Source organism: Nocardia sp. NPDC050799, assembly GCF_040654015.1.
GTDB lineage: Bacteria > Actinomycetota > Actinomycetes > Mycobacteriales > Mycobacteriaceae > Nocardia.
On sequence record NZ_JBFAHF010000017.1, the window covers coordinates 1 to 115,343 of the forward strand.

The 115,343-nt window shown below is 68.7% G+C and carries 95 protein-coding genes and 2 pseudogenes (1 of these 97 running past the window's edge); 54 read left to right on the top strand and 43 right to left on the bottom strand.

Annotated features, from left to right (window positions below):
• The first annotated feature begins 289 nt into the window (after positions 1-289).
• The 3 genes from AB0H42_RS18750 to AB0H42_RS18760 are packed head-to-tail and all read left to right on the top strand — an operon-like array spanning position 290 to position 3,590.
• Positions 290-1,513 (top strand): fused response regulator/phosphatase, encoded by a 1,224-nt coding sequence (locus AB0H42_RS18750; protein ID WP_357057562.1) that lies wholly within the window; start codon positions 290-292, stop codon positions 1,511-1,513.
• Entirely contained in the window at positions 1,510-3,150 is a 1,641-nt protein-coding gene (locus AB0H42_RS18755; protein ID WP_357057319.1) for a CHASE3 domain-containing protein, read from the top strand. The genes AB0H42_RS18750 and AB0H42_RS18755 overlap by 4 nt, the downstream gene beginning before the upstream one ends.
• Positions 3,147-3,590 (top strand): response regulator, encoded by a 444-nt coding sequence (locus AB0H42_RS18760; protein ID WP_357057321.1) that lies wholly within the window; start codon positions 3,147-3,149, stop codon positions 3,588-3,590. The genes AB0H42_RS18755 and AB0H42_RS18760 overlap by 4 nt, the downstream gene beginning before the upstream one ends.
• A gap of 22 nt (positions 3,591-3,612) precedes the next feature.
• On the opposite strand, the gene AB0H42_RS18765 is transcribed toward AB0H42_RS18760, so the two are convergent.
• The gene (locus AB0H42_RS18765; protein WP_357057323.1) at positions 3,613-3,981 is read right to left on the bottom strand and encodes an STAS domain-containing protein; all 369 of its coding nucleotides are present in this window, start codon (positions 3,979-3,981) and stop codon (positions 3,613-3,615) included.
• Positions 3,982-4,371: 390 nt separating this feature from the next.
• Here AB0H42_RS18765 and AB0H42_RS18770 point away from each other — a divergent pair, with 390 nt between their 5' ends.
• The gene (locus AB0H42_RS18770; protein ID WP_357057325.1) at positions 4,372-4,791 is read left to right on the top strand and encodes an ATP-binding protein; all 420 of its coding nucleotides are present in this window, start codon (positions 4,372-4,374) and stop codon (positions 4,789-4,791) included.
• 20 nt (positions 4,792-4,811) lie between these two features.
• Here AB0H42_RS18770 and AB0H42_RS18775 read toward each other — a convergent pair.
• Positions 4,812-5,886, bottom strand: a pseudogene (locus tag AB0H42_RS18775) (class I SAM-dependent methyltransferase).
• A 244-nt stretch (positions 5,887-6,130) separates the two neighbouring features.
• Between AB0H42_RS18775 and AB0H42_RS18780 the strand changes: the two are divergent.
• Positions 6,131-6,658: an AAA family ATPase gene (locus AB0H42_RS18780; protein ID WP_357057327.1), complete on the top strand. Its 528-nt coding sequence runs from the start codon at positions 6,131-6,133 to the stop codon at positions 6,656-6,658.
• A gap of 34 nt (positions 6,659-6,692) precedes the next feature.
• Here AB0H42_RS18780 and AB0H42_RS18785 read toward each other — a convergent pair whose 3' ends face one another.
• From AB0H42_RS18785 to AB0H42_RS18795, 3 genes are read right to left on the bottom strand one after another with little or no spacing between them, the layout of a single operon-like run.
• The gene (locus tag AB0H42_RS18785; RefSeq protein ID WP_357057329.1) at positions 6,693-7,355 is read right to left on the bottom strand and encodes a methionine ABC transporter permease; all 663 of its coding nucleotides are present in this window, start codon (positions 7,353-7,355) and stop codon (positions 6,693-6,695) included.
• Positions 7,356-7,366: 11 nt separating this feature from the next.
• A complete protein-coding gene (locus AB0H42_RS18790) occupies positions 7,367-8,395 on the bottom strand; it encodes a methionine ABC transporter ATP-binding protein (RefSeq protein ID WP_357057331.1) in 1,029 nt (342 codons plus the stop codon).
• Positions 8,392-9,243 carry a MetQ/NlpA family ABC transporter substrate-binding protein gene (locus AB0H42_RS18795; RefSeq protein ID WP_357057564.1) on the bottom strand — a complete coding sequence of 284 codons (852 nt, stop codon included), beginning with the start codon at positions 9,241-9,243 and terminating at the stop codon, positions 8,392-8,394. The genes AB0H42_RS18790 and AB0H42_RS18795 overlap by 4 nt, the downstream gene beginning before the upstream one ends.
• Positions 9,244-9,394: 151 nt before the next feature.
• On the opposite strand from AB0H42_RS18795, the gene AB0H42_RS18800 reads away from it, so the two are divergent.
• Positions 9,395-10,276 (top strand): MetQ/NlpA family ABC transporter substrate-binding protein, encoded by an 882-nt coding sequence (locus tag AB0H42_RS18800; protein ID WP_357057333.1) that lies wholly within the window; start codon positions 9,395-9,397, stop codon positions 10,274-10,276.
• 70 nt (positions 10,277-10,346) lie between these two features.
• Here the strand turns inward: AB0H42_RS18800 and AB0H42_RS18805 are convergent, their stop codons facing one another.
• Positions 10,347-11,276, bottom strand: a complete 930-nt coding sequence (locus AB0H42_RS18805; RefSeq protein ID WP_357057335.1) for an NAD-dependent epimerase/dehydratase family protein — start codon at positions 11,274-11,276, stop codon at positions 10,347-10,349.
• Positions 11,277-11,403: 127 nt separating this feature from the next.
• Here AB0H42_RS18805 and AB0H42_RS18810 point away from each other — a divergent pair, with 127 nt between their 5' ends.
• Positions 11,404-12,087, top strand: coding sequence for a TetR/AcrR family transcriptional regulator (locus AB0H42_RS18810; protein ID WP_357057337.1), 684 nt, complete (start codon positions 11,404-11,406; stop codon positions 12,085-12,087).
• A gap of 72 nt (positions 12,088-12,159) precedes the next feature.
• Here the strand turns inward: AB0H42_RS18810 and AB0H42_RS18815 are convergent, their stop codons facing one another.
• The 4 genes from AB0H42_RS18815 to AB0H42_RS18830 all read right to left on the bottom strand — a co-directional run bounded on the left by AB0H42_RS18815 (position 12,160) and on the right by AB0H42_RS18830 (position 16,195).
• Positions 12,160-12,951: an SDR family oxidoreductase gene (locus tag AB0H42_RS18815; protein ID WP_357057339.1), complete on the bottom strand. Its 792-nt coding sequence runs from the start codon at positions 12,949-12,951 to the stop codon at positions 12,160-12,162.
• Between the two features lie 142 nt (positions 12,952-13,093).
• A complete protein-coding gene (locus tag AB0H42_RS18820) occupies positions 13,094-14,539 on the bottom strand; it encodes an MFS transporter (RefSeq protein ID WP_357057341.1) in 1,446 nt (481 codons plus the stop codon).
• A complete protein-coding gene (locus AB0H42_RS18825) occupies positions 14,536-14,859 on the bottom strand; it encodes a hypothetical protein (protein ID WP_357057343.1) in 324 nt (107 codons plus the stop codon). The genes AB0H42_RS18820 and AB0H42_RS18825 overlap by 4 nt, the downstream gene beginning before the upstream one ends.
• 298 nt (positions 14,860-15,157) lie before the next feature.
• Positions 15,158-16,195, bottom strand: a complete 1,038-nt coding sequence (locus AB0H42_RS18830; RefSeq protein ID WP_357057345.1) for an alpha/beta hydrolase family protein — start codon at positions 16,193-16,195, stop codon at positions 15,158-15,160.
• Between the two features lie 258 nt (positions 16,196-16,453).
• On the opposite strand from AB0H42_RS18830, the gene AB0H42_RS18835 reads away from it, so the two are divergent.
• Entirely contained in the window at positions 16,454-16,954 is a 501-nt protein-coding gene (locus AB0H42_RS18835) for an SRPBCC family protein (RefSeq protein WP_356954171.1), read from the top strand.
• A gap of 50 nt (positions 16,955-17,004) precedes the next feature.
• On the opposite strand, the gene AB0H42_RS18840 is transcribed toward AB0H42_RS18835, so the two are convergent.
• Positions 17,005-17,397, bottom strand: coding sequence for a hypothetical protein (locus AB0H42_RS18840; RefSeq protein ID WP_030520019.1), 393 nt, complete (start codon positions 17,395-17,397; stop codon positions 17,005-17,007).
• 169 nt (positions 17,398-17,566) lie between these two features.
• On the opposite strand from AB0H42_RS18840, the gene AB0H42_RS18845 reads away from it, so the two are divergent.
• A complete protein-coding gene (locus AB0H42_RS18845) occupies positions 17,567-17,989 on the top strand; it encodes an organic hydroperoxide resistance protein (protein WP_357057347.1) in 423 nt (140 codons plus the stop codon).
• A gap of 18 nt (positions 17,990-18,007) precedes the next feature.
• Here the strand turns inward: AB0H42_RS18845 and AB0H42_RS18850 are convergent, their stop codons facing one another.
• Together AB0H42_RS18850 and AB0H42_RS18855 are read right to left on the bottom strand one after the other, a co-directional pair.
• Entirely contained in the window at positions 18,008-18,997 is a 990-nt protein-coding gene (locus AB0H42_RS18850) for a hypothetical protein (RefSeq protein WP_357057349.1), read from the bottom strand.
• 73 nt (positions 18,998-19,070) lie between these two features.
• A complete protein-coding gene (locus AB0H42_RS18855) occupies positions 19,071-19,295 on the bottom strand; it encodes a hypothetical protein (protein ID WP_357057351.1) in 225 nt (74 codons plus the stop codon).
• Positions 19,296-19,525: 230 nt separating this feature from the next.
• Between AB0H42_RS18855 and AB0H42_RS18860 the strand changes: the two genes are divergently transcribed.
• Positions 19,526-20,695 carry a hypothetical protein gene (locus AB0H42_RS18860; RefSeq protein ID WP_357057353.1) on the top strand — a complete coding sequence of 390 codons (1,170 nt, stop codon included), beginning with the start codon at positions 19,526-19,528 and terminating at the stop codon, positions 20,693-20,695.
• 46 nt (positions 20,696-20,741) lie between these two features.
• Here the strand turns inward: AB0H42_RS18860 and AB0H42_RS18865 are convergent, their stop codons facing one another.
• From AB0H42_RS18865 to AB0H42_RS18875, 3 genes are all read right to left on the bottom strand, one after another.
• On the bottom strand, positions 20,742-22,316 hold the full coding sequence (locus AB0H42_RS18865; RefSeq protein ID WP_357057355.1) for a DHA2 family efflux MFS transporter permease subunit: 1,575 nt from the start codon (positions 22,314-22,316) through the stop codon (positions 20,742-20,744).
• Positions 22,313-22,795: a MarR family winged helix-turn-helix transcriptional regulator gene (locus AB0H42_RS18870; protein ID WP_063057769.1), complete on the bottom strand. Its 483-nt coding sequence runs from the start codon at positions 22,793-22,795 to the stop codon at positions 22,313-22,315. Before AB0H42_RS18870 ends, AB0H42_RS18865 begins: the two co-directional genes overlap by 4 nt.
• A gap of 153 nt (positions 22,796-22,948) precedes the next feature.
• On the bottom strand, positions 22,949-23,872 hold the full coding sequence (locus tag AB0H42_RS18875) for an alpha/beta fold hydrolase (RefSeq protein WP_357057357.1): 924 nt from the start codon (positions 23,870-23,872) through the stop codon (positions 22,949-22,951).
• Positions 23,873-24,078: 206 nt separating this feature from the next.
• Here AB0H42_RS18875 and AB0H42_RS18880 point away from each other — a divergent pair, with 206 nt between their 5' ends.
• A complete protein-coding gene (locus tag AB0H42_RS18880) occupies positions 24,079-24,405 on the top strand; it encodes an Lsr2 family protein (RefSeq protein WP_357057359.1) in 327 nt (108 codons plus the stop codon).
• 3 nt (positions 24,406-24,408) lie between these two features.
• On the opposite strand, the gene AB0H42_RS18885 is transcribed toward AB0H42_RS18880, so the two are convergent.
• From AB0H42_RS18885 to AB0H42_RS18895, 3 genes are all read right to left on the bottom strand, one after another.
• Positions 24,409-25,287, bottom strand: a complete 879-nt coding sequence (locus AB0H42_RS18885) for an SAM-dependent methyltransferase (RefSeq protein ID WP_357057361.1) — start codon at positions 25,285-25,287, stop codon at positions 24,409-24,411.
• Between the two features lie 293 nt (positions 25,288-25,580).
• Positions 25,581-26,465, bottom strand: coding sequence for an SAM-dependent methyltransferase (locus AB0H42_RS18890; protein WP_357057363.1), 885 nt, complete (start codon positions 26,463-26,465; stop codon positions 25,581-25,583).
• A 66-nt stretch (positions 26,466-26,531) separates the two neighbouring features.
• Complete coding sequence (locus AB0H42_RS18895; RefSeq protein ID WP_357057365.1) at positions 26,532-26,987, bottom strand: hypothetical protein; 456 nt, start codon at positions 26,985-26,987, stop codon at positions 26,532-26,534.
• Between the two features lie 406 nt (positions 26,988-27,393).
• Here AB0H42_RS18895 and AB0H42_RS18900 point away from each other — a divergent pair, with 406 nt between their 5' ends.
• From AB0H42_RS18900 to AB0H42_RS18915, 4 genes are all read left to right on the top strand, one after another.
• Positions 27,394-27,522 (top strand): hypothetical protein, encoded by a 129-nt coding sequence (locus AB0H42_RS18900; protein WP_357057367.1) that lies wholly within the window; start codon positions 27,394-27,396, stop codon positions 27,520-27,522.
• Between the two features lie 221 nt (positions 27,523-27,743).
• The gene (locus AB0H42_RS18905; RefSeq protein ID WP_357057369.1) at positions 27,744-28,637 is read left to right on the top strand and encodes a helix-turn-helix transcriptional regulator; all 894 of its coding nucleotides are present in this window, start codon (positions 27,744-27,746) and stop codon (positions 28,635-28,637) included.
• 240 nt (positions 28,638-28,877) lie between these two features.
• Complete coding sequence (locus tag AB0H42_RS18910) at positions 28,878-30,236, top strand: M20/M25/M40 family metallo-hydrolase (protein ID WP_357057371.1); 1,359 nt, start codon at positions 28,878-28,880, stop codon at positions 30,234-30,236.
• Between the two features lie 21 nt (positions 30,237-30,257).
• Entirely contained in the window at positions 30,258-30,785 is a 528-nt protein-coding gene (locus AB0H42_RS18915; RefSeq protein WP_357057373.1) for a YbhB/YbcL family Raf kinase inhibitor-like protein, read from the top strand.
• Between the two features lie 47 nt (positions 30,786-30,832).
• On the opposite strand, the gene AB0H42_RS18920 is transcribed toward AB0H42_RS18915, so the two are convergent.
• Positions 30,833-32,665 (bottom strand): long-chain fatty acid--CoA ligase, encoded by a 1,833-nt coding sequence (locus tag AB0H42_RS18920; protein ID WP_357057375.1) that lies wholly within the window; start codon positions 32,663-32,665, stop codon positions 30,833-30,835.
• A gap of 245 nt (positions 32,666-32,910) precedes the next feature.
• Entirely contained in the window at positions 32,911-34,410 is a 1,500-nt protein-coding gene (locus AB0H42_RS18925; RefSeq protein WP_357057377.1) for a carbohydrate kinase family protein, read from the bottom strand.
• A 367-nt stretch (positions 34,411-34,777) separates the two neighbouring features.
• Between AB0H42_RS18925 and AB0H42_RS18930 the strand changes: the two genes are divergently transcribed.
• Positions 34,778-35,158, top strand: coding sequence for a hypothetical protein (locus AB0H42_RS18930; protein WP_357057379.1), 381 nt, complete (start codon positions 34,778-34,780; stop codon positions 35,156-35,158).
• A 13-nt stretch (positions 35,159-35,171) separates the two neighbouring features.
• Here the strand turns inward: AB0H42_RS18930 and AB0H42_RS18935 are convergent, their stop codons facing one another.
• The 3 genes from AB0H42_RS18935 to AB0H42_RS18945 are packed head-to-tail and all read right to left on the bottom strand — an operon-like array spanning position 35,172 to position 37,587.
• Positions 35,172-36,248, bottom strand: coding sequence for a quinone-dependent dihydroorotate dehydrogenase (locus tag AB0H42_RS18935; RefSeq protein WP_357057566.1), 1,077 nt, complete (start codon positions 36,246-36,248; stop codon positions 35,172-35,174).
• A 5-nt stretch (positions 36,249-36,253) separates the two neighbouring features.
• On the bottom strand, positions 36,254-36,520 hold the full coding sequence (locus tag AB0H42_RS18940) for a DUF5703 family protein (protein WP_030520000.1): 267 nt from the start codon (positions 36,518-36,520) through the stop codon (positions 36,254-36,256).
• The gene (locus tag AB0H42_RS18945) at positions 36,520-37,587 is read right to left on the bottom strand and encodes a hypothetical protein (RefSeq protein ID WP_357057381.1); all 1,068 of its coding nucleotides are present in this window, start codon (positions 37,585-37,587) and stop codon (positions 36,520-36,522) included. The genes AB0H42_RS18940 and AB0H42_RS18945 overlap by 1 nt, the downstream gene beginning before the upstream one ends.
• Before the next feature lie 125 nt (positions 37,588-37,712).
• On the opposite strand from AB0H42_RS18945, the gene AB0H42_RS18950 reads away from it, so the two are divergent.
• Genes AB0H42_RS18950 through AB0H42_RS18960 form a run of 3 tightly spaced genes read left to right on the top strand, consistent with a single transcriptional unit; the run spans position 37,713 to position 40,782 of the window.
• Positions 37,713-38,063: a hypothetical protein gene (locus tag AB0H42_RS18950; protein ID WP_357057383.1), complete on the top strand. Its 351-nt coding sequence runs from the start codon at positions 37,713-37,715 to the stop codon at positions 38,061-38,063.
• Complete coding sequence (locus tag AB0H42_RS18955; protein WP_357057384.1) at positions 38,060-38,644, top strand: hypothetical protein; 585 nt, start codon at positions 38,060-38,062, stop codon at positions 38,642-38,644. The genes AB0H42_RS18950 and AB0H42_RS18955 overlap by 4 nt, the downstream gene beginning before the upstream one ends.
• 17 nt (positions 38,645-38,661) lie before the next feature.
• Entirely contained in the window at positions 38,662-40,782 is a 2,121-nt protein-coding gene (locus AB0H42_RS18960) for an MMPL family transporter (RefSeq protein WP_357057386.1), read from the top strand.
• Between the two features lie 4 nt (positions 40,783-40,786).
• On the opposite strand, the gene AB0H42_RS18965 is transcribed toward AB0H42_RS18960, so the two are convergent.
• From AB0H42_RS18965 to AB0H42_RS18980, 4 genes are all read right to left on the bottom strand, one after another.
• Positions 40,787-41,668: a heme ABC transporter ATP-binding protein gene (locus AB0H42_RS18965; protein WP_357057388.1), complete on the bottom strand. Its 882-nt coding sequence runs from the start codon at positions 41,666-41,668 to the stop codon at positions 40,787-40,789.
• Complete coding sequence (locus AB0H42_RS18970; RefSeq protein WP_357057390.1) at positions 41,665-42,747, bottom strand: iron ABC transporter permease; 1,083 nt, start codon at positions 42,745-42,747, stop codon at positions 41,665-41,667. The genes AB0H42_RS18965 and AB0H42_RS18970 overlap by 4 nt, the downstream gene beginning before the upstream one ends.
• Before the next feature lie 70 nt (positions 42,748-42,817).
• Complete coding sequence (locus tag AB0H42_RS18975) at positions 42,818-43,855, bottom strand: ABC transporter substrate-binding protein (protein WP_357057392.1); 1,038 nt, start codon at positions 43,853-43,855, stop codon at positions 42,818-42,820.
• Positions 43,856-43,906: 51 nt separating this feature from the next.
• The gene (locus AB0H42_RS18980) at positions 43,907-44,881 is read right to left on the bottom strand and encodes an aldo/keto reductase (RefSeq protein WP_357057394.1); all 975 of its coding nucleotides are present in this window, start codon (positions 44,879-44,881) and stop codon (positions 43,907-43,909) included.
• A 242-nt stretch (positions 44,882-45,123) separates the two neighbouring features.
• Here AB0H42_RS18980 and AB0H42_RS18985 point away from each other — a divergent pair, with 242 nt between their 5' ends.
• From AB0H42_RS18985 to AB0H42_RS19010, 6 genes are all read left to right on the top strand, one after another.
• On the top strand, positions 45,124-46,074 hold the full coding sequence (locus AB0H42_RS18985; RefSeq protein ID WP_357057395.1) for an undecaprenyl-diphosphate phosphatase: 951 nt from the start codon (positions 45,124-45,126) through the stop codon (positions 46,072-46,074).
• A gap of 136 nt (positions 46,075-46,210) precedes the next feature.
• Entirely contained in the window at positions 46,211-46,912 is a 702-nt protein-coding gene (locus AB0H42_RS18990) for a histidine phosphatase family protein (RefSeq protein WP_357057397.1), read from the top strand.
• A gap of 123 nt (positions 46,913-47,035) precedes the next feature.
• Positions 47,036-47,620: a DUF3090 domain-containing protein gene (locus AB0H42_RS18995; protein WP_357057399.1), complete on the top strand. Its 585-nt coding sequence runs from the start codon at positions 47,036-47,038 to the stop codon at positions 47,618-47,620.
• Positions 47,617-48,414, top strand: a complete 798-nt coding sequence (locus AB0H42_RS19000; RefSeq protein WP_357057401.1) for an SCO1664 family protein — start codon at positions 47,617-47,619, stop codon at positions 48,412-48,414. The genes AB0H42_RS18995 and AB0H42_RS19000 overlap by 4 nt, the downstream gene beginning before the upstream one ends.
• A gap of 166 nt (positions 48,415-48,580) precedes the next feature.
• Entirely contained in the window at positions 48,581-49,822 is a 1,242-nt protein-coding gene (gene mshC, locus AB0H42_RS19005) for a cysteine--1-D-myo-inosityl 2-amino-2-deoxy-alpha-D-glucopyranoside ligase (protein WP_357057403.1), read from the top strand.
• Between the two features lie 165 nt (positions 49,823-49,987).
• Positions 49,988-50,551, top strand: a complete 564-nt coding sequence (locus AB0H42_RS19010; protein WP_357057405.1) for a TetR/AcrR family transcriptional regulator — start codon at positions 49,988-49,990, stop codon at positions 50,549-50,551.
• 34 nt (positions 50,552-50,585) lie between these two features.
• On the opposite strand, the gene AB0H42_RS19015 is transcribed toward AB0H42_RS19010, so the two are convergent.
• Entirely contained in the window at positions 50,586-51,164 is a 579-nt protein-coding gene (locus tag AB0H42_RS19015; protein WP_357057407.1) for a helix-turn-helix domain-containing protein, read from the bottom strand.
• A gap of 185 nt (positions 51,165-51,349) precedes the next feature.
• On the opposite strand from AB0H42_RS19015, the gene AB0H42_RS19020 reads away from it, so the two are divergent.
• Positions 51,350-52,009, top strand: coding sequence for a class I SAM-dependent methyltransferase (locus AB0H42_RS19020; protein ID WP_357057409.1), 660 nt, complete (start codon positions 51,350-51,352; stop codon positions 52,007-52,009).
• 190 nt (positions 52,010-52,199) lie between these two features.
• Here AB0H42_RS19020 and AB0H42_RS19025 read toward each other — a convergent pair whose 3' ends face one another.
• The 4 genes from AB0H42_RS19025 to AB0H42_RS19040 all read right to left on the bottom strand — a co-directional run bounded on the left by AB0H42_RS19025 (position 52,200) and on the right by AB0H42_RS19040 (position 55,966).
• On the bottom strand, positions 52,200-53,801 hold the full coding sequence (locus AB0H42_RS19025; RefSeq protein WP_357057411.1) for an acyl-CoA synthetase: 1,602 nt from the start codon (positions 53,799-53,801) through the stop codon (positions 52,200-52,202).
• Positions 53,802-53,842: 41 nt separating this feature from the next.
• Complete coding sequence (locus AB0H42_RS19030; RefSeq protein ID WP_357057413.1) at positions 53,843-55,093, bottom strand: hypothetical protein; 1,251 nt, start codon at positions 55,091-55,093, stop codon at positions 53,843-53,845.
• A gap of 5 nt (positions 55,094-55,098) precedes the next feature.
• A complete protein-coding gene (locus AB0H42_RS19035; RefSeq protein WP_063127138.1) occupies positions 55,099-55,650 on the bottom strand; it encodes a hypothetical protein in 552 nt (183 codons plus the stop codon).
• A gap of 115 nt (positions 55,651-55,765) precedes the next feature.
• Positions 55,766-55,966, bottom strand: coding sequence for a ferredoxin (locus AB0H42_RS19040; RefSeq protein WP_357057415.1), 201 nt, complete (start codon positions 55,964-55,966; stop codon positions 55,766-55,768).
• Positions 55,967-56,343: 377 nt separating this feature from the next.
• Between AB0H42_RS19040 and AB0H42_RS19045 the strand changes: the two genes are divergently transcribed.
• From AB0H42_RS19045 to AB0H42_RS19065, 5 genes are all read left to right on the top strand, one after another.
• On the top strand, positions 56,344-56,745 hold the full coding sequence (locus tag AB0H42_RS19045; protein WP_357057417.1) for a carboxymuconolactone decarboxylase family protein: 402 nt from the start codon (positions 56,344-56,346) through the stop codon (positions 56,743-56,745).
• 70 nt (positions 56,746-56,815) lie between these two features.
• Positions 56,816-57,691, top strand: a complete 876-nt coding sequence (locus AB0H42_RS19050; RefSeq protein WP_357057419.1) for a TIGR03619 family F420-dependent LLM class oxidoreductase — start codon at positions 56,816-56,818, stop codon at positions 57,689-57,691.
• Positions 57,691-58,953 carry a glycosyltransferase family 4 protein gene (locus tag AB0H42_RS19055; protein ID WP_357057421.1) on the top strand — a complete coding sequence of 421 codons (1,263 nt, stop codon included), beginning with the start codon at positions 57,691-57,693 and terminating at the stop codon, positions 58,951-58,953. The genes AB0H42_RS19050 and AB0H42_RS19055 overlap by 1 nt, the downstream gene beginning before the upstream one ends.
• On the top strand, positions 58,947-59,678 hold the full coding sequence (locus AB0H42_RS19060) for a class I SAM-dependent methyltransferase (protein ID WP_357057423.1): 732 nt from the start codon (positions 58,947-58,949) through the stop codon (positions 59,676-59,678). The genes AB0H42_RS19055 and AB0H42_RS19060 overlap by 7 nt, the downstream gene beginning before the upstream one ends.
• On the top strand, positions 59,665-60,726 hold the full coding sequence (locus AB0H42_RS19065) for a prenyltransferase (protein ID WP_357057425.1): 1,062 nt from the start codon (positions 59,665-59,667) through the stop codon (positions 60,724-60,726). Before AB0H42_RS19060 ends, AB0H42_RS19065 begins: the two co-directional genes overlap by 14 nt.
• A gap of 21 nt (positions 60,727-60,747) precedes the next feature.
• Here AB0H42_RS19065 and AB0H42_RS19070 read toward each other — a convergent pair whose 3' ends face one another.
• Positions 60,748-61,614 carry an LLM class F420-dependent oxidoreductase gene (locus tag AB0H42_RS19070; protein WP_357057427.1) on the bottom strand — a complete coding sequence of 289 codons (867 nt, stop codon included), beginning with the start codon at positions 61,612-61,614 and terminating at the stop codon, positions 60,748-60,750.
• 366 nt (positions 61,615-61,980) lie between these two features.
• Here AB0H42_RS19070 and AB0H42_RS19075 point away from each other — a divergent pair, with 366 nt between their 5' ends.
• From AB0H42_RS19075 to AB0H42_RS19100, 6 genes are read left to right on the top strand one after another with little or no spacing between them, the layout of a single operon-like run.
• Positions 61,981-62,763 (top strand): GntR family transcriptional regulator, encoded by a 783-nt coding sequence (locus AB0H42_RS19075; protein ID WP_357057429.1) that lies wholly within the window; start codon positions 61,981-61,983, stop codon positions 62,761-62,763.
• On the top strand, positions 62,764-62,991 hold the full coding sequence (locus tag AB0H42_RS19080) for a ferredoxin family protein (RefSeq protein ID WP_033246130.1): 228 nt from the start codon (positions 62,764-62,766) through the stop codon (positions 62,989-62,991).
• Between the two features lie 7 nt (positions 62,992-62,998).
• Complete coding sequence (locus AB0H42_RS19085) at positions 62,999-64,378, top strand: ABC transporter substrate-binding protein (RefSeq protein WP_357057431.1); 1,380 nt, start codon at positions 62,999-63,001, stop codon at positions 64,376-64,378.
• A complete protein-coding gene (locus AB0H42_RS19090) occupies positions 64,375-65,226 on the top strand; it encodes an ABC transporter permease (protein WP_357057433.1) in 852 nt (283 codons plus the stop codon). The genes AB0H42_RS19085 and AB0H42_RS19090 overlap by 4 nt, the downstream gene beginning before the upstream one ends.
• Complete coding sequence (locus AB0H42_RS19095) at positions 65,223-65,990, top strand: ABC transporter ATP-binding protein (RefSeq protein WP_357057435.1); 768 nt, start codon at positions 65,223-65,225, stop codon at positions 65,988-65,990. The genes AB0H42_RS19090 and AB0H42_RS19095 overlap by 4 nt, the downstream gene beginning before the upstream one ends.
• Entirely contained in the window at positions 65,987-68,689 is a 2,703-nt protein-coding gene (locus AB0H42_RS19100; RefSeq protein WP_357057437.1) for a fumarate reductase/succinate dehydrogenase flavoprotein subunit, read from the top strand. The genes AB0H42_RS19095 and AB0H42_RS19100 overlap by 4 nt, the downstream gene beginning before the upstream one ends.
• Positions 68,690-68,738: 49 nt before the next feature.
• On the opposite strand, the gene AB0H42_RS19105 is transcribed toward AB0H42_RS19100, so the two are convergent.
• Together AB0H42_RS19105 and AB0H42_RS19110 are read right to left on the bottom strand one after the other, a co-directional pair.
• Positions 68,739-70,412 carry a 4Fe-4S binding protein gene (locus tag AB0H42_RS19105; RefSeq protein WP_357057439.1) on the bottom strand — a complete coding sequence of 558 codons (1,674 nt, stop codon included), beginning with the start codon at positions 70,410-70,412 and terminating at the stop codon, positions 68,739-68,741.
• A gap of 6 nt (positions 70,413-70,418) precedes the next feature.
• The gene (locus AB0H42_RS19110; RefSeq protein ID WP_357057441.1) at positions 70,419-71,774 is read right to left on the bottom strand and encodes a cytochrome P450; all 1,356 of its coding nucleotides are present in this window, start codon (positions 71,772-71,774) and stop codon (positions 70,419-70,421) included.
• A gap of 189 nt (positions 71,775-71,963) precedes the next feature.
• Here AB0H42_RS19110 and AB0H42_RS19115 point away from each other — a divergent pair, with 189 nt between their 5' ends.
• The 10 genes from AB0H42_RS19115 (at position 71,964) to AB0H42_RS19160 (ending at position 81,957) form a co-directional block, all read left to right on the top strand.
• A complete protein-coding gene (locus AB0H42_RS19115; protein WP_357057443.1) occupies positions 71,964-72,860 on the top strand; it encodes an SDR family oxidoreductase in 897 nt (298 codons plus the stop codon).
• Positions 72,857-73,942, top strand: coding sequence for a TIGR03857 family LLM class F420-dependent oxidoreductase (locus AB0H42_RS19120; RefSeq protein WP_357057444.1), 1,086 nt, complete (start codon positions 72,857-72,859; stop codon positions 73,940-73,942). Before AB0H42_RS19115 ends, AB0H42_RS19120 begins: the two co-directional genes overlap by 4 nt.
• Positions 73,939-75,000 (top strand): phosphotransferase, encoded by a 1,062-nt coding sequence (locus tag AB0H42_RS19125; protein WP_357057446.1) that lies wholly within the window; start codon positions 73,939-73,941, stop codon positions 74,998-75,000. Before AB0H42_RS19120 ends, AB0H42_RS19125 begins: the two co-directional genes overlap by 4 nt.
• A 194-nt stretch (positions 75,001-75,194) precedes the next feature.
• Positions 75,195-76,370 carry an LLM class flavin-dependent oxidoreductase gene (locus tag AB0H42_RS19130; protein WP_357057448.1) on the top strand — a complete coding sequence of 392 codons (1,176 nt, stop codon included), beginning with the start codon at positions 75,195-75,197 and terminating at the stop codon, positions 76,368-76,370.
• Positions 76,367-76,819, top strand: a complete 453-nt coding sequence (locus AB0H42_RS19135; protein ID WP_357057450.1) for a MarR family transcriptional regulator — start codon at positions 76,367-76,369, stop codon at positions 76,817-76,819. The genes AB0H42_RS19130 and AB0H42_RS19135 overlap by 4 nt, the downstream gene beginning before the upstream one ends.
• A complete protein-coding gene (locus AB0H42_RS19140; RefSeq protein WP_357057452.1) occupies positions 76,816-77,520 on the top strand; it encodes a CE1759 family FMN reductase in 705 nt (234 codons plus the stop codon). Before AB0H42_RS19135 ends, AB0H42_RS19140 begins: the two co-directional genes overlap by 4 nt.
• A gap of 104 nt (positions 77,521-77,624) precedes the next feature.
• Positions 77,625-78,371 carry a trimeric intracellular cation channel family protein gene (locus AB0H42_RS19145; RefSeq protein ID WP_357057454.1) on the top strand — a complete coding sequence of 249 codons (747 nt, stop codon included), beginning with the start codon at positions 77,625-77,627 and terminating at the stop codon, positions 78,369-78,371.
• Between the two features lie 269 nt (positions 78,372-78,640).
• Positions 78,641-79,021: a helix-turn-helix transcriptional regulator gene (locus AB0H42_RS19150; protein WP_357057568.1), complete on the top strand. Its 381-nt coding sequence runs from the start codon at positions 78,641-78,643 to the stop codon at positions 79,019-79,021.
• Between the two features lie 5 nt (positions 79,022-79,026).
• Positions 79,027-79,437 (top strand): VOC family protein, encoded by a 411-nt coding sequence (locus AB0H42_RS19155; protein ID WP_357057456.1) that lies wholly within the window; start codon positions 79,027-79,029, stop codon positions 79,435-79,437.
• A 129-nt stretch (positions 79,438-79,566) separates the two neighbouring features.
• Complete coding sequence (locus AB0H42_RS19160; RefSeq protein WP_357057458.1) at positions 79,567-81,957, top strand: excinuclease ABC subunit UvrA; 2,391 nt, start codon at positions 79,567-79,569, stop codon at positions 81,955-81,957.
• Positions 81,958-81,965: 8 nt separating this feature from the next.
• Here the strand turns inward: AB0H42_RS19160 and AB0H42_RS19165 are convergent, their stop codons facing one another.
• Entirely contained in the window at positions 81,966-83,564 is a 1,599-nt protein-coding gene (locus AB0H42_RS19165; protein ID WP_357057460.1) for a serine hydrolase, read from the bottom strand.
• A 400-nt stretch (positions 83,565-83,964) separates the two neighbouring features.
• On the opposite strand from AB0H42_RS19165, the pseudogene AB0H42_RS19170 reads away from it, so the two are divergent.
• A pseudogene (locus AB0H42_RS19170) lies at positions 83,965-86,115 on the top strand (MFS transporter); the annotation flags it as partial.
• A 594-nt stretch (positions 86,116-86,709) separates the two neighbouring features.
• Here AB0H42_RS19170 and AB0H42_RS19175 read toward each other — a convergent pair.
• The gene (locus AB0H42_RS19175) at positions 86,710-87,882 is read right to left on the bottom strand and encodes an epoxide hydrolase family protein (protein WP_357057462.1); all 1,173 of its coding nucleotides are present in this window, start codon (positions 87,880-87,882) and stop codon (positions 86,710-86,712) included.
• A gap of 103 nt (positions 87,883-87,985) precedes the next feature.
• On the opposite strand from AB0H42_RS19175, the gene AB0H42_RS19180 reads away from it, so the two are divergent.
• Together AB0H42_RS19180 and AB0H42_RS19185 are read left to right on the top strand one after the other, a co-directional pair.
• Positions 87,986-88,561, top strand: a complete 576-nt coding sequence (locus tag AB0H42_RS19180) for a CGNR zinc finger domain-containing protein (RefSeq protein WP_357057464.1) — start codon at positions 87,986-87,988, stop codon at positions 88,559-88,561.
• A 76-nt stretch (positions 88,562-88,637) separates the two neighbouring features.
• Positions 88,638-89,189 carry a dihydrofolate reductase family protein gene (locus tag AB0H42_RS19185; RefSeq protein WP_357057466.1) on the top strand — a complete coding sequence of 184 codons (552 nt, stop codon included), beginning with the start codon at positions 88,638-88,640 and terminating at the stop codon, positions 89,187-89,189.
• 1,278 nt (positions 89,190-90,467) lie between these two features.
• Here the strand turns inward: AB0H42_RS19185 and AB0H42_RS19190 are convergent.
• Positions 90,468-91,904 carry an amidase gene (locus tag AB0H42_RS19190; RefSeq protein ID WP_357057468.1) on the bottom strand — a complete coding sequence of 479 codons (1,437 nt, stop codon included), beginning with the start codon at positions 91,902-91,904 and terminating at the stop codon, positions 90,468-90,470.
• Between the two features lie 93 nt (positions 91,905-91,997).
• Here AB0H42_RS19190 and AB0H42_RS19195 point away from each other — a divergent pair, with 93 nt between their 5' ends.
• The 3 genes from AB0H42_RS19195 (at position 91,998) to AB0H42_RS19205 (ending at position 93,681) form a co-directional block, all read left to right on the top strand.
• The gene (locus AB0H42_RS19195; RefSeq protein WP_357057470.1) at positions 91,998-92,633 is read left to right on the top strand and encodes a TetR family transcriptional regulator C-terminal domain-containing protein; all 636 of its coding nucleotides are present in this window, start codon (positions 91,998-92,000) and stop codon (positions 92,631-92,633) included.
• A gap of 71 nt (positions 92,634-92,704) precedes the next feature.
• The gene (locus tag AB0H42_RS19200; protein WP_357057472.1) at positions 92,705-93,235 is read left to right on the top strand and encodes a DUF2087 domain-containing protein; all 531 of its coding nucleotides are present in this window, start codon (positions 92,705-92,707) and stop codon (positions 93,233-93,235) included.
• A 218-nt stretch (positions 93,236-93,453) separates the two neighbouring features.
• Positions 93,454-93,681: a hypothetical protein gene (locus AB0H42_RS19205; protein WP_357057570.1), complete on the top strand. Its 228-nt coding sequence runs from the start codon at positions 93,454-93,456 to the stop codon at positions 93,679-93,681.
• Between the two features lie 13 nt (positions 93,682-93,694).
• On the opposite strand, the gene AB0H42_RS19210 is transcribed toward AB0H42_RS19205, so the two are convergent.
• Complete coding sequence (locus tag AB0H42_RS19210) at positions 93,695-94,573, bottom strand: DUF4158 domain-containing protein (protein WP_357057474.1); 879 nt, start codon at positions 94,571-94,573, stop codon at positions 93,695-93,697.
• Positions 94,574-94,764: 191 nt separating this feature from the next.
• On the opposite strand from AB0H42_RS19210, the gene AB0H42_RS19215 reads away from it, so the two are divergent.
• On the top strand, positions 94,765-95,184 hold the full coding sequence (locus AB0H42_RS19215) for a cytochrome P450 (protein WP_357057476.1): 420 nt from the start codon (positions 94,765-94,767) through the stop codon (positions 95,182-95,184).
• A 175-nt stretch (positions 95,185-95,359) separates the two neighbouring features.
• Here the strand turns inward: AB0H42_RS19215 and AB0H42_RS19220 are convergent, their stop codons facing one another.
• The 3 genes from AB0H42_RS19220 to AB0H42_RS19230 all read right to left on the bottom strand — a co-directional run.
• Positions 95,360-96,637 (bottom strand): cytochrome P450, encoded by a 1,278-nt coding sequence (locus tag AB0H42_RS19220; RefSeq protein ID WP_357057478.1) that lies wholly within the window; start codon positions 96,635-96,637, stop codon positions 95,360-95,362.
• 294 nt (positions 96,638-96,931) lie between these two features.
• The gene (locus AB0H42_RS19225; RefSeq protein ID WP_357057480.1) at positions 96,932-98,713 is read right to left on the bottom strand and encodes a hypothetical protein; all 1,782 of its coding nucleotides are present in this window, start codon (positions 98,711-98,713) and stop codon (positions 96,932-96,934) included.
• Between the two features lie 647 nt (positions 98,714-99,360).
• On the bottom strand, positions 99,361-115,343 hold the 3' portion of the coding sequence (locus AB0H42_RS19230; RefSeq protein ID WP_357057482.1) for an amino acid adenylation domain-containing protein. 2,209 nt of this gene lie beyond the right edge of the window; 15,983 of the gene's 18,192 nt are visible here — the last part of the coding sequence; the start codon falls outside the window, past its right edge; its stop codon occupies positions 99,361-99,363.

Sequence of the window (115,343 nt, forward strand, 5' to 3'; positions counted from 1 at the left end):
GCTGATCTCCCGGTCTGTCGACCTGGTGGTCGGCATGTATGCGGTGGTGGCGGCGGGTGGTGCGTATGTGCCGCTGGACCCGGCGCATCCCGCCGGCCGGGTCAGCGGCGCCCGATACCGCTCGTTCACCGGGGTGGACAGCCATCCGTTAGGATCATGACTGCCTCTCGGTCCAGCAACCGGCCGCTGAGTCTACGAGCGTGCGCTGAGTCGCCGTCGTTTCCTGTGTGATCGGAGGCTTGGGTGTCGGTGCGTGCTGGCGAGTTCGGCGGTGACCTTGCGCGGTGATATTGCCGGGGCGGACCTCGGTCCGGCCGACAATGCGGGCTGGTTCGAGCGGGAACCCTTCGTGCTGCTGGTGGAAGACGATCCCGGGGACGCCCTGCTGGTCGAAGAGCTGGTAGCCGACGCCGAACGCGGGATGCGCCTGGAATGGGTGCGCACCCTGTCCGAGGCGGCTGCCCGGCTCAGCATCGAGGTGCCCGACTGCGTCCTGCTCGACCTACGGCTGCCCGACGCCCAGGGGTTGGAAGCGGTGGCCCGGATCCGCGCGCATAACGACCGGGTCGCGGTAGTGGTGATGACCGGGCTCGACGAGGAGAGTACGGGGCTGGCGGCCCTGGCCTCGGGGGCGCAGGACTATCTGGTCAAGGGCCGGGTCGAGCCGGAGTTGTTCGCTCGCGCGGTGCGCTATGCCATTCAACGTAAACAGGCCGAGCGCACCAGCGCGGCCCTGCAGGCCAGCCAGATGCGGGCCCAGGAGAACTCCCGCCTCGAACGGGGCCTGCTGCCGACTCCGCTGCTCGGTGCCGACCGGGCGGTGGATGTGGTGGCGCGGTACCGCCCGGGCCGGGCCCATTCGCTGCTCGGCGGCGATTTCTACGATGTCGTCCAGGATCCCGATGGCATTGTGCACGTCATCATCGGCGATGTCTCCGGACACGGACCCGACGCCGCCGCGACCGGTGTCGCGCTGCGCCTGGCCTGGCGCACCCTGGTCCTCTCCGGCGTCACCGGTTCGCGGCAGTTGCGCTTGCTGGAGCAGGTACTGCTGGCCGAGCGGACCGACCGGCAGACCTTCGCCACCGCGACCGGTCTGACGCTCGATCCCTCGACGAGACGGGTCCTGGTGCGCCGCGCCGGGCACCCGGGCATGCTGCACCACAGTGACGGGGGACTGTGCTGGCTCGAGGTACCCGGTGGTGCGGCGCTCGGCTTCATGCCCGGCCGGGCGGAATGGCCGGCCGCGGAGGTCGAGTTGGCCGCGGGAGCCGGGCTCATGCTGTTCACGGACGGTTTGTTCGAGGGCCGGGTGGGCCGGGACGGCGACCGGCTCGGGGAAGCCGGTCTGCTGGAGGTCGCCCGAACCGTCCAGGTGGGCCGTCCCGAGGTGTTCGTCGACGAGCTGATCGAGCGGGTCGAGGACCTGGCCGGGGCGGCGGGCGGTCTCGACGACGACCTGGCCATCATTCATGTGTGCTGGAACGACGGGCGAAAGGGTGAACTCCGGTGACGAACGCCGACTCCCGGGTGGTGGGCCGGCTGACCGCGCAGGCGTGGTTCCAGCTGGTCTTCGCATTGATGATCCTGGTGGTACTGATCGGCGCGGTAGCGGGTGCCCAGGTCATCTCCAATACCAACACGGTCACCGACCGGCTGGCCCGGCAGACCCTGCCCGCGTCCGCGGAGGCGTACCGGCTGCAGAGTGCGCTGGTCAACCAGGAAACCGGTCTGCGTGGTTATACGATTGCCGCCGATCCACAGTTCCTCGAGCCCTACATCGAGGGTTCGCGGGAGCAGGACCGCGCCGCCGCGCGGCTTCGGGAACTGCTGTCCGACCGGCCCGAACAGCTCGCCGACCTCGACGTGATCGAACGCGGGGTGCGGCAGTGGCGCACCGAATACGCCGGTCCGCTCGCGGCCACCACGTCGCCGGAGCAGGCCCGGGCACTGGCCGCGACGACAGCAGTGCGCGCCAAGGGCGTCTTCGATCAGTTGCGCGTCGCGTTCTCGGTACAGAACGACGGACTGGCCGCCGCGGTCGCCGCGGACAACCGGGCGTTGGAACACGCCCGCACCATTCGCGATGTGGTGCTGACCGGGATGGTCCTCGTCTTCCTGCTGACCGGAATCGTGCTGACCGTCTTGTTGCGGAGGCTCGTGGTGAGCCCACTGGCCGCGCTCACCGCATCATCACTGCGGGTGGCCGACGGCGAATTCGACCATCACATCGACAGCCACGGCCCGGCAGATATCGTGCAGGTCGCCGCGGCCGTGGAGGATATGCGCACCCGGATCGTCACCGAACTGGGTTCCACGCAGTCCCAGAGCAGCCTGCTGCGACAGCAGAAAGCCGAGCTCGATCTGCAGGCCGACGAACTGCGCCGGTCCAACGCCGAACTGGAACAGTTCGCCTATGTCGCCTCCCACGATCTGCAGGAGCCGCTGCGCAAGGTCGCCTCGTTCTGCCAGCTGCTGGAGAAACGCTACGGTTCCCAGCTCGACGAGCGCGGTAAGCAGTACATCGACTTCGCCGTCGACGGTGCCAAACGGATGCAGGTGCTCATCAACGATCTGCTCACCTTCTCCCGCGTGGGCCGGGTCAGCGAGGGCGCGCAGCCGGTGCGACTCGATGAGCCGCTGGACAAAGCACTCACCAATCTGTCGGGCGCCCTAGAGGAGGCCGACGCCGTGGTGGAGCGGCCGGACGATCTTCCCGAGATCATGGGCGAGCCGACCCTGCTGACCATGCTGTGGCAGAACCTCATCAGCAATGCGGTCAAATTCCGGCGGCCCGACCACGCGCCGGTCGTCCGCATCGAGTCCGCGGCCTACGCCGACGATCCGGCGCTGCGGCTGTTCTCGGTCACCGACAACGGTATCGGCGTCGGACCCGAATTCGCGGAGAAAGTGTTCGTCATCTTCCAGCGGTTGCACGCCCGCGACGAATACAGCGGCACCGGTATCGGTTTGGCGGTCTGCAAGAAGATCGTCGAATTCCACGGCGGAACCATCTGGCTCGACACCGAGAACACAGTAGGAACCCGGATCTGCTTCACCCTCCGCACCGTCGAGGCCGAGCCCGGTGCCGAGGACCCGGCAGCGCCCGCTGCCGCGACCGAACCCGTACCCGAAGGAGAAACCGTATGACCGTACCCGGCCGGCCGATCGATATCCTCCTCGTCGAGGACGACCCGGGCGACGAGTTGATGACCAGGGAGGCCTTCGAGGACAACAAGATCGGGAATACGCTGCACGTGGCCCACGACGGGCAGGAGGCGCTGGACTTCCTGTACCGCGTCGGCCCCTATGCCGACGCCCCCCGCCCCGATTTGATCCTGCTCGACCTGAATCTGCCGAAATACGACGGCCGGCAGGTGCTGGAGAAGATCAAGGCCGATCCCGACCTGTCCCATATCCCGGTGGTCGTCTTGACGACCTCCGCTGCCGAAGAGGACATCCTGCGTAGCTACAAACTGCACGCCAACGCCTATGTCACCAAACCGGTCGATCTCGACCAGTTCGTGGCGGCGATCAAGCAGATCGACGACTTCTTCGTCCAGGTGGTCCGGCTGCCCCGCGCTCGCTAGCCGCGGGGCAGCCGGCCGCAGCTCAGGACGCCGCGGGGTTCACGCCCGCGGCGAGTGCGTCCGCCAGCGATTCGTGCACCGACAGCAACTTGTCGAGACCGGTGAGTTCGATGGGTCGGCGGACGGCGTCGGATACGACCACGCGCAGGCCGGCACCGGGCTCGGCCGCCTCGGAGATCACGAGCAGCACGCTCAAACCGGCCGACCCGAGGAAACCGACCTCCGACATGTCCACGACCAGTGGGTCCCCGCCGCGCTGGGCATCTTCGAGAGCGGCCTGCAACTGGGGCGCCGAAGCCATATCGACCTCACCCCGCACCGTGACGATCGCGGTTCCGTTCTCCGCCCGCACCGCTACATCGAGCAGGCGGGGCACGCTGTCGCCGCTCATCGCTGCTCCTCCGGCTCGCACTTCGTCACTTTTCCACCTCTGCAGTATCGAGGCCCCGCCGCGCGGAACGCGACCGGGGCCGGCACAGATCTTCGTAACGGAAATCTACCCGATCGCGAAATAGTAGTCACCGGCGCCGGCCGGGTCGTCGAATGCGTAATCCATGCCACGTTTGAGCTGGGTGCAGCGGTGATCACCGGGCGTGATCCACAACGCATCGGGCTGCCCGACCGGGTTCGGGAACCCATCCGCCGGACCGCTCGAATGCCCCGGAGACGAATGGGTATGGCTAGTAGTGAGCACAGAGTCCCGACAGGACAGCAAGCCGAACGCCACGGACCCGGTACCGCCTACGCCGTCCGTCCGGCGAGACCTACAGGAGGCGATCAGGTGACGACGACCCGCCCGCCCGGGCTGGACAGTCCGCCGACCCGATGGGAGTTGCAGTTCCCGGCGAAAGCCGACCGCCTGGCCGAGGTCAGGCACCGGACACAGGAGTGGCTGGCGCACTACCCGCTCGGCGGAGATCAGGCCTATGACGTGCTGCTCGCCGTGGGGGAGGCCTGCGCGAACGCGATCGAGCACGGCCACCGCGGTGACGGCGGCACCATCCGGTTGCGCTTCGAGCGCGAGGCCGGCGGTCTGCACATCACGGTCGCCGATCATGGCCGCTGGAAGAGTCCCGAGCCCGGCCCGGACCAGGTCCGGGGGCGCGGGATGGCCATTATCCGCGCGCTGGTTCCGGAGGTGGAGGTCATCATCTCCGCCAGTGGCACGACCGTCGAGATGCGGCTCCCGCTGCCCCGGTGAATCCCGCCCGCCCGGCTGCCTCAGTCGAGTCGGTAAAAGCGCCAGAAACCGAAATTCTCGATCGGCAGCACCCGCACCGCGGTGAAGCCCGCAGCGACCGCGTAGGCACGCAGGATGCGCTGCCGCATGACGGTGCCGGTGCCGGCACTGGGCGGACTCGACATCCCGTCCGGAAGGCAGACGAAAAGGCTGAACCCGTACATCAGCCGTTCGAGGTTGTCGCCGCCGGGCGCGAACTCCTCGGCCACCGCCTCGTCCATGACCACCAGTGGGGCGCCCGGGCGTAGCGCGCGCCGCACGGCGGCCAGCACTTCGACGGGGCGGGGCATATCGTGGACGCATTCGAAGGCGAAGGCGATATCGAATCCGCTCTCGGGCAGTTGGGCGGCGTCTGCGACCGTGAACTCGCTGCGCGCGGCGACACCCGCCGAGGCGGCGTTGCGGAGCGCCAGCCGCACCGACGGCGCATCGATGTCGACCCCGTGCACCCGCGCGTCCGGGTAGGCACGGGCCAGCGCGATCGCCGACCACCCCGCACCGCAGCCGATATCGAGAATGCGGGCGCCGGGAGCCCGCATCAGGGTGTCCACGGCGGGGACCCCCGCCAGCGCCTCGGCGAGGCGATGCTCGTACCAGGGCCGGTTGCCGTCGGCCTGGGCCTCCCGCGCGTCGTCCCCCAGCTCGTTCCAGCTCACCCCGCCTCCGGTGCGGGTATGCCTCGAGCAGCCGCGGCAGCGTCGGTCCGGTCGCGCCGAACAGGCGGGCGAAGGGAGCCAAGTAGTTGAGGCTGTGTTCATCGGTGAGTACCTCGGCCGTCGCGGCCGGGACCGCGAAGACCCGCTCGTCGGCGTCGCCGTCCCGGTGGACCACCAGCAGACCGGTCACCGCCTGCTGTTCCAGCCATTCGCGGGTGTAGCGGGGGTGGGTGGCGGTGCGTACGGCCAGTTGCCCGGCCGTCGCCGGTCCCTCGTGCGCCAGACTGCGGTACCAGCCGAGCCGGTCCCCGACGAATATCGACAGCAGGTCGACGGTGCCGAGCACCGCGTGGAAAACCCGGTCCGCCACCGCCGCGGCGGCGTCATCGCCGGCGTCCATACCGCCACTATCCCCCGCAGAGGACGTCGCTGTGGGGAACCACCGGGGTTTCGGCCGGGGTGTGTCGCCGTGGGCCGGCGGCTCCGGCGGTCGGAGCGGTTACGGCGCCGGAACCAGGTCGGGCAGTGGTATCAGGAACGCTGGCGGTCCGGCCGCCCACCTCGAGGACCGTTATCCGCGACCGGCCCACAGCCCACGGCCCGCACCGGTCACCCGCTCCGGCCGCTCTGCGATCATGGTCTCCATGTCGCCTGCCGTTTATCTGATCACCGGTATCCAGGCCGCGGGTAAGTCCACGGTCGCCCAGGCGCTTGCCGAACGGCTGCCGCGCTCGGCGCACGTCCGTGGCGACGCCTTCCGCCGATTCGTGGTGAACGGCCGCGCCGAGATGGCAGCCGATCCAACAACGGAGGCCCTGGACCAGTTGCGCTTACGTCATCGCTTGGCGGCGGCCGCCTCCGATGAATACGCCCGTGCCGGGTTCACCGCGATCCTGCAGGATGTCGTGCTCGGTGAATTTCTGCCGTGGACGATCGAGCAGATCCGGACCGATCCGCTGTATGTCGTCGTGCTGGCGCCGCGGCCCGAGGCGGTGGCCGTGCGGGAAGCGGGCCGGGCCAAGAACGCCTATGGAGCGTTCACCGTTTCCGCGCTCGACACCGTGCTGCGCGCGACGACGCCGCGAGTGGGGACCTGGATCGATACGTCGGATCTCACCGTCGACGAGACCGTCGAGGCGATTCTGGCCGGTGCGCAGCCGGTCCGTCGCTGAGTGAGGACGTTCGCGCACCGGCCGTTCTCGGCGGTCAGCGGCGCAGGACCTTGCGGGCGGTCCAGTTGCCGAGGAACTGGATACCCTGCACCCCGGCGATGATGATCAGGGTTGCCACCAGCGTGACCTCCCAGTCGAACCGCTGGTATCCGTACACCAGGGCGAAATCACCGAGCCCGCCGCCACCGACCGTGCCCGCCATGGCGGACATATCCACGATGGCGATGATGATGAAGGTGTAGCCGAGGATCAGCGGGCCCAATGCTTCGGGAATGAGCAGCGTCAGGATGATCCGCAGGGGTGCCGCGCCCATGGCGCGCGCCGCCTCGATCACCCCCGGATCCACCGTGACCAAATTCTGTTCCACGATTCGGGCGATGCCGAAGGAGGCGGCCACGATCATCACGAAGGCCGCCGCCTCGGTGCCGATGGTGGTACCCACCACTTCGAGCGTGATCGGGCCCAGTGCGGCCAGCAGGATGATGAACGGAATCGGGCGCACGACATTGACCAGCACATTGAGCACCCAGTTGATCGGGCTGTTGGCCAGCAGTCCGCCCTTGCGGGTGGTGTAGAGCGCGGTGCCCAGGAAGAGCCCGACGAGGCCGCCCACCACGAAGGTGAGCAGCACGAGATAGATGGTGGTGCCGACGGCCTCGGTGAGGATCGGCCGCAGTTTTTCCCAATCGGTCTGCATATCGGTCCTCGCTACCGCTGGTTCAGTTGGGCGACCACCTTCTCGACGGCCTCGTCCGGGCCGTCGAGTGCGAGGGTGATACTGCCGAAGGTCTTGTCCTGCAGAGTGCTCACTCCGCCGTACACCACCTCGAAGCCCACCCCGGCCCGGGCGGCGGTGGTGAGGGCGGGGCCGATACCCCGCGCGTCGTCGATATCGACCGTCACCAGCCGGCCCCGGTGCAGTTCGTCGAGTCGGCGCAATTCCGCGGGGGCGGGGCGGTTGTGCAACACCGTATCGACGAACGAGCGGGTGGGGGCCGACTGCGGGGTGGCGAATACGTCGAAGGTCTTCGCCAGTTCCACGATCCGGCCTTCCGCCAGCACCGCGACCCGATCGGCGACCGCCCGGATGACATCCATCTCGTGCGTGATCACCACGATGGTCACCCCTAGTTCGGTGTTGATCTTGTGCAGTAGGCGCAGCACCTCACCGGTGGTTTCCGGGTCCAGCGCCGAGGTGGCCTCATCCGCCAGCAACAGCGACGGCGAGGTGGCCAGCGCTCGCGCGATACCCACCCGTTGCTTCTGCCCACCCGAGAGCTGGTCCGGGTAGCTGCGAGCCTTGTCGGACAGTCCGACGAAGTCGAGCAGCTCGGCGAGGCGTTCTTTGCGTTTCGCGCGCGGCCAGCCCGCCACCTTCAGCGGGTACTCGATATTCCCGGCCGCCGTCCGGGAGCGGAACAGGTTGAACTGCTGGAAGACCATGCCGATATCGCGGCGGAGCTGCCGCACCCGCGCCTCCGGGACCCCGGTGATCGGGGTGCCGGAGATCTCGATGGTGCCGCTGGTGGGTTTCTCCAGGGCGTTGATGAGCCGCACCAGTGTGCTCTTACCGGCTCCGGAGTAGCCGATCACGCCGAAGATCTCGCCCTTCTCGATCCGGAGATCGATATCGGACAGGGCCGTGTCTTCGCGTTTGCCGGTGCGGAAGACCTTGGTCACCGCACGGAATTCGACCGCGGGGACCGCGGACTCCGGGCCGGTCGAGGTGTCGCTCACTTGCCGTCACGGATCGTCTGCTGCACCCGCTGCAGAATCGGCTCCAGCTCCGGGCCGCTGCGCCGGACCTCGACCGAGGTGCCCTTGGAGGATTCGGCGAGGGCCTGCTGGACCTCGGGATCGTGCCAGATCTCGACCAGTCGCTGATAGGTCGGGTCGACCTTGTCCTCGGCGCGGGTGACGAACGCGTTGATATACGGTTCGGCGCCCGGGCTGGACGGATCATCCTTGTACAGGGCCGAGAGCGGATCGACACCGGACCGTTCCAGGTAGGTGTTGTTGATGACGGAGCCGTCCACCGAGGCCAGCGACAGCGCGGTCTGCGCCGCGTCGACCGGGGTCACCTTCACCTTGGACGCACCCCGGTCGATATCGGCGAGGGAGGGCGCCAGGGTGTCCGAGGACAGTTTCACCAGGCCCGCGGCCTCCAGGACGAGCAGGGCGCGGGCCTGGTTGGAGGGGTCGTTGGGAATGGCGATCTCGCCGCCGGTGGGGATATCGGCCACCGACTTGTGCTTCTTCGAGTACAAGCCCAGCGGGACGATCTGGGTGGCCCCGATCGGGGTCAGGTCCGCGTTGTTGGCGACATTGTATTCGCCGAGGAACTGCAGGTGCTGGAAGAGATTGATGTCGATCTGCCCTTGTGTGAGGGCGATATTGGGCTGGGAGTAGTCGGAGTAGTTCGTGATCTGCAGGGTGATCCCCGCATCCTGGGCCTTCTGCTCGAACACGTCCCACGCCGGATCGCTTTCGGTGGTACCGATCCGCACCACATCGTCGGAGCCGGCGTTACCGCCGCAGCCGGTGAGGGCGAGTGCCGCGGCGATGGTCAACGCCGGTATCGCCAGTACCCGTGGGAATTTCAACGCCTGCTCCCGAATGCTCGTGGCCGTATGGACTCGACCATCCAAGCGGGGGGTGCACGGGCCCCGCAACGGTTGGGATTGGGCTGAACGAAATTCTGGCCGGAACCGGACGTGACCGCCTAGTTTGCGCACAATGCGAGGTCTGCGTCGTTTTGCCGTTGTTCCGGTCCTGCTCGCGCTGGCCGCGCTCCTGCCCGCCTGTGGTGCGGACCGCGAAGCCGGCGTGGTACGGATCGGGGTGAACGATCTGGCCCTGCCGCACTGGGAGGTGTACCGGGAGAAAGCGGCCGAACGCGGAATCACCGTGGAGTTCGTCAACTTCTCCGACTACAACCAGCCCAACCCGGCGCTGTCGCAGGGCCGGATCGATCTCAATAAATTCCAGCATGTGCGTTATCTGGCCAATTACAACGTTGCCGACAACGACAACCTGACACCCATCGGCGCCACCGAGATCTTCCCGCTGACCCTCTACTCGAAGAAATACGAGTCGGTGGCCGATATCCCGCCCGGCGGCGAGATCACCCTGAGCAACAATCCCGCCAACCACGTGCGGCCGTTGCTCGGTCTGGCCGCGGCGGGGTTGATCGTCCTGAAGGGTGGCGCCGGCTGGGATTCGCGTATCGAGGATGTGGACACCGCGGCGTCGCGGGTCCGGCTGACCCCGGTCGATCCGACCCTGACCGCGCAGTCCCTGGACAGTGTGGCTGCCGCCTTCGTGGACGATACGTTCGCCGTACCGGCCGGGCTGACCGCCGACGATGTCATCTACACCGACGATCCGCAGCGTCCGGAACTGACCCAGTACATCAATATCTTCGCCGCCCGCGCCGAGGACAAGGACGACCCGACCCTGCTGGCCCTGGCCCAGCTGTACCACGACCCCGCCGTAGCGGCGGCCATCCGGGCCGAATCCGGGTACGACGGAATCTTCAAGTACAACGATCCGGCCGAATTGCGGGCCACTCTCGCCGAACTGGAGGCCACGCTTCGGGATCGCTCCGGACCGCGGTGAGTCCGCCGGTGTATCGCACCCCGGTCCCGGCCCGTGCACAGACGGCGGACGCGGAGCTGCGGGCCGTCGCTCAGCCCACCGGTGTGCGTACGCCGGTGATCATCTCGCGCAGCGCCGTGTCGATCGGTGCCGGTTCGAGCCCGAAAGCCTCGGTGGCGGCGGTGGAATCGAGCACGAACGGTGCCCGGAGCTGGTACTGGACCTCGACCATCTCCCGCGCCGCGGGTTCGACCAGGCCCGCAAGCCGAAGCAGGACACCGGGCATGACTCGGACGCGTGCTCGCGGTGCACCGGCCAGCTCCGCGGTGCGTTCGGCGAGTGCGCGGACCGGCAGCGGGGGTGCGGTCGGCACATGCCACGGCCGGCCCCACGCCTTCTCCTCGGCGGCGACGGCCACCAGTAGTTTCGCCACGTCCGATACCTGTGTCCAGCTGTGCGGGGCGTCCGGATCGGCCGGTATCGACGCGGTGCGGCCGGCCACCACCTTCGGTAGCACCATGACGCTGAACGGTGAGGTCGCCCCGGCGCCGAGGTAATCGGATCCGCGCACCTCGGCGGTGCGGATCCGGCCGGCCTCATGGGCCGCGAGCGCGGCGGTCCACAGCTCGGCCCGTACCCGGCCCTTGACCGAGGTGGGCCGTAGCGGGAGTTGTTCGGTCATCGGTCCGTCGACGCGGCCGTAGCCGTAGAGATTGCCGGTACTCATGAGGACCGCCCCGGTGAGCTCCGCGACCCGGATCAGGGCCGCGCCGAGCGGCGGCCATTCGCGCACCCAGCGGTGGTACGCCGGACCGGCGCAGCTGTACAGCGCGACGGCGCCACGCGCATGGTCGGCGAGCGCGGTGGCGTCGGTGGCGTCGGCCGCGATCCGCTGGATCCCGTCCTGATCGGGCCCACTGCCGCTTCGGGTGATCAGCCGTACCTGTTCGCCCCGGCTCGCCAGTAGCCGCGCAACGGACGAGCCGACGGGACCTGCTCCCACGACAACGTGAAGTGGCATGGCGCAATACCTTTCGCTATGGAGAACAGTGTTCTCGACAGGTCCGAGAGTAGAGGGTCGAGCGCTGCCGGTCAAGAACAGTGTTCTCTTCATGGACCATTGTTCTCGGCCGTGGCATACTGCACCCATGTCCGCTCCCTTGCTGCGTGCCCGAGTCCGTTCGGAGATGGTCCGGGAGATCAAAGAGGTGGCGCGTGCCCATATCGCGCGGGAGGGAGCGAATCTCTCCCTGCGCGGCGTGGCCCGGGACGTCGGTATCGTCGCGTCGGCCCTGTACCGCTACTTCCCGAGTCGCGACGCGCTGCTGACCGCACTGATCACCGATGCCTACGAGGACCTGGCGGCCACGGCGGCCGCCGCCGACGCCGCGTGCGCGCGCAACGAACTGCGGGAGCGCTGGATGCGGATCTGCCGGGCGGTCCGGGAATGGGCGCTCGCCCATCCTGCCGAATACGGTTTGCTCTACGGGAATCCGGTGCCCGGTTATGCGGCCCCGGCGGAGACGGTGGAACCCGCGGCGCGGGTGGTGTTACTTCTCGTCGATATCGTCATCGACGGATCCGAGCACCTCGAGCCCATTGCGGAGGCGGCCCCCGAAGCGGTCCGCGGCGACCTGCGCCGCCTGATCGAACAGCATCCGCGAGATATACCGGAGGAACGGCTGGCCCGGGTACTGGCCGGCTGGACCCAGCTGTTCGGACTGATCGGATTCGAGGTTTTTGGCCGCCTGGACACTGTGATCGAGGACCGTGCGGCATATTTCGACCACCAGATGGCGGTGATGGCGGATCTGGCGGGCCTGCCCCGGTAACCGGTGCCCTGGCCGATCGGCGCGCCCACGGCCGGGTGCCCCGCGTGGCGACCGGGTTTCCGCATCGACCCGTCAGAGCCAGTGGCGCTCGCCGACCGCCGCCGCTTCGGCACCGCCATCGGCGAAGATGACCTGTCCGGTGACGAACCGATTGTCCGCCCCGGACAGCCAGCAGAGGAGTTCGGCGATCCACTCGGGCCGTCCGGGGAAGCCGCCGAACGGTTGCGGCGAGGCCGCCTCGACCGCCCGGCGGACCTCGTCGTCGCCGAGGATCCACGCCGCCGCGGGGGTGTCGACCACCCCGGGCGCCACGGCATTGAGGGCGATCCCGGCGCCCGCCCACTCGGCGCTCGGTGCCGTTCTGCGCACCCAGCGGTTCAATGCCCGCTTGGCGATTCCGTAACCGCCGGTCGCGCCACCGGCGTCCGGGTCGGCCTCGAGGTAGGCCACCGCGGCCGCTTCGTCGCCGTCGAGGCAGGCCGCCACGATGCGCTCGACCGCCGGTGCCAGCGACGAGGTCGACGAAACGACCACGGCACCCGGCGCGGGGCTGCGTGCCGGCAACGGGCGCAATCCCTCGAGCGTGGCCACCGCGCCGAAATAGTTCGTCTCGAGCAGTCCGGTTCGACCGCCCCCTGCTACGGCCAGTACCGCGTCTATCGCCCCGTATTCGCCGACCTGCTCGATCAGCGCGCGTCGTCCGGCGGGTACGGACAGGTCGGCCCGGAGTTCGGCATCGTCGATATCGCAGCCGAGTACCGTCGCACCGCGCTTGCGCAGCAGTGCCGCGGTCGCGGCTCCGATCCCGGAGGCCGAGCCGGTGACAACACAGGTTCGGCCGGCGACCGTTGCAGGGGAGGACAACACACCCTCTTTCGCGCCTCGGTGCCCCGGCTCGCTGCGGTCGGGGTTCATCAGCACCGCACGCCCGTACCGTCATCACGCGCCGAGTCGGACTGGCGGGCCGGCGCCGTCGATGAGTCCGAAGTCGACCATTTCTCGCTCCTCAGTTCACCGCCGGCGCCGGCGTCGGCTCCGAGCGGTCCGGCGTCGGTGCCGGGTAGGGCAGCGCCAGCGTGACCGCGGCCAGGACCAGGGCCACCACCGCGATCGCCGACAGCATGACGGTGCTGCCGCCCAGAGTGTGCGCGCGGAAGAACACCGCGGACAGCAGCGCGAGACCGACTCCGTTGCCGATTTGTTCGATGGTGGGCAGCACTCCGGAGGCCTCGGCCAGCTGCCCGTCGTCCAGACCGGACAGCATGATCGGCGGCAGCGGCACCGCGAACACCCCGGCGCCGAAACCACACAGGACAACCGGCGCGGCGCACAGCAGCATGCTCACCCGGCCGTCGACGATGTTCACGTACGCGACGCCGATCGTCACGCACACCGCGAACAGCGCCAGTCCACCCGCCGGCGCGCGAACCCCCCAGCGCTGGACCAGCACCGGCGACAGCAGGGCACCCGCACCGGCGCCGAGGGCGAACGGAGTCATCGCGATTCCGGTGCGCAAGGGGGAGAAGTCCAGAACATCCTGCAGGGTGATGGAGATGGCGAAGACGAATGCGGTGAACAGCCCGAAGAATCCGGTGACCACGACGGATCCGATCGCGAAGCCGCGGTCGCCGAACAGGTCCAGGCGCAGCAGCGGCCCGGCGCCGCGGTGGGCCACGCTGCGTTCGTGCCGCAGTGTGACCGCGCCCAGCGCCATCGCGGCGGCGATGATCAGGCACGGCCCCGGCTTCCACCCGCGCAGATGGATTTCCGAGAGGGCGTAGAGCAGGCCGAACAGGGTCGCGGCGGAAAGGACGACACCGGTGAGGTCCAGCGATGCCCGCTGCCGTGCGGTGCCCAGGCGCAGGAATCGCCAGGCCAGGACGAGGGTCAGGACGCCCAGCGGCAGGTTCATCAGGAAGATGCTGTGCCAGCCGAAGCCGCCCGGGTCGGCGGTTACCAGGGTGCCGCCCAGGATCGGGCCGAGCAGCCCCGCGAAGCCGGAGGTGGCGCCGTAGAGCGCGAATACCCGGGTGTGCAGATCCCGCGGGAAGAGGGCAGTGAGTATCGCGATGGTCTGTGCCGCCATTCCGGCTCCCGCCACCCCCTGCGCGACGCGGGCCGCGACCAGTTCGTTCGCGCTGTCGGCCGTCCCGCACCAGACCGACGCCGCGGTGAAGGCCACAACCGCGGCGAGGAACATCGGACGGCGCCCGGCCAGCGCACCGGCCCGGGCGGCGGGCAGCAGGGTGCAGGCGAAGGCCAGCGAGTACCCGGACACGATGAGCAACTGCTGCGCCGAGGACGCCCGCAGATCCGCGGTGATGGCCGGGAGGGCGGTATTGACGATCGTCACGTCGATCATCTGCATGAACACCGACAGCAGACAGCCGGCGAACGCCGCCCAGGCCCCCGGACCGGGGACGGTCCGGGCGGCTGCGGTACCGGCGGTCACGGACGCGCCTCGTCGGCGACCCGGACGTCTCCGGCGGATACTTCCGGACGTGCGTCCCCGGCCCCGTTCGCCGGCACCCTGGCCGGTGCCGGGCTGCCACCGCTGCCGTTCCCGTGCGCCGGAGTGACCGTGTCCGTTCGTCCCGTTCTCGCCGCCCCCGGCGCGGGAGCGGACTCGGCCGTACTGTTGCCGTTCGCGGCGGGCAGCCCTGCCGCGAACCCGGCGGGCGGATCGGTCGCCAGGATCGGCTCGGCCGATTCCGGGGAGCCGGTTCCGCCGTCGAAGCGGCACCCGATTCCGACGAGGGCAATGTCCGACATCTGTATGTCCTCCCGAATCCCGGGTGAGCCGCGGTTTCCCACCGGGAAATCTGAAAGCAGGATTCGCGCCGCGAGCGTCATCGGAATTACTGGATGCGATGAAAGTACGGTCGAGATGCCAAGGGTTCGCAAAATATCTGGTGTCGCTTCGGCATTGGGGCCGACACTACCGATCGGTCGCCCCTGGTTGGAACGGGTTGTTGACATCCTTCCGTCACCGCACAACATCGCCGGTGCTCAATTGTGAGGTAACCCAGCGGTTTTGAATGCCGACTCCGGGCCTCGGTTTCGAAACTCATCACCGCAGTGCCGCAGCGAGAATTGGCCAGGAATCGTGCAGGTCGCGCTGCCAATAACCCCAGGAATGAGTGCCGCCGGGCCGCAGGGTGACGGTCGCCGGTATATCGAGTTCGCGCAGCCTGTTCCGCAGTCGTACCGCGCAGCCCGCCGCCACTGTTTCCAGCAGTCCGCCGACGAGTAATTGGTCGGCGAGCTTACCGGGATCACGGTGGATACCCGGCCCGTCCAGGGTGTCCAGCGGCCCGGGGGCCCCGGTCCCGGCGGACAGGTAAAGGGCGGTCCCGCGCAGCGCCTCGGGATGCAGGAACGGATCGTTGTCGGCCCAGGCGCGGTCCTGCGGCGGACCCCACATATTGCGTGGGTCTCCACCGCCGGCGCGGACCACCAGCTCGACGATGGCGCGGCCCTGTGGATCGCTGGTCCGGACACATCCGCTGTAGGAACCCAGCGCCCGATAGTGGCCCGGCGCGGCCAGCGCCAGCTGCAGCACGGCCGCGGCCCCCATGGATATTCCGGCGAGCGCGGCGGCGCCGGTGCCGTGGAAACGGCCGTCGATCAGGGGCGGAAGCTCACGGGTGAGGAAGGTGGTCCACCGTTGCCGTCCGAGTACCGGGTCATCGGCCCGCCAATCGGTGAAGTAGCTGCCCGCGCCGCCGAGCGGATTGACCACGGTCACCTGTTCGTCCCGGAAGAACTCGGTGAGATCGGTGCGCTCGAACCAGTTTCCACCGTCCGTGCCGCCGGTGATCCCGTTGAGCAGGTACAGCGTGGGCGCCGGCGCCGCGGGATCGGCCGGCGGCAGTACCCGCACCGGGACGACCCGATTCATCGCGGCGGAGTACACCGCGAGTTCTATGGCGCGCCCACCGCGCGGCACGATATCGACGATCCCGGCCGCCGGGGCCACGGCGCCGGGCGGATCCGGGTCCGATGGTGCGGCCGTCCCCGGACCGGGCATTACGGGCACGAGGGCGGCGACGGCGGCGGTGACGAGCAGGGCCCGCCCCGGACGGCGCGGCCGGCGAGGGTGTGGCATCGCCGGAAGCTAATTCTCGTGATGCGCGCGCCGCCGCCGAACCGGTGGATTTTGTGACGCGGGCCGGCCTGGCCCGTTGTTTCCTGCGTCCGATCCCAATGCCCGGCCGGGCACCGAGCGCTATGGACAGATGACTGGACAGGTGTAACCATCGGTGTACAGCCGGGAGGGCGTGGCTGTACCGACCGACGAGAGGATCCTGCGCATGAACGACCGGAAACAGGTGGGCGGAAACGGCGGTGGCCGGCGATGAGCACCCTGCGTCCGTGTGAGCGCGTCGGTCTCGAATTCATCGACAACGCTCCCCTGCGCTTCAGCAACAGCGTGGACCTCGCGATTACGCCGGCTCAGCTGTTCGAGGTGCTGGCCGACGCCGAATCCTGGCCGCACTGGGCGAGCGTGATCACCAAGGTCACCTGGACCACTCCCGAACCCCGCGGCGTGGGCACCACCCGGGTGGTCGATATGCGCGGCGGAATCGTCGGCGACGAGGAGTTCCTGGTCTGGGAGCCGAACACCCGCATGGCGTTCCGCTTCAACAGCAGCTCCACCGGGGCGCTGGCGGCGTTCGCCGAGGACTACCGCATAGTGGAGACCCCCGAGGGTTGCCGGCTCACCTGGACACTGGCCCAGCGACTGGCCGGCCCCGCCCGGTTCACCGCCTTCCTCGCCACCCCGGTGATGAATCTGGCGTTCCGGCGTTTCCTGACGAACCTGCGCCGCTATACCGATCAGCGCTTCGCGACCGCGTCGTCGTGAGCGGCCGGGCCGCGGGCACCGCTTTCCGATGCCCGCGGCCCGGAGCCCGCTCAGCCCATCAGCAGGGAACCCGCCAGCCAGGCGGCGAGAACCAGGGCCAGCCCGAGCAGTGCGCCGGGGTACAGTGCCCGCCCGCTGCGCGCGGCATTGACGGTGGTGGCGGCGCCGACCAGGAAGCCGAAGCAGCCGCCGAGGACGATGATCCAGTTCCCCGTGCTCGGATCGGCGCTGCAGTCCGCACGCCCTTCGCACACCCCGGTGGCGAGCAGGAACCAGGGTGAAATCGCCACCGAGACGATCGCCAGCGTCGCGAGCAGGAACCACAGTAGTGCGGTGATCACCAGATCGGGTTCCCGAGGCGCGGGAATTGGCGCACCACGACCGTAGACGTCGTCGGGGATGGGGGAGACGGGGTAATGGGTGGAGGTCTGGTCAGGGAACATATGCCTCGCGATCGCTCGAACCGATTGGGGGCCGCCGGATGATACTCAGAACTTTCCCCTGTGCCGCAACTGATCCGGCACCGCGCGCGACACTACACTGCGCACCGTCCCGCGGCATTCGCTGCCGCGGTATCGACAACCGTGCGTGAAACGAGCAAAGGAGACGGCGATGCGTGTGCTGTACACGGCCGAGGCGCTGGCCACCGGGGACGGCCGCAACGGTCATACCCGGACCACCGACGGCCGCATCGATCTGGAGCTGGCGATACCGAAGGAAATGGGTGGCAACGGTGGGGGAGCCAACCCCGAGCAACTCTTCGCCGCCGGCTACGCGGCCTGCTTCCATTCCGCGCTGCGCCTGGTCGGCTCCCAGGCCAAGGCGAATGTGAACGATTCGGCGGTGGGTGCCAAGGTCGGCATCGGGAGCATCGACGGTGGCGGATTCGGGCTGACAGTGGTCCTCGAGGTCACCCTTCCCCATCTGCCCGAGGACGAAGCGCAGGCACTGGCCGAGAAGGCGCATCAGGTGTGCCCGTACAGCAACGCCACTCGGGGCAATATCGATGTCGAGGTGCGGGTCGCGCGGGACTGACCGGCGTCCGGGCCCGCGTCAGCTCTTGGCGGGCCCGGGATTTGCGGTCGTGGTCGGATCGAGATCGCCGTCCGGAGCCGGAGCGGGACTCGGGGTCACAGCGGACGCCGTGGCGGTGGGTTCCGCCGCCGCAGCGGTCTGGGCGCCCGCCGCGGGCTCGGCGCCGGTGGCCGTATAGTTCGACGCCGTCTCCCGGGATACGGTGACCCGCCAGGGCATCCGCGCCCCGGTGGCGGTACGCGGCATGGCCGCCACCGCGATCACCGCCGAACCCACCGCGATGATCACCGCCGCGATGGCGGCGGTGGTGATCGTACTGCTGGCGACGTATTCCACCTGGTTCAGGCCCGCGACCGGTTTCGATCCGTCGTTGACCGCCCAGTTGATCCAGGAACCGATCTGGCCACCGAGGTCCCAGCTGCGGCCCGTCATATTCTTGAGCTGCTTCTGGCGGGCGGCCAGATACAGCATGTTCGCGATCACCAGGAGAGCGGTGAGAACCGCACCGCCGGTGGCGATCCGCGCGAAACGCTCGGAGTTGGTGGCGATATGGATCGCGATTGCCGCGATGGTGAGGGCGATCATACTGCTGGCGGCCACTGCCCACGAACCCGTGAGATCGGCCGCGGGCGGCGGGCCGTGCGAGGACCAGACGCTCATATAGCGTGTGGTGGAATCAACCTGGCCGAACGGGGTCGCACCGGCCATACCGTCCGGCCCGTGCGCGACCATCCAGTGCTTGAACATGAGGATGAAGACGATGACACCGCCCAGGGCGGTGATCACATATCCCCATTTGCCGGTCATCGCCGGCGCGGTGCGAATGTCCTCGGCATGTTCGGCCACCCGCCGCAATCCGGCCCGGGCGAGGGTCCGGCGTCGTTCCCAGACCTCTGATCGGGCACCGGCGGATGCGGACGGGGCCGGCTGTGGTGTCGCGGTGCGAACCGTGCTCGACGAAGTGTCGCCGTCACCTCCGCTCGCTCCCCACGGGCTCGGTTTGACCATCAGCCCAGTCTAATTCTGCGCCCACCACTGGGAACACGCCGCAGAACCGGCGGTGGGCCGACTCGACTTCTCCTCAGGCGGCGTCCGACTGCCGGCCGTTGGCCACCAGATCGACCACGACATCGCGGACCACGGTCTGGATCTGCTGTGCGTGCTCGTGGAGCGCATCCGGGTCCGGCCCACCGTCGGCTGCCGTGGTTGCGGTGATCTCGACGAGATCGTTGACGAGATGACAGAGCGCGATCAGGCGCCGCACCATGTCCCGCCGCTCGGCCGGCGGTAGTACTTCGGGGTTCACGTCCCTGTCATCGTCGGTGGTCCCGGAGTTGTTTCTTTCCGCCCCGCCCGCCCGGCCCTGCTCCGCGACACAGCGAAACCCGCACGGTCCAGCGACCCGCGGGCCGGTGGGGGCGCACCGCGTGTGCCGCCTCGCGGCCGGTCACCGAGTGATCGGCTACGGTGAGGCCCGATCGGGTCGGGACCACAGCCGGGAGAACGACAGTGACGATGCGCCGGGCGCTTGTGTCGATGGCGAGTGCGCTGTGCCTGTTCGCGGCCGCGTGCGGCGGCGCGCGCGACGACGCGGACCGGCCCGGGCGCGGCAGCGTCGTCTCGGTGGCGCCGGTCTTCGAGATGACCGCCGCCGAGACCGGTGACTATCTCGCCGACTGGAAATATCCGGTGGCCGGGGGAAACGGTGTCCGCGCCCACCGGGTCGTGTACGAAACCGTCGCGGCCGACGGAACGCCCACCACCGCCAGCGGCCTGGTGGTGGTCCCGGATACCGGCGTCCAGCGCTTGCGTCTGGTCTCCTACGCGCACGGAACCACGGTGCGCCGCGACGAAGCGCCCTCGGCGGACGGCGAGACCGAACGTGCCCGCACCGTCCAGTTCGCCGCCGCCGGTTACGCCGCGGTCGCCCCGGATTATCTGGGTCTCGGGGAGGGCCCCGGCTTCCATCCCTACGCCCATGCCCCCACCGAGGCCTCCGCCTCGGCGGATCTGCTCCTGGCGGCCCGTTCGCTGCTCGCCGACCAGGGCCGTGGCCTGGATCCGAACGTTCTGGTGACCGGGTTCTCCCAGGGCGCCCAAGCCGCCCTGGCACTCGGCCGGGAGTTGAACAGCGGAGCGGTCGAGGGTTTCGCCCCGGCCGCGGTCGCCGCGGTCAGCGGTGCCTACGCCGTCCAGGAGGTCCAGGCCCCGGCCGCGCTGGACGGCCGGGTGGAGGGCCGGCGTGCGGTGCTCTATCTGGGCTACTGGATCACCGCGATGAACCGGATCTATCACCTCTACGACGATCCCGCCGAGGCGTTCCAGCAGCCCTACGCGCAGCGGATCGACGGACTTTTCGACGGGCGCCACGATCTGCTGGCCGTGTCCTCGGGGCTTCCGGACACCCCGGAGAAGTTGCTGACCCCGCGATACCTGGAACTGGCACGTAACCCGACCGGCGCCGCCCTGCGGGCCATGGCCGACAGCGATACCGTCTGCGACTGGACCGCGACGGTGCCGGTCCGGCTGTTCGCTGCCTCCGGGGACCGCAGCGTCCCCTTCGAGAATTCGCTGCGCTGTACGAAAGCCGAACTGGGTGCCTCCGCCGAACTGATCGACCTCGGCGATATGGACCACGGTGCCACCGTCCGGGAGGCGCTCCCGCGGATTCTCGACTGGTTCCGGAAAACGCAACCGCCCGCCTGAACCGGGGTGGTTCGGGCGGGCGGTGCGGGTCCGAAGCGCCGGGAGATCAGTGCATGAGCACCGGGGCCGGCGTATCGGAATCGGACTTCGCCACCGCGTTCGCCTTACGCGGAAGCAGGATGGAGAAGCCGAGGGTGACCAGGCACAGCGCGAACGCCACCCAGAAGCTGCCGGCGTAGGCATCCGACATCTCCCCGAGCAGGACGGTTTCGAACTTGTCGCCCAGGCTCGCGATGTACTGCAGCACCGACGGATCGGGCTGTTCGCCGGTCCGCTGGGCTTCCATCATCGCCTGCCCCGCCGACACAGCCTCGGAGTTCTGCATCCGGTTGGTCAGCACCACCGAGATCACCGCGACACCCACCGAGCTGGCGATCTGCTGGATAATGTTCAACAGAGTGGAACCGCGCGCGACCTGTGCCTCGTTCAGCGTGCGCAGGGCGGCCGTCATCAGCGGCATCATGGTGAGACCCATACCGAGACCCATGACGAACAGCACGCCCAGCACATAGAAGTAGGAGCTGTCGGCCTCGATCTGGGTGAGCCCGAACATGGTCGCGGTGAGAATCGCCAGACCGACCGGAACCACCCGGCCGACGGGCATCTTGTCCACCAGCATGCCGGCGATCGGCATGGTGAGCAGCGATCCGAGACCCTGCGGCGCCACCAGCAGTCCGGCCAGCAGCGCGCTCTCGCCCCGCACCTGCTGGAAGTAGGTGGGGATCAGCAGCAGTCCGCCGAAGAACGACGCGGCGAACAGGAACATCGTCACGGTGGCGACGGTCAGATCGCGATTCTGGAACAGCCGCAGATCCAGCAGCGGATTCTTGGGCTTGAACGAGTAGAACACGAACGCGACCACCAGCGCCCCGCCGACCAGCATGGTCGCCCACACCTTCGGCGTGGCGACGGTGCCTTCCTCCGGGATGGAGGAGATGCCGTACAGGAACAGCGCGAGACCCGGCGACAGCATCAGCATGCCCACGAAATCGAAGGCTTCACCGGCACGCGGCTGGTCCTTGGGCAGGATGAACCAGGCGTAGCCGAGTGCGATCACCCCGAGCGGCAGGTTGATCAGGAAGATCCAGTGCCAGGACGCGTCCTCGATGAGCCAGCCACCCAGGATCGGGCCCAGGATCGGGCCGAGCAGCATGGGCACACCCAGGATGGCCATCAACCGGCCCATCCGCTCCGGCCCCGCGGCCTTGGTCATGATGGTCATACCGAGCGGCATGAGCATGCCGCCGCCCAGGCCCTGGATCACCCGGAACCCGATGAGCGCGCCGATGTTCCAGGACAGTGCGCACAGCACCGAACCGACGGTGAACAGCACCAGGGCGGTCATGTACAGCCGCTTGGTGCCGAAACGGTCGGCGGCCCAGCCCGTGAGCGGGATGACGGTGGCGAGCGCGAGCGTGTAGGCGGTGACCGTCCAGGCCACCGTGGAGTAGTTGGCGACGTCGAATTCGGTTTGGAACGTCGGCATGGCGACGTTCACCACCGTGATGTCCAGGATCGACATGATGGCGCCGAGAACCACGACACCGGCCAGTTTCAGGACCGATGCGTCGATTCTGTCCGAAGCCCCCGCGTCGGTCGCGGGGGCTGGGCTTGCGTTCACGAATTGTCTCCTGACGATGCGGGGGGGCACGCCACGACGTTGTGTATGGCCCCGGACTCGAGCACAGCGGTGAGGACCCGTCCGAGGTCCTCTCGTAAAGCCTCGGGCAAGCGGTGGACGACCGTATCGATCGTCGCGCGGTGGACGGCGATCTGATCCCAGGCGAGCCGTTGCCCGTGTTCGGTGGGACCGACGAGCTTGACTCGACGGTCGGTGGGGCTCTCCTGCCTGGTGAGCAGACCGAGGCGTACCAGCCGGTCGACATTGCGGCCGGCCGCGGTCATCGACAGGCCGAGTTCGCCCGCGATGGTGTGAATCGGTTGTGGCTCGTGGCGACGGACAACAGTGAACAGCACCCGGGCCTGCGAGAGGGTCAGATCGAGTTCGGCGAGCCGGTCGACGCCCTGCCACCGTCCGGGGTCGCAGACGGCGAGCACGAAGTGCTCGATGAGAGTGCTCGTCTCCGACTCATTTGCCACCGCGCGATCATATGGGTGTCCGTAATAGTTGCGGAAGCGGGAATATCTCGTATGTGACCGGAAACATAGCGGGGCGAGTGGCTGCATCGCGCCCGAGTAGGGCGCTCCAGTGGTCCGGAGCGAAAAAGTACGCTTCAGGCCCGGGTGGCCGGGTCAGACTCCGCACGCCGCGTCGTCCGCGAAGAAGTCGAGCAATAACTCCGCCACTCGTGCGGGCTCTTCCAGATGCAGGAAATGTCCGGCGCCGGGCACGGTCACAGTCCTTCCACCCGCCGGTGCCAGGACCTCGGTTACCCCGGCCGTGAACGCCGGGTGCAGGGTGGTGTCGGCGCCGCCGTGCAGATACAGCATGGGCACGCGCGGCGCGTCGTCCCAGTGTCGGTGGAGGCCGGCGTAGCGAGCGGACGGCTTCCCGGCGATCCGGACAAAGGCGCGGTAGTAGGACAGCGCCGCGGTCCGATGCGCGGCGGTCGGCAGCGCGGCCAGGGTATGGGCGATGTCCGTCTCGGCCTCATATCCCGGCGACCAGTCGTGCCACAGCCGGGGTATCAGCCGGTCGAGCGAGCGCTCGGAAATCCCCGGTAACTGGTTGAACAGGATGTACCAGCTGAACCGTAGCTGCCGCAGATACGCGCTCACCCCGGCGTCCCGGCGTGGGCGCATGGCCGGAACCGGCGGGACCGCCAGCGACGCGACCTGTGGGAACGGGCAATCCGGTTGCGCTGCAATGGTATTCGTAGTCAGAGCGCCCCAATCGTGACCGATGAGCACCGCGTCCGCGGGGGCGCCGAGTGCGCGATACAGTGCGAGCGCGTCGTAGGCGAGCGCCCCCAGATGATAGTCGCCGTCCTCCGGCACCACGGTCGGTGCGTAACCCCGGGTGAACGGCGCAACCACCCGGAATCCGCGGGCAGCGAAAGCGGGGCCGAGATGGCGCCAGGTCCAGGCGCTGTCGGGAAAGCCGTGCAGGCACAGGGCGAGCCGGGCCCCGGGATCGCCCCAGGCGAGCGCCGTCATCGACAGGTGCGATAACCCGAATTCGACGGTCTCGGGCAGATCGGCCTTATTCGCGCCCATGGTTCGTCCTCTCGTTCGGCCCCGGCACGGTAACCCGGGTGGATCGATCGCGCCCCGGCGTCGGCGGCCACAACCGGAGCGGTATGCTCACATCCCCCGGACGAGGTCGCTGTGCCGGCGTTGCGGGCAAGCCCGGTCATTCGCACCGCCGCGGGGTAGCTGATGTCATATCTGGCAAGGTAATCGGTGATCGGAGGAGCAAGCCCATGGCGCGCAAGGTCGTCATCAGTTTGATCGATGACCTCGACGGCGAATCACCCGCGGCCGAAACTGTGGTGTTCGCGTTCGAGGGCGTGACGTACGAGATCGACCTGACCGAAGCCAACGCGGGGGAATTGCGCGCAGTCTTCGGTAAATGGACCCCGTTCGCCCGCAAGGCCGGTCGGGCCGCGCGGACGAAACGCGAACGGCCGGTGCGATCGGCCTCGGCGAAGGTGATCCGGGAATGGGCGCTGCGCAACGGACACGAGGTGTCGACGCGCGGCCGGATACCCGCCGGAATCCTGGCTGCGTTCCGCCACGTCAACGGGTAACAGTTACCCGGGTCGATTCCGGTGATCGGTGCTGTCGCCGGCCGGCTTGTAGGCGACACCACCGATCATGACCTGCTCTTCGGGATACCGCGGCCGCAGCGGCGGGCCGGCGGGCCACCAGTCGTCGAGTTGGACGAGGCCCGGTTCGATGAGTTCGAGACCGCAGAAGTATTCGAGGATCTGCTCGGTGGTGCGATACCAGCCCGAGCCCAGACCCTTTTCGGTGAAACGGCGTTCGAGCTCTCTGGCGAGCGCGTGCTGCTGCGGATAGGCCGGACCCGGATCGTAGAAATGGCTGATCGCGAGGTAGGACCCCGGCGGCAGCAGGTCCACATATCTGTGCATGATGCCGACCGGGTCGAGCTCATCGTCGACATGGTGGAGCAGCCCGCACAGGATGAGCCCGATCGGCCGCTCCATATCCAGGTAGCGCGTCACGTCGGTATTGCGCAGCAGGGTTTTGCCCTCGAGGAGATCGGCGGGCACGAAATGGGTGTTCTCGTTCTGTTCCAGCAGCACCCGGCCGTGTGCGTTGCACACCGGATCGTTGTCGACATAGACGACCGTGGCCTCGGGGTTCTCCTGCTGCGCGATCTCGTGGGTATTGGCGACAGTGGGCAGTCCGGCGCCGATATCGAGGAATTGGTCGATACCGGCGCTGCCCGCCAGATGCCGGGTGACCCGGTGCAACCAGCGCCGGTTCATGATCGATACATCACCCTGCCGGGGCGCGACCTCGAGGATCGCGGCGTAGGCGGCGCGGTCGACGTCGTAGTTGTCCTTGCCACCGAGGCTGTAGTCGTAGACACGAGCGATGCTGGCCCGGGTGGTGTCCACGCCGACCGGTTTGCGAACGCCGGTCCGGTGCGCCGGTTCGGCCATCTCGACCTTCTCTCTGGACGAAAGAAAAAACTGGCTGGAAATGTGAGTCGGGTCACCAAAGCGTAGAACGCGGTGCCGGTGCGAGCAATCGGCGCCGATCGAACTGCGCGAGAAACTGGTTCGCGTCGTCGGAGTGGGCCGAGCCTAACCCGGATATGCGCGTTCGGCACGATATCGGGCCGAGCTGTCCTGTTTGGGAAAACAACTGTGCCCTAGGCGGGTTCGGCGTTGTCCGATCGTGGCCGTCGCCGGGTGGAAACCCGGCGCCGGGCACCACCGGACAGCAGGGCGATTCAGCCGTTTCCGTTCACACTGTGCAATCGGACTTTTTCCACGGGGCGTTTGTATCCGACGCCGCCGATGATCACCTTTTCCTCCGGAAGCCGCGGCCGGGTCGCCGGTCCGGCCGGCCACCAGTCCTCGAGTTCCACGAAGCCGGGCGCGATGATCTCCAGTCCGTCGAAGTACTCGAGCTGCTGGGCACGGGTGCGGTACCACCCCGAACCCAGACCCATTTCCGTGAACGCCCGCTCCAAGCGCTCGGCCAGATCGTGCAATTCCGGGTTCTCGTCGGCCGGGTCCCAGAAGTTGGTGATCGCGACATACGAGCCCGCGGGCAACCGGGAGATGTATTCGCTCATCACCCGCGCCGGTTCGAGTTCGTCGTCGACGTGGTGCAGCAGCCCACAGAGGATCACCGCGATCGGCCGGTCCATATCCAGGTACTGCAGCACGTTCTTGTTCTCCAGCAGCGTGTCCTCCTCGAGGAAATCGCCGGAGACGAAATGGGTGTTCTCGTTCTGTTCCAGCAGCACCCGGCCGTGTGCGTTGCACACCGGATCGTTGTCGACATAGACGACCGTGGCCTCGGGGTTCTCCTGCTGCGCGATCTGATGGGTGTTGCCCACCGTCGGCAAACCGGCGCCGATATCGAGGAATTGATCGATGGCGGCCGGTCCGGCCAGATAGCGCACCACGCGGTGCAACCAGCGCCGGTTCATCCGGGAGACATCGCCCTGCCGTGGTGCGATCCGCTGGATCTGCTCGAAGGCGGCGCGGTCGACGGCGTAGTTGTCCTTGCCGCCGAGGCTGTAGTCGTAGACACGGGCGATACTGGGCCGGGTGGTGTCCACCCCGACCGGGACGCGACCCCCTGTCCGATGAGCCGGTTCGGCCATGAATACCTCTCTCTACGTTGCGAATCGAACAGGGCGATGTTATGCCGTCGACCCGGCGGCGTCCCCTCAGGCGTCCGTACTGCGCTCGAGGACCTTGCCCGGCAGCCAGCCGCCGCCCAGATGCGTGACTCGCCACCAGTCGATATCGATCACCAGCGCGGTGACCGGCGTGGCGAAGAACGGTTCGATCTGCGGTTCCTTGCGCAGCAATGCCCGGAAGGTCTCGTCCTGGTCGGCCCCCTCGCGCAGGGTCACCGTGCCCAGGCCCTGGGCGAAGGGATCCGCTATCCCGCCCGGCACCACCTTCACGCCCACATTGGGGTTGGCCTTGAGTTGATCCAGGGTCCGGCCGCTGTTCTCCAGGATGAGGGTGAGGCGGAAGAGGTCGTCGTCGAGGTTGGCGAAGAAAGCGCTCGTGGCCCAGTTGACGCCGTCCTTGGATGTGGCCAGGTCGATACTGGAGTGACCGAGGACTTCGGTAAGTTTCGTGCGGATCTCGGTGGTGGTGACTGTGTCGGTCATTCGGGGTCTCCAACTGGTACGGGCTGCTCGTTCTGGGCACGCCGGATGATGCGGTGACGGGAAAGGGGGCCGGACACCGACCGCACGGGCGGGCCCGAAGGGCGACCCGCGGTGCGGTACTGCGTACGGCGGTCGGTGGAAGATGCTCGCGGCCGGATCCTGTTCGTCGGAACGTGCGGTGGAAGCGGGCTGCCTCGGCGGGAACGGCCGGTTCCGGTTGACTGCGGACCACCCTATCGGGCGGGGCCCGATCCGTCCGGATGAGAACGTCCGCCGGTGGTGGAGGGAAGCGTTGGTGGCCACGGCTTTACGGGCGGATGCGGTCCGAGCGCGCCGGTTCGCGAGGGGGTTGCCGCCGCCGGGCGGTGCGGCCGGTTCGTGTCCCCGGGCCGCCCGGACACGCGCTATGCTGGAAACAACTCCACTGGTACTCGCTCCTGCAGCCGATGCCCTCATCGGTGTCGTCTCCCGGGTCGTCGCGGTACAGGTGAAGCCGGACGTCGTGTCGTGGGGGAGTTTACGCAAGAAAACCTGATACCGCGTGCAAACAGGAAGATGCTACGGGTATGCGGCACTGTAGGATTCGATCCGCACGTTCGCGGCAGCCGATAGTCGCGCAGGTGCCGGTCCCGCTCGGAGCGGGCGCGTTACCGGAATATGCGCTTACCGGATAGTAGGATTGCCTGCCGACCGGTGCGGTTCGGCGGTGGCGGGCGCCGTACGATGCAGCACAGCACGAACTGGCCAGAGGCGACCATGACACACGAGCGTGACGATTCCGATACCCCGGATACGGCGGAAGCCGATCGTGGGCCGACAGTGTTGCGTATCTCGCTCGGCAGCAGATTGCGCCGTTTACGGGAGGCGTGCGGGATCAGCCGCGAGGACGCCGGCGATCACATCCGCGGTTCCCATGCCAAGATCAGTCGGCTCGAGCTGGGCCGGACCCGGTTCCGGGAGCGTGACCTGCTCGACCTGTTGAAGCTCTACGGGGTCGACGATCCGGAGAAGCTGACCGTCTACGTGGATCTGATGAAGAAGGCGAACGATCCGGGATGGTGGCAGCCGTTCAACGATGTGCTGCCGAACTGGTTCGAGAACTATATCGGCCTGGAGCAGGCCGCGACGACGATTCGCACCTACGAGGCACAGTTCGTGCCGGGCCTGCTGCAGACGGAGTCCTACGCCCGGTCGGTGATCACGCTCGGTAACGACGACGAGACCGAACGCCGGGTCGGTATCCGGATGCGCCGCCAGGACATCCTGAGCCGCGCCGCGGCGCCGACACTATGGGCGGTCGTGGACGAGAATGCGCTGCGCCGCCCGATCGACGGCTATCCCGAGTTGCGGGATCAGATCGAACATCTCATCGCGGCCTCCGATCGGCCCAATGTGAAGATCCAGGTGCTGCCCTATTCGGTGGGCGGCCATCCGGCGGCCGGTGGTTCGTTCAGTATCCTCCGGTTTCCGGAACCCGAGCTGCCGGACATGGTCTACATGGAGCAACTCACGACCTCGCACTACCTGGAGAAGAAGCAGGACGTCGAGGTGTACATGACGGTGATGAACAAGTTGAGCGTTATTGCGCTCACCCCGGGGGAGAGCCGGGACTACCTACGTAAAGTGCTCTCCGAACTGCCCGCCGAGTAGGTCCGGGCGCAGCGGGGAAGTCGTTCCGGTTTCCGGTGCCGGGCGGGGAGCGGCGTATCGACCGGCCGGACCACGCCTCGAGGCCCCTCCATTCCGCACGGCACGTCCTGTCGTATCGAACCAGGAATCCGAGATTAACCCGAAGATGCCCATACGTAGATATGCGCATCTGAACATGTGCCGAGAGAAGGCGGTCGCACCGAAAGGAAGCAGGGACATCAGAGATGGTAGGAAGGGGGCGTGGCCGCTACAGGTGAAAATTCGGGTTCTGCTCGTGCTCGTGCCGTGGCAGAGGTGGTGGAGCTGGTCAGCACGCTGATCCGGTTCGACACCTCCAATACCGGCGATCTTGCGACCACCAAGGGCGAACGAGAGTGTGCCGAATGGGTGGCGCGGCAACTGGAAGATGCCGGATACACCACCGAATACGTGGAATCAGGCGCCCCGGGCCGCGGCAATGTCTTCGCGCGGCTGCCGGGCGCCGATCCGGGTCGCGGCGCGCTGCTGTTGCACGGGCATCTCGACGTGGTGCCGGCACAGGCGGCGGACTGGAGTGTGCACCCGTTCTCGGGCGCCGTCCAGGACGGTTATGTCTGGGGTCGCGGCGCGATCGATATGAAGGACATGGTGGGGATGATGCTGGCGGTGGCCCGCCAGTTCAAGATCGAGGGGACGGTGCCGCCCCGAGACCTGGTCTTCGCCTTCCTGGCCGACGAGGAGGCCGGTGGGAAGTGGGGATCGCATTGGCTGGTGGAGCACCGTCCCGACCTCTTCGAAGGCGTTACCGAGGCCGTGGGCGAGGTCGGCGGGTTCTCCCTGACCGTCCCGCTCCCGGACGGTGGCGAGCGGCGCCTCTATCTGGTGGAGACGGCGGAGAAGGGGCTGGGCTGGATGCGGTTGCGCGCGAAGGCGCGCGCGGGCCACGGTTCGTTCCTGCACGAGGACAACGCCGTCACCATCCTGGCGGCCGCGGTGGCGCGCCTGGGCACCCATACGTTTCCGCTCGTGCTCTCCGATTCGGTCGCCGAGTTCCTGGCCGCCGTAGCACAGGAGTCCGGGCTGGAGTTCGATCCGGGCAGCCCCGATATCGAGGGCACGCTGGCCAAACTGGGGTCCATTTCCCGGATCATCGGCGCGACCCTGCGCGATACCGCCAACCCGACCATGCTGAACGCGGGGTACAAGGCGAACGTCATTCCGCAGACCGCGGAGGCGGTGGTGGACTGCCGGGTGGTCCCGGGGCGGCAGGCCGCGTTCGAACGGGAAGTGGACGAACTCATCGGTCCGGATGTGGAGCGGGAGTGGATCACCAAACTCGACTCCTACGAAACGACTTTCGACGGTCATCTCGTGGATGCGATGAACGACGCGATCCTGGCCCACGACCCGCAGGGCCGGACCGTCCCGTACATGCTCTCCGGAGGCACGGACGCGAAAGCCTTCGCGCATCTGGGTATCCGGTGTTTCGGGTTCGCGCCACTCCGGTTGCCGCCGGAGCTGGACTTCGCGGCCCTGTTCCACGGTGTGGACGAACGTGTTCCGGTCGACGCGCTCGAGTTCGGCACCGAGGTGCTGGAACACTTCCTGTTGCACAGCTGATCCGATTCGAAAGAGGAGAACATGGCCGACAACCCCTACGACGCCCTGCCTTCGGTCCCGTCGTTCACCCTGACCTCCACCGATGTGTCCGACGGTGCGCCGTTGGGCAACGCTCAGGTCAGCGGTGTCTTCGGTGCCGGCGGCGCGGATGTGTCGCCGCAGCTGAGCTGGTCGGGATTCCCGGCGGAGACCAAGAGTTTCGCGGTGACGGTCTACGACCCCGACGCGCCGACGGCCTCCGGCTTCTGGCATTGGGCGGTGGCGGATATCCCCGTGTCGGTGACGGAGCTGCCTGCGGGGGCCGGCAGCGAGGGCGGCGAACTGCCGTCCGGCGCGGTGACGCTCCGTAACGACGGCGGGTTCGCGGGCTATGTCGGGGCAGCCCCGCCGGCCGGGCACGGTCCGCACCGCTACTTCATCGTGGTGCACGCGGTGGATGTGGACTCGCTGGGCGTGCCGCCGGAGGCTTCCCCGGCGTTCCTCGGATTCAACCTGTTCTCGCACACCCTGGCGCGGGCGGTTCTGGTCGGCACCTACGAGCAGAAGTAGGACGCGCGTTCTGGTGGCCCCGGCGGATACCGCCGGGGCCACTGCCGTCACCGGGGATGTACCTCGATCACGGTTTCGGGTGGTGAGTCGGCGCGGAGCGCTTCGATCCGGGCCGCGTACTTCGTGGCGATCGGCGCTCGTTTGAGCGACATCTTCGGGGTGAGTTCGTCACCGCCGGGTTCCCAGACCGTATCGACGATGGTGAACCGTTTGATCTGTTCCACCCGGGACAGTTTCGCGTTCCCCGCCGCGACCGCCGCCCGCACGTCCTCGATGATCTCGGGTCGCTGCGACAACTGCGCGATATCGGCCGCCGCGGCGTCGATCTCCTTGGCCCGTACGGCGGCCATATCCGGATCGAGCACGATGAGCGCGGTGATATAGGGCTGGGCTTCGCCGAGTGCGACGACCTGGCCCACCAGCGAGGAGGCCGCTTTCACGGCGTTCTCGATATTACTCGGCGCGATGTTCTTACCGCTCGCGTTGATGATCATCTCCTTCTTGCGGTCGATGATCCGGAGATAGCCGTCGGGATCGAGGGTGCCGATATCGCCGGTGTGCAGCCACCCCTGCGTGTCGAGTGCCTCCGCGGTTTTCTCGGGCATTCCGCGGTAGCCGTGGGTGACGATCTCGCCGCGCACGAGGACCTCACCGTCGTCGGCGAGACGCAGCTCGACGCCGTCGACCGGGTGGCCCACCGAGCCGGGACGGGGTTTGTCCAGTTCGGTATAGGTGGCGACACCGCTGGTCTCCGACATACCCCAGACCTCGGAGACGCAGAATCCGAGGCCCAGGAAGAATTCGAGGGTTTCCGGTGGAATGGGTGCGGCGCCCGAGGACGCCACGCGCAGGTCCGCGAGGCCGAGGGCGGCGCGCACCTTGCCGAGGAGCAGTTTCTCGGCGACGCGGTGCTGCAGATCCAGCAGCGGGCCGCGGCCGGTGCCGGCGAGATCGGCTCGGGCGGCGGCGATTCCGGTGGCCACGGCCCACTTCGCGATGGCTTTTTTGGCGCCGGTTTCGGCGGCCAGCTTCGCTTCGACGCCGCCTTTGATCTTCTGCCAGACCCGCGGCACGCCGAAGAACACCGTGGGCCGGGCGTCCGGTAGCGCGGCGGCGATCTCCCGGGGGTCGGGGACGGTGGTGATCTGGATACCGGTGACGAGGTTGATGGCGTGCCCGGAGATGCGGTCGGCGACGTGCGCGGCGGGCAGATAGGACAGGGCACGGTCGTCGAGCCCGACATCCATGGGGCCGCTGTTCAGCGCGATGATCTGAGCGAGCACATTGCGGTGGGTGAGCTCGACTCCCTTGGACGGGCCGGTGGTGCCGGAGGTGTAGATGATGGTGACCAGGTCGCCGGGTTCGACGGCCCGCCATGCGGCGTCGAAGTCGAAATCCGGGTCGGGCGCGGCTTCGAGGTCCGCCAGGGTGGTGGTGCCTTCCGCGGGCCCGTCGACGAGGACGATGTGGTCGAGCGCGACCCCCGCGGCGCGGACGGTGCCGAGGAACTGCTGTTCGGTCACGACGATCTTGTTCTCGGCGTTGGTGAAGGCATGCGCGACCTGCTCCGGGGAGGAGGTGTTGTAGACGGAGAACGGGGTGGCGCCGACGTGCAGGGCGGCGGTGTCGACGAGGTTGAATTCCGGCCGGTTGGTGAGCATCACGCCGAGGGTGTCGCCGCGGTCGAGGCCCAGTGCGGACAGTCCGGCGGCGATCACCCGGACCCGGTCGCCGTACTCGCGCCAGGTGATCTGCTGCGTGCCGCCGACGGTGCGCAGCGCGACCGCGTCGGGTCGCAGGGCGATGGTCTGCTGGAAGGCCGCAGGCACGGTGTCGACGAGGGCGCCCGTGCGGTGCCGGTAGACGATATCTGTGGTCATGGTCCGATCCCGGTGCTGGATGCCGCGGACCGGGTACCACCGGTACCGCCGAGACGGTCACCGCGGCAGTGATGTGGATCACTATGTTACCGAGCGTTCGGTGTCCGGGATGCGAATTCGCCAGCGTGCGCGACTGTAGCAATCACCGCGGGCAGTCACCGCCTTGCACGATGCGCAGTGATGTTCACCCCCGAGGCCGGTGGCGAACCTCTCGTGGCCCGAGCGCTCACCGGCGTGCGCCAGTATCAGTGGCTCTCGGCAGTCAGACGAATGATTCGATCCACCTCGTCGACAGTCGGCATCGTGCCGGGTATGTCCCCGGCGAAGGCCTGTGTCGCGACCATGGCGGCGGTTGCCCAGGCAAAGTCGTGCTCATCCGCGAAACGGCGTTCCGTGTCCGACCTCCCACGGTCGCCGGCTACCGACAGCAGGCGATAGATGAGGGCGCCGACGAAGGCGGACCGTGAGCCGGGGATGTCCGTGAGTGCCGCGGCCTGCATGCGAGGTATGTCGAGTGCGAAGCGGTCGGAGCGTACGGTGCATCCGAAATCTTCGACCACGCATACCGCCCGGGCGCCGAGCATTCGTAGCTGCTCCGCGATATGGGGACCGGAGCGAGCAGGAACCTCGGGAACGAGGTAATCGAGTTCTCGGAGCGAACCGATCAAATAGTCCACATGGGGCAAATAGCGGTAGAGGACCTGTGGAGAGTCGACTTTTGCGGAGGTGACGAGTACCGGTGGGCGATCGGCCAGGGCTTGCACAGTGCCCAGAGCCTGTTCGATTATCGGAAGTGGGGGCTCGAGAGTGATGAGAACAGCGTCGGAATCGGTGAGAGCGGACCGGACGAGCGGAGCAGTGAGTTCGGTGTCGGTCAGCCGGATCCGATCATCGGCGCATGCGATGGTGCCGGTGATGCCGGTGCGACTCACGAGCAGGGCAGTGATCGGTGTGGCAGCCTTCGGGACGACCTTCACCAGCGACGTGTCGATGTTCTCGGATCGTAGGTAATCGAGGATGCGTCGGCCGCCCTCGTCATCGCCGACAGAAGCAATGAACCTGACATCGATCCCCAGGCGCGCCGCAGCAACGACACAATTGAGCCCCTTGCCGCCCGGGTTCGCGGTGAAACGCCCACGGGCGAATCCCCGAGCGTCGGGGATGGTATCCACCTGGTAGACGTGGTCGATCACTGCGTCCCCGATGACCGTGAGGGTCCCGGTACCCGCTCGCGCAGGGATACGGCCGTAGCGATCGTCGGTGTGAACCGCGCCGGTGACCAGTAGCGCGGCGAGAGCGGTGAAAGCACGGCGTTCGGGGGTCGCGCGGAGAGAGCGCACAGTGGGAGCCGGCGGTATGGGGTCGGCGGCCGCTAGTTCGTGTAGCCGCCGCCAGTGCGCCGAGAGGTATTCGCGGCGTGCGCCGAGATCCTGGGAGTAGAGCGCTGCGCGATCGAGGTCGGGCTCGTCTGTTCTCTCGAGTAGGCCGAGGGACAATTCGGCGTCGGTGATCACACGGTGGGTGGGCGGCAATCGGCGCGCGTGTTCACGTACTACCGGAAGGACGGCCTGGAGCCGGGTGCTGCCGTGGTCGTCCGCGTATCGCTTGACCACGGGGAGATCGAGGAGGGGACTTATATCGATCTCGGTTGTTCGCAGCCGCTCCAGGCTGAGGCCGGAACGTTTGCAGAGCCGGGTCAGGATATTGCGGATCGCGACGATTGCCGTGTCGTCGTGAGGAACCATGTGGCACGCCTTTCAGCTGCTCCGTCGCCGCTTGGGTTTCAGCACTGTCACTAATGGCAATAACCATAATGCAGAGGGCGTTTGACATCCGAATTGACCGGATGACTGTCAAATGACAGACTTGACAGAGAGTTTTCCCTCGATCCAGAGGACGGGAGGGCCTGGTGATCGCAGTGCGGAAATCCCTGGTCGCAGGACGTCGTCACGAGGCACGACGAGGTGCGGAGCGAGTGAGCGCGGACCCCGAGCCTTCCTCTGCGCAGCCGCGCTGAGCCGTCCTTCGATCCGCCATTCCCGACGGCAGCGATGCCGTGCCCGGCCGTTTCTCCGGCCCGGTCTCGGTGCCGAGCCCCCTGAGGAGGCAGCTGTGACCATCCATATCACCGACTGGCTGATGACCAGCGGTATCTCCCCCGAATTCGCCGAACGCGTGCAGACTCGGCACGGCTCGTGGTGGCGGCTGAGCTGGCTGCCCGGCCGTGATCTGTCGTTCGAGCAGGCCTATGCCGGTATGGCCGTGGACGAGACCCTGTCCGATCCCGCGCTGGTGTACGACCAGACGGCTTTGGCCCGTGCCGCCGGATCGGTGGAGCTGCTCGGCCTGGTGTGGGAGCAGGTGGTCGTGCTGCTGGCGAACCGGGTGGAGGCCCGGCTGCTGGAGTCGCAGTTCATGCACGATCGGCTGCCGCCCGGCGCGGTTCCGCATCGGGGCGGCCCCGGCGCCCTCCGTAGCGGTTCCGCCGCGTGAGTAGCCGGTCCGCTCAGCGGTGCGCGGCGTGGCCGGCGCCCACAGCGTCGGCCAGACTGCGGTAACCGCCGGCCCGCAGCCGCGCCGCGATACCGCGGTGGATGCTCCGGGTCCACCGCGGGCCGCCGTAGATGAAGCCGGTGTAACCCTGCAGGAGCGAAGCTCCGGCGAGAATTCGTTCCCACGCCTGCTCGGGGGTTTCGATCCCGCCCACCGAGACCAGCACCAGCCGGTCGCCGACCCGGGCGTACAGCCGCCGCAGCACTTCCAGTGAGCGGTCGGCGACCGGTGGGCCGGACAGTCCACCGGCCCCGATCGCGGCGACCTTGTCGGGGTCGCTGGCGAGTCCGGTGCGGCCGATGGTGGTGTTGGTGGCGACGATACCGGCCACGCCGAGTTCCACCGCCAGATCGGCGGCCGCGTCGATATCCTCGTCCGACAGGTCGGGGGCGATCTTCACCAGTACCGGGACCCGCACGCTGTCGAGCACGGCGGTGAGGACCGGGCGCAGTGATTCCACGGCCTGTAGATCCCGCAGCCCCGGAGTATTGGGCGAACTGACATTGACGACCACGAAATCGGCGAGCGGGCCCAGCAGACGAGCGCTGGTGGCGTAGTCCTCGGCGGCGTGGGCGGCGTCGACCACCTTCGTCTTGCCGATGTTCGCGCCGATCGGCACGGTCGTCTTCCGCCCGTGCAGCCGGGCGGCCGCGGCCGCGGCACCGTGGTTGTTGAAGCCCATCCGGTTTATCAGGGCCCGGTCGTCGGGGAGCCGGAACAGGCGGGGTTGCGGATTACCGGGCTGGGCGGCGGCGGTGACGGTCCCGATCTCGGCGAATCCGAAGCCGAGTGCGCCCCAGGCGTCGACTCCGGTCGCGTCCTTGTCGAATCCGGCCGCCATTCCGAGCGGGGCGGCGAACTCCACCCCGAAAGCGGTGGTCCGCAGGATGGGATCGTCCACGCCGAACAACCGGTGCAACAGGGCTCGGGTGGGGGCGAGTGCGGTGGCTGCGCGGATCACCCCGAACACGAGGCGGTGGATGCGCTCCGGCGGGACCAGGAACATGACCCGCAGCAGTAATCGATACAGCACGCTCATAGCTCCACAGAATGCCCCGCGGGGCTGGTCAGCGCGGTTTTGCGGCGGCGCAAGAGGACGCGGCGGCTGCCGTCGGTGTAGGCGCGGACGCGGGAGAGTTCCCAGCCGCCGTACTCGGCCTGGATGGCCAGTCGCATCGAGGCGGTGACCCGGGTGACATCGGGCGGCAGGCGCAGCGGTATGTACTCGTAGTCGTCACCGCTTGTCTCCCAGGTGGCCGGGAGCGTGGTGCGCGAGGTCGCTGCACGTCGAGTGGATGCCATCACTGCCCTCTCTTGCGCTGGTCCGCGGGGATGCGCTGCAGACCCGGTTCGGTCGCGGAGCCGATGTAGAGATCGCCGGTCGTGTCGTCGGCGGTCACCGCGTTCGGCTGCCGGATCGTCGGATATCGGCCCACCTCGCGCGGTGTTCCCGTCGACAGGTCGTAGCCGACGATCTCGTTGCTTTGCGTGCACGTCGCCCATACGGTGTCAGAACGCCGGTCGTAGGCGAGTGCGTAAGGCGACGATCCTACCGGGTAGCGCTGACGCAGCACGAGTGGATCGGTGGTGAACACCAGGAGCTGGCCGCTGTCGGGATCGGTGACCACGACCCGGTCGTAGGACGCTTCGACGAGGTTCGCGGCCCCGGCCCCGGCTCGAAGCGCGAGCCCGAGCCGCTCCGCACCGGCTGTTATCTCGGTGATCAGGGTCTGGCGGCGGTCCAGTACGGCGAGGGTGTCACCGGTGAGGGCGATCGCGTCGGCGGACACCAGGCCGGACACGGTCCGCTGGACGCGGCCCTCCCGGTCGAGGAGCAGGACCCGGCCGTCGGCGGTGCCCGCGATCAGGGTGCCGTCCGGGCGGGAGCGCACACTGCGCAGCGCGCCGTCGACGGGAATACGGGTGACGACGCGGGTCGCGGCGTCGACGCGCAGGATCGCGCCGTCGGCGGCCGCAAGGATCTCCCCGGCGGTGCCGGCGGCGATCGTCGTGGCCGGGGCCGGTAGCCGCACCTCATGGGTCGTGGGCGGTTCGGTGGCCGGGGTGAACACGGTGAGGGTGGTTCCGGCGGGGTCGAGGCCGGCGAGGTTTCCGCTGCCCGGGTCGCCGACGAGGGCGGTGAGCGTGGTCGGGGCCGGATAGACCTGCCCCGCGGGGGCGGTGGTGACCGGTGGTGAAACCGCCGGTGTCGCCGGTTCGCGGGTGGGTACGTCGCCGGGGCCGGGCTCGCCGTCGCTCGAACACCCGGTCAGTGCGACGACTGCGGTGAGCAGTAACGCGGCGACGGTACCGCGTGGTCTCCGGCGCCGGACCCGGTGCTCTGTGTCCGGAAACGACCGATGCTGCATTCGATTATCTGATCACGACGGGGTTGGCGGCGGTGCCAGCGGGGTATGTGGGGTGTCGGCAGCCGGGCGCCGGTGCGGGCCGGGTTAACGTACGGATCAGATGGTGCGGAGGTCAGGAGTTGACGATGCACGAGGTGCCGGGTTTTTCCGCCGACGAGGTGACCACGGGCCCGTTCGCGCACGGATTCGGTCGTACCGGTGACGGGCGCTCGTTCGCGTTCCGCACGGTGCGGGCGACGCTGCGCCTGGAGGTCTATCGGCCCGATCTCCATCCCGAGGAGGTGCCCGGGCCCGAGGATGTGGTCGCCGTCGCGGAAACCCATGTGACGGATATCGATCTCGACGACACCCGCAGTGTGGTGGCACTGGTGCGCGATCTGCTCCCTGCCGCCGAGCCGCCGCCGCGAGGCCGTAATGTTCCGACCGTGCGGGCGTTGCTGGCCCGGATCGGGTCGGTGATCGAAGGTATGCAGTGAATGATGGTATTGGTGGCGTGATGCGGTACACATCTGTTTTCCGGCCGGTGCGCGGTGCGCGCGCCAGATTTATGTCACTCGTCATTCTGCTCGTGGCAGCGGCTTCGGTGGCCGCCTGTGGGTCCGGAGTCGACGAAGAGGCGGTGGCGGCGGCACGATCCTCGGCGAAGGCCGCGTTGTCCTCGTCCGCGGCGGCGACCTCGCAGGAGCTCGCGTCCCGCTCGCTCCCGACGGCCGCCGAACTGGACGGGCAGATCAAACAGGCGCTGGATCCGGCGCTGCCGGATTCGGAGCGGACCGCGCTCATCGAGGACGGGGAGGCGTTCGCGCAGGCGATCCCCGATATGTACAAGGCGCTGCAGGACAATCCGCGGGCCGTGTACGGGGTCACCGATCCGGTGTTCGACAACCACGACGGTACGGTGACCGCGACCTTGCGACTGGACAAGGACGGCTCCGGCACGGCCGTCCGTACCACCGTGGTGCATTTCATCTATCTCGACGGCGCGTGGAAGCTGTCGCGGACCGATCTGTGCGGGATCCTGCGTTCGGCCGATTACCGAACCGCGGCGTGCGGTTAGGCGGCGGGCGCGCGCGGATGTACACGTCGGAATCCCATCGGTGGGGTTGTTTCGTGTACCGGCACCGGGTCGCGGTGCTCGTGGTCTTCCTGGCCCTGGTGGCGGCATCGGGTCTGTACGGGCGGGATCTCGCGGATCGGTTGACCCAGGAGGGGTGGTTCGACGAGTCGAGCGAATCGGTGGCGGCCTCGAAACTGGCCGACGCGACCTTCGGCCGGGACACCGACAGCGATGTGATCGCCCTGTATACCGCGCCGCCGGGGCGCACCGTGGACGATCCGGAGGTGCGGGCGGCGGTGACCGCCCAGCTGGCCGGGCTGCTGCGCGACCATCCCGACCGGGTGCTGCGGATCGACAGCTACTGGGACAGCGCGCTGTCCGGGCAGTTCGCCGATGATTCGCGCACTCATGCGTTCGCCAGTATCGGCCTGCGAGGTGAGGGTTCGGCGACCGTCGACAACTACCAGGCGATCGTCGGCGAACTGGCGCCCGCCGGTCCCGGTGCCGGACCCGCCGGTACGACGGTGCAGGCGGCGGGCCTGCAGCCGGTGGTGGAGGGCATCAACACCGGGATGCAGGACGATATCCGGCGGGCGGAGATGATCGCGCTGCCGCTGGTGGCGATCCTGCTGTACTTCGTGTTCGGCGGCGTGGTGGCCGCCGTGCTCCCGGTGCTGATCGGCGGGATGACGATCCTGGGCACCCAGGGCATCATGCGGCTGCTCACCGGCTATATCGATGTGAACGTTTTCGCCAGCGCCGTGGTGACGCTGGTGAGTCTGGGCCTGGCGATCGACTACGGTCTGTTCACCGTCACCCGGTTCCGGGAGGAACTGGCCGCGGGTCGCGGGGTGGAGGAGGCGGTCGCGCGGACGGTCGCCACGGCGGGCCGCACGGTGCTGTTCTCGGCGGCGATCATCGCGGTGAGCCTGGGCGCGCTGTTGATCTTCCCGAACGGGGTGCTGCGGTCGGTGCCCTACGGCGGAATCAGTTCGGTGCTGCTGGCGGCGGTGCTGTCGGTGACCGCGCTACCGGCGATGCTCGCGATCGCGGGCCCGCGGATCGATCTGTGGCAGTGGCGGCGGTTCGCGCGGGCCAGTACCGAGGCCGAGATCGATCGCGGGATCTTCTCCCGGCTGGCGGGGTGGTCGATGGCGCGGCCGTGGGCGGTGATCGTTCCGGTGGTGCTGGGCCTGCTGCTGCTGATGGTGCCGTTCCGGCATATCGAGTTCGGGGGCCTGAGCGAGAAGTATCTGGCGCAGGACAATCCGGCGCGGATGGCGCAGGAGGAGTTCGACGCGCTGTTTCCGGGTTTCCGGACCGAACCGCTGCGCCTGGTCGTGACCGGTGCGGACGCGTCCCAGCTGAGCGATATCCGCCTGCAGGCCAATGCCACTCCCGGGCTGACGGGTCCGTTCGAACCTGCCGCTCCCACCCGTGACGGGATCAATGTGCTGCAGGCGGGGCTGGTCGACGAGCGGACCGCCGATACCACGATCGCGGTACTGCGCGGTATCGAGGAACCCGACGGTGTGCGGGTGATGGTGGCGGGCGTGCCGGCGCTGGAACGTGACAGTATCCACGGCCTGCTCGACGGGTTGCCGTTGCTGGCGGCCGTTCTGGTGGCGGCGGCGCTGGCGCTGATGTACGCGGCGTTCCGGTCGCTGATCCTGGCGGTGAAGGCGGTGGCGATGTCGGCGCTGAGCCTGGGTGCCACGCTCGGCATCCTGACCTGGATCTTCGTGGAGGGGCACGGGGCGAGCCTGTTCGATTTCACGCCGGGACCATTGATGTTCGCGGTGCTGGTGCTGATCGTGACCGTGGTGTTCGGGCTGTCGACCGACTACGAGGTGTTCCTGCTGTCGCGGGTGGTGGAGGCGCGGGCCGCGGGAGCCGACCCGCCGGAGGCCATCCGGTACGGTATCGCGCACACCGGTGGGGTGATCACCTCGGCGGCGGCGATCCTCATCGTGGTGACGGGCGCGTTCGGTTTCTCGGAGCTGGTGATGATGAAGTACATCGCCTACGGCATGATCGCGGCTTTGGTGCTGGACGCCACGGTTATCCGGATGCTGCTGACCCCGGCCGTGCTGAGACTCGTCTGGCGTCCGGCGTCACGCGCCCCCCGGCCGCAATAATGCCTCAGCCGCGTGCGGTGCGGGCGGGCAGCACCAGTTGCGCACCGGTGTCCGGGTGGTCGAGAACCTCGACCGGGTACCGGTAGACGCGGCTGAGCAACTCGCCGGTGAGGATTTCGCGCGGGGGCCCGGCGGCGGCGACGCGTCCATCGTCCAGTACCGCGACGCGGTCGGCGTAGGCGGCGGCGGACGCCAGATCGTGCAGGACGACCACCACCGCGGCACCGGCCGCGGCGCGGTCCGCGGCGAGGGCGAGCACGGCTTCCTGATGCCCCAGGTCCAGGGCGGCGGTCGGCTCGTCCAGCAGCAGGGTCGCGGTGTCCTGGGCCAGCACCCGGGCCAGTGCGACGCGCGCCCGTTCCCCGCCGGACAGACTCGGGAACGACCGGCCGGCGAGGTGGGTGCTGTCCGTGGCCGCCATGGCGGCCGCGATCACCTCGTCGTCGCGACCGGCGTGCGGGGTGCGCTGCCAGGGCGCGCGTCCCATGGCGACCACCTCAGCGGCGCTGAACGGGAACCCGACCGTATGCGACTGCGGCAGCACCGCGCGGCGACGGGCCATATCGATCGGTGTCCACCGGTCGAGCGGTTGGCCGTCGAGTTCGACGCTGCCCCGGCCGGGGTCCAGTTCGCCCGCGAGTACCGCGAGCAGGGTCGACTTCCCGGCGCCGTTGGGTCCCACCAGAGCCACGACCTCCCCGGCGGCGACCTCGAAATCGACGCCGTCGAGTACCCGCCGTGTCCCGCCGCCGCCCCCGTGCCGGTCCAGGGTGACTCCCCGGGCGCGCAGCGTGACGCGGCCCGGTTCCGGGGCGCCGGGCAGATCGTGACCGCGCCGCAGCAACCCGGTGAGCCCGGCGCGCAGAGTGGTGGTTTCCGCGGTCATGCCCAGCCTCCCGCCCGGGCCCGGGTGCGGCGCAGCAGCCAGAAGAAGAACGGGGCGCCGATGAGCGAGGTGAGCATGCCCAGCGGTAGGTCGGCGTTGTCGACCAGGGAACGGGCAGCGACATCGGCGCCCAGGAGCACCACCGCACCGGTGACCGCGCTGACCGGGACCAGAGCCCGGTGGCCGGGGCCGACGACCATCCGCACCACATGCGGCACGATCAGGCCGACGAACAGGATGATGCCGGTGAAGGCCACCCCCGCGGTGGTCAGCACGGCGACGATCACGATCACCGTACGCCGCAGCCGTTCCACGTCGACGCCGAGATGGCGGGCCGCGGATTCACCGAGCGCGAGCAGGTCCAGCCGGGGCGCGACGAGGACCGCGGCGGCGACGCCCGCCGCGGTCAGGATCGCGACGACGGTGACCGCATCCCAGGTGGCGCCGTTGAGGCTGCCGAGCTGCCAGAACACGATCTGGTCGCGTGCCGCGGGCGAGGCGACGAACAGCAGGAACGCGATGAGCCCGCCGGCGAACGCGTTGATGGCGACACCGGTGAGCACCAGGGTCACCACTTCGGTGCGGCCGTTGGCCCGCGACAGCACGTACACCAGGGCGGTGGTGATCAGTCCGGCGGCGAACGCGGCCGCCGCGACCGACCAGGCGGCCACGAAGGCCCCGCCGAACACGATCACCGTTCCGGCGCCCACCGCGGCGCCCGAGGACACTCCGATGACGCCGGGTTCGGCAAGCGGATTGGCGAAGACACCCTGGAGCAGCGCGCCGGCGGTGGCCAGGGCAGCGCCCACCAGGATCGCCAGGACCACGCGCGGGAACCGGACCTCCCACAGCGTGACCTCCCCGGCCGGGTGTGCGGGCAGCGGACCCCAGTCCAGGCCGATCCGGTGCGCGACGCTGCCGGCGACCTCGGCGGGCGTGGTGGGGACCTGCCCGATGGCGGCGGAGGCCAGGGCCAGTACCACCAGCGCCACGACAGCGACGATGAAGGCGAGCACCGCGCGGCGGCGTGGGTGACCGGTATCCGAGGGTGCGGGTGGTTTCTCCAGGTCGACGATCATGCCGCATCCCACGGCATGATCGAGGGCCCGCCGTGCTTACGCTGCGCTGCCGCCTCCGGGCCTGACTCGCTCATGCCCGGGTCCGGCCGTATACGGCGTCGGACAGCGCGGAGATGACACGGCCGGTATTGGGTCCGAACGACAACAGCACCGCGTCGGACATATCGACGATCCGCTTGTTGCGGCCCGCCGGCGTCTGCGCGATCCCGGGGATCCGGACGATCCCGTCGACTCCGCCGATCGACGCCATCCCGTCGGTCATGACCAGCAGCACATCCGGGGCGGCCGCGATCATGGCTTCGCTGGTGATGGCGGTGAACGGTTCGGTCAGCCCGGCCTGCTGCCCGGCGTCCTCGGCGCCGAGCGCGGCGATGAGCGCGTCGGCGCCGGAGCCGGGTCCGGCGAGCATGGTGATGGCGCTGGAACGCAGGTACAGGAACGCGATCCGCAGCCGCGGATCCGGGGCGGGTACGGCAGCGGAGGCGGCCGCGATCTCGTCGCTGGTGCGGCGGCCGAGTTCCTGACCGCGCTGCGACACCCCCAGGGCGGTGGCGACCGCCTCGATCTGCGGGACCACTCCCTCCATGGTGCGTTCCGGGTCGAAGTAGACGACGGTGATCCCGGTGGCGCGCAACTGTTCCCGGACCGCCGGGGAGGCACTGGTGGTGTCGGTGAGGAACACACTGGGTCGCAACGCCAGGATCGATTCCACGTTCAGGGCGCCGTTGCCGCCGGTAACGTTCGGCAACTGCGCGACGGCGGGGAACGCCGCCGCGGTGCTGCGGCCGACCAGGTTCTCGCCCAGACCCAGCGCCCAGACGATCTGGGCGAGGGTGCCGTACCGATCGGCGGCGACGATCCGGCTCGCGTCGGTGACCGTGACATCGGCGCCGTCGAAGGAGCGGACGGTGGCCGGCAGGACCGGCGTGGGCGGCGGAGTGATCGGTACCGGATCCAGGTCGTCGAGGACCGCGGTGGCCGGACCCTGCTGGGTGGCGGCGCCGGCGGGTTCGGGGCTGTCGCAGGCGGCGGTGAGTACGAGCAGGCCCGCCGCGAGTCCTGCCAGCAGTGCGCGCGCCCGTCCGGAGCGGACCCGGTGATACCTCATGAAGGCAAGGCTAATCCGTGCGGGTGTGTCCGGTGCTCGCCCGCCCCCGCACTACGGGGTGGAGCTCACATCGTCGAGGGCGGCGGCGATCGCCCGCGGCAGTTCCAGCGTTTCGGCGGCCAGGACCCCGGTGAGCTGACCCATATCGCGGGCACCGACGAGCATGCTCGCGACCCCGGGCCGGTCTCGCACCCACGCGAGTGCGACCGCCAGCGGGGAGGTGGCCAGTCCGTCGGCCGCGGTGACCAGAGCGTCGACGACGGCGGTGGCGCGGTCGTCGTCGAGGCGGCCGCGGATCTCGGCGGCGGTCGCCTCGTCGGCGGCGCGGGAGTCCGCCGGGACACCGTCCCGGTATTTCCCGGTGAGGATGCCGCCTGCCAGCGGCGCGGTGGCCACCAGGCCGGCGCCGTGGTGCGCGGCGGCCGGCGCCGTATCGTCCTCCGCGCCGCGGGTGAGCAGCGAATACGGGGTCTGTACGGCGGTGACCGGGCTGACCGCGGCCAGGCTGGCCAGCTGCCAGGCGGTGAAGCCGCGGACACCGGCGTAGCGGGTGCGCCCGGAGGTGATCGCGTATTCCAGGGTCGCGGCGATCTCGTCGAGCGGGGTGCTCGCGTCCCAGGCGGTGATCTGCCAGAGGTCCAGGTGGTCGGTGCCCAGTTCCAGCAGTGTGCGGTCCAGCTGCCGCAGCAGGCTGCGGCGCGAGCAGTCGACCGTGATCCGGGCCTGCCCGGGCGGCGGCGGGTCGCTGCCCGCGGGGACCGACGGGTAATACGGAACCAGGCCCGCGCCGGCGCACAGGACGAACTCGTCGCGCGACACCAGATCGCCGAGGAGGTCGGCGAGGATCCGTTGTGCGGCCCCGCCGGCATAGGCGGGGGAGGTGTCGACGAGAGTGCCGCCGGATTCGGCGAACGCGATCAGTTGCGCGGCGGCGGTATCGGGGTCGGTGTGGCTGCCCCAGGTATGGGTGGCCAGCCCGATCCGGGAAACCCTCAGTCCGCTGCGGCCGACGGTGCGCTGTTCCATCACCGAGTCTCCCTGTCCGGCACGGTTCGACAAATCCTCACGGCGCCCAGCCTAGAGCGTGTTCGCGCGGTGGCGGTCGGGGACGAACGGTCCGCTCGGCGTGTCCGCCGCAGTGGCGGCCGCTGCGCGGTATCCGGGGCGGGCACTGTAGGGTCGCTGCCGGTCGTCGCCGTACCCGGACGCGGCCGGGGTGCCGTAAGACCGAAGGCGGAGCGGGTTTTCGGCGTTGTACAGGAGGATGTGTGGTTGGCGAGTCGATGACCTGGGTGCAGGCGTTGGTACTCGGGTTGGTGCAGGGTCTGACGGAGTTCCTGCCGGTGTCGTCGTCGGGTCATCTACGGATCGTGTCCTCGGTGTTCTTCGGGGAAGACGCGGGCGCGTCGTTCACTGCGGTGACCCAGCTCGGTACCGAGGCCGCAGTGCTGTTGTTCTTCGCCAAGGACATCTGGCGCATCGTGCGGGTGTGGTGCGCCACGGTGTTCGAGAAACTGACCACGCGGTCCCGGGAGAACGTGCCGGTCAGCGAGATGGTCACCACGAAACTTCCGGTGGTCACCGGAACCGGCCCGGCCGGTTACGACCCCGGGGCCGAGGCGCAGCGCGCACTCGATTACCGGATGGGCTGGTATGTGATCATCGCCACCATCCCGATCGGTGTGCTGGGGCTGGTCTTCAAGGATCAGATCCGCACCGGCGCCCGGAATCTGTGGGTGGTGGCGATCATGCTGATCGTTTTCGCGCTGGTGATCGCGGCGGCCGAACACTTCGGCCCGAAACAGCGGCCGCTGGAACAACTCACCACCCGGGACGGGCTGGTGATGGGCTTCGCGCAGTGCCTGGCGTTGATCCCCGGGGTGTCCCGGTCGGGTGCCACCTCCAGCGCGGGCCTGTTCCTCGGTTTGGAACGGGAGGCGGCGGTGCGGTTCTCGTTCCTGCTGGCGATCCCGGCGGTCACCGCGTCCGGACTGTTCAGTCTCCCCGATGCTTTCGAACCCGCGGGTGAGGGGCTCAACGCCTCGGGCGCCCAGCTGCTGGTGGCGACCCTGGTGTCGTTCGTGGTGGGTTACGCGTCGGTGGCGTGGCTGCTGCGGTTCGTGGCGAAGCATTCGTTCTACTGGTTCGTCGGCTACCGGATCGTGCTCGGCGTCGTGATCATCGGTCTGCTCGCGGGCGGGGTCGTTTCGGCCACATGACCGACAGAGACGACGCTGCCGCGACGGCCGATTCCGGGTGCGCCGCGGGTGCGGCCGCGCCGGGCCTCGGAGGTGTTCCCGCTGTGCGCGGACTTGCCGATGAGCTCCGCCCGACCGCGCCTATTAGGCTGGCCGCATGACGGTGATCCTGCTGCGACACGGTGTGTCGACCTCCAATAGCGGCGGCACTCTCGCCGGCCGCAGTCCCGGTGTGGAACTCACCGACCGCGGTGGCGAACAGGCCCGGACCGTCTCGGACCGGCTCGCGGGCCTGCCGATTTCGCGGATCGTGACCTCACCGCTGCTGCGTTGCCAGCGCACCGTATCGCCGCTGGCGGCCGAACTCGGCCTGGAACCGGTGGTAGACGACCGCCTCGCCGAGGTCGATTACGGCGAGTGGACCGGTCGCCGGATCCAGGACCTGCTGCAGGAGCCGCTGTGGCAGGTGGTGCAGCGGCATGCGTCGGCGGCGGTGTTCCCCGGCGGCGAGGGGCTGGCGCAGGTGCAGGCGCGGGCGGTGTCGGCGATCCGCGAACACGATCGCGCCCTGGCCGAACTGCACGAGGGGGACCAGTTGTGGGTGGCCTGCACCCATGGTGATGTGATCAAAGCGGTGCTCGCGGACGCGCTCGGCATCCATCTCGACGGATTCCAGCGGATCATGGTCGAGCCCGCCTCGCTCAGCGTTGTCCGCTACACCCGCACCGCGCCGTTCGTCACGCGGATGAACGACACCGGTGCGGACCTGTCCGGTCTGGCGCCCGCGCCGAAGGCCGAGTCCGGCACATCCGGACCCGTGCCCGGTGGGGAGATCGGGGCAGGAAGGAAAGACGGATAATGGGTATGCCCGATACCGGCGAACGCGCCACCTCTCGGCGGCATCGGGCGAATCGGCGTCCGCGCCGGGATACGGCGCAGCGGGGTACCGCAGCCGAACAGGGTCACGTATCAGGAGGTGCATGTGTCACGAGCAATCCATGTTTTCCGCACCCCCGAACGTTTCGTCGCCGGAACTGTCGGTGAGCCGGGCGATCGCGCGTTCTACCTGCAGGCGGTGGAGGAACCCCGGGTGGTGAGTGTGCTGCTGGAGAAGCAGCAGGTAAAGGTTCTCGCCGACCGGATGGGACTGCTGCTCGACGAGGTGGCGCGGCGATTCGGTGCCGAGGTGCCGCCGCAGGCCGATCAGGTCAACGACAACGCGCCGCTGGTCACGCCGATCGATGCGGAGTTCCGGGTCGGCACCATGGGGCTGGGCTGGGACGCCGACGCGGGTGCGGTGGTCGTCGAGTTGCTGGCGATCACCGAGACCGAGGTGGACGAATCGGTGGTCCTCGACGATACCGACGAGGGCCCGGACGCGGTCCGGGTGTTCCTCACCCCCGATCAGGCACGCGAATTCGCGCTGCGGTCCACCCGGGTGATCTCGGCCGGACGGCCGCCGTGCCCGCTGTGCGGCGAACCGCTGTCGGCGCGCGGGCACATGTGTGTGCGCACCAACGGGTACAAGCGCGGTGAACTGTTCGGCGCGAACGATCTGGAGGAATGACCGTGCCCGGCCCCGTGGACGCGCTGCGCGCGGGTGAACTGACGGTGCTGGGCCGGGTGGGAGTCGCCAGCAATGTGACCCTGGTCTGTGATCTCGCCACCGGCGACGGCGATCTGCGGGTGGTGTACAAGCCGGTCCGCGGTGAGCAGCCGCTGTGGGATTTCCCCGACGGCACCCTGGCCGGGCGTGAGGTGGCCTCGTATCTGATCTGCGCTGCGATGGGCTGGACGGTGATTCCGGAAACGGTGTTACGGGACGGGCCCTACGGTCCGGGAATGGTTCAGCGCTGGATCGCCACCCGGGAGCCGAACAGCGCCCGGCTGGATCTGATCGATCTGTGCCCGCCGGAGCGGGTGCCGGACGGTTTCCGTGAGGTGCTGCGCGCCTACGACGGCGCCGGGGACGAGGTGTCGCTGGTGCATGCCGACGATCCGCGGTTGCGGCGGATGGCGGTGCTGGACGTGCTGTTGAACAACGCCGACCGCAAAGGCGGGCACGCCCTGGAATCGGCCGACGGCGAGGTGTACGGCGTCGACCACGGGATCTGCCTGCACCAGGAGAACAAACTGCGCACGGTGCTGTGGGGATGGGCCGGGGAACCGATACCGGCGGATCTGCTCACCGATATCGCCGCGTTCACCGAAACCCTGCCCGGCGCGCTCGCCGATCGCCTGGCCGACCATCTCACCGACCCCGAGATCGACGCCCTGCTGCGCCGGGCGAAGCGCCTGCTCGACGAACCGGTGCTGCCCTTCCCCGAGACGTCACGTCCCATTCCGTGGCCCGCTTTCTGACCCGGTGACCCGGCGCCGGCGCCGGATTCGCTCTGTCTGAAGCCAACGGTTGTCTTCTCCCCGCGGCTGCGTTTGCGCAGGTCCACGGACCACCGGCGACCATGGTCGCGGCGCGCGCGGCGGGGTGGGCGGGGCGCGGCGTGTCACGCCCTCTACTCTCGAAGGTATGCAGTCCTGGTCCGACACCCCGATCCCCGCGGTCCCCGGAACAGGGCCACCGTTGCGGTTGCACGACACCGCCGATTCCTGTACTCGCCCGGTGACCCCGGGCAATACAGCCACCATGTACGTGTGCGGGATCACCCCGTACGACGCCACTCATCTCGGTCACGCCGCCACCTATCTGACCTTCGATCTGGTGAATCGGGTGCTGCGCGACGCCGGCCGTGAGGTGCATTACGTACAGAACGTCACCGATGTCGACGATCCGCTGTTCGAGCGGGCGAACCGGGACGGGGTGGACTGGCGGGACCTGGGCACCGGCGAGATCGAACTGTTCCGCGAGGATATGGCGGCGCTGCGGGTGCTGCCGCCGCGGGAGTACGTGGGCGCGATCGAATCGGTGGAGGAGGTCGTCGAACTGGTCGGCAAACTGCTGGCCTCCGGTGCTGCCTACACCGTCGAGGACGAGCAGTACCCGGATATCTATTTCCGCACCGACGCCACCGAGCAGTTCGGGTACGAATCGGGCTACGACCGCGCCACCATGGAACGCCTGTTCGCCGAACGTGGCGGTGACCCGGACCGGCCGGGCAAGCGTGATCCGCTGGACGCCCTGCTGTGGCGAGCCGAACGTCCGGGGGAACCGTCGTGGCCGTCGCCGTTCGGGCCGGGGCGGCCCGGCTGGCATATCGAATGCGCGGCGATCGCGGTGAACCGGCTGGGTACCGAATTCGATATCCAGGGCGGCGGCAGCGATCTCATCTACCCTCATCACGAATACTCCGCCGCCCACGGTGAGGCATTGGCCGCGGGCCGTCGCTTCGCCCGCCACTACGTGCACACCGGCATGATCGGGCTGGACGGGGAAAAGATGTCCAAGTCCAAGGGCAATCTGGTGCTGGTGTCGAAACTACGGGCCCGGGGCGTGGATCCGGCGGTGATCAGGCTGGGCCTGTTCGCCGGCCACTATCGCGCGGACCGGATGTGGACCGACAGTGTGCTCACCGAGGCCGATACGCGGCTGCGGCAGTGGCGGCAGGCCACCGCGGTGGCCGCCGCGCCGCCGGCCGCCGATACCGTCGCCCGGCTCCGCACCCATCTCGCCGACGATCTGGACACGCCGGCTGCGCTCGCGGCCCTGGACGCCTGGGCGCACGGCGCGCTCGAATACGGTGGCGCCGACCCGGCCGCGGGTACGGATATCGCCGCGGCGGTGGACGCGCTGCTCGGCGTACGCCTGCGCTGACCGGGGCGCGGCGAGCGCTCGGCTTCGGGTATACGACCTTTCGTCCGACGGTGGACCGGCCGCGCCGGTGGTGACCTTTCACCACTCCCGGCCGGACGGGGTCGCTCATGGGGTACTGTTCGATCCTCGAAATCCCCACCCGTTCACCGAAGAGATCGGCGCCGTATGTCTCGTATCGTCAGTAAGGACAATTACTTCGACACCGGCCTGGAGGTTCTGTCCGAGCTCGGTTTCCGGCACCTCAACATCGGCGTGCTGTGCCGGCGGCTCGGGGTGACCAGCGGATCGTTCTATCACCATTTCGGGAGCTGGCAGTCGTATGTGGATGCGCTGCTGGAACATTGGGAGAACCGGCAGGTGCTGATCCTGCGTACCCTGAATTTCGACCCGTCCACACCCGATGCGGCGATCCGGGCCCTGTCGGATCTGACGCTGGGCCTGCATCACCGGGCGGAGGCGGCGATCCGGGCCTGGGCGGCCAACGACGAGGCGGTCGGGGTGGCGCTCAAGCGGGTCGACGAATCTCGGCGCCGCACCGTGCGCAAGACGATCACGGGCGTGGTGGGCGACCAGCGGATCGCCGCCGTCGACACCGAACTCGGTATGGCCCTGCTGATCGGCTACCAGCAGATGGTGGCCGCCGGTCAGCAGGTGTGCCTGGACGACCTCCTCGGCGAGTATGCGCGGCTGGTCTACTCCCACGTCCGCCGCCCGGCCGTGAGCGGTTAGCGGGGCCGCAGTACCCGATTCCGGGTCGCCGAGATCATTTCAGGACGAGCAGCGCCGCCTTTTCCAGCCGGTCGGCGATATCGGCGTACGACTCGTAGCCCATGCCCGCGCGGACCAGAGCTCCCGCGTACAGCAGTTCCAGCGATTCCACGGTTTCGAGGTCGGCTTCGGGCGCCAGGGCCCGGGTGATGCGCTGCCGGATCTCCATCCCGATCCGGGTCCGCAGATGCTCGACGTCGGGGTCGCGGCCCAGCAGCGCGCTCGTCACGGCCCCCGACAGTTCCTGTTCGTCGGCCACCAGCAGGGCGATCCCGCGCAATTCGGCCAGTACCCGCACGGTGGGGTCGGCGTCGTGGCTGACCGGGCTCTCCGAGGACCGGATCCGGCGCCAGAAGATCTCCGCGACCAGATGTTCCTTCGAGGAGAAGTACGTGTAGGCGGTCGCGGTGCCCACACCCGCGGCGGTGGCGACCATGCGGATGGTGAGTCCGGCGAAACCTTCGCGGGACAGCACTTCCATCGCGGCTCTGGTGAGCTTGTCCACGGTGTCCGCCTGCTTGCCGCTCAAGCGCCGCCGAGTGGCCTCGAGAATTCTGGAATCGCCTTCGGACATGTGTCTAGATAGTAGTGTCGGTCGAGTGCCGGATCAACTTCCGCCCAGCCCACAGCCCGTGAAGTAATGTCGGTAACCACCGTGGCCCGCCTTTCGGAAGAGAGCTCCCCACCGCCGATGACGCGATACCTCCGCCAACGCTTCGGCCTCCCCGGCCCGTCTGTACCTGCTTCGAAGGAGGCTTGATGCCCGTTCCGCCGCCCCCGCTGACCGACGAACAGCTGTTCGACCATGCCCGCCGCGCCACCGGGTTCATGCCGGAGGAGGAGGGGCGCGCGCTGCATGCCGCGGCCGTGAAGTACTGCAGGGGCGGGGTGATCACCGAGATCGGCACCTACTGCGGGAAGTCGGCCATCCTGCTCGGCGCCGCCGCCCGCGCGCAGGGCGGGGTGGTGTTCACCGTCGACCACCATCACGGCTCCGAGGAACACCAGCCCGGCTGGGAGTACCACGACACCTCCCTGGTCGACCCGGTCACCGGCCTGTTCGACACCCTGCCCCGATTCCGGCACACCATCGACACCGCGGGCCTGTCCGATACCGTTGTCGCGATCGTCGGCACCTCCGTGCGCGTCGCCGCTACCTGGCGTACCCCGATCGATTTCCTGTTCATCGACGGCGGCCACACCGAAGAGGCCGCCGACCGTGACTACCGCGGCTGGGCCAAGTGGGTGGTTCCCGGGGGCGGACTCGCTATCCACGACGTGTTCCCCGACCCCGCCGACGGCGGCCAGGCGCCCTACGGCATCTACCGCCGGGCGATCGACAGCGGCGAATTCCGCGAGATATCGGTGACCAACTCGCTGCGCATCCTGGAACGGGTCGAGCCGAGCCCTGAACTTTGACCGCCGGTCGCGGACACTGTCGAAAGCCCGGCCGCCGTATGGTTCGGCGTATCACTCGACATCCCCGGCCCGAGCCCAACCGATGGCGGACCGGGGACGATATGTCGCCGGACCGCGATGGCCTGGTCCGGCCGATGGGCATCTCCGTCGGTACCACCGGATCTCCCATCGGCCCGCGCCGCACTACGGGTCAGTCCGTCCGGTGATCGGGTGGACGCTCCGCCGCGTACTTCCTGGCCCAGGTGTAATCGGGTTTACCGCTGGGGGACCGCACGATGGTGTCGGTGATCCATACCGCGCGGGGCACCTTGTACCCGGCGAGGTGGCCGCGTACGTGGGCGCGTAGATCCTCGGGGTCCAGCGTGTCCCCGGTGAGGCTGACGACCACGGCGACCTGCCGGCCCCAGCGTTCGTGCGGCACCCCGATCACGGTGGCGTCGTAGATAGCGGCGTGCGATTTCACCACGCCCTCGACCTCTTCGGCGAACACCTTCTCCCCACCGGTGTTGATCACCATATTGCCGCGGCCGATCAGGCTGATGGTGCCGTCGTCCTCCAGCCGGGCCCGGTCGTCGGTGACCACGATACGCTTCCCGTCCACGACCTTGAACAGTTTCGCGGTGCGCTCCGGATCCTTGTAGTAGCCGATCGGGACCGCGCCGGTCTTCGCCAGCCAGCCCTCTTCGCCCGGTTCCACCGGACGCCCGTCGTCGTCGACGACCACCGCGCCGCGCCCGATCGACACCCGCGGTTTCCGCGCCGGGTCCTCGTCGCGCTGCGCGAATCCGATACCGCCGAAACCGGTTTCGGAGGAGCCGATGGAATCGGAGACGAACAGGTTCGGCATCAGGTCCAGCAGCGCGTTCTTGGTCGGCTGGGTGAGCAGGGCGGCGCCCGAGGCGATCATGAACAGTCCGGTGGCGTCGACGGGATCGGCGCGGTAGGAGTCGATGAGCGGACGGGCCATCGCGTCACCGGTGACGACCAGGACGCCGGGACGTTCGGCGGCCACCGTGCGCCAGACGTGGGCGGGATCGAACCGGGGTACGAAGATCACGCAGTTTCCGGACCACAGGGCGATGAAGGTCGGCATCATGGCCGCCAGATGCATGAGCGGCGGCAGGATCATCCAGGTGGAGGGTTCACCTGCGGCGCCGGTGCGGGACTGCTGGTATTCGTCGGTGACGGGTTCGTTGCTGTAGAAGTCGATCCCGCCGCCGAGGACCCGCCACATGTCCTCCTGCCGCCACAGCACGCCCTTGGGCATACCGGTGGTGCCGCCGGTGTACATGACGAACAGATCGTCGGCGGTGCGCGGCACCTCCGGCCGGATGGTGGGTGCGGCTGCGGTGACCTCGGCCAGGCAGTCGACACCGGGGTCGGCCGGAGTACGGTCGTCGGCCGCGCACAGCAGATATTTCAGCCGCGGCGACCGCTGCGCCGCGGCACGTACCGCCTCCCCGTAGCAGGCGTGGTACACCAGATATTCGAGGTCGGCATTGTCGTAGAGGTAGGCGAGTTCCTCGGGGCCGTACCGGAAATTGATGTTGACCGGTACGGCGGCCAGCTTGAAGCAGGCGATCAGCGTCTGCATCGTATCGATGCTGTTGTGCATCTGGAACCCGATATGCGTGCCGCGGGTGACCCCCTGGGCCGCGAGGTGGTGGGCGAGTTGGTTGGCGCGTTCTTCCAGTTCACGGTAGGTTACGCGCCGACCCTCCTCGATCAGCGCGATCCGGTCGGGCACGGCGTCGACCGAATGTTCGAACAGGTCGGCGAAATTATTGGCCATATCAGTCCTGCGGTGGGCCGGGCACTGGGTGCCGGGAGGGGTCAGATAACGGTGAGGGGCAGTGGGATACCGCGGTCGGCGAACCGGAAATCGACGCCCGTGCTGAAGCGGGTGATCGCCACCTCCGGCGCTTCGGCGAACGGTTCGTCGGCGCGTGCGATCTCGGCGGTCCAGCCGTCGGGTCCCTCGTCGACGACCCGGCTCCGCAGATGCGGGTCGACCCCGCGGACCAGGGCGTCCAGCGGGCCGAGACGGTCGGGTTCGATCATCGACAGCCAGCCGCGGTCGGTGAGTGCGCCGCTGCCGGCGGGGAACCGGATCCGTAGGACACCGATGCCGGGCTCGACGTCGACATCGGTGTAGTGCCGCGGATTCAGCGCCGGATGTACGCGCAACACCTGGGCGAGCGCATCCAGATCGGTGCCCAGCCCGAGGCTTGCGCGGATCCGTTCCGAGGCCACCCCGGCGATTCCGGTGAACTGTTTGCGCCCGATCTCCAGTGCGGCGTCGTCGTCGGTGCGTTCGTGCACGGCGATCATGAACCCGAGCACCAGTAGATGCTGCTGCAGGCACACCTCCTCGGCGATGCGGACCAGCGCCGAATGCGAGAAGTCGGCGAACCGTAGATCGCTGAGCAGCGGCCCGCTGTAGTCGGCGTGGCCCTCGTCGCCCGGGTCGATATCGGCCAGCGGTAACCGCGCGGCGATCGACTCCGCCACCAGCGCCGCGTTGCGCGGTACCTCCGGCGGGGTGTGCGATTCGTCGATGATCACCGTCCACGCGCACATGGGATGCCGGTCGGCGGGGACGCGCGGCGGGCGGTGGATGGGCCGCACCTGGGCGTATTTGTTGGTGGCCAGTGCGGTGGCGTCGAAGGTGGGATCCTCGATGTCGTGGCACATGGCCGTCACATAGTCGGGACCCATCGGTTCGACGTCGACCAGGGCGCCGCAGTGGTCGAGCCAGAACTCGCCGTGGCGGGCATCGTCGACGCGGAACCGGAAGTCCATGAACTGCGGTGGCGCACCGATATCGAGCTGTAGTCCCTTGAAGATGGTGACGACGTCGTCGCCGGTGTAACCGAGTGCCTGCTGCATCCGCCGGGTGTAGATCGGGCTGGACAGCTGCCATTCCTCGATCGCGACCTCGGCCATCCCTTCCCGGCCGAACGCGGAGATGCAGTGCGCCATCCCGGACCGGTCGATCAGCTGCCCGCACAGCAGCAGTTCGGGCACCAGGACGGCCAGCTGCTCCCGGGTCAGCTTGTGGAACCTGCTGGTGGGTACGAACATCGGGATCACCAGAGGGAGGCCGGCGCGGTGCCGATCCGGTACCACCCCGGCAGCCGGCCGGAGGTGGCCTTGGCGATCCGCGCGTTCATCCCGTCCGACATCGCCTTGTCGGTCATCATCTCCAGGAACAGCGCGGAGACATTGCCGTAGTCGAAGAAGTCGCGTTGCCACGACCACTGGTAGTCGCCGCCGTAGCGGAACCAGCTGCCGCCGATCCCGTTCACCGTGTACTTGCTGCCGTCGGCGCGGGGCGTGGTGTCGTAGACCTGCTTCCAGAAGCCGATCACGTCGCCGCTGCGCTCGTCGATGACGAACTGCTGGTAGGGGTACTGCCAGCCCTCCAGGCCCTCCATCTCCTGGCCGAGCGCGAGATCGCGGATCTCGTCCCGGCCGACGGCCATGAATTCGTCTTTGGGGCCGTAGTTCCAGCCGTAGGTAGCGTCGGCGGTGTACATATCGGCGAGCGGCTTCCAGTCGCCGAGCTTCTCACATCGTTCGTTCTCCGCGACCCAGCGGCGCACCATCTCGTCGAGTTCGGCGCGGTCGAAACCTGTCATGGATGTGTCCCTTTCGAATGAACCTGTCGGGGGTGGAGCGGTCGGTTGCGGTGGTCATCGGGACCGAGCGAGGTCTGCGTGGTCACGGTGCGCCAGAGCCTCCGGGCCGGCTCGCTCAGTCCGTGTCGGCGACGAGCAGCAGGGCCTGGGTGGGGCAGTAGCGGACGGCATTGTCGACGTCGGCTTTCAGTTCCGGGCCCGGGTTCGGGTCGAGGATCTCCACCTGGCCGCGTTTGGGTACGGCGAAGACGTCCGGCGCTTCGGCGGCACAGACGGCGTGTCCCTGGCACAGGTCCAGATCGGCCACGATCTTCATGATGCGTGCTCCCTCGGCGTGGAGTGTGCGGGGCGGTTTCCCGGGGCGGCGGGGCGTGGCGCTCCCGGGTCGGAACCTGCCCGGTCCGAGAACGAGTTCCTCCCGGTTGAAGGGCGGGCGGCCCATTGGGAAGACACATAGCTGGACATGTGTCTGGACGCTACCATCGACAGGTGTTTCCGACAACGATTCAGCGATTTTCCCAGAATCGGTGCCGGCGCCGCGGCGATTCACGAAGTTGCGGGACATGCTGTCCTGACGGTTTCCGGCGGCGCGAACGAGAACGTGTTCTTGCGTGGCGGCGAGCGTCCGGATTATATTCCGTACACCTGTCCAGACACTTCCGGCGGAGCGGATCCGGCGGAGAAGGAGCAGCCATGAGCGACCCCACCCCCGAGTCCACCGTGCGTGAACGCGGGCTGGCCAAGATGGCGGAGGTCTACGGATGGGAGTTCAAGGACGGCCCCGGCGACCATTTCGCCGTCACCGCCGACCACCTGTTCGCCGATATCTGGTCCCGCCCCGGCCTCAGCCTGCGGGACCGCAGGCTGCTGTTGCTCGGGGCGCTCACCGCCCAGGGCCTCTTCGATGTCGCCGGTATCCAGATCGGCGCCGCCCTGTACAACGAGGAACTCGACGAAACCCAGCTGCGGGAGATCGCGCTGTTCCTCTGCCACTACGTGGGCTGGCCGGCCGGCACCTCACTGGACCATGTGATCGGCGCCCAGCTCGTCCAGCACGCCAAGAAGGCGAAGAAGGCCGCCGAGAACGGCCGCTGACGATCACGATCTTCCACCCGCCGGGACGCGCCGCGACCCGCCGGCCCCACCACAGACAAGGCACACAGGTATGCGTTTCGGCATCGTTCTGTTCACCAGTGACCGCGGGATCGCCCCCGCCGCCGCGGCCCGGGCCGCCGAGGGCCACGGATTCTCCTCGTTCTATGTCCCCGAACACACCCATATCCCGGTGAAACGCGAAGCCGCGCATCCCCAGACCGGCGACGCGTCGCTGCCCGACGACCGCTATATGCGCACCCTCGACCCGTGGGTCGCGCTCGCCACCGCCGCCGCGGTCACCGAACGGATCGAACTGGCCACCGCCGTCGCGCTGCCGGTCGAACACGATCCGATCACCCTCGCCAAGACCATCGCTTCGCTCGACCACCTCTCGGGCGGCCGGGTCACCCTGGGCGCGGGCTTCGGCTGGAACACCGACGAGCTGGCCGATCACGGCATACCCGGCAACAAACGGCGCACGGCCCTGCGGGAATACCTGGAGGCCATGCGGGCGCTGTGGCGCGAGGACGAGGCCGCCTACGACGGCGACTTCGTGCAGTTCGGGCCCAGCTGGGCCTGGCCCAAGCCGGTCGACCGCACCGTTCCCGTCCTGATCGGCGCGGCCGGTACCGAACGGACCTGCGCCTGGATCGCGAAACACGCCGACGGCTGGATCACCACCCCGGGGGAAAACGATATCTCCGGCAGTCTGGCGACGCTGAAGAAGGCATGGGCCGACGCCGGCCGCGAGGGTGCGCCGCGGGTGGTGGCCCTGGATTTCAAACCTGACGCCGGACGCCTGGCGTCCTGGGCCGCCGACGGCGTCACCGATGTGCTCTACGGCCTGCCGGACAAGGGCGAACCGGAGGTGCGTGCCTATCTCGAACGGCTGGCTGGCACACTGCGAAGCATGAATTCGATCACCGAGACGGGCGAGGACAGCTAGTGCGGATAGCCCTGTTGTCCTACCGCAGCAAGCCTCATTGCGGTGGGCAGGGAGTCTACGTGCGCCGCCTCAGCGCCGGACTGGCCGAACTCGGCCACGACGTGGAGGTCTTCTCCGGTCAGCCCTATCCCGCCGACCTGGATCCGCGCGTAACCCTGACCGAGGTGCCCAGCCTGGACCTCTATCGCGACGACGACCCGTTCCGCACGCCGCACCCCCGCGAGATCCGGGACCGGATCGATCTGCTGGAACTGGCCACCATGTGGACCGCCGGTTTCCCGGAACCACGCACCTTCAGCATGCGCGCGGCCCGGCTGCTGCGCGGACGGGTCCACGATTTCGACGTCGTGCACGACAATCAGTGTCTCGGCAGCGGGCTGCTCGATATCGCGAAACGGCTGCCGCTGGTCGCCACCGTGCACCACCCCATCACCAAGGACCGCGAAGTGGACCTGGCGGCGGCCGTCTGGCGGCGCAAACCCCTGGTGCGCCGCTGGTACGGCTTCCTGGGTATGCAGGAGCGCATCGCCCGGCGGATCCCCGATCTGCTCACCGTCTCCTCGTCGTCGGCCACCGATATCGCCGACGATTTCGGTGTCGATCCCGCTCAGCTCAACGTCGTGCCGCTGGGTGTGGACACCGAACTCTTCGCGCCGCGCGGTCCCCGGGTGCCGGGCCGGATCGTCGCCGTCGCCAGCGCCGACAAACCCCTCAAGGGCATCACGCATCTGCTGCAGGCGCTGACCCGGCTGCGGATCACCCACCGGGTCGAACTGCAGCTGGTGGCGAAACTGGAGCCCAACGGGCCCACCGAGAAGCAGATCGCCGAACTCGGCCTCTCCGATATCGTCACGGTGCGCCCCGGGCTGACCGATACCGAACTCGCCGACCTCCTGGCGTCGGCGGAGATCGCCTGTATCCCGTCCCTCTATGAGGGATTCTCACTGCCCGCGGTGGAGGCCATGGCGTCGGGGACCCCGCTGGTGGTCAGCCGCACCGGTGCGCTCCCGGAGGTCGTCGGCGAGCCGGGCGTCTGCGCCGAACTCACCGAACCCGGCGATTCCGCCGAACTGGCCCGGGTGATCGGGCAGCTGCTGGATTCCCCGCAGACCCGGCAGCGGATGCAGGCCGCCGCCCGGAACCGGGCCGTCTCGGTGTTCAGCTGGGAATCGGTGGCCGCACAGACCGTGCAGGTGTACGAGCGGGCCATCGCCCGGCACACCGGATCGGCCGAATTCATCACAGGAGGCGCCTCGTGCTGACCGTCGACTTCGACCGCGCCGGGATCGGCCCGGGGACCCGGATCATCGATGTGGGCTGCGGTGCCGGCCGGCATTCGTTCGAGGCCTACCGCCGCGGCGCCGACGTGGTCGCCTTCGACCAGGACGCCCCCGAACTCGCCGGGGTCGCCACCATGTTCGAGGCCATGGCCCAGGCCGGGGAGGCGCCCGCCGGAGCGAAAGCCGAAGCCGTCCACGGGGACGCGCTCGATCTGCCCTACGGCGCCGGGGAGTTCGATGTCGTCATCGCCTCGGAGATCCTGGAGCACGTCCCCGCCGACGACGCCGCCATCGCCGAACTCGTGCGGGTCCTGCGCCCGGGCGGACAGCTGGTGGTGACCGTGCCGCGGTGGCTGCCCGAGCGGGTGTGCTGGGCGCTGTCGGACGAGTACCACGCGAATGAGGGCGGGCATATCCGCATCTACAAGGCGGACGAACTGCGGGACAAGATCACCGCGCGCGGCCTCCGGCACACCCACCGTACTCATGTGCACGCCCTGCACTCGCCGTACTGGTGGATCAAATGCGCGGTGGGCGTTCACAAGACCGAGCATCCGCTGGTACGTGCCTACCATCGGATGCTGGTGTGGGACATGATGAAACAACCGGCGCTGACCCGGACCGCGGAGCGGCTGCTCGACCCGCTGGTCGGCAAGAGCGTGGCGCTGTACTTCAGCAAGCCGGCGGTGACCCGTGCCGGCGGGTGAACTCCCCTCGGTCCCTTCGGTTCTCACCCGCCGCCAGATCCTGCAGACCGCGCAGTCCATCGCCGCCGCGCAGGAGCCGGACGGCGCGATCCCGTGGTTCCCGGGCGGGCACACCGACCCCTGGGATCACATCGAATCGGCAATGGCACTCACCGTCGCGGGCCTGCGCGACGAGGCCGTCACCGCCTACACCTGGTCGGCGCGCACCCAGCGTCCCGACGGATCGTGGCCCCGGCAGTTCCGCGCCGGCGCGATCGAGGACCCGGCCACAGATGTGAACTTCTGCGCCTATCTCGCCACCGGTGTCTGGCACTACCTAGCGGTCACCGGCGATACCGCGTTCGCGGCCGATCTGTGGCCGGTGGTGGCCGCCGCGATCGACCTGGTCGTCGCGAGCCAGGGTGAGCACGGTGAGATCTATTGGCTGCGCGACGGCGACAAGGTCCTGCCCGAGGCGCTGGTGACCGGTTCGGCCAGTATGTACCACAGCATCGGGGCCGCTCTGGCGCTCGCGCGCCGGCTCGGCGACCCCCGCCCGGAGTGGGAGACCGCCCGCGACCGGCTCGGCACCGCACTGCGCGGCCACCCGGAGGTCTTCACCCGCAAGGACCGCTATTCGATGGACTGGTACTACCCGGTCCTGGGCGGGGCGCTGCGCGGACGGGCGGGCTACGACCGTATCGCCGAACGCTGGGACACCTTCGTGGTCGGCAATATCGGTATCCGCTGTGTCAGCGACCGGCCCTGGGTCACCGGCGCCGAAACCTGTGAACTCGTCCTGTCCCTCGACGCACTCGGTGACCGTGACCGCGCGCTGGGCCTGCTGGCCAGCATCCAGCATCTCCGGGAGGCCGACGGCTCCTACTGGACCGGGCTGGTGTACGCGGACGGGAAACGCTGGCCGGTGGAACGCACCACCTGGACCGGCGCCGCGGTGATCCTGGCCGCCGACGCCCTGTCACGGGCGACTGCCGGCAACGGGATTTTTCGCGATCTCGCCGCCGACGCCGTCCCGGGGCGGGCGGTGCCCGTGCGGGTCACCGGCTGACGCCCGGGACGGCGCCACCGCTCAGAGTTCGGCGAGCTTCGGCACCACCGGGGCGAGTGTGTCCACCCATCCGGCCGGGGAGCCGCCGGGCGGCATGACGATCGCGGTGTGCACGCCGAGCTCGGCGTAACCCGCCATCTGGCGGACGAAATCGTCGTGTGCGGTGGGGTCCGGGCTACCCGCCAGCACGGTTTTGCGGATCCGGTCGTAATCGGTGCCCAGATCGTCGCAGTGGCGGCGCAGTACATCGAGTTTGTGCCCGACTTCCTCGGTGCTCGATGCGAACAGATTGCAGGCGTCGCCGTAGCGGGCCACCAACCGCAGCGTGCGCTTCTCCCCGCCGCCGCCGATCAGCACGGTGGGCCGGTGCAGCGGCTGCGGCGAACACAGGGTTTCCGCGAGCTGGTAGTGCTTGCCCTCGAACGGTCCGTTGTGCTGCGGATCCCACATCTGCGCGCAGATCCGCAGTGCCTCCTCCAGCCGGTCGAACCGTTCCCCGAGGGGCGGATACGGCACCCCGAGCCCATGGTGTTCCCGGTCGAACCAGGCGGCCCCGATCCCGAGCGCGGCGCGGCCGCCGGAGAGCACATCGAGGGTGGTGACGATCTTGGCGAGTAGCCCGGGGTGCCGGTAGGTCACGCCGGTGACCAGCAGGCCGAGCTCGATCGTGGAGGTGTGCGCGGCCATGTACCCGAGGCTGGTGTAACCCTCCAGCATGTTCGCCTCGGCGGGCAGCCCGGTCGGTTCGATCTGGAAGAAATGGTCCATGAACGATAGCCAAGTCGCCCCGGCCGCCTCCGCTGCCGCGCCGACGAGTGCCAGTTCACCGGCGATGGCGCCGGTACCGCCGTCGATCTCGAAGATCGGAATGTGCAACCCGAGTTCCATCGGATTCGTCTCCCCTTGCCGTGGTGGATTATCCGTCGCACACACGCTACGACCTGGAGAGCGCTCCAGGTCAAGCCGTGGCGGGCGGGTCGGGAGGATGTATCCGGCCCGAGACCACGGCGTCCCGGCGCGGGTTCCGTCGCGTCGCCCGGGCACTCTGCCGCTGCGGTTCCCGGGCGCGCGGTCGATCATTCGAATCGGCCTGATCCCAACCCCGGCGGCCCTCGCGCGGGTGGCGTAATGGCGATATCGGCCCGGATCCGCGCTGGTCGCGTCCCTCGGCGCCCGGCGAATTGCGCCGGCCCGTCCGGCTGCCGCCGGTCGGCGGGCCCGGATCGCCCCGAAACGCCGCTATCGTCAGCGTTCATGCAGGTCAGCGATACGAACACCGAGCGGACAGGCGGTACGGCCGGTGTCCGCCGGCTCCGGGCCGACCAGGCCCGGCGCATTGCCGATATCCTCCGCCACCAGATCCACGCCGGCACCCTGGGCGATACCCTGCCCAGCGAACAGCGGCTGGCCGCCGAGCACGACACCTCCCGGAACACCATCCGCGACGCCCTGGCGCTGCTCCGCGACGAAGGCCTGATCGACCGCGCGCCCCGCGTCGGCACCCGGGTGGCCGCCCGCAAATACGACCACGGTCTGGACGCGCTGCTGGGCCTGCAGGAAACCCTGGAGGGCCGCGGCACCGTCCGCAACGAGGTGCGGGCCGCACAGCTCATCACCGCGCCGCCGGCGGTGGCCCGGCGACTCGGGGTCGCCCCCCGCGAGCAGGTCGTCTACCTGGAGCGGCTGCGATATCTCGGCGAGCAGCCGCTGAGCCTGGATCTCACCTACCTCGCTCCCGAGATCGGTGTGCGCGTCCTCGACCACGACCTCGCGCACACCGATGTCTTCGTGCTGCTCGAACAGCTCAGCGGCCGGTCCCTGGGTTCGGCCGACCTCACCGTGGAGGCGATCCCCGCCGACCGGCACACCGCCGCCACCCTCGACGTCCCCGACGGAGCACCGCTGCTCATGCTCGAACGCCTCACCCGGCTCGACGACGGAACCCCCGTCGACCTGGAATACGTCCGGATGCGCGGTGACCGGATCACGCTGCGCGGCAGCCTGTCCCGCGGCATCCCCGAATGGAAGGTCCTCTAGATGGCTCTGGCGAACCAGCGCACCGATATTCCCGTGACCATCGACGAATCCCTGTGTATCGAAGGCTGCACGCTGTGTGTCGAGATTTGTCCGCTCGACTCCCTGGCCATCAACCCCGACAACGGGAAAGCCTTCATGCACGTCGACGAATGCTGGTACTGCGGGCCCTGCGCCGCCCGCTGTCCCACCGGCGCCGTCACTGTCAATATGCCGTATCTCCTGAGGTAGACCTCTCATGCCCACTCTGAAACGCCTGGCCGTCCTGGCCGCCACCGCGGCACTGGCCCTCACCGGATGCTCGCTGGAAGAAGCCGCCGCCGGCGATACCGTCACCGTCGTCGTCGGCTACCAGTCCAAAACCATCAACACCGTCACCGCGGGCACCCTGCTGCGCGCCCAGGGATATCTGGAGCAGCGGCTGCGGCAGATCACCGACAACGGCGGCCCCGCCTACCAGGTCGAATGGCAGGACTACGACACCGGCGCCCCGATCACTGCCCAGATGGTGGCCGAGAAGATCGATATCGGCTCCATGGGCGACTATCCGCTGCTGATCAACGGATCCCGCACCCAGGCCGGGGAACGGTCGCGCACCGAATTCCTGTCCGTCACCGGATACAACCCCAGGGGCGCGCTGAACATGGTGGTCGTCCCGCCGGACTCGCCGCTGACCGGAGTCGGTGAGCTGGCCGGTAAGAAGATGTCGGCCAGTGTCGGTTCCGCCGGCCACGGCACCCTGGTGCAGGCCCTCACCCGCGCCGGGGTCGATCCGGTGGCCGGTGTGGAGGTGCTGAACCAGCAGCCGCAGGTGGGTGCCTCGGCGCTGGAATCGGGCCAGGTCGCCGCGCTGTCCCAGTTCGTGGCGTGGCCGGGACTGCTGGTGTTCCAGGACAAGGCGAAACTGCTCTACGACGGTGCCGAACTGAATGTGCCGACATTCCACGGCGTGGTCGCCCGCGAGCACTACACCGCCGAACATCCCGAGGTGGTGGACGCCTTCCTGCAGGCCCAGCTCGACGCCACGGAATTCCTGTGGCAACAGCCGCTGGAGGCGGCGCGGATCGTGGCCGAGGATTCAGGTCTGCCGCAGGAGGTCGTGTATCTCTACAACGGCCCGGGCGGCACCTCCTTCGACACCACCCTGAAACCGAGCCTGATCTCGGCCTTCAAAGACGATGTGCGGTATTTGAAGTCGATCGGCGATTTCGCCGACCTCGATATCGACGGTTTCGTCGACGACCAGCGCCTGCGCGCGGCCTTCGCCGCCCGCGGCCAGGACTACCAGAAGGCGCTGGCCGACACCGCCAACCACACCGCCGGTTCCGGTACCGAACTGTGGCTCGACGGCCAGGACAGCACGCGCCCCGCCGGCAACCCCACCGAGCTCCTGCGCGCCGCCGCGGCCGCCCGTGCCGCGGGTACGCAGGTCCGCGCCGCCTATATCGTCGACACCGAACTCGGCACCCGCTGGTTCGCGGACAAGGCGGTCTGGCTGCGCGACGGAAACACCTTCCTGCCCTTCACCACGCAGGCGGCAGCGCTTCGCCACCGCCAGGCCCATCCGGCCGCCGTCCCGGTGACCTACGACCAGGCTGTCGCCGAGGTCCGGTCATGACCGCGGCCACGACCCTCACTCCCGCCCCGGCCGACGCGGCGACCGCGTCGTCGCGCCGGCCCGGGCGGGCGGTGTGGCCGGACCGGTTGCTGCGGGTCGGTTCCGTGCTGGCCGCGATCCTGCTCTGGCAGGTCCTGACCACCGCCGATATCCGGCTGTGGCTGCGTTTCGACACCCTGCCCGCGGTGACCGAGGTGATCACCGCGTTCGGCCGCCAACTCGGCACCGATGTCTACTACCTGGATCTGGCGCAATCCCTGATCCGCATCCTCACCGGTTTCGGTATCGCCACCGTGCTCGGCGTGACCAGCGGTATCGCCCTGGGCCGGTCCCGCCTGTTCGCCGGAATCCTGGGCCCGCTCACCGAGCTGGCCCGGCCGGTCCCGGCCATCGCGGTGGTCCCGATCGCCATCCTGCTGTTCCCCGACGACGAAGCCGGCATCGTGTTCATCACCGGCCTGGCCGCCTATTTCCCGATCATGGTCAGCACCCGCCACGCGGTCCGCGCGCTGCCCACCCTGTGGGAGGACTCGGTACGCACGCTCGGCGGCAACCGGTGGGATGTGCTGCTGCGGGTGGTGTTCCCCGGTGCGCTGCCGGGAATCTTCGGCGGACTGTCGGTCGGGATCGGGGTGGCCTGGATCTGCCTGGTGTCCGCGGAGATGATCTCCGGCCGCCTCGGTGTCGGCTACCGCACCTGGCAGGCCTACACCATCGTCGACTATCCGGGTGTCTTCGTCGGAATCGTCACCATCGGCATCCTCGGTTTCGGCACCTCCGCGGCGATCGAACTCGTCGGCCGCCGGGTCACCCGCTGGCTGCCGCGGGGAGAGGAGAACAACCGATGACCACCACCCTCACCACCGAAACCCCCGCGGCCGGTACCGGCGCACCGGGAATGAGCCTGCGGCTCGACGGGATCTCGCTGTCCTACACCGGCGACCCGGTGATCGACCGGCTGTCGCTGGATGTGCGGCCCGGCGAGATCCTGGTGCTCACCGGCCCCTCGGGTTGCGGGAAGTCCACGGTCCTGCGCGCCCTGGCGGGGCTGCTGCCCCCCGACTCTGGCCGCGTCCTCGCCGACGGCGATCCCGTCACCACCACCTCCCGTGACCGCGCGGTGGTGTTCCAGGACAATGCCCTGCTGCCGTGGCGCAGTGTGCGCGCCAATATCGAACTGGCGCTGCGGTTGCGGGGTGAACCCAAGGCCGGGCGCCGCGCCGCGGCCGACCGCTGGATCGAGGAGGTCGGCCTCACCGGGTTCGCCGATTTCCTGCCCAAGAGCTTGTCCGGGGGTATGCGGCAACGCGTACAACTCGCCCGCGGCCTGGCAGGCGCCCCGCGCGCGGTGATGATGGACGAACCGTTCGGTGCCCTGGACACCCAGACCCGCGCCACCATGCAGCGGCTGCTGATCGAGACCTGGCGCACCCATCCCACCACCGTCGTCTTCGTCACCCACGATGTGGACGAGGCGTTGCTGCTCGGCGACCGGATCGCCGTGCTGGGCCGTGCCGGAAAACCGCTGCGCGCCCTGATCGATGTTCCGAATCCGCGCGCGACCGCCGACCGGCAGCCGCAGCGCGACCGACTCGTGGAGGCCCTCTCGTGACCGCACCCACCCTGCTCGCGGCGCCGGATCTCGCCGACACCGTGCGCCTGGACTGCGATGTGCTGGTCATCGGCGGCGGTACCGCCGGAACCATGGCCGCGCTCACCGCCGCCGAACACGGCGCGAACGTCCTGCTGCTGGAGAAAGCGCACGTCCGGCATTCCGGTGCGCTGGCCATGGGCATGGACGGCGTCAACAATGCCGTCATCCCCGGGAAGGCCGAACCCGAGGACTACGTCGCCGAGATCACGCGCGCCAACGACGGCATCGTCGACCAGCGCACCGTGTATCAGACCGCGACCCGCGGGTTCGCCATGGTGCAGCGGCTGGAGAAGTACGGCGTCAAATTCGAGAAGGACGAATACGGCGAGTACGCGGTGCGCCGGGTGCACCGCTCGGGCTCTTATGTGCTGCCGATGCCCGAGGGCAAGGATGTGAAGAAGGCCCTCTACCGGGTGTTGCGGCAGCGCACGATGCGGGAGAAGATCCGGATCGAGAACCGGCTGATGCCGGTGCGGGTGCTCACCGACGGCGGCCGGGCCGTCGGCGCGGCCGCACTGAACACGCGTACCGGTGAGTTCGTCACGGTCGGCGCGAAAGCCGTGATCCTCGCGACGGGCCCGTGCGGCCGGCTGGGACTCCCGGCGTCGGGCTACCTGTACGGCACCTACGAGAATCCCACCAACGCCGGCGACGGCTATTCGATGGCCTATCACGCGGGCGCCGAACTCAGCGGTATCGAATGCTTCCAGATCAACCCGCTGATCAAGGACTACAACGGTCCCGCCTGCGCCTATGTCGCCAACCCGTTCGGCGGATACCAGGTCAATGCGCAGGGGGAGCGGTTCGTCGATTCCGACTATTGGTCGGGGCAGATGATCGCCGAGGTCAAACGGGAGATCGACTCCGCGCGCGGACCTATCTACCTCAAGGTGTCGCATCTGCCCGACGAGACGCTGACCGCGCTCGAGGACATCCTGCACACCACCGAACGCCCCACTCGCGGCACTTTCCACGCCAACCGCGGCCACGACTACCGCACCCACGATATCGAGATGCACATCTCCGAAATCGGGCTGTGCGGCGGGCATTCCGCCTCCGGGGTCTGGGTGGACGAGAACGCCCGCACCACGGTGCCCGGTCTGTACGCGGCCGGTGATCTGGCCTGCGTCCCGCACAACTACATGATCGGGGCCTTCGTGTTCGGCGAGCTCGCCGGCGCGCACGCGGCCGCCACCCTGACCGAGACCGCGGCACCCGCCGAACTGCCCGCCGACCAGATCGCCACCGCGCACGAACTGGTGTACCGGCCACTGCGGCATCCCGACGGCCCACCGCAACCGCAGGTCGAATACAAACTGCGCCGCTTCGTCAACGACTATGTGGCGCCGCCGAAAACGGCCGCGAAACTGTCGCTGGCGGTGGAAACCTTCGAACGGATGCGCGGTGATCTCGCCGAGATGGGCGCCCGCACCCCGCACGAACTCATGCGCGCCGCCGAGGTGTCGTTCATCCGTGACTGCGCGGAGATGGCCGCCCGCAGTTCGCTGACCCGGACCGAATCCCGGTGGGGTCTCTACCACGAACGCGCCGACCTCCCGGAACGCGACGACGACACCTGGCGCTACCACCTGAACCTGCGCAAGGCCGCCGACGGCACCATGGAGTTCCTCAAACGGCCGGTCGCCCCGTATCTGGTGCCTGTGCCCGGGCTGGACGATCTGCCGTCCCAAGGGGAGCCGGTGCCGGTCGAGCAGCCCGAACTCGTCGGTCACCGTCGCGCCCCGAGCGTCGCGGCCCCCACCCCCCGGGCCGCGGTCCCGCAGCCGGCCCCGGTCGCCTCACCCCGGCTGCTGGCGCTGCTGGCGCTGGACGCGCCCACCGCCGGGCAACTGTCGGCCTACCTATCCGATACCGATGAACGGGTCCGGGTCGCCGCGATCGCGGCACTCACCGAGAACACCCCGGACGGTTTCGCGGCGCTGCTGATCGGCGCGCTGGACGACGGCGCGGCGCCGGTACGGGCCGCGGCCGCGGCCGCGCTGCGCGAACTGGTGGAGGTGCTGCCGTCCGCCGACGGTCTCGCCGAACGGCTGACCTCGCCCGATCCGGTCGTGCGGGCGGTGGTTCTCGACCTGCTGCGTGCGGCGCGCGCCGGTGCGGCCGCCGACTACCGGGCGGCCTTGGCCGACCCCGACCACCGGGTGCGGATCGCCGCGGTGCGGGCGCTGGTCTCGCTCGACGAATACGACGCCCTGGCCGCCGCGGCCGCCGACACCAACCGTGAGGTGCGGATCGCGGCCGCGCAGGGCCTGGCCACCATCGGCACCGGTGGCGCGGACACCGTCCGCGGACTGGTGACCGATCGTGACCCGCTGGTCCGGGCGGCGGCCCTGGCGGCTTTCGCCGATATCGGCGCCACCGAATCCGATATCGCGTCGTGCGCCGCCGCATTGCGGGATACCGCCTGGCAGGTGCGGGTAGGCGCGGCGAAAGGACTGGCCGGCGCCGAACCCGGCCCGGCCGTCCCCGAACTGGCCGCCGCGCTCACCGACCCTCATCTGGATGTGCGCAAGGCCGCGGTCCTCGCCCTGGCCTCGTGGCCCGGCCACGAACCGGCCCGGGACCTGCTTCGCCAGGCCGTCGACGATCCGGATGCCGATGTCCGCGCCTACGCCCGTCGCGCCGTGACGAACTGAACTCGCCCGGCCCGCGCCCCCTCTCTTACTCGGCGCGGGCCGGCCGGGTTCAGCCGCGGCGTGCCGTGGCGAGCAGTTCGGCCACGGTTGCCAGCTTCACCCGGGGGCGCCCCGCCGCCGCGCCCGCGGCGCGTTCGGCGCGATCCACCGCCTGCCACGCGGTGCGGTCGACCACATCGGGTTGCCGGGCGCGTACCAGATCCGACAGCGCCGCCCGGTCCCGGACCGGGGTGAGCAGGACACCGGCCGTGAAGTCGTCGAGGATCGCGGCCACCGTCTCCTCGGCATCGGCCCGGTTGGAGCCGATCACCCCGCGCGGCCCCCGTTTGATCCAGCCCGCCGCGTACACACCTTTGACCGGCGCGCCCGCCGCATCGACCACCCGTCCGCCGGCCGTGGGCAGCACACCCCGCCGGTCGTCGAACGGCAGATCGCCGATCGGTTCACCCCGGTACCCGACCGCCCGCACCACCAGTGACGTATCGAGTTCACCGGTGTCCCCGGTCGGCCGCGCGGTCGGCGCGGCGACCGGGCCGGTGAGCTCGTTGCGTACGTACCGCAGCGCCCGCACCCGGTCCGTGCCCACGATCTCGGTGGGGGAGACGCAGTACCGGAACACGATGCGTTTGTTGCCGTCACGCGGCGAGCGGCCCGCGAACTCCTCGGCGGCCGCCAGTTTCAACCCGAGCTCGTACGGTGCCTGCGTCCCCGCCCGGTAGGCCTGCGCGGCCTCGTCGAACACCAGGTCGTCCGGGTCCACGACGATATCGAGGCCGTCGAGCTGTCCGAGTGCCCGGAACTCCGGCGCGCTGTAAGCCGCCTGCAGCACCCCGCGACGGCCGAGGATCACGACCTCACGGATCGCGCTCTCGCGTATCGCGGTCAGGGCGTGATCGGCGATATCGGTCCGGGCCAGCTCGTCGGGGTCCATGGTGAGCACCCGCGCGATATCCAGGGCCACGTTCCCGTTGCCGACGAGCACCGCACGTTCACCGGACAGATCGAATACCCGGTCGGCGTAGCCGGGGTTCCCGTTGTACCAGGCCACGAATTCGGTGGCCGAGATACTGCCCGCCAGGTCCTCCCCGGGAACGTCGAGGCGCCGGTCGGCGGGCGCGCCGACCGCGTAGATCACCGCGTGCGCGCTCTCGCGCAGTTCGGCGTGGCCGATATGGGTGCCGATCTCGGTGTTCAGATACATCTGCAGCGCGTCGCGTTTGAACGCGGATGCGAACATATCGGTGACACCGCGGGTCTGGGCGTGATCGGGCGCGATTCCGTAGCGGGCCAGGCCCCATGGGGTGGGGAGCCGGTCGAACATCTCCACTTCGACCGTGCCGGCGACGAGTAGTTGCTCGGCGGCGTAGCAGGCGGCCGGCCCGGTGCCGACGATCGCCACCCGCAGGGTCCCGAGGTCCTTGGTAAGGCGCCGCACCGGCGGCGGGGCGGACATATCCGGTTCCAGTGGATGCCGGGTGAAGAAGCCCGCGTTGACGTCCCGGAATCCGTCGAGGTGCGCGGGCAGGTCCTCTTCGGCGTAGATGGCGTCCACCGGGCACGCTTCGTAGCAGGCCCCGCAGTCGATGCAGGTGTCCGGGTCGATGTAGAGCATCTCCGCGGACGCGAACTGCGGATCGCCGGGGCGTGGCCGGATGCAGTCCACCGGGCATTCGGCCACGCAGCTGGCGTCGTTGCAGCACCGCTGGGTGATGACGTATGCCATCGCAACTCACGCCTGCTGCCGGCGGCGGTACCGCACCCGGCACGGCTGCTGCAGCTGCACGACCATCTTCGAGTGATCGTTGCGGTAGGACTCCGACGGCTGCACCATCTCGAATTCCCAATCCCGCAGTAGTACCGAGAAGATCGCCTTGAGCTGCATCAGCGCGAACGCGGCGCCGACGCAGCGGTGACGTCCGGCCCCGAACGGGATCCAGGTCCAGCGGTTGACCAGGTCTTCCTGGTTGGGGTCGATATAGCGGCCGGGATCGAAACTGTCCGGGTTCGGGAAATCCTCGGGCAGCCGGTTGGAGATCGCCGGGGTCGCCGCCACATGATCGCCGGGCTCGATCCGGTTCCCGCACACCTCGAACTCGCCCTGGGCGACCCGCATCAGGATGATGAGCGGCGGGTGCAGCCGCAGCGTCTCCTTGAGCACCGCCTCCAGCCGGGGAATCTGGCGCAGGGCGTGGAAGCTGACTTCCTGGCCGTCGGCGTAGAGCTCGTCGAGTTCCTTCACGACTCCGGACAGCACTTCCGGGTGCCGCAGCAGTTCGATCACCGACCAGGCGGCGGTACCCGAGGTGGTGTGGTGGCCGGCGAACATCATCGAGATGAAGATGCCGGTGACCTCGCTGGCACTGAAATGCGGGGTGCCGTCCTCTTTCTTCACCGAGACCAGCACATCGAGCAGGTCGCGGTCCTCCTTTTCGGCGGGCGGGTTCGCGATCCGCACGTTCATGATCTCCTGGACGAGTTCGACGAGCGCGGCCCGGGATTCGTCGCGGATCCGGAAGCTTTCGATCGGCATGTACGGGTCCACATACGCCAGCGCGTCGGTACCGCGTTCCAGGTTGTGGTAGAGGTGCGCGAACCGGCTGTCGAGTTCCTCCCGGAACTTCGTCCCGATCAGGCAGGCCGAGGAGGTGTAGATGGTGAGTTCGGCGAAGAAGTCGAGCAGATCGATCTCGCCTTCGTCGCCCCAGCCCGCCAGCATCCGGTCGACCTCTTTTTCGATGGTCGCCGCGTGCCCGCGCATCTGGTCGCCGCGCAGCGCGGAGTTGTGCAGCATCTCCTTGCGCCGTTCCGGGCTGGCGTCGAATACCACGCCCTCGCCGAAGATCGGCTTCATGAAGGGGTAGGCGGCGGCTTGGTCGAGGTCCTCGTCGGCGGCGCGGAAGAAGAATTCGTTCGCTTCGGCGCCGGTGAGCAGGACGACGTGGCGTCCGGCGAGCTCGAACTGGCCGACGTCACCGCATTCCTCCCGCACCCGGCGCATCAGCGCGATCGGGTCGGTACGGAATTCCTCCAGGTGGCCGTGTTCGTGTTCGCCTCCGGACACCCGCGGCGGTTTCACCGAAGTCATGTGGAAATCCTTCCCCAGATTACTGTCCAGGATCTATGATAGACACCTGTCTGGACAGTACTACGGGGTGTTGCGCCCAAGCAAGGCGTGTCACCTCTCTCCACCCCCGGCGCGCTGCCGGGATGCCATACTGTCCGGACACCTGTACGGAATAGTGTTCGGCGGAGAGAAGGGAGCGAGAACAGGTCCATGAGCGGAAACCAGACCCTGTGGGGACGCGGCGCCGTGGTCGTCGGCGCCACCAGCGGCATCGGCCACGCCGTCGCGCACGCCCTGGCCGGGCACGGCGCCGGGGTGGTGGTCAATGGACGAAACGCCCCGGCAGTCGAACGCACGGTCAACTCCCTGACCCTCGCCGGTCACCGCGCGATCGGCATCGCCGGCAGCGCCGCCGACGAATCCACCGCGACCGAACTCGTGGACACCTGCGTGCGCACCTTCGGCGCCGTCGATGTGCTCGTCAACTGCGCCGGGATCGCCGAGCCCGCCGGCTCCTCCATCCTCGACGTCAGCACCCGCGACTGGCGTGCCCTGCTCGACTCCCACCTCACCACCACGTTCAACACCTGCCGCGCCGCCGCCCCGAAAATGGTCGCCCAGGGCCGCGGCAGCATCATCAACACCAGTTCCTTCGCCTACCTGGGCGACTACGGCGGCACCGGGTACGCCGCCGGGAAGGGCGCGGTCAACTCCCTCACTCTCGCCATCGCCGCCGAACTCGCCGAACACAAGGTTCGCGCCAATGTCGTATGCCCCGGCGCCAAAACTCGGCTCTCCAGTGGGTTCGCCTATGAGGCCAAGATCATGGAGCTCTACCGCCGCGGCATGCTCGACGCGATCAGCAAGGACGCCGCCCTCGACGCCCCACCCGCCGACTACGTCGCCCAGCTGTATCTCTACCTCGCGGGGACGGCCGCCGAGCGGGTCACCGGCCAGATCTTCGTCGCCGCGGGCGGATTCGTCGGCCGCTACGACCGTCCGGCCCCCACCATCCTCGGCTTCCGCGACCACAACGACACCCCGCCCTGGACCCAGGACGAACTGCACCGCATGATCGGCGGCCACGATGCCGAGGCCGGACAGTGACCGAGTTCCCCGAACTCGGCTGTTACGGTCTCGCCGGCCACGCCACCGACCCGCATATCCTGCTCGACGAAGCCCGCGCCGCCGAACGGCTCGGCCTCGGGGCCATGTTCCTGTCCGAACGTTTCAACACCAAAGAAGCGTTCGCCCTCGCCGCCGCCGCGGGCGCGGTCACCACCGACCTCGGCATCTGCACCGCCGCCACCAACCACAACACCCGCCACCCCCTGATCACCGCCGCTGCCGCGGTTACTCTGCACCGGCTCACCCGCGGCCGCTACAGTCTCGGTCTCGGTCGCGGATTCAGTGCGCTCTTCGACGTCATGGGCCTGCCCCGGATCACCTCCGCGCAACTCCGCGACGCTACCGCGCTCTACCGGCGCCTCTGGCGCGGCGACACCGTCGTCGGCCACGCCGGGCCCGCCGGAAACTACCCGATCCTGCACCTGGACCCCACCTACGACGAAGCCATCCCGGTCACCCTCACCGCGATCGGCGCCAACACCCTGCGCCTGGCCGGGCAGATCGCCGACGCCGTCGTCCTGCACACCTTCTTCACCGACGACACCACCGCCCACGCCGTCCGGACGATCCGCGCCGCCGCGGCGGACGCCGGCCGTGATCCGGCGACCGTCCGCATCTGGTCGGTGCTGGCGGTGGTCGACGACACCCAGGGCGAATCGGCCCGGCTGCGTAAACTCGTCGGCCGCCTCGGCACCTACCTGCAGGGTTACGGTGACATCCTGGTCGGGGTCAACGACTGGGACCCGCAGGTCCTCGCCGACTTCCGGGCGCATCCCCTGGTCACCGGCGCCGGCGGCGCCCTCGACGCCGTAGCCGACGACACCACCCTCGCCGCCGTGGAAGAACTGCTCCCTGCGGAATGGACGGCCGCCGCCGCCACCGGCACCCCCGAACACTGCGCGACCCGGATCGCCGACCAGTTCGCCGCCGGCGCCGACGGTGTGATCCTGCACGGCAACACCCCCACCGAACTCGCACCCACTCTGGACGCGTGGCGGCGCCACCGCGACCCCGGCCGGTTCGCCCACCTGCCGGCCAACCCCGGCAGGAGCAGTCGATGACCGGCCCGACCGATATCGCCGGCCTCACCCCCGAATGGCTCACCGCCGCCCTCGGCCGCCCCGTCACCGCCGTGACCGCCGAAGCCGTCGGCACCGGACAGATCGGCACCGTGCACCGGCTGCGGCTCACCGGCGACGGGGTTCCGCGACAACTCCTGGCGAAACTCCCCGCCGCCGACCCCGGCGTCCGCGCCATGCTCGCCGGCGCCTACCGCCAGGAAGTCCGCTTCTACACCGAGATCGCCGCCACGGTCGCCGTCCGCACCCCGCGCTGTCACCACGCCGAGATACACGGCGACGGCGCCGAATTCGTCCTTCTGCTGGAGGACCTGGCGCCCGCCCGCCAAGGCGACCAGATCGGCGGTTGCCCCGTCGCCCACGCCCACCCGGCCGTGACCGAGCTCGCGGGCCTGCACGCCCCCCGCTGGTGTGACGACACCGTGCTCGATATCGAGGGGTTCAGCCGCAACGGTCCGGAAGAAGCCGATACGCTGCGCGAACTGTACGGCCCCACCACCGATATCCTCCTCGACCGCCTCGGGGACCGTCTCACCGCCGCGGACCACGAAACCGTACGCGCCTGCGGTGAGATCATCGCCGACTGGCTGGTCGCCCGCCCCGAACGCTTCGGCCTCGTGCACGGCGACTACCGCCTGGACAATCTGCTGTTCGACGACGCCGACCCGCCGCAGGTGACCGCCGTCGACTGGCAGACCGTCAACCTGGGACTCCCGGCCCGCGACCTGGCCTACTTCATCACCACCGGTCTGGACCCGGCTATCCGGCGCGCCGCCGAACAGGACCTGGTCGCCACCTACCACCGGCGCCTCTGTCAACTGGGAGTCAGCGGATACACCGCCGCCGACTGCTGGCAGGACTATCGGTTCGCCGCTCTCCAGGGCCCGCTGGTGGCGGTGTTCGGCGCTGCCTACGGATCCCCGTCCGAGCGCGGCGACGCCATGTTCACCACCATGATCCGCCGCAGCTGCGCCGCGATCCGCGACCTGGACTCGCTCACGCAGCAGCCGGCACCGCTGCGGCCGCCCGCCGCCGGGTAGCCACAGCCGCACCGCCGCGCGGTGTTCCTGTGGTCGCGGGCAGTCGAGGCGCGGGCCGCGGAACCCGGCCCGCGGGAAGCCTCTCCGGCAACGTCCGTACCGCCCTCCGGCGTGCACGCACGAGGAATAACCCCGCACACCCCTCCGTTCAAGTAGATGCAAACGCATAGAAACTACGGTGGGAGTGACACACGATGCAGTTCGGAATCTTCTCGGTCAGCGATATCACCCGCGACCCCGTAACCGGCGTGACGCCCAGCGAGGCCGAACGGATCGACGCGATCGTGCAGATCGCGCGCAAAACCGAAGAGGTCGGCCTCGACGTCTTCGCCATCGGCGAGCACCACAACCCGCCGTTCTTCTCCTCCTCACCCACCACCCTGCTCAGCCATATCGCGGCCACCACCGAGCGACTGATCCTCACCACGGCGACCACCCTGATCACCACCAACGACCCGGTGCAGATCGCCGAGGACTACGCCATGCTGCAACACCTGTCCAAAGGCCGCATGGACCTCATGCTCGGCCGCGGCAACACCGGCCCCGTCTACCCGTGGTTCGGTAAGGACATCCGGGCGGGTTTGCCGCTGGCGTTGGAGAACTACAACCTCCTGCACCGGCTGTGGCGCGAGGACGTCGTCGACTGGGAAGGCAACTACCGCACCCCGCTGCAGGGCTTCACCGCCACCCCGCGGCCGCTCGACGGTGTGCCGCCGTTCGTCTGGCACGGCTCCATCCGTACCCCGGAAATCGCCGAACAGGCCGCCTACTACGGCAACGGATTCTTCGCCAACCACATCTTCTGGCCCACCGCGCACTCACTGCAGCTCATCGAGTTCTACCGGCAGCGTTTCGAACACTACGGTCACGGCACCAAGAAGCAGGCCATCGTCGGACTCGGCGGCCAGGCCTATATCGCCAAAAAATCCCAGGACGCCTGGAACGAATTCCGCCCCTACTTCAACGAAGCCCCCGTCTACGGTCACGGCCCCTCCTTGGAGGACTTCGCCGAAATGACCCCGCTGTCGGTCGGCAGCCCGCAGGAGATCATCGACAAAACCCTCACCTTCCACGACACCTTCGGTGACTACCAGCGCCAGCTGTGGCTGATGGACCACGCCGGACTGCCCCTGAAAACCGTGCTGAACCAGCTCGACCTGCTCGGCGAGGAAGTCGTGCCGGTCCTGCGTAAAGAACTGGAAGCCCGCCGCGACCCCGAATCGGCCCCGGCGCCCACCCATCGGGCCCGCGTCGCCGCCGCATACGGTGACGAGCCCGCCCGGCAGGCCCGCCCCAACGCCAACCAGGGCGACAACCTGGCCGGCGCCAGCCCCTACCAGGACACCGCGAAAACCCTGGCCGACAAGTGACCAGAACCAGCGGACGCCTCGCCAACGACGCCTGGGAGGCGGTACTCACCGCCCACGCGGTATTGATGAAACAGTTCGCGGCCCAGGATGTGTGGCACGGACTCACCATGCGCGAATACGACGTCCTCTACACGTTGTCCAAATGCCCCGAACCCATCCGTCCCGCCGAACTCAACCGGCACGTCCTGCTCACCCAGCCGGCACTGTCGCGGATGGTGGACCGGCTCGTCGACCGCGGCCTCGTGCAACGCACCCCCGACCCGCACGACGGCCGCGGGGTCCGGCTCTCGCTCACCGACGAGGGCCGGACCTGGCAGCGCCGTATCGGCGGCCGCCACGCCGTCGGCGTCGCCCGCGCCCTCACCGAAGCCCTCACCGACGACGAACTACGCACCCTCGAACAGCTCTGCGGCAAACTCGCCGACACCACGCAAAGGAACGAGATATGAACACCACCAACGGCCAGGGCACGGCCCCCTACCGGCTGGTCGTGGTCAGCGGCGGCACCAGCAACCCGTCCTCGACCCGCATGCTCGCCGACCGGGTCTCCGCCCGCGTCGGCACCCTCGCCCGCCACCGCGGCGCCACCGTCACCGTGCACGTCATCGACCTCCGCGAACTCGCCACCGAGATCACCACCGCGCTGGTCTCCCAGCTCATGGGCCCCAAGATGACCGCCGCGATCGAAACACTCGCCGCCGCGGACGGCCTGATCATCGCCGCCCCCGTCTACAAGGCCGCACCGAGCGGCCTGCTCACCTCCTTCTTCCACGTCCTAGACAACGACCTGCTCATCGCCAAACCGGTCATCCTGGCCGCCACCGCCGGCACCTCCCGGCACGCCCTGGTCGTCGACGAACAGATGCGCGCCCTGTTCGCTTTCCTGCGCACCATGACGGTGCCCACCTCCCTGTTCGCCGCCGCCGAAGACTGGAGCGACACCGACCTCGACAAACGCATCGATCGCGCCGCCCTCGAACTGGTGCTGCTGATGGAGAGCGGTTTCGCGCACAAGGTCAAAGACGAATCGTGGACCAGCTACCAGCACAGCTTCGGCAGCGCCGGCGGCACCGAAACCGGCGTCGATCTCAACACCGACCTCATGCGGCTGGCAGCCGGTGGGGGAGTGACGGTGAAACCCCGGGCCTGACCGCACAGCTGCCCGCGCCGCGGAGGCGTCACGGCCCCGCGAGCCCGCCTGCCCGGTACACGTCACCGCCGAGAACCCGCGCTCGTGCGTGTTAGTTTGCTGCGGTGGCCGCACCCGCCGAAACCATCGACCAGGTCACGCGATATCTCGACCTCGCCGGCGTCTTCGCCTGCGCGATGCTCGGCGGCGCCGTATCCCGCACCGAGAAACTCGACCTGTTCGGGTTCCTCGTCGTCGGTATCGTCTCCGGCCTCGGCGGCGGCATCATCCGCGACACCCTGCTCCAGCAAGGCCCCCCGGTAGCGCTCACCGACTACGCCTACCTGCCCACCGCCGTGGCCGGCACCCTCATCTCGTTCCTCATCCACCTCAGCGAACAGGCCTGGGACCGTCTCTTCACCGCTCTCGACGCCGCGGTCATCGGGTTCTGGGCGGTCACCGGCGCACAGAAAACCCTCGCCGCCGGCCTCGGCTGGCTCCCCGCCGTCCTGCTCGGCATCACCACCGCCGTCGGCGGCGGCGCCACCCGCGACGTTCTCCTGCGACGGGTCCCGGCCGTCTTCGGCGGCAACGGTCTCTATGCCACCGTCGCCGCCGTGGTCGCCGGCACCATGGTCGTCTGCACCTATCTCGGCGCACCCGCGATCGGCATCGTCGCCGGCATCGCCTTCTCACTGGCCCTCCGGCTCGCCGCCGTCCGGTACGGCTGGGGCCTGCCCAACGGCCTGGACTGGCAGCCACACACCCGCCTGGCCGCCGCCGTCCGCGGCGTCCGCACCACCCGTCGCGGCCGGAGCCGCGACACCGACACCGACACCGACACCGACACCGACACCGAAGACAGCAGCTGACACCGGACCCCGAGCACCTCTTCCCGGACATCCCGGTCGACCACAGCTCCCGCTTCGTGCCCGTGCTGCCACCCACTCCCGGCACCGGAGTCACCACCCTCGTCGTCGCCGCGCTCGCCCGGCTCGGCACCGGGGACGACGGCCGGCAACCCACCACCGGGAACTGGGCAACCCGGGCACGGTATGGGACGATCGGCCACGTGACCAGCAGACCCACCGCGGATCAACACCTCCGCGATCTCGCGCTGTTACGCCGCGTCCGGGACCGGATGGACCGCGAGTACGCGCAACCACTGGACGTCGAAGCGCTCGCCCGGGGTGTCAACATGTCCGCCGGACACCTCAGCCGCCAGTTCCGGCTCGCCTACGGCGAATCCCCGTACGGATACCTGATGACCCGCCGCATCGAACGCGCGATGGCCCTGCTGCGCCGCGGCGACCTCACCGTCACCGAAGTCTGCTTCGCCGTCGGCTGCTCCTCGCTGGGCACCTTCAGCACCCGCTTCACCGAACTCGTCGGCCTGCCGCCCAGCGCCTACCGGCGGCAACAAGCCGACGCCACCGCCGGCATCCCGTCGTGCACGGCCAAACAGGTGACCAGACCGATCAGGAATCGAGAAGCCCCGGTAACCGCCCCGCAGTTAGCGTGATCGGCATGGACATCACCATTCACGCCAGCTACCTGCCCCAGGACGATCCCGAAGCCGCCATCGGGTTCTACCGCGACACCCTCGGCTTCGAGATCCGCAACGATGTCGGCTACAACGGCCTGCGCTGGATCACCGTCGGCCCCGCCGGCCAGCCCGGAACCTCCATCGTGCTGCACCCACCGGCCGCCGACCCCGGCATCACCGACGAGGAACGCACCACCATCGCCGAAATGATGGCCAAGGGCACCTACGCCGGAATCAACCTCGCCACCGACGACCTCGACGGCACCTTCGAACGCCTCCAGGCCGGTGATGTGGAAGTGGTCCAGGAACCGACCGAACAGCCGTACGGCATCCGCGACTGCGCCGTCCGCGATCCCGCGGGCAATATGATCCGCATCCAGCAACTGCGTTGACCGGAGACACACCCACCGATCCGGCATTGCACACCGGCCCGCCCATCGGACGGGCCGGTCGGTAACACTCGACAGCCAGGGACCGAACAGGCCGATGTCGATGACCGCGACCGCACCAGAGGGAGACAGATGACCACCGCCACGAAGACCGGAACGCGGACGTCCGCGACGCACGCCGCCGACAGCCACGACCTCATCCGAGTGCAGGGCGCGCGCGTGAACAACCTCAAAGACGTCAGCGTGGAGATCCCGAAACGGCGGCTCACCGTGTTCACCGGCGTCTCCGGTTCCGGCAAGAGCTCCCTGGTCTTCGCCACCATCGCCGCCGAATCCCAGCGGATGATCAACGAAACCTACAGCGCCTTCGTCCAAGGTTTCATGCCCACCCTGTCGCGGCCCGACGTCGACCTGCTCGAAGGCCTCACCACCGCCATCATCGTCGACCAGGAACGCATGGGCTCCAACCCCCGTTCCACCGTCGGCACCGCCACCGACGCCAACGCCATGCTGCGCATCCTGTTCAGCCGGCTCGGCGACCCGCATATCGGTTCACCCAACGCCTACTCCTTCAATATGCCGTCGGTGACCGCCAGCGGCGCCATCACCGTTCAGCGTGGCTCCAAAACAGTCGCCGAGAAAGCGACCTTCAACCGGCTCGGCGGTATGTGCCCCCGCTGCGAAGGCATGGGCTCGGTCACCGACTTCGACCTCACCGCGCTCTACGACGACAGCCTCTCCCTCAGCGAGGGCGCCCTCACCATCCCCGGCTACAGCATGGACGGCTGGTACGGCCGCATCTTCCGCGGCTGCGGCTACTTCGACCCCGACAAGCCGATCAAGAAGTTCACCAAGAAACAACTGCACGACCTGCTCTACAAAGAGCCCACCAGGATCAAGGTCGAAGGCATCAACGTCACCTACGAAGGCCTCATCCCGCGCATCCAGAAGTCCTTCCTGTCCAAGGACGTGGACGCCATGCAACCCCACATTCGGGCCTTCGTGGAACGCGCCGTCACTTTCACCACCTGCCCTGAATGCGGCGGCACCCGCCTCACCAAGGAAGCCCTCGCCTCCAAGATCAACGGCAAGAACATCGCCGACCTGTGCGCCATGCAGATCAGCGACCTCGCCGACTGGGTCCGCGAACTCGACGAACCCTCGGTCGCCCCGCTGGTCAACGGCCTGCAGCACCTGCTCGACTCGTTCACCGATATCGGCCTGGGCTACCTCTCCCTGGAGCGCCCCTCCGGCACTCTATCCGGGGGAGAGGCCCAACGCACCAAGATGATCCGCCACCTCGGCTCCTCGCTCACCGACATCACCTACGTTTTCGACGAGCCCACCATCGGCCTGCACCCGCACGATATCCAGCGGATGAACGATCTGCTGCGCCAGCTTCGCGACAAAGGCAACACCGTCCTGGTCGTCGAACACAAACCCGAAGCCATCGAAATCGCCGACCACATCGTCGATATCGGCCCCCGTGCCGGCAGCGACGGCGGACAAATCGTCTTCGAGGGCACCGTCGACGGACTCCGCGCCAGCGACACCCTCACCGGACGCCACCTCGACGACCGCGCCGCCCTCAAGAAATCCGTGCGCACCCCGTCGGGCGCCCTCGAAGTCCGCGGCGCCGACTCCCACAACCTGCGCAACGTCGACGTCGATATCCCGCTCGGCGCCCTCGTCGTCGTCACCGGCGTCGCCGGCTCCGGCAAGAGCTCCCTGATCACCGGCTCGGTTTCCGGCCGCGACGGCGTCGTCACCATCGACCAGGGCGCCATCCGCGGCTCCCGCCGCAGCAACCCGGCCACCTACACCGGACTCCTCGACCCCATCCGCAAGGCATTCGCGAAAGCCAACGGCGTCAAACCCGCCCTGTTCAGCTCCAACTCCGAAGGCGCCTGCCCCACCTGCAACGGCGCCGGCGTGATCTACACCGACCTCGGTGTCATGGCCACCGTCGAATCCACCTGCGAGGAATGCGACGGCAAACGCTTCCAGGCCGCGGTCCTCGAATACACCCTCGGTGGCCGCACTATCGCCGAAGTGCTCGACATGTCGGTGGCCGAAGCCGAAGAGTTCTTCGGTTCCGGCGACGCCCGCATCCCCGCCGCCCACAAGATCCTCGACCGGCTCGCCGATGTCGGGCTCGGTTACCTGCGCCTCGGCCAGCAACTCACCACACTCTCCGGCGGTGAACGCCAGCGCATCAAACTCGCCACCCAGATGGCCGAGAAGGGCGGAATCTACATTCTCGACGAACCCACCACCGGCCTGCACCTCGCCGATGTCGAACAGCTTCTCGGACTCCTCGACCGGCTCGTCGACTCCGGTAAATCGGTCATCGTCATCGAACACCACCAGGCCGTGATGGCCCACGCCGACTGGATCATCGACCTCGGTCCCGGCGCCGGACACGACGGCGGCCGCATCGTCTTCGAAGGCACCCCCGCCGATCTGGTCGCCGCTCGCTCCACCCTCACCGGTGCACACCTCGCCGCCTACGTCGGCGCCTGACGCCGAGCTCAGCGCACGAACGTACCGCACCCGTCGGAGTCGTAGAACTCCAGCCACAACCGGTCCCCGTCGAACCGGGCCTGCGAGATGCTGCCCGGATTCGCGCTCTCGCCCACCGGGGAGAAGACGAACGTGTCACCGTCGCGATGCCGCATCGGCATCGCGACGTGGCGCGGCCCCATCGTCAACAGCAGCGCGTCACCGTCCACCGCCACCGACGCCGGACCGAAATAATCGTTGCCGTACTCACCCGCGTAGTCCTCCAGCGGTCGCGCCGGCGCCGGATTCGGCGGCGGTGGGGCCCCGACCAGCTCACCAACCGGGGCGTTCAACTGCTCGAACGCCTTCGAGTAGAGCTCCCACCAGTTCTGCCGCACCTCACCGAACTGCACCAGATCGGCGAATTCGGCGTTCAATGTCTCCGCCACCCCGATCGGCGTGGCATTGGTCAGTGTCACGATGCCCACGTTCGCGGACGGAATCATCGTCATCGCGGTCGCCGCACCTTGGTCGAACGCCCCCGAATGACTCAGCACCACCCGGCCCGCCGGCGAATTACCCACATTGAACCCGAACCCGTACTGACCCGCCCGGGCGTCCACCTCGGCCGGTGGTGACGACACCGACTGCGGTGTCAGCGCGGGCAGCAGTGCCTCCGGCGCCACCACCTGCGTACCACCGTGCTTCCCGTTCGCCAGCACCATCATCATCCACTGCGCCATATCGGTCACCGACGAACTGACCCCGCCGGCGGGGGACTGGGCGTCCGGCTGCCGTCCCGGCTGCGCCGGACGATACTTACCGTCCACCAGCACATGCCCGGACGCACGGTCGCCCGCGGCGACGAAATCGGCGTACCGGGAACTGGTCGACGACATCCCCAGCGGACGATAGATGGCCTGCTCCGACAGCGCCGACCAGCGCTGCTTCGAGGCATCGGCGACCGCGATCGCCGCCGCGGTGAGCCCGAAGTTCGTGTACGCGTAGGTATCGCGGAACGGCGCCAACGGCAGCATGCGCAACCGCTGGAGAATCGCGGTCCGGTCGAACCCCAGGTCCTCCAGCTTGTCCCCGGCGTGCTCGGGCAGCCCCGAACGGTGCGCGTACAGGTCGCCGATGGTCACATGGTCGCTCACATACGGGTCTTCCAGCGCGAACCACGGCGCCGGTTCCCGAACCGGCGTATCCCACTGCACCACTCCTCCTTGGACCTGACGTGCGACCACCGTGGCCCCCACCGGTTTGGACAGCGACGCCAACTGGAACACCGTCTCCGGTTTCACCGGCTGCCGCCCGTCGACGTCCCGCACCCCGAACCCCTTCTGGAACACCACCTCGCCGTCGTAGACCACGGCGACGGCCATCCCCGGAACATCGGTGTCGCGCATCAACTCCTCGGCGCGGTATTCGAGCGTGCCCAGAATATGTTCGACCCGTCCACGCGGTATGGCGACGCCGGCCGCCTGATCGGGCCCCGGATCCGATGGCGAAGTCGAAGGCGCGGCTGCTCCGGGGACCGGTGTCGGTTCCCGGTCCCCGCATCCCGATACCAGTTCCGCGGCGGCCACCACGGAGACACAGAGAACTACCAGCCGACGTCTGCGCATAGCTCGCCTCCGGGAGGTCGTCGCTGACACGAGCCCAGTTCGTTTCGAGCCTAACCCCCGCTCACGCCCGTACCCGGTACGCGGCAGGCTGTGTTTCCGTCCGGTCGTGGGGCAGAGCAGGGGAGGGGCGTCGCCTGGGTGACGGGGTGGTTCCGCACCGGGTACCCGCTCCGGCCGCAGCAGTGTCCGCCGTTGCCGAAACGGCGGACGGGGTTGTACCAGGCATCTGTATAAGACATTATGCTGGTACGTAGATATGCGTATCTAAACATATAGTCCCAACACCACTACGCGTCGGTCAGCAAATCAAAAAACAAAGAAAGAGGCTGTTTACACGGGAGGAGAGGAAAAGTACTCGAGGGAGAGGGTTTCGAGACCCCTCAGTGCCGCGGGCTACCTCGCCGATTTCACCGACCGCCTGAAGATGATGTGGATCGCACAGTCGGTCGGTGCGCTCGGCGCCGCAGTCGCCGGGGCGGCGGTTCGCTTCGACGCGCCGAATCTGGCCGCCGTGCTCACGGCAACGACCCTCACCGAGGTAACGGCCACGATCGCCTATCAGCGCGCGCTCGGCAGCTCCGTACTCGACCTGGTCACGCCCGCGCAGCGCCCGCGCGCCAACCGCATCTCGGCCGTCGAAGGGTATCTGGCCGGTACCGGTGGGCGGGCGCTGGGCCCGGTGCTGTTGAGCGTCGACAAAGCGCTGCCCGTAGGAGTGAATCTGCTGTCCTACGGCTGGAATCTCGGTCTCCTGCCCGGGATGCGGAAGCACTTCCCCAAGCCCGCGCCGCGTGACCACACCTTCAGGGACGTGGCCCAGGAGCTGAAAGCCGGTGGGCGCGCCGTGTGGGGCGACTCCTTTCTCCGCCCGTACACAGCGACGATCGTGTTCACCAACGCGGCTGTCGCGGCACTCAATCTGCGGGCCGCCACGGTCGTCGATGCGGCGGCCCTGCCCGGCTGGACCGCCGGACCGGTGCTCGCCGCGGGCGCGCTGGGTGCGGTGGCGGGCGGGTTCCTGCCGTCTCGGCTCATCGACAAGACGAAGGTGGAGAACCTGTTGCTGGCGGGACTCGGCGGGTTCACCCTTGCCGCCACGACCCAGGCGGTCACCAGTAATCCGTTCGTGGTCGCCGCCGGTACCTTCGGCTTCGGGATGGTCGGTGTGGCGATGAATTCTCGGGTGCTCGGTCACCAGCAGGAATTCATTCCGCGAGAACTCTTCGGCCGGGCGGTCAGTGTGGGCAACGTGGTCACCGGGGCCGGTTCGGCCACCGGTGCGCTGATCGGCGGCGCTGTGCTGTCCGCGCACGGAGTCGATATGGCGGGCTGGATGCCCACCGCGGTGGTGGGCGCCGCTGCCGGTGGTGTGGCAGTGCGCAGCTTGGTCAAGCGGTGGCGCAGTATGTTCGGCTTCGCATGGCTGCGTGCGGCTGCCCGCAACGCCTGGACGATCGGGGCGCCGGCCGGTCCCGGGACACACAGTGCTCGGCCCGCCAGTACTCGTCCTGCTCCGGTCGGCGAGTCGCGCGTCCGCACCGTCCACCTGGGCCGGGTTTCTGGATCCGGCGACCTCGTCGCGCGAGCCGGGCACACGGACAGCGACCGTATCGAGCGTTCGTTCGAGAATGCGGCCGCCTTGCGGCTGCGTACCACGCAGCACACGTTGTGGGCGTCGACCGACGGGCTCGCGTACAGCCTCTACTGGGACAGTGGCCGGTTCTCACCGCTCGCGGGCAGCGACGCAGCGGATACGAACGGCCTGTCGCATGCCGACAGCTTCTGGACGACCGCAGCGGAGCGGTCGATTCCGGCGGCCGAGGGAGCATCCCGCTGGAAAGATCGCGCCGACGCCGGCGTCCGGAACATCGGGGACAGGACGCTGGCCGTGGGGCGGATCCTCCCTGAACTGGGGGAGGAGGTCGGTGATCTGGTGGCGAAATCGGCAACTCTGACCGCACGTATCGCCGAACTGCGCGCCGCCGGGTGGACCATGGATTACGGCGTCGAGGGGGCGGGTAGCTACGCGGACCGCGATCTGCGCAAGATCACCGTGGACGGACGATATCGCCATCCGTATTTCGCCCAGAAGACGGCCGCGACGATCGCCGAAGAGGTGGCCCTGGCTGCCTTCGACAGTCCGGTGCGGGAGGCGGGTCACCAGGGCGGGCCGGTGGAGGCCTGGCTCGAAGGGCTCGTCGCGGAGCGCCTGCGCGCCGAGTGCGAGGCAAAACTGTTCGCCGTCGAATGCATGTGGGAGGTGGAGCGTGCGGGCGGTTCCTACATTCCGGCGGGTGGTAAGTACTTCTCGAATTACGAGGCGATCTACGAGCGGTTCGCCGAAGGTGCCATCACCCGGGACGAAGCCCGCGATCAGGTCGCTCGAATGCGTGACTGGACCGATATCGGGCAGGAGACCACACAGTCTTTCGGGGACTACTGGCGCACCCACTACACGCGACGGCATCCCGAGGTCGCTCCGACAGCGGAGCAACTGACCGAAATCGCCTATCACGTGTTGGTAGCGCACAATACGGCGGGGGAGGAGTGACTTTCGGCGGTGGCGCCGGCCTCGGCGCCGGAGGGCCGGGCGTCCGACGGCAGTTGCGGATTACCCGGCACTCTGGGATCCGACCGGCGCGCGTGAGGCGGGGCATACCGCCGATATGCGGTCAGCCGGCACTGGGTCGGTTGTCCGGAGCGGGAAGCCCTCAGTCGCATTACGTCATGTGACGAATTGATGGGTAGGGGATTTTCTCGCGGCGGAGCGAATCGGTAAGTCGAACAATGAAAGCTACGTCGTCCGCGTACACCGGAAGGTACCCCCGGGCCGCTTGCGGGGGCTCGCGGGCGGGAGCAATTGTCAGGCGCTCGACGGCAGCCCGGCTGCTGCGCCACCGAAACCCACCTGCCCAAGAACGCCGATAATCCACATTATGTCAACTAAACCGCTGTGTATCGCCTCAGCTCCACTCCCCGAGGGCCGCAGACAAGTTTTCGAGCGCTCGGACAGCAGCGAAGATAGCGGTGCCATCGTCTCCAAGACTCCATGGTCGACAATCAACGGCTTCACGGCGTGCAGCAGTGATGCGGGCGGTCGCCACGTCGATCAGCGGTACGCCGAGTCCCGGGCCCCCGGCCGCGTTCACCGATCAACGGCCAGCACGGCCACCAGGCCTTCTTGCAGGTCCTTGACGAAATACTCGGGAACCTCCAGCGACGGGAAATGCCCCCCGCTCTCGGGCGACCTCCATCGGACGATCTGCCGGTACCGCTCCTGCGCCCAGGGGCGCGGACACTTCTCGATATCGCGGGGATACATCGTGATTGCCGAGGGGACGTCGACCCGGAGTTCGAGGTCCAGCGAGTTATGGCTTTCGTAATAGATGCGGGCCGCCGACGCCCCGGTCCGCGTCAGCCAATACAGGGTCACGTCGTCGAGAACGCGGTCTATGGAAATCGTCTCGAACGGGCTGTCTTCGGTATCGCTCCACTCGGCGAACTTGTCGAGAATCCAGGCGAGAAGCCCGACCGGTGAGTCGACGAGCGAGTAGCCGATGGTCTGCGGGCGGGTCGCCTGCTGCTTCGCGTACGCCGCGCGGTGACGCCAGAAATCGCGGGTTTCCTCGGTCCACCTGCGCTCGACCGCTGTCAGCCCATCCGTTGTCAACCCGGGCGGTGCCTCCGCGAACAGGGTGTGGATGCCGAGAACGTGCTTCGGGAACCTCCCGCCGAGAACCGTGGTGATGTTCCCTCCCCAGTCGCCGCCGTGGGCCGCGAACTTGCGGTAACCGAGCCGTCCCATCAGTTCCACCCATGCGGCCGCGATCTTTTCGGTCCCCCACCCGGTGGTGGCCGGCTTGTCGCTGTAACCGAAGCCCGGTAACGATGGCACCACGACGTGGAACGCCGGCGCGTCCGTATTTTTCGGGTCCGCCAGCTCGTCTACTACATCGATGAACTCGGCGATGCTGCCCGGCCAGCCGTGCGTCAAGATCAGCGGAGTGGCCTCCGCGCGAGCGGATCGGCGGTGCAGGAAATGGATTCCCAGATCGTCGATGGTCGTGCGAAACTGCCCGATCCGGTCGAGGCGCTTTTCGAACGACCGCCAGTCATACCCGGTGCGCCAATAGTTCACGACATCGACGAGATCGGCGAGCGGAACACCCTGTTCCCACCGGCGCGGGCCGGGCGCCGCCCCACGGACCGTCGCGGCCTCCGGTAGCCGCGCCGCGGCCAATCGCGCGCGCAGATCGTCGAGGTCGGCGTCGGTTGCGTGGGATTCGAATGCTTGCACGTCGCTGCTTGGACGGTGCATGAGACCTCCTGATCGTCGAGGAACCGGCTACGACCCTTTAAGAACCAGCTAAGGCGGTTCTAACATGTATTCGTGCTGACGTGCAACCGGCTAAGGTGGTTCCATGCCTGCTGGGTTCCCTGACTTCCGCCTCGGTAGCGTGCTGGCGACCAGCTTCACCGCGACGCTGACGGAGCGTCGTGGCGACGCTGTGGAGCGCATTCCCACACCGCAGCGACTCGTCGACTGGCTGGCGGTGAGCGGCCTGACCGTAGAGTCCTGCACCACTGCCCAGCTCGAACTCGCCCGGGAACTGAGGGAGTCGATTCACGCCGCCGCGACAGCGGCCGCGGTCCGAGACGCTCTCCCCGCGTCTGCCGTCCAAATCATCAATGACTGCAGCATTCGGGGCCGGGCCGCCGCTGTCCTGACGCCCGAGGGCACTCGGCGATGGCGACTCGGCTCGGCTTCCTGCGTAGAAGATGCCCTGGGCGTGATCGCCGCCGACGCGGTCGGCATCATCGCAGGCGAACGAGACGGAAAATTGGCCCTGTGCGCCTCGCCGACCTGCCAGGCCGCCTTCTTCGACACCAGCCAAAGCCGCACCCGCAAATGGTGTGACATGAACACGTGCGGAAATCGTCAGAAGAAGGCGCGCTTCAATGCCAACCAGCGCAAGAGCCCCAGATCAGCGGGGTGATTGTTACCGAGCCTCCCGATGATCACGGAAAGCCTCGTCTCGATGAGTTTCGAGCGCCCAGCGGGTCTACCCGGTTATGAGGAGACTGATCTACGGGTTCAGCGTGTCCCTGGACGGCTACATCAACGATCGTGACGGCAGTATCGACTGGACCGACCCGGACGATGAGCTGCACCAGTTCCACAACGACCGGTTTCGCGACGTCGAGGTCTCGCTGCACGGCCGCCGGCTGTACGAGCTGATGGCCGAGTACTGGCCGCACGTGCCCGATGACGCGCCACGCATCGAGCATGAGTTCGCCGCGCTCTGGACGGAGAAGCCGAAGGTCGTCTTCTCCCGGACTCTCACCGCGGTGCACTGGAACAGCACTCTGGTCGGCGAGAACGCGGTCGAGGAGGTCCGCAGGCTGAAGGCCGGCGGTGACGGTGTCATGGAGGTCGGTGGCGCGAGCCTCGCGGCCTCGCTGATGCCGCATGGGCTCATCGACGAGTACCAGCTGTTCCTGTTGCCCGTGGTGCTCGGGGGCGGCACACCGATGTTCCCCTCGCCGGCCGGGCGCCTCCCACTCCGATTGGCCGAGACGAGGCACTTCGACAGGGTGGTGATGCTCCGCTACCTCGCCGAGTGAACTTCGTTCAACCACCGCGGCCTCATCGGGCGCGACCGTCACCTCAGCGGTGCGACCGTCGATGGCGAACTCGGTGAACGCCGTCGACGAGACGGGGCACGAGTCCGCAACGTATGCAGGTGAAGGTGGATAGATGTGGAATCGGCGTGCCACTGTGGGACACGGGAGTTCTCCTCTGTGAGATCAATGGGGCGGCATAGTGCCGAGTCCGATCGATCCCGCGGAAGACTCACACCGGACGGGGAATCCGATGTCGGTTACGGATCACCGATCCGAGCGGTTCGCGGGATCGCGTGGGAGCTCGGCGGCCGTCCGGGGCGTATTTGACATGGTCCACCACCTTCGGGTTCGGAGTTGCCGGCACCGGGCCGGATCTCCGCGTCACCATAGGCAGCACCGCCGACGACGCGCAATCGGTTTACTTCCCCGACATCGGCATGCCACCGACACAACTGAGCTCACGAGCCAACATGCAGCTGTATCGACCAGGGCCTGAGCCCGCTCCTCTGGTTGCCCTGCGACGCGTCGCGTGGAGGCCGTCCGCGCGGTGACTGTGCGGCCGGACGGTATCCGCCCGGTCTGCGCCGCCGCTGTACGGATCGCCGTAGAACTCATGCTCGTCCGCTCGCCTCTCCCGGCTTGTCGCGCCGAGCGAAATGTCTGATTTGCACCGGAAAATGGTAGAGACCAATGGGATTCGGCAGTTAGGTTGGTGTGGGGCCTCAGAGGCCGAGGGGGGCGCAACGCATGCCTCCGCCCGCCGATTCACGGTCAGATCGGAGTTCACATGAGCAATCACAGCGACCCCATCGTCATCGATCCCGAGGGTTCCGATATCCAGGGTGAGATCGCCCGGATCCGCGCGCGGGGTCCGGTCACCAGAGTCGTGCTCCCGGGCGGGGTCCCGGCGTGGTCGGTGACCGACGCGGCTGTACTGAAGGCGGTACTCTCCGGCTCCGAGGTTTCCAAGGACCCGCACCGGCACTGGCCGGCGTTCCGGAACGGGGAGATCGGTAACGACTTCCCTCTCCTCAACTGGGTGAACACGCGCTCGATGTTCACCGCGTACGAATCCGAACATCGCCGCCTCCGCAATTTCGTGGCGCCGGCCTTCACCAACAGACGTACCGCGGCGCTGGAGCCCCGTATCCGGGCGATCGCCGATGACCTGGTGGCAGGCCCAGACCGACCCCGCCGCGCGACGGCGGCTTTGATTGATCGGTCTGGGCCTGCCACCGGATGCTTGCCTCTCCTTGCTGCTCGGTGCGGTAGCACCGCCTACCGTGCGGCAGTCGGGATTTCGGAGCGTGGGTTGATCGGTGTGAGCACGCCGAGGCGGTCTTCGACCTCCTGGGCAGCGGCCAGGCACAGGTCCTCCCGGAACGCGCGCCCGATGATCTGCACGCCGGACGGCAGCCCGTCGGTCACTCCGGTCGGTACGGCGACCCCGGGCACGCCCACGAAGCTGGTCACCGTACACAGGCGCATGCCCGCGCCGACTCGTTCCTGTCCCGCTCTGTCGCGTGACTCCAGCCCCGGCTCGACAGGCGGCTCGGTGAACACCGGCCCGAGCAGCAGCGGATACTCGTCGAGGAACTCCGCCCAGGAACGGCGGATGCCCAGCCAGGCCCCCATCAGCTTCATGAACTCCGAGGCTGTCGCGGGCGGAGTCTTCTCCATCGCCATCTCGATGTAGCGGTCTCCGCCCTTGCCAAGCAGTGTCCGCACCACTGGCCAGGTCTCGGCGAACTCGGTCACGGTGATCCGGCCGTACGCCTCGAGTGCCTCGTCCAGCCGCGGAACGTCCGCCACCTCCTGCACGTCATACCCGGCGTCTCGCAGCGCGTCGGCCGCGGCTGCAACTGCCTCGCGGACCGTGGGGTGGACGCCGTGGCCGCCGGGGTCGGCAACGACTGCGACCTTCGTCCGCCCCGGCAGCGGCGCGCCGTGGACGGGCACCGGTACGGCCCGCGGGTCCCGCGGGTCGGTCCCGGCCAGCGCCTCGTATGCCAGTCGCAGGTCGGTGACCCTGCGGGCCAGTGGCCCGTCTGTGACCAGTATCTGTGAGGCCGGTCCAGGGTCGTCCGGGCCGAGGACGCGGTGGTCGGCGGGGAACCGCCCGGTGGTCGGCTTCAGCCCAGCCACGCCGCAGAACGAGGCCGGGATCCGTACTGATCCACCGGAGTCGTTGCCGAGTCCGAGCGCGGCCATGCCGGTGGCCACGGCCACCCCGTCGCCACCGCTGCTGCCCCCTGGGGTCCGGCTCGGGTCCCAGGGGTTGACGGTGTCGCCGAACAGCTCGCTGCGAGAGTGCATCCCCGCCAGGATCAGGGTGGGCATATTGCTGTGCCCGATCGGTATGGCTCCGGCCGCACGCAGCCGAGCCACCGGCAGCGCGTCTGCAGGCGCCACCAGGTCCCGGAAGCGCGCCGTTCCGAATGTGGTCGGCACGCCTTCGACAGCGGTGGACTCCTTCACCGTGAACGGCACGCCTGCCAGAGGCCCGAGCTCTTCGCCCGAGGCCCGCCGCCGGTCCATTTGTGCGGCGGCCTCACGGGCGCGCTCGGCCAACAGTTGCGTGACCGCGTTGACCTGCGGGTTGACCTCATTGATGCGTTCCAGGTGGCTGTCGACGAGTTCGACCGCCGATACCTCTCCGCCTCGAACCGCCTGCGCCTGGGCGGCGGCCGGCAGCTTCCACAGGGCGTCCTGCATGATCCTTGCGCTCCCCATCCATGTCGACGTGCTTGTATCGGAACCATACCCCGGATGCGATACGATCGTATCGAAATAAGGAGACGACCGAGCATGCCCAAGCAGGTGGACTACGAAAGCCGACGCCGCCAGATTGCCGAAGCCGTCTGCCTCCTCGCCGACGAACACGGACCGGAAGGAGTGACCATGCGCGACGTCGCCGCCCGCGCGCAGGTCTCCCTGGGTGCAGTTCAGCGCTGCTTCCGCAGCAAGGAAGAGATGCTCCTGTTCGCCGTCGACCATGTCGGCGAGCGCATCACCGAACGCATGCGGGACTGCCTGGCCCGAACCCCGGCCCAGACGGCCGCCACCGCGCTGGGCCACGTGGCCACCGAGATCGCCCTGCTTCGCAAAGAACACCGCGCCGAAGCACGGATCTGGCTCGCGTTCGTCGCCCAGGCGGCCGTCAGTGAGCCGCTCGCCGGCCCGCTGAGAACCAGCTACGCGGCCCTCCAAGGCCTCCTCGCCCGCCTCATCACGGAGGCCGCCGAGAGCGTCCCGGCCGACGAAGGCGCTGCGCCGCCCGACCCGCAGCGCGAGGCTCGCACCCTGCTCGCCCTCGCCGACGGCCTCACCAGCCACGTGCTCATAGGCCACCTGAGCGAAGAGGAGGCTGAGGATGTTCTGCACGCGCATGTGGTCGGCCTATGGGAACGCCTCCACACCACTTGCGCCCGAAAGGCTGTCTGACATTCGTAGAGACGCGCGCGGTTCAAAGGACAGCCGGCGCCCCGACGACAACCAGAACGGACACGCTGAATATGCCCCCCGCAGACGACCATCAGCCTTCCTGCCGCGACCTGGTGGGCGCGCTCGCCCAGAACGACCGGCGCGCTGCCTACGCGGCGCTCGCCCTCGGTGCGACGACCGTGGCCGAGGTCGCCGAACGCGCCGGGCTGCGCCCACCGGCCGCCGCCGTGGCCCTGCAGAAGCTGGCGGACGTCAGAATCGCTTCCTTCGACCGTGAGAAACACACGTACACCCTGCTCGACGACACCTTCCGGCTAGCCATCCAGTCGGAGGTCAGGGTCGCCGGGCGAGCCCGCGGGGACGGAGCGGGCTCCTACTTCCGGCGTGGCCGACTGACCTCCATCCCGGGCAACAAGGAAGTGCGTGGCCGGGTGCTGGATGTGGTGAGGGACTCGTTCGAGCCCGGCGTGCCCTACCCCGAGGCCAAGGTCAATGCGATCTGCGGCGAGTGGTTCGACGACTGGGTGACCCTGCGCCGCGCCCTCGTGGACGAGGGCATGCTGCGCAGGAACGAGTCCGGCGCGATCTACGAGCGCGTCTGACACTGATGGTGTACGTAACTGCCGGGGGCGCGGGCGACCCGCAGACGGCGTCGCGGTGGCCAGGCACACGGATACGCCGGCCAGCGCCTTCAGCCGTCGGCGCGGATTTGTGGCCCGGCCCGGTCAGGTCAGGTCGTCGCCGAACCGTCGCCTGACGGCCGCTCGGGTGGTCCTCACCTTCGGCCGCCCTGCTCGTTCCGCGACCAGGCCGCGCGCTCATCCAACGGCTCTACGACGAGCGGGAGACGACGGTCCAGCAGATCGCCGACATGTTCGACGTGCCCCGCTCGACGGTGGACAGGCGCCTTGACCACGAGAAGACTCACCCGCACCGCCCGCGCCAACTTGCCCGCGTTGCGGCTCACCCGCGGATACCGGCGAAGCTTCTCGTCCTTGGATTGGCGATCGGCCTTGGCCATCAGGTTGGTGACCATCAGCAGGTCTAACAACTCCAACGCGTCATCGATCGCCTTGCCCCGCAACGTGGACACCGTCGCGACCAGCAACGCTAACAGCCGTTCGCGCTGCTCGGCCCGCATCCGCCGCCAAATGCGAGGTCTTGCCCGTGATGCCATGCGCGGCCAACGCGATCAACCGACGCGGCGGCACCTGAGACACATCCACCGACACCGGAATGATCGCACCCAGGTCCCGCACTCGGGCCAGCGCCTTGACCAGCCCCTTCGACGAGGACATGAACGCACCCTTGCGTAGCCGCTCCAGTTCGACTATCTTCTTGCGGCCGTCCTCGCGAGTGTCGAGCAGCCCCAATAGCCTGCCCGGTTCACCAGGGCTCAGCTGCTCGGCCAGGTGCGTCCACAGGCGTTGATCGGCTACGTGTTTGCCGTCGGTGACCAGCCGCTCCAACGTGGTGATGCCCGGTAGCAGCGCGTTCTTCTCCCGCAACCACCGCACCGCACCTGCCTGCAACACCTGCGGCCCGTCGCCGGTCATCCACGCCTGATCGACGATCCAGGCCAGTAACTCGGCCTCCACCTCGGCATAGGACACCAGCCCATACTCCCGCTGGATCTCCCACGCGTGTTCGAGCTTGGTCTTCTCCCGCTCGGTGTACTGCTTCACACACCCCGGATCGGCGATCTCCAACTGCTCGGCCAGATACTCGACCAACTCATCCGGCACGTCCAGCGGATCGGCCAGGAACATGCCCAGGTAGCGCACCGTTACTAGTTGAAGACCGAACCCGAGCCGGTTGTAGTCGCGGCGCCGGGCCGCGATCAGCTTGCGGTCCTCGTCATCGAGGTAGAAGAACCGATCCAGCTCCGCACGCGCCAACACACCGAACCGGCCGTACTCAGCCGTACCCTCATCACGCACAGCCCGTTATGCAACCAGCACACGGCCTGCCCTGTCAGCCGAAACCGTCGAAACCAGCTGGTTCGAAACCGAATTCATCCAGGACAACCCGGCTGGGCATCGCTAAGCGCCGGATTTCTCAGATCTGGACCCCTCTGGCCATCGACCAGTCGATATACCTACTGCTCAACAATCCGGACCAGTTGGCCGCCGTGCTCGACGGGCGTCTGGGCTGGGCGGAGGTGATCGAGGAGGTGCTGCGGTTCGAGCCGTCCATCGCGCATGCCCCGCTGCGGTACGCGGTGCAGGATCTCGTCCTCGGCGGGGTCACGATCGCCGAAGGTGATCCGATACTTTCCTGCCCCGCCGGCGCCAACCGGGATCCCGCCGTCTATGGCGACAGTGCGGACGAGTTCGACCCGACCCGGCCGAACAAGGAGCATATGGCGTTCGGGTACGGTGCGCACCGGTGTCCGGGCGCGCCTTTGGCACGGCTGGAGGCCCAGGTGGCCCTTCCGACGCTGTTCCGAAGGTTCCCGAAGATGAAACTCGCCGTCTCCCCCGAGGAACTCGGCACGGTGCCCGGTTTCATCGCCAACGGGCACGATCGCCTGCCGGTGTTCCTGAAATAGGCGTACTGGGTTCCGGGAGGTATCGAGCCGGCCGGGGTGGCGGGCGGGCGCAGTGTTTCCGGGTGACTTCCGAGGTTCCCGGTCGCAGCACCGCCCGCGCCTCGGCCTTCAGCTATCGATGCGATTCACCATTCCGCGGCGCGCCTTTTCCGATATTTCGATGTGGGCGGTGATTTCAGGCGCTCAGCGGAGGGGAAGGGGGAAATACGACCGGCAACGCTGTCAATGCGCGGTGGAAGGGGCCGGGACGCCACACGAGGCGTTCCAGGGGTACTTCCAGCTGCAATTCCGGAAGGGCGTCCAGCAGCTGGTCGATGATTTCCTGCGCCAGGAGAAGCGAGAACGGCCGGGCATGCGCGGGGCAGGCGTGCGGTCCGGTGCTCCACGCCAGGTTCCATCCGTTGTCGATGAATTCGCCGGTGTTCTTCTGCGGGTCGGTATTGCAGGCGGCCATGCTGATGATCACCGGCTGGTTGGCCGGCAGGAACTGGCCTTCGACGTAGATGGGTTGGCGGGGGTAGGTGATGCAGTAGTTCGCCATCGGGGGGTCGGTGGCCAGCCGCTCCTCCAGTGCGGTCTTCGTCGTCAAATGACTGTCGCCGCCGTAGCTGGTATACCGCTCGTCGGTGAGCATCAGCACCAGGGTGTTGGCGATCAGGTTGACGGGCGGTTCGACTCCGGCGGCGAACAGCAGGACCAGCTGGTTCACCACTTCCTCATCGGACAGCCCGGCCGGGTCCTGGATCATCTTGGTGGTGACGTCGTCGCCCGGGTGCGCGCGCTTGAGGAGTGTCAGTTCGAGGAGGGCTTGCCCGAAGGCCATATTGACCTGCTCGGTGTCGACGCTGTCGAACATTTGGGCGCTGGCCGCGGCGACTCGCTGGCCGATGTCTTCGGGACAGCCGAGGACCTGGCACAGGACCGAGAAGACCAGCGGAAGGGCGTACTGGTTCAGCACGTCGGCGCGGCCGGTCTCGCAGAAGGTGTTGATGAGCGGGAAGGCGGATCGTTCCACCATGGGGCGCACCGTGTTCAGGTCGATTCCCTGCTCCAGTGCTTCGACCACGTTTCTGCGGAGCCGGCGGTGCTGTTCACCGCTGGTGCGGATTGCGTTGGGCCGGTATTCGACCATCGGCTTGATCGGGCAGTTGTCGGGAATCTCGCGCTGCCAGATGCTCGGATCGGCGGGAAAGCGGTCGCCGTCGCTGAGTATGCCCTTGGCGGTGTCGTAGTTGATGACCAGGGTGGCGGGTACTCCGGGCCACATCTCGACCGGAACCAGCGCGCCATAGGCTTCGCGCATCTGACGGTAGGCCCGGTGGGGATCGGCGGCGAACTCTTCGCTGTAGATCGGGACCCGGGGGCCGTTCTCGATGCTGTAGATCGGGGTTCGAGTACCGTCCGCGAGCGGTGAGCCGGTGACAGCACCCTGGCGGGTGTACTGCGGATACACGTAATCTCCTTGATATCGGTTTGCGGTGGAATACTAACCGAGGCGAGAGCCGGGTGAGGGCTGTCAGGTGGTTATGTTGTTCTCCGCCAACGGATTTGTGGCTTATTGCGCGTAATCCGACCATATTCCGCGGTCGGTGTATCGGTCGATATCGCCCATATTCGCCCGGATGAGCGCGCCGGCCGCGCTTCGGGCACCGTCGCATTCACCACATCGGTGGAGTCGTGCAGGGTGTGACGAACGCCGCGGGCAGGGCACCCCTCCGAGGTGCCCTGCCCGTGTGGGTCCGGAGGATCAGCGACGGGTTCGATCGTGGCAGCGCGAGTCCCAGGCGGCGGCCAGGTCGTCGGCCAGCACCGGAGCGCCGAGCATCTCGTCGTCGAATTCGAAAGCGGCCAGCAGGGCGGGGAGGTTGTCGGCGAGGGTGTCGATGGCCTCGTAGAGTAGTCCGCCGCGCAGTTGCTGTTTAACCGCCTTCACGGCGGCTACGTCGAGTAGCCCGTGGGTGAGGTACCACGATGCGTGCTTGTCGATCTGGTCGAGGGCGAAGACGTCACGAACGGCGGCGATCTCGGGGTGGTCGGCGTGTTCGTCGAGCACTCGCAGGGCCTGTTCGACGCAGTAGGCTTCCGCGAGTTCCAAGGCGTCCGGGATGATCTCCAGCCGAGCTTCGAGTGCCGGGTTGTTCAGGTGCGGTTGCGCTTCCTGGGCGATGGTGAGTGTCCGGGCGTGGAACAGGCGTGCACGGTCTGCCGGGTCGGCGGGGTCGTGGAGGACGGGTTCGGGCGGCTGGGTGCCGGTGAATTGTTTGGCCAGTACACGACCGGCGACCGAGCCCATGACGGAGACGTCGCCTTCGCCGGTCATGGCGGCGTGACAGACGCCGAGGTAGCTGGCGACCCGGTTGGCGCTGAACATGCCCTGGGCGGCCATTTTCACGCGGCAGTCGGTGACCGTCTGCAGTGCGTGCCGTTGGATGAAGTCCTTGGCCAGCATGACCGAAACGACGGTGTCACGGGCGGTGAGGTCGCTGCCCGCGAGCATGGTTTTCACGGAGTTGCCGTAGAGGGTGCGGGCGACGGTGCCGGCGAGGTCGGTGAGCAGTGTGTCACGGACGTGGGGGATGTCGAGCATGTACGGCTTGTCGGTCGGTGTCATCGGAACCACTCGCCTGCTCGCGTAGTTCAGGGCGATGTAGAGCGATGCGCGGGCTTCGGCGTTCAGGCAGGAGGACAGTGCCAGGCGTCCGACGGTGAGCTGGCTGATCGCCGAGGCGAATGCGCGTTTGCGGCTGGCCTCGTCGCGCCAGGTGAGTACGCCGTTGTCGTCGATGGTGGCGAGGTCGTTGCTGAGCCAGGCGTCGCGTTCGACCCGGAGGTTGTCGAAGCTGATGACGGAGTTGTCCATGATCACCAGTGGCTGGTGGTCGAGCTGGGTGATGGCCACTCCGGGGGCGGGTGTGCCGTCGGCGCCGCGCAGGCGTGCGGTGAACAGGTGGACGCCCTGGTCGACGCCGGCGGCGTCGATGAACCGTGCGCCGATGACGCAGACCCGGGCCACTTCGATCCCGACGCTGGGCATGAATTTGCGTGCTCTGGGGTCGGGGGTGTTGAGCACGAACCCGTCGCCGTCCCAGGTGGCGGTGGTCCGCATGAACTGGATGTTGGAGCCGCACTCGTATTCGGTGAGCAGCATGACTCCGACGCTGGACGCGTCGTCGAGGTCGAGGAGGTAGGGCGTGGCGGAGTCGGAGTCGGTGAGGGTGGCCAGGCTGCCCGAGGCCAGGTTGTAGTGGCCGGAGATGAGTGGGATCAGGTCCGTCGCCAATACCGCGCACTGGTCGAACACGGCGAACAGTTTGGGTAGGTCGGTGGCGACGGCGCGGGTGCCGATCTGCCTGACGAGGTCGCCCAACTGGTCGTAGGCGTTGAGACGCCGCTGCTCCTGGCTCTGCTGCTCCGTGACGTCGTAGTCCGGGTTGCTCAGGATCTTCTGCAGCTGCTGATGGAACTCCGGACTGCCGTGCCGAATGATCTCGGCCAGCGAAGTCTGTTCCACGTACGCGTCGGTAGCCATAACCGCCTCCTACTAATTTCCGGTCCCAGCGGTCGCTCGTGCACCGTTGGGCATACTGGGCCATCGCTACCGGGCACCGGCGCAGGGCACCGGACGGTCGCCGCGCTGTAGCGCGGGCACCGCCGGGGGCCGGAGCGCTGATGCCGGACGATCACCTGTCAAGAATTCGTCGCGCCACACACCTTCACGTGGGGCTTCTTACCGCGGCCCGGCCGATCGGAGTCGCGTACCGCGCGCCGGTGAGGGCGCGGTTGGGATGCGGTCGTCGGGTGCGTTGCGGGGGTGGGAGAGATGATTCCGGCAGCCGATGCCGTCCCGTCGGGGGTGGCCGGTGGGATGGGTGGTCCGCCGGGATGGGCCGGGCGGTAGCGTGGGTGCTCCGCCGGGCCGATTTTGCGGTCGCTTCAGCGTGCGACATCATCGTTGCCGCAGAGTTGCCGTTGACCGACCGAGACACGGAAAGTATTGTGCCACAATCGTTCTTCGGTCTCATGGGGAAGAATCACAATCATTGGTCTAGGCCGATGACCTGGCATTCTGGGGATTACCGGCTGACCTGGACATATCGGGAGACGGCAGCGCCTTTCCCCTGGCTGTAAATTCGCCGGGAAAATTACCCTACGTAACGGTCGGTATTGTCTATGGATTCACCAATCGAGCCGTTCGTCGAGGATTCGGGCGATCTCCTCGACCGCCGCCGGATCGGTCATGGCCAGGTGGGCCGCATCGATATCGATATTCGAGATCTGCCCGCCGACGACCGGCGCCCATCCCGCCCAGCCGGTGGCGCCGTCACGGCGGTCCACCGTGGCCGTGAAGTACAGCAGGTCGGCGTCCAGAACCTGTGGCCGCCAGATACTCGCTGCCCGCATGGACTGGTTGTAGGCGTCGGTCATCCGCTGGATCATGTCGGCATCGACCGGGAAGCCCTCGCCGAGGTGCCGCCTGAGGAGGTCGGCCGCCTCCTGCGGCGTCGCGTCCTGGTCCACGAAATCGATGCCCAGGACCGGGCCGAGGTTGCTGATCAGTTCGCCGGCGGTGACCGTGACGACCTCTGCGGGATCGATGGCGGCGGCTTCGGCGTCCAGCAGGGCCAGCAGGGCGACCTGCTCCCCCGCCGCCCGCATCTCGACGGCGATCGCGTGCGCGATCTGACCGCCCAGCGACCAGCCGAGCAGATGGTAGGGCCCATGCGGCTGGACGGTACGGATCTCGGCGAAGTACCGGTGGGCGGTTTCCTCGATGGTGGCCGGCCCGGGGAGTTCGCCGCCTATCTGGGGCGCCTGGATGCCGTAGATCGCCCGGCCGGGCGCCAGGTACTCGGCGAACGGGCGGTAGCTCCAGGCCAGGCCCGAGGCGGGATGGACACAGAACAGTGGTGGCCGGTCACCGTCGGCCCGGATCGGCAACAGGACGTCGAAACCGAAGGTGGCGGCCGTGTCGGTATGTGTGTGGCCGGAGCGCATCCCCGATTCGATACGTTTGGCCAGATCGGCCGGGCTCGGATCGGACAGGATCCAGCTGACCGGAATGTCGTAGTCGAGTTCCTTCTTCAGCTCGCTGACCACTTGCACCGACCGTAGCGAGTTACCGCCGAGGGCGTAGAAATCGTCGTCCGCCCCGACGCGGTCCACACCGAGTACGTGCCCGTAGGCGCGGACCACTTCGCTTTCCAGCCAGGACGCCGGTTCCCGGTACTCACCGACCGCGAACTCCGGTTCGGGCAGGCGTGCGCGATCGAGTTTGCCCGAGGCCGTGTACGGCACGGTGTCGAGCACCATGACGGTGCCGGGCACCATGTAGCCGGGCAGTTCGGTGGCGGCGTGGGCGAGGACCGCGGCGGTGTCGAGGGCGGCGCCGTTCGTGGGGACGAGGTAGGCGACGAGCCGGTCCCCGGCCGCGGCGGTGTGCACCGCCACGATCGCGCGGGCGACGCTGTCGTGTTCGGCGAGAACTGCCTCGATCTCACCGAGTTCGATACGTAGGCCGCGCAGTTTCACCTGGGAGTCGGTGCGGCCGAGGTATTCCAGTTCTCCGTTGGGGAGGCGACGCGCCAGGTCGCCGGTGCGGTAGAGCCGTTTGCCCGCGGTGAAGGGGTCGGCGACGAACCGTTCGGCAGTGAGTCCGGGACGATCCTGGTAGCCGCGGGCGGCCTGGTCACCGGCCAGGTACAGGTCCCCCGCGACTCCGGGCGGTTCGGGTTGCAGCCGGCTGTCCAGGACGTAGGCGCGGACGTTCCAGACCGGTGTGCCCATGGGTACGTTGCCGTGGTCGGCGTCGGTAACCGGGTGTTCGGTGGCGTGCAGGGTGAATTCGGTCGGCCCGTACACGTTGTGTAGTTCGGTGTCGGGCATCACCCGGCGGGCCGCGGACACGACGTCCTGGCCGAAGGCCTCACCGCCCACGAGCAGTGCCCGCAGCGAGGTCAGTGATCGGGCGGGGGCTGTTTCGGCGAACGCCGCCAGCATGGAGGGCACGAAGGAGGTGAGGGTGACCCGGTGGGCGGCGATGGTGTCGGCGAGGTAGGCGGGTTCGGTGTGCCCGTACGGTTGCGCGATGATCATTCGCGCCCCGGCCATCAGGGTGGCGAACAGTTCCCATACCGAGACGTCGAAGGTGGCGGGGGTCTTCTGCAGCACCACATCCTCCGGTTTCAGGGAGTGGGCGCCGATGATCCAGTGCAGTTGGTTGAGCACCGCGCGGTGCGATACGGCTACGCCTTTGGGTCGTCCGGTGGAGCCGGAGGTGAACAGAACGTAGGCGATGTTCTCCGGTCGCAGCGGCGTGCGGCGTTCGCGGTCGGTGACGGGCCCGTCGTCGAAGCCGGCGAGGTCGAGCCCGTCGAGGGTGGTCAGTACGACGACGGGGTTCGCGGTGGCCAGCATGTAGTCGATACGTTCGGCCGGGTGGTCCGGGTCGATCGGGACATATCCGCCGCCGGCCGCGTGCACCGCGTGCATCGCGGTGACCTGGTCCAGCGAACGCGGCATCCGCAGCGCCACCAGCGTTTCGGGGCCGACGCCACGCGTGATCAGCAGCCGGGCGAGGCGGTTGACGCGGGACGCGAACTGCGCATAGGTGAGTGTCTCGTCCGCCGTGGTGACTGCGGGCAGGTGGGCGTGTCTGTGCACCGAGTCGGTGAACGCGGAGGCGAGTGTTTCGTCCCCTTTGAGGGGGTAGGCGGTGGTGTTGCACCAGATCAGTTCAGCGTCGCGTTCGGTGGGGTCGAGCAGGTCTACGTCGTGGACGGGCTGGGCGGGATCGGTGGCCATCGCGTCGAGTAGCCGCAGCAGGCGGTCGACGATGCCGGTGGCGGTCGCTTTGTCGAACAGGTCGGTGGCGTAGGTGAGTCCGCCGCTGATACCGGTCGGTGCGCCGGCGGCGTCGTAGGTGTCGGAGACGGTGACCTGCAGATCGAACAGGGAGGTTCCGGTGTCGGCTTCGACGGCCGAGACCGACAGTCCCGGTAGTTCGAAGTCGGTGGTGGTGAGGTTCTGGAAGGCCAGCATCACTTGGAACAGCGGGTGGTGTGCGGGGGTGCGGACCGGGTTGAGTTCCTGGACGAGCCGTTCGAAGGGGACGTCGGCGTGCCCGAATGCGGCCAGGTCGGTGCCGCGTACGTGTTCGAGCAGTTGGGTGAACGTCATTCCCGCGGTGAGCCGGGTGCGGAGTACGAGGGTGTTGACGAACATGCCGACCAGGTCGTCGAGTTCGGGTTCGCCGCGGCCCGCGTACGGGGTGCCGATCGCGATGTCGTCGGTGTGTGCGAGCCGGGCCAGGGTGGCGGACAGGGCCGCGTGGAAGACCATGAACAGGGTGGTGTTGTGGGCCCGGGCGACTCGTTCCAGTTTCGCGTGCAGTTCGGCGTCGAGTTCGATCGGCATGCTGGCGCCCGCGTAGGTCGGGGCGGGCGGGCGCGGCCGGTCGGTGGGTAATTCCAGTAGGGCGGGCAGGTCGGCGAGCTGCCCGGTCCAGTAGTCGATCTGGGCGCGCAGCAGCGAGTCGGTGTCGTGCTCGGCGCCCAGGACGGTGTGCTGCCAGATCGCGTAGTCGGCGTATTGCACAACCAGCGGCGGCCAGGCGGGGGGTTCGTGCTGCAGGCGGGCCGAGTAGGCGGCCATCATGTCGCGGGCGAGCGGGCCCAGTGACGATCCGTCGCCGGAGATGTGGTGCAGTACCACGGCCAGGATCCACTCGTCGTGGTCGAGCTCGTACAGCCGTACCCGGAACGGGATCTCGGTGGTGAGGTCGAACACCGTGGAGACGAAGGCGGCGAGCCGGTCCACCAGTTCGGATCGGTCGACGGGGGCGACGGCCATGGGTGGCACGGCGTCGGCGGCCGGCAGTACGACCTGCGCGGGTTCGCCGTCGTGGTGCGGGTAGACGGTCCGCAGTACTTCGTGGCGGGTCATGACGTCGTCGATGGCGGCGTGCAGGGCGTCGATGTCGAGTTGCCCGGTGAGGCGGATGACGATCGGGATGCTGTAGGCGGCGGAGTCGGGTTCGAACCGGTTGAGGAACCACATCCGCTGCTGCGCGTAGGACAGCGGGACGTGGTCGGGGCGGGGTTGGGCGGTGAGCGCGATACGGCCGGTGTCGGCGTGCGATTCGGCGCGGGCGGCCAGTTTCGCGACGGTGGGTGCTTCGAAGATCATCGCGACGGGCACGGACGCGTCGAGCGCGGCGCCGATGCGGGCGGCGACGCGGGTGGCGATCAGGCTGTTGCCGCCCAGTTCGAAGAAGTCGTCGTCGGCGCCGATCGGGCCGTCGGTGCCGAGTACTTCGGCGTACACCCCGGCCACGATCTCTTCGACCGGTGAGGACGGTGCCCGGAACTGCCTGGTCTGCAGGACCGGCGCCGGGAGGGCCTTGCGGTCGAGTTTCCCGTTCGGTGACAGCGGTATCGCGTCGAGCACCATCACCGCGGCGGGCACCATGTAGGACGGCAGTGCCGCGGCGGCCGCGGTGACCAGTTCTTCGCTGAAGATATTCGCGCCCGGTGCGGGCACCACATACGACACCAGCAGTACGGGTCCCCCGCCGTCGCGGCGTGGCACGGTGACCGCGAACGAGACGTCCGCGCGGGCGCCGAGGACGGCGTCGATTTCGCCGAGCTCCACCCGGAAGCCGCGCACCTTGATCTGGAAGTCGTTGCGGCCGACGAATTCGAGGTCGTGGTCGGCGTTCCAGCGTACGACGTCGCCGGTGCGGTACATGCGTTGCCCGGGTTCGCCGTAGGGGCAGGCGACGAACCGGGCGGCGCTGGTCGCGGTCCTGTTCAGGTAGCCGCGGGCCAGTCCGGGGCCCGCCAGGTACAGCTCCGCGGGTACGCCGACCGGTACCGGTTGCAGCCGGGAGTCCAGGACGAGGGCTCGCATACCCGCGCGGGGGGCGCCGATCCGGACCCGGTCGCCGGGCAGCATGTGGGGGGCGGCGGTGGCCACGACCGAGGTTTCGGTCGGCCCGTACAGCACCCGGAATTCGCGGGTGCCGGCGCGGTCGGTGCCGGCCCACCGGTTCACCAGATCCGAGGGCACTTCCTCACCTCCGGACATGACGACCTGCAGGTCGTCGAGTCCGGAGGGGTCGACGGAGGCCAGCGCGACGGGTGTCACGAAGGCGTGGGTGACGTGCCGGGTGCGCAGCAGGTCGGCGAGTTCGCTGCCGCCGTACAGTCCGGCCGGGGCCAGGACGAGGGTGGAGGCGCCGCCGGTCGCGAGCATGATCTCCAGTAGAGAGGCGTCGAAGGATGGGGAGGCGAAATGCAGGATGCGGGAGGTGTGGCCGGTGCGGTGGGCGGCGTGCTGGGCGGCGAGGAAGTCGGCGATGGCGCGGTGCTCGACGGCGACGCCCTTGGGAACACCGGTGGAGCCGGAGGTGAAGATGATGTAGGCGGTGTCGGTGGCGCGCAGCGGTGCGCGCCGGTCGTCGTCGGTGACGGGGTCGCCGGACAGGGTGTCGATCCGCGCGGCGACGGTGTCGTCGTCGAGGACGAGCCAGTTCACGGTGTCGGGAAGTTCGGGGCGTGCCGCCGCGACCGTGACGCCGAGTGCGGCGCCGGAGTCGGACACCATCTGTTCGATGCGGCTCGCCGGGTAGCGGGGGTCGACGGGCACATAGGTGGCGCCGGATTTCACGACTGCCCACCACGTGATCACCGATTCGACGGACCGGTTGGCGGCGACGAGTACCGGGTTCTCCGGTCCGGCGCCGTGCCGGACCAGCAGGCGGGCCAGCCGGTTCGAGTGGAGGTCGAGTTCGGTATAGGTGAGTGCGGTGTCGCCGGCGACGAGTGCGAGACCGTCGCCGTTGTCGCGCACGGCGGTGGCGAACGCATCCGGTAGCAGGGCGGGCGCCCCTTCGAGGCGCGGTCCGACCCGGGAGACGAGCGCGGTGTGTTCGTCGGTGTCCAGCCAGTCGAGATCGCCGACCGGCGTCGCCGGATCGTCGGCGACGGCTTCCAGGACCCGGATCAGTCGCTGGGCGAACCCGGCGACCGTCGATTCGTCGAACAGGTCGCGGGCGAACACCAGCATGCCGGAGATGCCCTGCGCCGCGCCGCCTCTGCCGTAGTTGTCGGAGACGACGAGTTGCAGGTCGAACTGGCACATGCCGGTGTCGACGTCGGCTCGGGACACGGTGACGTCGGGCAGCACCACATCGACCGACGACAGGTTCTGGAATGCCAGCGCCACCTGGAACAGTGGATGCCGGTCGGCGGAGCGTTCCGGTTTCAGTTCTTCCACGACCCGTTCGAACGGTACATCGGCATGTTCGAAGGCCTGCAGGTCGGTTTCTTTCGTGCGCGTCAGCAGGTCGGCGAAGGGCTCGCCGGGGTGGATCGGGGTGCGCAGGACCAGGGTGTTGACGAACATGCCGACGAGGTCGTCGAGTCCGGGTTCGCCGCGGCCGGCGACGGGTGTGCCGATGACCACGTCGTCGCTGCTGCTCAATCGGCCCAGTACGGCCGCGAGGGCGGCGTGCAGGACCATGAACAGGGAGGTGCCGCGGGAGCGGGCCAGTTCGGCCAGCTTGCTGTGCAGGTCGGCGCCGATGTCGAGCGGGACGCGGCCACCGGCCAGGGACGCGACGGCGGGGCGGGGCCGGTCGGCCGGGAGGTCGAGCCGGTCGGGTGCGCCGGCCAGTGTGGTGCGCCAGTATTCCAGTTGCGCCGACATGAGCGAGTCGGGGTCTTGCGCGGAGCCCAGGGTCCGGCGCTGCCACAGGGCGAAGTCGGCGTACTGCACCGGCAGGGGTTCCCACAGCGGCGGGTGCCCGGCGGTGCGGGCGGCGTAGGCGCGCATGACGTCGCGGGCCAGCGGGCCCATGGACTGGCCGTCACCGGCGATATGGTGCACCACCAGGACCAGCAGGTATTCGGTGGTGTGACCGTCGGTGTCGAGGGCGAACAGTTCGACGCGCAGCGGCACCTGCACGGTGACGTCGAAGCCGCGGCGCATGAATTCGCTGACCACGTCGGGGATCACGGACGGGGCGACGTGTATGGGGTTCAGGGTGAGCTCGGGTTCGTCGAGGATCACCTGTTCGGGTTCACCGGCGGTCTCGGGGTAGATGGTGCGCAGTACTTCGTGGCGCCCGGCGACGTCGCGCAGTGCGGTGGCGAGGGCTTCGGTGTCCAGGTCGCCGGTCAGCCGCAACATCACCGGGATGTTGTAGGCGGCGGAGTCGGGTTCGAAGCGGTTGAGGAACCACATCCGCTGCTGTGCCAGCGACAGCGGGACGGGGTCGGGGCGAACTCCGGCCGTGAGGGGTACCCGGTCGCCGCCGGTGAGGGTTTCCGCGTGGGCGGCGAGTCCGGCGACGGTGGGTGCTTCGAACATCGACCGCACCGGAACCCGCACGTTCAGGGTGGCTCCGACGCGCGCCACGACCAGTGAGGCGCTGAGCGAGTCGCCGCCGAGTTCGAAGAAGTTGTCGTCGGCGCCCACCCGGGTGATGCCGAGTACATGGCGGAAGGCTTCGGCGACCACGGCTTCCACCGGAGTCGACGGCGCCCGGTACTCGTGGGTGGCGAAAACCGGCTCCGGGAGCCGGGCGCGGTCCAGTTTCCCGCTGGAGTTCAGTGGGAGATCGTCGAGGACGAGGACCGCGGCGGGCACCATATAGGCAGGCAGCGCTTCGGTCAGGGCGGCGGTCAGTTCCGTACCGGAGACGGTGTGGCCGGGGGCGGGCACCACATAGGACACCAGCACTGCCGGCCGGTCTTCGGTGCGGCGCGGCACGGTCACCGCGAACGCCACATCCGGGCGGGCGCCGAGGACGGCGTCGATCTCGCCCAGTTCGATCCGGTTGCCGCGAATCTTGACCTGGAAATCGTTGCGTCCCACGAATTCCAGGTCGTCGGTGTCGGTGCGGCGCACGATATCGCCGGTGCGGTACATGCGGCGGCCGGGTTCGTCGAACGGGCAGGCCACGAAGCGGGAGGCGCTCAGCCCGGCACGGCCGATATAGGCGTCGGCCAAGCCGTCCCCGAACAGGTACAGTTCGCCCGCGACCCCGGCCGGTACCGGGCGCAGCCACGTGTCGAGGACGACGGCCGCGACCGGCCCGACCGGCCCGCCGATGGTGATCGGTTCCCCGGGGGTGAGCGCGGCATTCGCGGTGGCCCAGATCGTGGTCTCGCTGGGACCGTAGAGGTTGACCATGGCGCGGTCGGGTGCCCACCGCTCGACCAGTTCGGGGCCGACCGGTTCCCCGGCGCTGGCGAGCACCCGCAGCTCGCCGAGGCCGTCGTGCGGGAGGGTCGCGAGCGCGGAGGGGGTCAGGAGGGTGTGGGTGATGTGTTCGCGCCGCATCAGGGCGGCCAGTTCCGGTCCGCCGTACACGTCCGGTGGCGCGATGACCAGCCGGCCGCCGGAGCCGTGCGCCATCAACAGTTCGTACACCGAGGCGTCGAAGTTGGGTGAGGCGACCTGTAGGACGGTGGCGGCGGGGCCGACACCGAGTATCCGGCGTTGCGCCGCCACCACATCGGGCAGGGCGCGGTGGGCGACCAGGACACCCTTGGGGGTGCCGGTGGACCCGGAGGTGTAGATCACGTACGCCGGATGAGCCGGGTGGATCGGGCCGCCGCGGTCGGCGTCGGTGACCGGCGCGGACAGTGCCGGACCGGCGGCCGCGGTTTCGGTGTCCACGATCAGCCAGTCGACATTGTCGGGCAGGCGCGGCCGGGAGGCGGCGTCGGTGATTCCCAGGGTGACACCGGAGTCCGACAGCAGGAATTCGATGCGGTCGGCGGGCAGGTTCGGGTCCATCGGCAGGAACGCGGCGCCCGCTTTCGTGGCCGCCCATACGGTGACGATCGCGTCGAGGGACCGGGGCAGCGCGGCGGCGACCAGGGTGCCCGGGCGGCCGCCGCGGCGCAGCAGCAGCCGGGCGAGGTGGTTCGCGCGGGCATCGAGCTGCCGGTAGGTCAGGGCGACCGGCCCGGAGGTGACCGCGAGGGCGTCGGGGTCGGCGGCCACGGTGGCGGCGAGCAGGCCGCCGAGGGTGCTCCCGGGAAGGTGCCGCGTGCGGGGGGCGGGCAGGACCGGGTCCTGCCGGCCGTGCAGGTCGAGCTCACCGAGCCGGGTGGCGGGGTCGTGGGCGATGCGTTGCAGCAGTTCGACGAAACGGTCGAGGATGCTGTGTGCCTGCGCGGTGTCGAAGGCGTCGTCGAGGAACCGCAGGGTGATGTGCAGGCCCTGCCAGGCCCCGTGCTCGGCTTGTTGCGGGGCGACGACCAGGCTCAGCGGGTACGGGGTGGCGTCGACGCCGGTGATCTCGTCCACGCGCAGGCCCGCGGAGTCGACGAGTTGCTGCAGGGCCGGGCGGTCCACGGGGAAGGATTGGAAGGCGATCGCGGTGTCGAACAGTTCGGTCGTGCCGGCGCTGCGGTGGATATCGGGGAGCCCGACGTAGTGGTGGTCGAGCATGCGGGCGTGCTGGGCCTGCAGCTGTGTCAGCAATTCCCGCAGTGAGGCCGCCGGGTCGAGCTGGACCCGGACGGGGATCGTGTTGAGGAACATGCCCAGTGTCTGATCGACCCCGGGCAGTTCGGGTGGGCGTCCGGAGACCGCGGAACCGAAGATCACGTCGGTTTCGCCGATGAGGGTGCGCAGGTTCAGCGCCCACGCGGCAGCGACGGCCGTGTTGACGGTGACGGCGGCGTCGGCGGCCACGGCGCGCAGGCGCGCGAGCTGGTCGGCCGGTAGTTCGGCGGTGACCTCGGCGGCTGTGGCGTCGGTCGGCCCGGTGCCGCGGGCGACGCGGGTGGGCGAAGCCACGTCCGCGTAGGCCTGCGCCCAGGCGGCCTTGGAGGCGGTGAGGTCCTGGCGGGTGAGCCAGGTCAGGTAGTCGCGGTAGGAGGGGGCGGCGCCGGCGGCGCCGATGTGTTCGGGCGCGCCGTAGTAGTCGAGTAGTTCTCTGAGCAGCAGCGGCATCGACCAGCCGTCCAGGATCACGTGGTGGTTGGTGATCAGCAGCCGGGCCGCTCCGGATTCGGCGCGGATGAGGGTGAAGCGGATCAGCGGCGGGGCCGACAGGTCGAACCCGGCGGCCGCGTCGGCGGTGGCGATCCGGTCCCATTCGGCGGTGCGGTCGTCGCCGCGGACCGCGAGATCGACCTCCTGATATCGGACCTCGGCGTGGTCGAGCACGATCTGGCACGGTCCGGCGGCGGTTTCCACGAACGCGGCACGCAGGATGTCGTGCCGGTCGACCACCGCCTGCGCGGCCCGCCGCAGGCATTCACCGTCGACGCTGCCGGTGAAGCCGATCACCGTCTGCACGGTGTAGTTGTCCCCGGCCTCGGGATCGAAGGTGGAGTGGAAGTGGATCCCGGATTGCATGGGCGACAACGGCCACACATCGGCCAGGGTGTCGTAGCGCTGTTCCAGGTGCTCGACATCGGACCGGGTGAGGGTGACGAGCGGGAAATCCGCCGGCCGGTAGGCGCGGTCCTCGATACGGTGCGCACCGCGGGGTAGGTCCTCGACGGTCACGGCGTCGGTGTCGTGGCGGGCCATCGCGGCGAGGGCGGCGACGGTTTTGCCCTCGAACACATCGCGCGGGGTGAGGGTCAGCCCGGCCGCGCGTGCCAGCGCCACCAGCCGCATCGAGACGATGCTGTCGCCGCCGAGGGCGAAGAAGTTGCTGTCGGCGGAGACGGTGTCGAGGTGCAGGACTTCGGTGAACAGTTGCGCCACGACCCGTTCGGCGGGTGTGGACGGCGGCCGGCCGGGTGTTTCCTCGGCGCGGAACGTGTGCTCGCGCAGCGCCCCGCGGTCGATCTTGCCGACCGGGGTCAGGGGCATCGCGTCGAGTTCCACGATCGCGGCGGGGTTCATGTAGGGGGCGAGCGAACCGGCGAGGTCGTCGCGAAGTGCCGCCACATCCAGGGTGGTTCCGGGGGCGGGTACGACATAGGACACCAGGACGGGTTCTCCGGCCGGGCCGTCCTGGGCGACGGTGGCCGCCTGGGCCACGGCGGGGTGCCGGGTCAGGTGGGCGTCGACTTCCCCCGGTTCGATCCGCAGGCCGTGGATCTTGACCTGCTGGTCGCCGCGGCCCAGGTATTCCAGTTCCGGGCCGGAGTGGCCGCGTACCCACCGCACCGAGTCCCCGGTGCGGTACATGCGGTCGCCGTGGGGTGAGTGCGGGTCGGCGACGAACCGGGCGGCGGTGGTGTCCGGACGGTCGTAATAGCCGTGGGCCAGGCCGGATCCGCCGAGATACAGTTCCCCGGCGACTCCGGCCGGTACCGGTCGCAGCCACATATCGAGTACCGCGGCCGTCACGCCGCGGATCGGGCCGCCGATGGTGACCGGTTCGCCGGGGCGCAGTGCCTCGGATCCGGTGGCCCAGATGGTGCATTCGGTCGGTCCGTAGTGGTTCATCAACCGGCGGCCGGGCGCCCACCGGTTCACCAGATCGGACCCGGTGGCCTCGCCGACGACCGCGACCGTCTCCAGTGCGGGCAGAACGGCCGGATCCATGGTGCCCAGCACCGACGGGGTGATGATGGCGTGGGTGACCCGCTGGGCGCGCAGAAGTTCTTCGAGATCGCTGCCGCCGTACACCTCCGGTGGTGCCACCAGCAGGCAGGCGCCGCTGCTGTGGGCCAGCAGCAGTTCCGAGACGCAGGCGTCGAAGCCCGGTGAGGCGACCTGCAGCACCACCGAATCGGTGGTCGCGGCGAATTCCTCGGCTTGGGCGGCGACGACATCGGCCAGGCCCCGGTGGGCGATATGCACCGCTTTCGGTTTACCTGTCGACCCGGAGGTGTAGATGAGGTAGGCCGCGTTGCCGGGATGCAGGTCGGCGGGGGTGACCGGTTCGGTGCCGGAATCGGGTGTGCGGGTGAGCTCGGCGATCAGCCAGTCCACCGTGGCCGGGAGATGCGGGACGATCGTGTCGACGGTGACGCCGAGCGCGCTGCGGGAATCGGCCAGCAGTTCCGCGAGGCGTTCGGGCGGGTTGGCGGGGTCGAGGGGCACGAACGCCGCGCCGGTGCGGGCCACCGCCCATATCGCGACGGCCAGCTCGGCGGAGCGTGGGAGCGCCAGAGCCACGAACGTTTCGGGGGCGGCGCCGCGTTCGATGAGCCGGCGGGCCAGGGCGTCGGCGCGCTGTTCCAGTTCGCGGTAGGTCAGGGTGGTGTCGCCGGAGCGGACGGCCGTCGCGGCCGGGTAGCGGCGCGCGGTGGCCGACAGGATGTCGTGCAGGGTGCGTTCGCCGGCCGGGGGCGCACCGTGTACCGAGAGCAGTTCCGCGCGTTCGGTGTCGCGGGCCGCGGACACGGCGGCGACCCGGCGACCCGGGTCGGTGACGAGCCGGGTCAGCAGCAGTTCGAATCGTTCGAGCAGGGTGCGGGCGGTGTCGGTGTCGAAATGGTCGGTGGCGAAACGCAACGTCACCGTGTAGGTGCTGTTCTCCTCGGTATGGGAGGCGTCCCGCGACGGCGGGGTCACCTGCAGGCTCAGCGGGTACGGGGTGGCGTCCTGGGCGTCGATGTCGACGAGCCGCAGTCCGGCGGCGCCGAGATCACGGGACAGTCCTTCGCGGTCCAGCGGATAGGACTCCAGCACCGTCACCGTGTCGAACATATCGGCGATGCCGGTGGCGCTCTGGAGTTCGGCCAGGCCGATGTGCCGGTGATCCAGCATCGAGGCCTGTTCGGATTGGACACGGGTGAGCAGGTCGGCGACGGTCTCGTGCGGGTCGGTGCGGACCCGCACCGGCAGGGTGTTGATGAACAGTCCGACCATGTACTCGACGCCTTGGATATGTGGCGGACGCTCCGAGACCGTGTTGCCGAACACCACATCCGGGCGGCCGGTGAGGGTCGTGAGCAGCAGCGCCCACGCGACCTGGATGGCGGTGTTGGCGGTGATCCCGTGAGTGCGGCCGAGGTCGAGGACCGCGGCGGTGGTCGCGGCGTCGAGCGGGCGGCCGGTCTCGCCGCTGTCCGCGGCGACCGCGCGGTCGCGGCGGCCGGTGACACGTGTCGGGCTTTCGACGCCGGCGAGCATCCGCTGCCACGCCTCGGTCGCCGCGTCGCTGTCCTGACCGTGCAGCCACTGCAGGTAGTCCCGGTAGGAGCGCGGCGGGGCGAGTTCGGCGGTCTCGTCGCCGGACGCGTACAGCGCGAGCAGTTCGTGGATCAGCAGCGGCATCGACCAGCCGTCGAGCACGAGGTGATGGTTGGTGACCAGCAGCCGGTATTCGCCGGCGCCGGTGCGCACCAGATGGAACCGCAGCAGCGGCGGACGGGCCGGGTCGAACGGCGCCGTGGCCGCGACCGCGAGCTCCTGGAAGGCGCGGTCGCGCGCCTCGGTGCCGGGGAGCTCGCCGAGATCGGAGTACTGCCAGTCGGCCCGGGTGTCGCCGAGTACGAGCTGGCGGGCCCCGCCGGCGCTTTCGACGAACGCGGTGCGCAGGCTGTCGTGGCGGTCGACGAGTGCCTGCGCGGCCCAATGCATCCGGTCCGCGTCGACATCCCCGGCGAAGGTGAGCGCCGCCTGCACCGTGTAACCGTCGGTGACGTCGCGGTCGTAGATGGCGTGGAACAGCAACCCGGCCTGCAGCGCGGTCAGCGGCCACACATCGGTCAGCGACGGATAGTCGCGCAGCCAGTGGTCGATCTCGTCCTGTGTCACGGTGACCAGCGGGAAATCCGAGGGAGTGAATCCGCCCGCGGATTCGGAGCGGATATGGCCGGCCAAGGCGCGCAGCGCCCGCACCCACAGGCCGGCGAGTTCGTCGACCTCTGTGGCGTCGAGCACCTGTGCGGCGAACTCCCAGGTCGCATCCAGTTCGAGGCCGTCGGGTCCCGGTTCGGCGATCGTGTTGATATCGAGCAGCGCGGGCAGCGCCATCCGAGGATCGCTCGTCGCGGTCAACGAGGTGAACTCACGGGTGGGTGTCCACGCCCCCGAATGTTCGCGGGCACCCACCCGCCCCAGATAGTTGAAACTGATCTGGGGGTCCGGTGAGTTCCCCAGCTCGGTGCTGCCCTGTGGGTCGAGGCAGCGCAGCATGCCGTAGCCGATGCCGTTGTCCGGCACCGCCCGCAGCTGCTCTTTCACTTGCTCGACGGCGCGTCCCGCGGCCGCTCCGCCGGCGAACGCCTCCTCGGGGTCGATATCGCGCAGTTCGAGCCGGATCGGGAACCGGGTGGTGAACCAGCCCACCGTGGCGCTGAGATCGGCGCCCGGCACCGCCCGCTCCTCGCGGCCGTGGCCTTCCAGCGAGATCAGTTCCGCGCCGGCGGCCATACCGCGCCGGCGCCGCCACTCACCCAGCGCCAGCGCCAGCGCCGTCAGCAGCGGGTCGTTGGCGTTGCCGTGGTAACGGGCCGGGACGGTGGTGAGTACCGCCTCGGTGATATCGGCGGGAATGCGGATCCGGACGCGGCCCGCCGTCGCCACGACATCGCGTTGCGGGTCCAGGCGGCGTGGCCCGAGCAGGCGGTCGCCCAGTTCGTGGATACCGCGCCATGAGCCGAGTTCCGTCGCACGCCGGGCGGGCGTCTGTTCGACAAGGCCGTGCGCCCAGCGTCGCACCGAGGTGCTGGGCGCCGGGAACTGTGGTTCGGCGCCTTCGATGATCTGCGCCCAGGCCTGCGCGAGATCGGTGAGCAGGAGACGCCAGGAGACCGCATCGACGGCGAGATGGTGGATCACCAGCCACAGCAGGTCGGGGCCGGTCGAGTCCTGCAGCCGGACGGCTTGCAGCAGTACCCCGTCGGCGGGGTCCAGCCGGTCCGCGGCCGCCTGCAGGTGACTGTCGACCTCGGCGGCGTCCCGCCGGGTCAAGGTCACCGTGGTCAACGCGGTGTCGGCGTCGACCGTCCCGCGGTCGAGGACGTCGACGAACCGGTCCAGCGATTCGGCGCCGCGCAGTACGGCGCGCAGCATGTCGTGCCGGTCCAGCACGGCCTGCAGGGCCCGGACCAGATGCGCGTGTTCGACACGGTCCGGGAGCTGTACGAGCGTGGCCTGCGCGAACCGGTCGTAGTGGCCGCGGCCGAGCATGGCGTGCATGATCGGCGACAGCGGCATCGGCCCGACCCCGCCGCCGGGAAGTTCGGCCAGCCGCGGCTCGTCCCCGGCGTCGGTCGCCACGGCGGCCAGCCCGGCGACGGTTTTGGCATCGAACACATCCTGGGTGGAGAAGCTCAACCCGACCGCTTTGGCCCGTGCCACCAGCTGGATCGACAGGATGCTGTCGCCGCCCAGCGCGAAGAAGCTGTCGTCGGCGCCGGCCTGCGCGACCCCGAGAACCTCGGCGAACAGGCCGGCGATCAGGTTCTCCCGGGGTGTGGCCGGTGCCCGGCCGGCCGGGGCGGTCCCGAAATCGGGTTCGGGCAGCGCTGTGCGATCCAGTTTGCCGAACGCGTTCACCGGCAGGCTGTCCAGCGACAGGATCACCGTGGGGACCATATGCGGGGGCAGGGCTTCGCGGGCGTAGCGCTGCAGTTCGGCGGTGTCGATCCGGCGGCCGTGCACGGGAACGACATAGGTGGCGAGCACGGTCGCGTCGGCCTTGTTCCGCACCGGCACGGTGACCGACAGGTCCACGTCGGTGTGTCCGGTGAGCGCGGCGTCGATCTCGCCCGGTTCGATCCGGTAGCCGCGGATCTTGACCTGGAAATCGCTGCGTCCCATCAATTCCAGCGTCATCGCGTCGCTGTCGCCGGACCAGCGCGCGAGGTCGCCGGTGCGATACATGCGGTCCCCCGGCTCGCCGTAGGGGTCGGCGACGAAACGGGCCGCGGTTTCGCCGAACCGGTGGCTGTAGCCGCGCGCCAGACCCGGGCCGGCCAGATACAGTTCGCCGGCGGTGCCCTTGGGGGCCGGTTGCAAGGCGCGATCCAGCACCATGGCGGAGACGCCGCGGATCGGGCCGCCGACGGTGAGGTCACGATCGGGTTCGATGGGCACTCCGGCGGCGGTGATGGTGGTCTCGGTGGGACCGTATTCGTTGTACATCGACCAGGGCCCGGTCCACCGTTCGATGACGTGCGGCGGGCACACGTCACCCCCGACCACCACGACACGCAGCTCGGTGAGCGGCTCGGGGTCGACGGTCGCCAGCACGGCGGGCGTCAACGTCAGATGTGTGACGC

Coding starts and splice junctions, on each gene's coding strand:
- AB0H42_RS18805 (WP_357057335.1), bottom strand. CDS start 11,276: ATGCCACTTCACGTTGTCGTGGGAGCAGGTCCCGTCGGCTCGTCCGTT.
- AB0H42_RS18945 (WP_357057381.1), bottom strand. CDS start 37,587: ATGCAGCATCGGTCGTTTCCGGACACAGAGCACCGGGTCCGGCGCCGG.
- AB0H42_RS18990 (WP_357057397.1), top strand. CDS start 46,211: ATGACGGTGATCCTGCTGCGACACGGTGTGTCGACCTCCAATAGCGGC.
- AB0H42_RS19115 (WP_357057443.1), top strand. CDS start 71,964: ATGAGCGGAAACCAGACCCTGTGGGGACGCGGCGCCGTGGTCGTCGGC.
- AB0H42_RS18785 (WP_357057329.1), bottom strand. CDS start 7,355: ATGCAGACCGATTGGGAAAAACTGCGGCCGATCCTCACCGAGGCCGTC.
- AB0H42_RS18940 (WP_030520000.1), bottom strand. CDS start 36,520: ATGGCATCCACTCGACGTGCAGCGACCTCGCGCACCACGCTCCCGGCC.
- AB0H42_RS19095 (WP_357057435.1), top strand. CDS start 65,223: ATGACCACCACCCTCACCACCGAAACCCCCGCGGCCGGTACCGGCGCA.
- AB0H42_RS18980 (WP_357057394.1), bottom strand. CDS start 44,881: ATGGAACAGCGCACCGTCGGCCGCAGCGGACTGAGGGTTTCCCGGATC.
- AB0H42_RS18780 (WP_357057327.1), top strand. CDS start 6,131: ATGTCGCCTGCCGTTTATCTGATCACCGGTATCCAGGCCGCGGGTAAG.
- AB0H42_RS19085 (WP_357057431.1), top strand. CDS start 62,999: ATGCCCACTCTGAAACGCCTGGCCGTCCTGGCCGCCACCGCGGCACTG.
- AB0H42_RS18845 (WP_357057347.1), top strand. CDS start 17,567: ATGCGTGTGCTGTACACGGCCGAGGCGCTGGCCACCGGGGACGGCCGC.
- AB0H42_RS19030 (WP_357057413.1), bottom strand. CDS start 55,093: ATGTTCGTACCCACCAGCAGGTTCCACAAGCTGACCCGGGAGCAGCTG.
- AB0H42_RS18885 (WP_357057361.1), bottom strand. CDS start 25,287: ATGGCCGAACCGGCGCACCGGACCGGCGTTCGCAAACCGGTCGGCGTG.
- AB0H42_RS18920 (WP_357057375.1), bottom strand. CDS start 32,665: ATGACCACAGATATCGTCTACCGGCACCGCACGGGCGCCCTCGTCGAC.
- AB0H42_RS19075 (WP_357057429.1), top strand. CDS start 61,981: ATGCAGGTCAGCGATACGAACACCGAGCGGACAGGCGGTACGGCCGGT.
- AB0H42_RS19190 (WP_357057468.1), bottom strand. CDS start 91,904: ATGCAGGACGCCCTGTGGAAGCTGCCGGCCGCCGCCCAGGCGCAGGCG.
- AB0H42_RS19130 (WP_357057448.1), top strand. CDS start 75,195: ATGCAGTTCGGAATCTTCTCGGTCAGCGATATCACCCGCGACCCCGTA.
- AB0H42_RS19150 (WP_357057568.1), top strand. CDS start 78,641: ATGGACCGCGAGTACGCGCAACCACTGGACGTCGAAGCGCTCGCCCGG.
- AB0H42_RS19140 (WP_357057452.1), top strand. CDS start 76,816: ATGAACACCACCAACGGCCAGGGCACGGCCCCCTACCGGCTGGTCGTG.
- AB0H42_RS19025 (WP_357057411.1), bottom strand. CDS start 53,801: ATGGCCAATAATTTCGCCGACCTGTTCGAACATTCGGTCGACGCCGTG.
- AB0H42_RS19015 (WP_357057407.1), bottom strand. CDS start 51,164: ATGTCCGAAGGCGATTCCAGAATTCTCGAGGCCACTCGGCGGCGCTTG.
- mshC (WP_357057403.1), top strand. CDS start 48,581: ATGCAGTCCTGGTCCGACACCCCGATCCCCGCGGTCCCCGGAACAGGG.
- AB0H42_RS19195 (WP_357057470.1), top strand. CDS start 91,998: ATGCCCAAGCAGGTGGACTACGAAAGCCGACGCCGCCAGATTGCCGAA.
- AB0H42_RS19200 (WP_357057472.1), top strand. CDS start 92,705: ATGCCCCCCGCAGACGACCATCAGCCTTCCTGCCGCGACCTGGTGGGC.
- AB0H42_RS18975 (WP_357057392.1), bottom strand. CDS start 43,855: ATGAGGTATCACCGGGTCCGCTCCGGACGGGCGCGCGCACTGCTGGCA.
- AB0H42_RS18915 (WP_357057373.1), top strand. CDS start 30,258: ATGGCCGACAACCCCTACGACGCCCTGCCTTCGGTCCCGTCGTTCACC.
- AB0H42_RS19050 (WP_357057419.1), top strand. CDS start 56,816: ATGCGTTTCGGCATCGTTCTGTTCACCAGTGACCGCGGGATCGCCCCC.
- AB0H42_RS18765 (WP_357057323.1), bottom strand. CDS start 3,981: ATGAGCGGCGACAGCGTGCCCCGCCTGCTCGATGTAGCGGTGCGGGCG.
- AB0H42_RS18825 (WP_357057343.1), bottom strand. CDS start 14,859: ATGTCGGACATTGCCCTCGTCGGAATCGGGTGCCGCTTCGACGGCGGA.
- AB0H42_RS19110 (WP_357057441.1), bottom strand. CDS start 71,774: ATGACTTCGGTGAAACCGCCGCGGGTGTCCGGAGGCGAACACGAACAC.
- AB0H42_RS19035 (WP_063127138.1), bottom strand. CDS start 55,650: ATGACAGGTTTCGACCGCGCCGAACTCGACGAGATGGTGCGCCGCTGG.
- AB0H42_RS18880 (WP_357057359.1), top strand. CDS start 24,079: ATGGCGCGCAAGGTCGTCATCAGTTTGATCGATGACCTCGACGGCGAA.
- AB0H42_RS18965 (WP_357057388.1), bottom strand. CDS start 41,668: ATGACCGCGGAAACCACCACTCTGCGCGCCGGGCTCACCGGGTTGCTG.
- AB0H42_RS19020 (WP_357057409.1), top strand. CDS start 51,350: ATGCCCGTTCCGCCGCCCCCGCTGACCGACGAACAGCTGTTCGACCAT.
- AB0H42_RS18875 (WP_357057357.1), bottom strand. CDS start 23,872: ATGGGCGCGAATAAGGCCGATCTGCCCGAGACCGTCGAATTCGGGTTA.
- AB0H42_RS19165 (WP_357057460.1), bottom strand. CDS start 83,564: ATGCGCAGACGTCGGCTGGTAGTTCTCTGTGTCTCCGTGGTGGCCGCC.
- AB0H42_RS18890 (WP_357057363.1), bottom strand. CDS start 26,465: ATGGCCGAACCGGCTCATCGGACAGGGGGTCGCGTCCCGGTCGGGGTG.
- AB0H42_RS19155 (WP_357057456.1), top strand. CDS start 79,027: ATGGACATCACCATTCACGCCAGCTACCTGCCCCAGGACGATCCCGAA.
- AB0H42_RS18895 (WP_357057365.1), bottom strand. CDS start 26,987: ATGACCGACACAGTCACCACCACCGAGATCCGCACGAAACTTACCGAA.
- AB0H42_RS18840 (WP_030520019.1), bottom strand. CDS start 17,397: ATGTTCCCTGACCAGACCTCCACCCATTACCCCGTCTCCCCCATCCCC.
- AB0H42_RS18830 (WP_357057345.1), bottom strand. CDS start 16,195: ATGCCACACCCTCGCCGGCCGCGCCGTCCGGGGCGGGCCCTGCTCGTC.
- AB0H42_RS18760 (WP_357057321.1), top strand. CDS start 3,147: ATGACCGTACCCGGCCGGCCGATCGATATCCTCCTCGTCGAGGACGAC.
- AB0H42_RS19180 (WP_357057464.1), top strand. CDS start 87,986: ATGCCTGCTGGGTTCCCTGACTTCCGCCTCGGTAGCGTGCTGGCGACC.
- AB0H42_RS19040 (WP_357057415.1), bottom strand. CDS start 55,966: ATGAAGATCGTGGCCGATCTGGACCTGTGCCAGGGACACGCCGTCTGT.
- AB0H42_RS19160 (WP_357057458.1), top strand. CDS start 79,567: ATGACCACCGCCACGAAGACCGGAACGCGGACGTCCGCGACGCACGCC.
- AB0H42_RS18950 (WP_357057383.1), top strand. CDS start 37,713: ATGCACGAGGTGCCGGGTTTTTCCGCCGACGAGGTGACCACGGGCCCG.
- AB0H42_RS18800 (WP_357057333.1), top strand. CDS start 9,395: ATGCGAGGTCTGCGTCGTTTTGCCGTTGTTCCGGTCCTGCTCGCGCTG.
- AB0H42_RS18810 (WP_357057337.1), top strand. CDS start 11,404: ATGTCCGCTCCCTTGCTGCGTGCCCGAGTCCGTTCGGAGATGGTCCGG.
- AB0H42_RS19080 (WP_033246130.1), top strand. CDS start 62,764: ATGGCTCTGGCGAACCAGCGCACCGATATTCCCGTGACCATCGACGAA.
- AB0H42_RS19010 (WP_357057405.1), top strand. CDS start 49,988: ATGTCTCGTATCGTCAGTAAGGACAATTACTTCGACACCGGCCTGGAG.
- AB0H42_RS19090 (WP_357057433.1), top strand. CDS start 64,375: ATGACCGCGGCCACGACCCTCACTCCCGCCCCGGCCGACGCGGCGACC.
- AB0H42_RS18960 (WP_357057386.1), top strand. CDS start 38,662: ATGTACACGTCGGAATCCCATCGGTGGGGTTGTTTCGTGTACCGGCAC.
- AB0H42_RS19045 (WP_357057417.1), top strand. CDS start 56,344: ATGAGCGACCCCACCCCCGAGTCCACCGTGCGTGAACGCGGGCTGGCC.
- AB0H42_RS18850 (WP_357057349.1), bottom strand. CDS start 18,997: ATGGTCAAACCGAGCCCGTGGGGAGCGAGCGGAGGTGACGGCGACACT.
- AB0H42_RS18905 (WP_357057369.1), top strand. CDS start 27,744: ATGACACACGAGCGTGACGATTCCGATACCCCGGATACGGCGGAAGCC.
- AB0H42_RS19105 (WP_357057439.1), bottom strand. CDS start 70,412: ATGGCATACGTCATCACCCAGCGGTGCTGCAACGACGCCAGCTGCGTG.
- AB0H42_RS19000 (WP_357057401.1), top strand. CDS start 47,617: ATGACCGTGCCCGGCCCCGTGGACGCGCTGCGCGCGGGTGAACTGACG.
- AB0H42_RS19175 (WP_357057462.1), bottom strand. CDS start 87,882: ATGCACCGTCCAAGCAGCGACGTGCAAGCATTCGAATCCCACGCAACC.
- AB0H42_RS19185 (WP_357057466.1), top strand. CDS start 88,638: ATGAGGAGACTGATCTACGGGTTCAGCGTGTCCCTGGACGGCTACATC.
- AB0H42_RS18860 (WP_357057353.1), top strand. CDS start 19,526: ATGGCGAGTGCGCTGTGCCTGTTCGCGGCCGCGTGCGGCGGCGCGCGC.
- AB0H42_RS19225 (WP_357057480.1), bottom strand. CDS start 98,713: ATGGCTACCGACGCGTACGTGGAACAGACTTCGCTGGCCGAGATCATT.
- AB0H42_RS18900 (WP_357057367.1), top strand. CDS start 27,394: ATGCTGGAAACAACTCCACTGGTACTCGCTCCTGCAGCCGATGCCCTC.
- AB0H42_RS19125 (WP_357057446.1), top strand. CDS start 73,939: ATGACCGGCCCGACCGATATCGCCGGCCTCACCCCCGAATGGCTCACC.
- AB0H42_RS18925 (WP_357057377.1), bottom strand. CDS start 34,410: ATGGTTCCTCACGACGACACGGCAATCGTCGCGATCCGCAATATCCTG.
- AB0H42_RS19070 (WP_357057427.1), bottom strand. CDS start 61,614: ATGGAACTCGGGTTGCACATTCCGATCTTCGAGATCGACGGCGGTACC.
- AB0H42_RS18970 (WP_357057390.1), bottom strand. CDS start 42,747: ATGATCGTCGACCTGGAGAAACCACCCGCACCCTCGGATACCGGTCAC.